Here is a 93,603-nt window from a genome sequence, read left to right as displayed (position 1 = left end):
TGGCCGCGGTGGTCCTCGAAACCGGCGGGCCGCCGGCGCAGTCGGTGACCTGTCGTACCGAACCGATACCCGAGCCCGCTCCCGGTGAGGCACTCGTCGAAGTGCACGCGGCCGCGGTGAACCCGCTCGACGTCGCCAACGCCGCGGGCCGGCTCGGCACACCGCTGCCGGTGATCCCCGGCGTCGACTTCGCCGGCGTCGTGGTCTCAGACGGCGACCACAAGGGGCACCAGGTGTGGGGCAGCGGTCCGGCGTTGGGGATGACGCGGCCCGGCACCCACGCGCGCTTCGTCGCCCTTCCCGAGACCTGGCTGTCCCGCAAACCGGTGAACCTGACGATGGCCGAGGCCGGCGCGGTCGGCCGGTCCCACCTCACCGCTTTCGAGACGGTCGTCAACATCATGGAGCTGATACCCGGAGAGACGATCCTCATCACCGGCGGAGCGGGCATGGTCGGCCAGGCCGCCGCCGCGATCGCCCGCTGGCGCGGCGCGGAACCGATCATCGCCGACCGCCACCGGCCCGACGGCGTCGAGCCCTTCATCGACACCAGCTCCGACGACCTCCGCGAGGCGGTGCTCGACCTCACCGACGGACGCGGCACCGACCTGGTCCTGGACACGGTCGGCGGCGCACTGTTCGAGCCGGCGCTGCGCAGCCTCCGCTTCGGCGGCCGGATGGTCGGCATCTTCAGCGCCCCCGAGCCGCGGATCGACTTCTCACCGGCCGAGATCTACAACCGGCAGCTGCGCGTCACGGGACTGGCCAGCGTGTTCCTGGACGGGGCCCACGTCGCAGGCGTCTTCGACCAGCTCCGCCCGCTCTTCGAACGCGGCATCCTCGCTCCCCCGGCAGTGAAGACCTGGCAACTGGAAGACAGCGCCGAGGCCTACCAGACGGTCAGTGACGGCTCGGCCGGGATCAAGCAGGTTCTGCTGCCGAGCGGCGACTGAGCACGACAGGCTGCCGGTCCGCCGTCGGCCGCGCTCGCGGCGGCTGACGGCGGACCCTGCTGCTTGCCCTGGTCAGAAATTTCAGCCCGTTCAGCCCCGAGCAGATGAGACCGAGCGGGCGTAGTCGTTGGGGGTGCGACCGTAGCGCTTCTTGAAGGTCCGGATGAAGTGGCTGCTGTCAGCGAACTGCCAGTACGCGGCGAGCTCTGAGATGCTCAGCCGACTGGCCGGCGGTGCGGTCAGGGCGAGCCGGGCTTCCTCCAGGCGCCGCTCGCGGATATAGGAGACCACTGATTCCCCCGCTACGGCGAACGCGCGCTGGAGAGTGCGCACCGAGACGTTGAGCTCGCGCGCCAGCGCCACCGCCGACAGCTCGGGATCGGCGAGCCGGCGGTCCGCGAGGTCTTTCGCGGCTTGTGCCAGGGCGGGGGCGAGTACGGGTTCGGCGTCGTCGAACCGGCGCCGGGCCACCGCTTTGGTCAGTTCGATGAGTGTGCTGTGGGCCGCTTGCACGCCCGCCGGGGTGAGGTCGGGCATCGTCAGCCGGACCATGTTCGTGTGGGCCGTCAGCAGGCGTAGTTCGGCTGAGTTGCTCGCACCGGTGAGGACCCGGCCGCCGAGCAGCGGCTTGATTAGGGCCGCGGGGAGGACCAGGACCGTCGCCGCCGTATCGGGCACCGTCTGGAAGTGCGACGGCCGTCCGACATGCTTCAGCAGGAACTGACCGGCCGATATCGTGCGCTCGCCTCGGTCGTGCGGGCCGCCCAGGGTCCAGGCGCCGCGTTGCACGACGTACAGCCGGACCACGTCCTCCGAGCTGGTGAGCGGACCGTCGGTCCGGATCACCGACGCGCCGTGCAGGTCGGTGATCGCCACGTCGTCGACCCGGGTGGCCCGGTGCTTGACGCGGAAGTCGGCGGTCGTGGCCGGGGTGAAGGTCGGCAGGGGGACACCGTCGCCGAACTCCGCCTCCCAGCCGCGGCGGAAGTCATGGAAAGCTCGCGACTCAACGGCGTCCGTATCCACTCGACCTCCCCCTCTCGCGGCCTGCCCCGGACCCACATCCGGTGGCGCCGATGTTCTGTTTGGACGGCGCTGTGGTTCAAGCGTGCGCATCCCCAGTCTTCCTAGGCTCGGTCGTGGGGGCAATCCCCAGTTCAGGGCCGAAGTGCAGGACAGACGGGAGCTTTCATGAATCAGCAGAACACCGGCCGCGTGGCCGTCGTCACGGGCGCCGGCACCGGGATCGGGGCAGCGACCGCGCACCGGTTCGTCGCCGACGGATACACCGTCGTGCTCGTCGGCCGCACCGAGGCCACTCTGAAGCAAACCGCACAGACGGCTCCAGACGGAGCGGACCTTCACCCCCAGATCGCAGACGTCTCGGACCTGGCAGCCGTCACGGCGGTGATGGACGGCGTGGCCGAGCGGTTCGGACGCCTGGACGTGCTGGTCAACAACGCCGGCATCGCGATCCCGGGAACCGCCGACCAGACCGACCTGGACAGCTACCGCGCCATGGTCGCCACCAACATCGACGGCGTCTTCTTCGCTTCGCGTGCCGCGCTGCCCCATCTACAGACGGTCGGCGGCTGCATCGTCAACCTCGGATCGGTGGCCGGGCTGCGTGGCGAATGGAACCAGGCGGTCTACAACATGACCAAAGGCGCGGTGACCAACCTGACCAACTCGATGGCCCTGGACCACGGCCGCCGGATCCGGGTCAACGCCGTCCACCCCGGAGTCACCCTCAGCAAGCAGATGTTCCGTGACGCACTCGCCGAGGGCGCTCCGCTGCACCGGCGCTTCGCCGACCGCGTCCCGATGGGCCGGGCTGCCGAACCGGCCGAGATCGCCGCGGTCATCGCGTTCCTCGCCGGTCCGGACGCCGCCTACGTCAACGGGGCGCACATCCCCGTGGACGGCGGCCTGACCGCATCCGACGGCCAGACCAACCTGTACGCCGCCGAAGGCTGACACGGAAGGCGGACTGGCATGAACACTCAGGCATCCAACACCGAGCTCATGCGGTACTTCGTCGAGCAGGTGCAGCAGAAGGGCCGGTTGGAGCTGATCGACCGGCTCGTCCATCCCGACTTCCGCAACCACACTGTCGAGCCGGGTCAGGCCGCCGACCGCGCCGGGATCGGCGAGACCGTGGCAGCCATGCACCAGGCGTTCTCCGACCTGTGGGTCGAGATCCTGCATTGCCTCGGGGACGGCGATCTCGTGGCCACCCACAAGATTTTCCGCGGCCGCCACACCGGGACGTGGTTCGGCCTGCCGCCCTCGGGCAACGCGGTTGAGTTCCGGGTCATGGACCTGGTCCGGTTCCAGGACGGGCTCTGGGGCGAGCACTGGGCCGTCGCCGACGGGGTGACCTTGTTGCGCCAGGCCGGCGCGCTGGGCTGAACGCGCTGGGCTGACGCGCTGACGGCCCCGATCAAGTCACTGAAATCCAGAACCTGTGAAGGAGAGCTCCATGAGCATCACCAAGATCCACTCCGTGGCCGTCGAGCGAATCGGCCCTGTCGAGGTGACCGTCGCCGAGTACGGTTCCGGACAGCCGTTCCTGCTGCTGCACGGCGGCGCCGGGCCGCAGTCCGTCGCCGGCTTCGCCGAGAAGTTCGCCGCCACGCATCGGGTGCGCGTCCTCACGCCGACGCATCCCGGATTCGGCGGCACCGCGCGACCGGACACCCCGGCCACCATCCCCGGACTGGCCGCGCTCTACCAGGGCCTGATGGACCAGCTGGACCTGGCCGACGTGACCGTCGTCGGCAACTCGCTCGGCGGCTGGATCGCCGCGGAGATCGCGCTGCTGAAATCACCGAGGGTCAGCGGCATCGTCCTGATCGACGCCGTCGGAATCGAGGTGCCCGGCCATCCGGTCACGGACTTCTTCGCCCTGACCATGGACGAGGTCTTCACGCGCAGCTTCCACAACCCCGACAGGTTCCGCATCGACCCGGCGAGCCTGCCCCCGGCCGCGCGGGCGATCGCCGCCGGCAACCGGGCCGCGATCGCCGCGTACGCCGGCTCCGGCATGACCGACCCGGCTCTTGTCGGGCGGCTAGGGACGCTGGAGATCCCCACGCTCGTGCTGTTGGGCGACAGCGACGGGATGGTCGACGTCGACTACGGACGCGCCTACGCCGCCGCGATCCCGATGGCCCAGTTCCAACTGCTGCCCGACACCGGCCACTCTCCGCAGCTGGAGACCCCCGACCAGGTCATCGCCGCGATCTGGGACAGCGCGGACACGGACTTCTCCGCCTTCGCACGCTAAGGACCACGACCATGCCCAAGACCGCAGTCACCCGCATCACCCACAGCTGCCACCTGATCGAGATCGGCGGCCGCACCTTCCTGACCGACCCCTGGTTCAGCACCAGTCCCGGCTACTACCAGGGCGAGCCGATCGCCATAGACATCCCCGACCTGCCGAAGCTCGACGGCGTGCTGATCAGCCACGAGCACTACGACCACTGCGACCTGGCAGCCTTCGCCGCCTACCGCGACCGCTCGGTGCCGCTGTTCGTCGCCGAGACCGTCGTGCCGCTGGCCCGCGCGCACGGCTTCACGAACGTCACCGCTCTTGCCCCGTGGGAGCAGGCGGAAGTCGGCAACGTCAGCATCACCGCCGCCCCCGGCAAGCACGGCGTCTACGAGGTCACGTTCGTCCTGCGGGCCGGCTCCGAGGCGGTGTACTTCGCCGGCGACACAATGCTCATCCCCGAACTCGCCGAGATTCCCAAGCGGCTCGGCCACATCTCGCTGGCCCTGCTGCCCACGAACGGCCTGCACATCCGCCCTGCCGACAACAGGCAGGTCGTGATGAACGCCGACGAGGCGGCCGAACTGACCGCGATCCTCAAGCCCGAGCTGGCCGTGCCGCACCACTACGCCTTCACCAAGGGCTTCCTCGGCGACCGGCTCATCACCAGCAGCGACAAGAACCCGCGGCACTACCGGGACGCCACCGGCGACCTGGCTCCCGAAACCACCGTTCGCATCGTCGAACCCGGCATCCGAATCGAGCTGTAGATCATGACTGTCACCGCGACCGACACCGAGGACTTCCTCACCGCGACCCTGCACCACGGCAACCTGCGGGTCGACACCGACGACCCGAACCCCCGCCCGATGATCGCCGTTCCGGACGCCAAGCCCGGCCTGGCCGACGCCTTCCGCGAGCGCATCGTCGAGCTGATCCGCGCCGTGCGCCAGGAGCCGGGCTGCGTCACCTTCACGGGGTATGAGGCCCGCGACATACCCGGCCGGTTCTATCTCTACGAGGTCTACGCCGACTCCGCCGCGTTCGCCACGCACCTGAAGACCGACCACGTCCACGCCTTCATCTCCGCCATCCCCGACCTGAGTACCAGCGGGCCCGGCAGCATCTTCCAGCTCGACGAAATCCCGATCCCCGGGGCATCGGCCACGTGGAGCACGCAGTATTCCGCCGACACCGATGTGTCCCCGGAGGCGGTGTGGGCAACACTCCGCGACGAGCGCACCGGCGCCGCGGCCGCCGGCGGCAACACCTACGTGATCCACGGTCCGTTCGCCGTCGGCACCGAGCTCTCGGTGACCCCGGCCGGCTCGGATGAAGCCCTGACATCCACCATCATGGAGCTCACCGACGGCCGGGCCTACGCCGACCGCACCGAGTTCAACGGTCTGCTCCTCACCGACCGCCACGAACTCACCCCGCTCGAAGGCGGCGGTACCCGCGTCACCCACCAGCTCATCATCGGCGGCCCGGCCGCCCAGACCGTAGGACCGAACCTCGGCCCGCAGATCAGCGAGGACTACCCGGACGTCATGCGGGAGCTCATCGCCGCCGCCGCTAAGCGGTAGAGCGATAGACCACGCGAACCGCGAACCCTGGGGGCCGAAGCCGTAGGCGGTGTCGTCGGCCCGGCCTCCAACCTCCCGTCTTTCTCGAGTCTCCCGCCATCAGGAGCGCATCGAATGATCGAACAACTCGCCCCGCTCGCCGACGTCCCGGCAGCGCCCCGCCGCCGATGGCGACCGGTTCGGGACCAGACGCATCCTGCTGCTCGCGATCGGCTTGTTCACCGCGGCATCAGTGCTCTGCGGCCTGGCCGGCAACCTCGGCGAACTCGTGGCCTTCCGCGTCCTGCAAGGCGCCGGCAGCGGCATGTTGACCCCGGTCGGCATGGCCATGCTCTACCGCGCGTTCCCGCCGCACGAGCGACTGCGCGCCGCCTCGATCCTCACCATCCCCACCGCGGTGGCCCCGGCCCTCGGCCCGGTCCTGGGTGGCGCACCGGTCACCGGTCTTTCCTGGCGCAGGGTGTTCTTCGTCAACCTCTTCAGCTCCGTGGCCACGTATCCGGGGCACGCGTTGTTGATGAGGATGTCGGTGCCGGCCAGTTCCTTGGCGTACTGGATGGTGACGGCGTTGAGGTACGTCTTGGTCGGCGCGTACGCCCCGCTGATCTCCCCGAGCTCGACGCCGGGTGTCGTCTGGAGAGTCAGGGAGCCGACGTGGCTGGACTGGTTGACGATCCGCGGGTGCGCCGATCGGCGCAGCAGCGGCAACATCGCGTTGGTGACCCGGATCATGCCGAACACGTTCGTCTCCACCGCCACCCGGACACTGTCCAGGTCCAGCGTCGTCGGGTTCTGCGGCCGGCCGCCGGTGGCGCCGGCGTTGTTGACCAGCACGTCGAGACGGCCGGCACGCTCTTCAAGCCGGTGGGCGGCGGCCGCCACGCTCGCGTCGTCGGTCACGTCGATGGGCACCGGGAACGCGTCGGCGCCGCCGGCGCGCAGTCTGGCCACCGCATCCTGCTGGCGCTCCGGATCGCGGTCGCCGATCCCGACACTCCAGCCGAGTGCGCCGAGGCCGGCCGCGATCTCGAATCCGATTCCCTGGTTCGCGCCGGTGACAAGCGCAATTGTTTGTTCGCTCATAACTCCGAGCATGTTCGCGGCTCGGCCCCGAACCAACACCATCTGGGTACGGCACCGATACCCAACGGGCATTGCCGGCGGCCTGACCGTGTGCGCAACTCGTCACGGTGGATACCGCCACAGAGGAAACCCGCCCGAACGCTCATCGGCGCGGCTTCGGCGTCCCCCTCTCTACTGGGGGTCGAGTCGCAGTGTGGTCGCCGCGGCCGTGGCCGTCACCATGGACTCGGCGCCAGCGTGGCCGTACCCAGCGACAACCAGGCCAGAACGGTAACCGCGAACCGGTAGACGCGACGGACCACCACGATCACACATCATGTCGAGCCCGGTGGCCTAGTTTCAGAGGTAATCCAGTCACCTGGATCCAGAGTCGGGCCGGGCAGCCAGCATTCCGGCGAGCAGCATGTCCACGGTCCATTGCCGGCGTTCCACAGGGGTTCCCGAGACCAGGTTGCCGGCTTGGGCGTGGACGTGTGGGTGGTCCTCGGGAGATGCCTCGGCGAGGGCCCTGCGCAGCTGGGCCCAGTCGGCCTCGGCGTGGGTGTCCTCGCGGCGCGCCGAGTGCTCGGCGGCTGAGGCGGTAGCGCTCTGCAACAGAATGTCCACACCCCAGGCGGCCTGCAGGTCGGGCACCCCGCCCTCAGCGAGAAGGGCGAGTAGTGCTTCCAGCAGGGCGATGTAGTTCTCGCCGGAGGGCCGGGCGGTGAGTGCGGACAGTGCAAGGGCAGGGTGGGCGTACAGAACCTGCTGGTAGCTGGTGAGCACGGCGTCCAGCCGGGTCCGCCACGGCGCCTCGGCAGGTGTGTCGTGCAGGTCGACGCGACCGATCAGCCGGTCCAGGATCGCGGCGTGCAGTTCGGCGGTGTTGGCGACGTAGACGTACAAGGACGCCGGCCCGGTGTCCAGGGCTTGGGCCAGGCGGCGCATGGTGACGCGCTGCAGTCCCTCTTGCTCCATCAGGGAAACGGCGGTGTCGATGATGCCCTCGCGGGTGAGGGCGGGCTTGGCGGGGCGCTCGCGGCGGCTCTGCGGGGGCATATGGCGATTCTAGGGCCAAACATGTTCGGAGCGAACATGTTCGTCAGTTGTCCGGCTCGCGGGCTTCGGAGATGCCGGTGAGTACGACGTCCAGTGCCCAGGAAAAGCGCGCGGTACCAGTGCCGGAGAACAGTTCCTCGCTCAGTGCGTGGACTTGTGGGAAGCGCTCGGCCTCGGCCTCGGCGTAGCCCCGGTGCGCACGGCCGATCGGGTCGTTCTGCTCCCGCCGCCGGTCGTGCTCGGCGGCGATGGCCGTGACGTGCAGCATCAGCAGATCAAAACCCCACGCGGCGCGCATGCGTGACAGGCCCATACCGCGCAGGCATTCCAGGACGGCGTCGGTGAGCGCGAGGGCGTTCTCGCCGAACGGCAGGACGCCGGCCGCGAGGCGGGCCAGCCCGTCGTGCCGCAGCAGTACCTCCAGGTAGGAGGAGCAGATTCGTTCCAGCCGGTCTCGTGGGCGGTCCGTTGATGCCGGGTGCAGATCGACAGCTGAAAGCGCCCGATCAAGGAGGAGCGCGTGCAGTTCCTGCACGTCATGCACATAGGCGTACAACGAGGCCGGGCCGGTCTGCAGCTCGCCGGCCAGGCGCCGCAGGGTGACCGCCTCCATGCCCTCGCGTTCCAGCAATCCGAATGCGGCAGCGGTGAACGCCTCCAGGCTCAGTGGCTCCTTGGCCGGTCGTGACCGCAGCCGCCTTGCTCTTTCAGCCACCTCAAGGCCCCTTTGCGTCCGTTCCGGCTGCTGCGCACATTAGCGCGCCCCGCGCCGTAGGGCGATCGGCGATCGCAACACGAACTTGTTCCTAACGAACATGTTCGTTACGCTGGTGGAAACCTTGCGCGCCCACATACCGCCCTGAAAGGGGTGACCTGCTATGGCAACCTCCTCTGGGCCTGGTCAGACCGCCATATCCCCTGACGCCACCGCCGTACCCAAGAACATCCGCTGGGTCCTCCTCGGCGTCCTGCTGGCCATGCTGCTCTCGCAGCTGGATGGCCTGATCGTCGGCACGGCGATGCCGACGATCGTCAGGGACATCGGCGGCCTGGACCACATGTCCTGGGTGGTCACCGCGTACACCCTCACGACCGCCTGCTCGACGCCGGTGTGGGGCAAGCTCGGCGACCTGTTCCACCGCAAGAGCTTGTTCCTCGGCTCGATCGTGGTGTTCCTTCTCGGTTCGGTGCTCTCCGGCATGGCCTCCACGATGGGTGAGCTCATCGGCTTCCGTGCGCTTCAGGGCATCGGGGCCGGCGGCATGATGGCGGGGGCCTTCGCCCTGATCGGCGTCCTGCTGCCGCCGCGGGAACGCGGCAGGTACCAGGGCATGGTGGCGATCGTGCAGGCTGTCGGCAGTGTCGGAGGTCCGCTGGCGGGCGGCTTGATCACCGGCCATCTGGGCTGGCGGTGGGCCTTCTACGTCAACGTCCCCATCGGCCTGGTGTGCATTGTCTGGTGCGCGGCGCTGCTGCACGTCCCGCAGGCCGCCCGCCGCGGCCGGGTCGTCATCGACTGGGCCGGCATCACGGTGATGACCGCGATGATCACCGCCCTGGTCATGCTCGCGACCTGGGGTGGCAGCACCTACGCCTGGGGCTCGGCGCAGATTCTCGGGCTGGCCGCGGTGGTGCTCGTGTTGCTGGCCGCCTTCATCGTCTCCGAGCGGCGGACCGCCGAGCCGCTGCTGCCGCTGCGGATTTTCACCGGTCAGCGCAACTTCCCGATCGCTGCCGTCCTGCTGACTGTGGCCGGCGTGGCCATGTTCGGGGCGACTCTGTATTTGCCGCTGTACCAGCAGACCGTGCAGGGTGCCTCGGCGTCCAACTCGGGGCTGCTCCTGCTGCCGATGATGTGCGGCACCGTGGCCGCCTCGATGATCGCCGGCAAGGTCATGTCCAGGACCGGCAAATACAAGAACTTCCCGGTGATCGGAGCCGCCAGCCTGGCCGTCGGCATGGGACTGCTGTCCACCATGGACACCTCCACCGCGCGCCTGACCACCAGCGTCTACATGGTGCTGGTCGGCATCGGCACCGGTTTCACCATCCAGATGGCCAACACCATCGCCCAGAACAGCGTCGAGCTGCGGGACATGGGCGCCGCCTCGGCGGCCACCAACCTGTTCCGCACCCTGGGCGGCTCTCTGGGAGTCGCGGTCTTCGGCTCGCTTTTCACGCGTGCCCTGGCCGGCCACGGCGGCGGCGCCCCCAGCGAGGGCGGTTCTGGAGGTTCGGCGACAGAACATATGTCGCATGCGGCCAGGGAGGCCTACCTGCAGGCAGCCGCTCACGGTACGCAAGAGATCTTCCTTGTCGGCGCGTTGTGCGCAGTGGCCGCCCTCGTCTCTGCACTCTGTATCAAGGAGACTCCTCTGCGTGCCGGGCCCGGGCAGCCCGCCAAGCCTGCAACGGACGACAGCGCACCAGCGGCTGTAGGCGCCACTAGCTAACGGGCGTTCCCCGCCCTGATTGAGAAACCCAGGAGGCATCATGACCGCAACACACCTCACGAACGTCCACATCTTCGATGGTGTCGGGCAGTCGGCGGCCACTACCGTCACCATCGAAGGCCAACTCATCACCGCAGTGGGTGCCGCTCAGGCCCCACAGGGCGCTGACGTCGTCGACGCACGCGGTGCCAGCCTGCTGCCCGGGCTCATCGACGCCCACGTGCACACCTCCATTGATTCCCTTCGTGATGCACTGCGCTTCGGTGTCACAACCGAACTGGAGATGCAGGGGTTCTGGACGCCCGAACAGCGCATCGAGGTCAACGCCGACGACACCGTCGCCGACGTCCGCTCCGCCCTGCTCGCCCTGATGGCAAAGGGCGGACACCCCAGCGAGCTCATGCACGACCTCGGCGAACACGAGCCGGGTGCGGAGCACGAAGGCTGGGAGATGCCGTCCGTCAGTACCCCCGACGAAGCGCGTGCCCACGTCCAAAGGTTCACCCAGGCCGGCGCCGACTACATCAAGGTGATGATCGAAGAGGGCACGACCATGGGACACCCCGGGCTGCCCGTGATCGACTCCGAGACCCTTCGGGCCGGAGTGGACGAAGCCCACAAGCTCGGCCTCAAGGTCATCGCGCACGCCACCACCCTGGACTCCACTCGCCAGGCGCTGGACGTCGGCATCGACGGACTCGCCCACCTCTTCATCGACCAGAGGGCCGACCAGGCCATCATCGCGGCGCTCGCCGATGCGGACGTCTTCGTCACGCCCTGCCTGGTCGTCAGCGCATCCCTCATGGGGCGCGACGCCGCCGCCGACCTCGCCGCCGACCCCCGCGTCTCCCGTCGTCTGTCCCAGCCCTGGCTCGACACCCTGCGCGGCGCGTACAACACCTACCCGCAGGGCACTTTTCAGCACGTTCTCGACAGCGTCGCAGCCCTGCACGCCGCCGGCGTGGACATCCTGGCGGGAACCGACGCCTCCATCCCGGTGCCGACCCACGGGGGAGTGGCGCATGGCGCCAGCATGCACCACGAACTCGCGCTTCTCGTGCAAGCCGGACTGTCCACTGAGGCCGCGCTCGCCGCTGCCACGTCGGTACCCGCGCGCTGCTTCAACCTTGCCGACCGCGGCCGTATCGCACCCGGACTACGTGCCGATCTCCTACTCGTCGACGGCAACCCGCTCGACGAGATCACCCACACCCTGGACATCAACACCGTCTGGCGTCGAGGTGCTTGCCTGAAGTAGACATATTGGAGCGGTGCAGTATTCGACGCTGGTTCGCCGGTATCGTTTACGCCGGCCGTGGCCGACTTGTACTGACGGCGGACTTCTAACTTAGTGGTCGTAGGTTTTAGTGTGACGGTCTCGATCTGAAGAAGGCCGGTGGCGAGGATCGTTGAGGCTTGAGCCCGCAGGAACGTACGCCGGTCGAGCCATCGTCCCGCCTCGGTGCCGGCGGAATGCGATGGCTTCGCAGAATTGTGCGGATAGTGGCTGCAGCGACCCGGCGGCCCAGGCGTCGCAGCTCGGCTTGGATCCGGGTGTAGCCCCACGACGGATTGTCGCCGGCCAGCTGAAGTACCAGCTCGACGAGTTCCTTGCCAGCGGGCGGGGCTGTCGCCACCTGGCTGCGACCAGCCGCCGGTGCCACCGCAGCACAGTGCCGGGAGTGGCCAGGGGGTGCAGCAGGCGAACGGGCACAAGCATCCATCATCCCGCAACGGTCAAAGCCACGGACCGAATCGCCCCAGCTGAACGTCATGGCGGCGTTGTTGAACGCACAGGCCGACGCGTTCGTCAAGATCGGCGGCGGCCGGCACCCGATCTCCACCGCCGAGTGCGCCGCCTTGCTGGAGCTGCGCCGACCGCAGCCGAGGACGTCCTGGAGTAGCTGGAGGACAGGGCGTCCTGACAGCGTATCCGGACCGCCGGTCCACAACCCGCGCCGACCTCGGCTTCGGGCGACTCAGGACCCTACGTTCCCGACATCGCTCGCTGGGCCGCGCGACCCGCCGCGACGCGGCTGACGGACACCGCGCGCAGCTCGTCCACCGTCTGCGTCGGCAGCGAACCCAGGAACAACGTGAGCGCCTGTTCGGTGCTCGCCCGCAGGTGCGATCGGCCGTCGCAGGCGGTGTCGGCGTTGGCGATCGCGGTCTCGTGCGTGGCGAGATCGGTCGCGCTGGTGCCGTGCAGGACCGACGCCTGAAGCGTGGTGATCGCCGCCTGCGGGCTGGCGTAGTCCCAGCCGCCGGCTTTCATGCATGCCTGCCAGCCCTTCAGCGCGGTGACGTAGGGCTGGTAGGTGGTCAGGTACTGGCCGAACTGGCTCCGCACGACCTGCGGTATGTAGGCGGACGCGACGTAGTCCCGCACGTTCCCGAACAGCGTCGAGCGTGCCTGGCCGACGCATCCGCCGGTCTGGTAGTCGACGTGGCCACCGCCTGGCAGCGGCAGGGTGCTGCTGTCCGTCGGCGAGCCTTCGAGCGCGTCGGCATAGCTCGGCAGGGTGGCACCGGGATCGCTCGGGTCGCCGGTGCTGACGGATTCCGGCGTGACGCCATAGGTCGCCGGATACCCGCTGCCCAGTGAGGTGGCGGTGATGGTCTGCGCGCTCGGTTCGGGTCCCACGTCGGGCACGGTGTAGGCGAATCCGTTGCTGTGCATGCACCGCGCGGTGAGTGCCTGTTCGGCGCGGGTCAGGTCCCAGGTCCATTGAAGTGAGGAGGCATCGGTGGCGATGACGGAACCTGCCGCCGCCACCTCGGGGCCGGTCGCGCTGTGCGGCGCGCTTGGCCGCGGTGGCCGGCTGCTCGCGCAACCGGCCACCGCGGCCAGCACGGCCAGTATCAGTACGGCGCTACGCGTGCGCGCGCCCCGTCGCCGCTGGCTGTCCATCGCCTAACTCCGCCGACCTTTCGTCGGTCCTGCCGCGCGCTCACGTGCACGCATTGGTGGTCCAGTCGTTGCTGCTGATCGAGTCGTTCAGGCTGTGCGAGTTGTCGGAGTAGGTCCAGTTGGCGAGGTTGGAGTACATGGTCGTGCCTCGCGCGATGCACGCGTAGCCGCCTGTGTAGCCGGCGTTCTCCCACACCAGGGCCTGGTCGGAGTTGCCGTTGTTGTACAGCGCCGAAGCGCAGTCGTTCCAGGTCTTGGTCTGGCACGTCGACTGGCTGAAGGCGGTCCAGTTCGTGTTGCTCCCGGAGAGCTTGCCCATGGCGCCGCTGAAGCCGGCGTCGACCCAGAAGCAGAGGTAGCTCGCCGGACACGACGAGTAGCCGTTGGGGTGCACGGCGGCGGGCTTCACCTGCGCCGGCTGGGCGACGCCGGCCGGAGCCGCGGGTGAGAGCGAGGCCGACGCCGAGGCCGACGGCGCGGCGAGCAACGCCATGGCCGCGACCGCCGGCACTGCGCCTGCCAGGACGAGTGATCTGCGGCCGCTGCCGAAGACGCGGCGGATGGTTCGAAACATCGTCAGGTCCCTTCGTTGATGCGTGGACAAGTCGTTCCGGCGCACCGATACCGGTGCCGTGGTCCACCCGTACGCCCCGCGGGTCGCCTCGACGCCGCCATGGTTTCGACGTGCGTCCGAGTCCGGTCCGAGCCGTGTCTGAGTCGTGGTTGAGCCGCGTCGAATCGGCACGAAATCTCAGGCACCTGATCCGCTTCGTTCGCCTATAATCCAGATTCGCGCGTCTGTCCTGATTCATTCATGGACAGGGCCGGGTCGGGGTGCACAGTTGGGGGGGGGCTGACCATGCGCTTTCGCGTCCTAGGGCCGCTGGAGATCCGCACCGGCTACGAATGGAGCGCGATCAGCGCTTCCAAGTGGCGTGCACTGCTCGCCGCGCTGCTGCTCAAGCCCGGCCAGGTGGTCTCGGCCGAGAGCCTCGTGAACGAGCTGTGGGGTGAACGTCCGCCCGCCGGGGCGCGCAAGCTGGTCAGCGGTTACGTGCTGCGGTTGCGCCGGCTGATGCGCGACACGACCGGCCGTCAGCTGATAACGCGGGCGCCGGGCTATCAGCTGCTGGTCGGCCCGACGGACCTGGACACGAGCTGTTTCGCCGATCTGCTCGCCGAGGGGCGCTCAGCGCTCGGCGGGCACGATCCCCAGCGTGCGGGGGTGTTGCTGACCGACGCTCTGGACCTGTGGCGGGGGCCGGCGCTCATAGACGTGCCGCAGGGGCCGCTGGTCGCGATGGAGTCCAGTCGCCTTGAGGAGCTGCGCCTGGACGCGTTGGAGCTGCGGATCGAGGCCGACCTGGCGCTGGGCCACGCGCAGGTGGTGCCCGAGCTGCGCAGGCTCACGGCCGAGCACCCGCTGCGGGAGCGCATGTGGGTGCTGCTGATGCGCGCGCTCCAGACGACGGGCCGTCAGGCAGAGGCGCTGGACACGTATACGCTCGCACGGCGGATCATCGCCGACGAGCTGGGAGCCGATCCTGGAGCCGAGCTGCAGCGGCTGCACCAGCGCATTCTTGGCGGCGGTGCCGGCGTGCGCGTGAAGCCGACGGCCGCCGCACCCGCCGGCCCGTCCGCGCATCCGGTGGTCGTGCCGCGGCAGCTTCCCGTGACGACGCGACACCTGATCGGCCGTCAGGCGGAGCTCGCGTTCCTTTCCGAGGCGGTCGGTGAGACCGTGGGTGCGGGGAGCGGCGTGGTGATCTCGGCGATCTGCGGGACCGCCGGCGTCGGCAAGACGGCGCTCGCGGTGCACTGGTCGCATCAGGTCGCCGACGAGTTTCCGGACGGGCAGCTGTACGTGAACCTGCGCGGCTTTGATCCGTCCGGCATGCCGGTGACGCCGGCCCAGGCGATCCGCGGCTTCCTCGACGCGTTTCACGTGTCGGCCGAACGGATCCCGATGGGCCTCGACGCGCAGGCAGCCCTCTATCGCAGCCTGCTCGCCGGGAAGCGCGTCCTCGTCGTGCTCGACAACGCGCGCGACGTGGCGCAGGTGCGTCCGCTGCTGCCCGGGTCGCCGGGCTGCCTGGTGCTGATCACGAGCCGCGCCGACCTGGCCGACCTCATCACCGCGGAGGGCGCACACCTGCTCACGCTCGACGTGCTCGCCGAGCAGGAGGCCAGGGACCTGCTCAATCGCAGTCTCGGCGGCCGGCTCGCGTCCGAACCGAGGATCGCGGGCGAGCTGACCGAGCTGTGCGCGCGGCTTCCGCTGGCGCTGCGGGTGACGGCCGCGCGGGCCACCATCAGGCCGCTGCTGCCGCTCGACGCGCTGGTCTCGGAACTGCGTGACATGCGGAGCCGGCTGGACGCGCTGGACGCCGGTGGTCAGTCCAGCAACGTGCGCACCGTGTTCTCCTGGTCCCTGCGGCAGCTCAGCGCGTCCGCGGCACGGATGTTCCGGCTGCTGGGCATACATCCGGGACCGGACATCACCGTCGCGGCGGCAGCCGGACTCGCCGGGACGTCCCGCGTGCTCGCCGCCCAGGCGTTGGCGGAGCTGGCCCGTGCCCATCTCGTCGCCGAGCACGTGGCCGGACGGTTCGCCTTCCACGACCTGCTGCGCGCCTACGCCGTCGAGCAGGCCGCGACGCAGGAGAGCGAGCACGAACGGCACCACGCCCTTCACCGGATGGTCGACCACTACCTGCACACCGCACACGCGGCCTGCCTCCTGCTCGGCAGTCGGCGGGAGACGATCGTGCTGCCGCCGCCGGAACCCGGCGCGGCGCCGGAGGACTTCGCCGACACGGCGCGGGCGTGGGCGTGGTTCCAGGCCGAGCATCACGTGCTGCTGGCGATCACCACCCAGGCCGCCGCCACCGGCTTCGACGGGCATGCCTGGCGCACCTTGGCCGCTTCGCGCGTCTTGTAAGCCGGTGCCGCTGGAGATGCTCACCGGACCGGAGGGCTCCGACAGCGAGAAGACTGACCCGGCACGGTTCTCCCGCGAGGTGATCGCCTGCGTGGTCACCGACTGGCACGTCTACGACGCGTTCGACGACAGCGCCGACCAGGCGCCATCGCGGTAATGCTCTGGACAGTACTTCGCGCAGGCCCACGGCATCCCGGGTCAGTAATCGTGAGACGCTCGACGGCTACCTCGACGGCCGCCGGCCGCGATTCCGGCACCGCTGAACGCGCCGAGCTCCACGACGAATGACGGGTCACCCGACCGCCGCTGCCTGTCCGAGTCCTCCATGGCCGAGTTGGCTGGCCGCTGATCAGCTGATGGCTTCCGCGCCCTTCAACCGCTGAAACTGGATGTCGGACAGGTTGGTGAGCGTCGTACCCATCTGGTGCAGAGCCGTGGTGTCCTCCGTTTCGGGCTCGTAGAGGGCGACCACCGAAACGGCCGTACCGACTCGGGCCTCTACGATGCCCATCAGCAAGGTCTTGTCGCCGTTGGATATGTAGGCGACACAGCCGACTTGGTCATTCCCCATCAGTATCGAGGTCCCGTCGAACGCAATGGAGACCGACTGGCCGTCCTGAGGAGTCATGGACAGGGTTGTGCACCCGTTCAGGCCCGCAGTCAGGTCGGAGATCACCGCCGAGGCTTTGTCGACGGACGGCAACACCGACACCGACGAGATGATCATGTAGCCCTTGGCCTGATCAGTGAGCTTCCGGTCGACCTCGACAGTCGTCCCGTACTTCGTGGACAGGGCGCCCATCGCGTCCGCGAGCGTCTGGCAGATGCTGCCTCCGGATGTCACAACATCCGGGCTGTCCTTGGTCGACGTGTCGTCCTTTGAGGCATCGTAGGTGTAACCGGGGTCGTCCTTGTCGGTCAACAACAGTGTCCTGATCTTCTCCGCCGTCAGCGCAGTGCCGGCACCACCACCGGCACCACCACCGGCACCACCGCCAGCACCACCGCCACTGGGCGATGAGGATGCGGTCGGACTGGCCGACGGACTGCTGGACGTCGTCACCATCGGCGAAGCCGTGGTGGCAGCTACGCTCGTACTCACCGCCGACGAGGCGGCTGACGTGCCCGCCGCCGACGGAGCGATGCTCCCCGAACTACTGCAGGCCGCCATTGCCAGAACGGCAGCTGTGAGCACGGCAATGGAAACGCCCTTGTTTGCAGAACGCATGTTGATTTCCCCTCGACGAGACGCACCGCGTTTGCCCTGCCTGAAACGCAGTGCGACGAAAACTTGAAGCCGGTGATGCAGACGACGGTTGACCCGGCAGCGGTCTTAAGCAGCTCCGGTCTACAGGCCTCGGGCAACTAGCAAAACACCGCCAGCAACTTTTTCCGCACGACCTTGAAGCGAGACAGCCAATCACCCAGGCGACCATAGGCGTGGTGCGGGCTTTGAGTTCGGATCTACGGCGTTATTTGCGAACTGCGCCGCCAATTCCCGATACGGCTCCGCGACGTCGGGACCGGGGCGTTCGCCTCTGTCGCGAGCCGGTAGGAGGCCGAATGGTACGTCGCAAGCGCTTAAAGATGCTGACGAAGCCGAAGTCGACCAGGTGGAACCGACGACCAGCAAGTGGTTGACGGCGTTCGGCAGCTTTTCGGAATCCGGGAAGACGTGCGCCGGGAAGACGTGTCTAGCGCGGCGCAAGGTCTTCCCTGCCCCGACCGTTAGCAGGACGCTGATCGGCAGGTCGATCACCTGGGACAGGGACGGTCACGTTCAAGGTTCCCCTCTATTTGAACGTGTTCAACTTCCTTCGGCGCTCACCGTAGCATCGAAGTTGAACGCGTTCAACATGGCGATGACCGATCATCCCTTGTGAGCAGTCGGAGCCGGGGACTCCGACGGCGCGTATTGAGATACAGGGTGCGTCGTGCCGCACCGCAACGCGCCGACCGGCCGCTGCCGCCACTACGGAAGGCCGACAAGGCCTAACACCGCAGGGTCCGAGCCCGGGAGGAACACACCTTGGCCCGGATGAAGAACTACAAGATCTTCCGCGACTGTCACTGCAAGGGCAACGGAGAAACACCACTGTCCAGGCCGCCGCCACCATGCACAACCTGGCCATGGCCGCATGACTTGGGCAGCCCGGAACCGGACCCCAGCCTGCCCGGTCCAGAGTTGCGCAACAACCTCACCCGCCTGCCAGCTCACGGTAGGTCGCACGCCACTGAGCCAACGCCTGCGCTTCCCCGTCGATGTCGGTGACAAGCCGGCGGAGCTCCACGTCGCTGGGGGACCCTGGCCCGTCCAGCGCCAACGCCTGTATTCGGATGCTCCTTGCCGCGGCCGCTACCTGATCAACCCGGATCCTCGCTTGGGGAAGCGCCGAGGCAACCAGGTCCGCACTTGGCTCGCGGCGCAGCGTACCGAGTTGGGCATCCAAGCCCACTGCGACCGATTCGATGCGGCCGAACAGCGCTGACAACTCTCCGAATACGGACCCATTCTCCTGGGTGTGTTCAATCGTCCGACGCGTCTGGTTCGTCTCTTCCAGCAACCGCAGTCGCAGCCCACTGAGTTCGCGCCTCTGCGCAGGTCCGATGGTAGCCCGTAGTCTCAGGTCGGCACGGGAAATCAGTTCGGAATGTTCGGACGCCGCCCGCCTGATCCGTCGCCAAAGCAGGGCTAGAGTGACGGCGGTCACAACAATGGCTACGATCGCCACAACGCCGACCGTCATCGATAGCGTCGATGAGACCTGAATTGCATTCACATTTTCGCCACTTTCGGCGAAGAACACGGCTTGTGTCACAGCCCTTACCGCCCTTCGGCATATCTCGATTGAAGTTTGAGGGCGCAGCGCCAACATCACGGCGATACGTGAACCGGGCGCTGAAATCCTCCCTGACTGCCAGGCTTGGTGTCAGCATGTGGTGACAGCGGCCCCGCGGTGTCAGAGATAGGGCGACCGGGGTGCCGACGCCTGCCAGGCGGTGAACAACGGCAGTCCCGTGCTGCCGGCGAACACCACGAGGCCGAACGGCCTGTCGAACGCGATGTGCCTGGTCCGTTCAGCGCGCCGGCCGCGGCCCCGACTGCTCTTCCAGACCTGCGTGATCGCCTCCGCCCTGACACCCTCCTCGTCGATCCTCAGCACCGACTCCTGGATGAGCCTGTCGACGCGCAGTGGTTCAGGGGACATGCCGGAGAAGTCCGCGAGCCCGGACCCGGCCAGCGGCGCTCCGAGCGAGGCGAGCAGCCGCTCCGCCTGCAGGCGTGTGTGCAGGTGCAGCCGCGGGAGCGCGACGGTGACCCGGTCGGCGTCGATCGGTCGTCGACTCTTCTGCGCCGACCAGGCCGCGGGTAGGACGTCCGCCGGACCTCGACCCGGCGCCCCCAGCACACAGCTCACCTGCAGCGGCAGCCGGCCGGGTTCTGCGGTGCAGAGCAGCGCCACCACGACCACCTCGTCCTCAGCCTTCCCGGAGGGGGCCTCCACGGTCCAGGCATACGAGGGCTGCGGCAGCGTCGTGGCCATGGTCGGGACGAGATGCTCGGTCCCCTGGACGTCGGTGAAGACCTGGTCGGTGGTCTTCTGCCGCTCGAAGCGCGGCGAGGCCCAATCACCGGCCAGTTGGAGCGCGCTGACGAGCAGAAGCAGCTCTTCCCCGTTCGGACGGTCCGGCAGCTCACGGATCAACCCGTCGGTCGCCTCTCTGACCCAGGCGTCGATCGCCGAGACATCGGCGGGGTCCAGGTGGCCGAAGCCGACGTCCGGCAGACGCTCACGGTAGTCCCGGTAGACCGGGATCCGCGACCACACGCCTGTCGCGGCCGCAACCCCTTCAACCCGCGCCAACTGCGCCGTCACCTCGGTGACGGCGGAAGCGGCCTCCGGCCCGGCCACACCAAGCAGTCCACGCAGCTCCCGAGCCGTATCCGATCCCGCTCCGGACGCTACCGCCGACAACGCGAGCCACAACCCGATGGGCGAGCAAGTGAAGTCACCATACGCAGCCAGTACCGCCCCGTCGTGGAGCACCGACGTCAGCAGCCGCTCCGCGAACCCCCGAATCTCACCGACATGTTGAAGTGGGACGACTTGTGCCGTCACTGGAGCCTCCCCTCTGGCACCGACCGGTCCAGAACCACCCGAACGGTTCGGGCGCCTCGGTGCAGAAAGACAACGCTGCCGCGCCCCACCCCGCCTCGACATCGGTGCAATCACGCAGATCCACACTGGTCTGCTCGCGGCTTTCGCTCCCGGCGGTCGTGGACCCGCGACCGGGACACCACCAGCGTCGCGACTATGAACCCGGTGTCGGCGACCGTCACGCAGATCTGACGGATGATCTCGAACGCTGGAACGATCGATGCCGCGACGTGGCTCACCCGCGTGGCTTGCTCGGGCAGACAGGCACTATCGGGTGTGAGCCATATGGTTCGAAGGCCTGCGGCGTGCCCACGGGCTATGTCCTGTCCAAGCTGTCGCCGACCATCCAGCCCTGCGGCGCCAATGGCACCCCGAGCTTGTCGGCCGCGATCTCGAAGATCCGCCGGTCCGGCTCGGGGCGACCAGCCGACGGAGATCAGCGCGTCGACCACGCCGGCTTCGAGCATGCCGTCGAGTGTTGTGCCCTCGGGGCGCGACGCATGTCGACATCCTCGGGGACGGGTTGGGGAAGCGAGTCGAAGGGGGGGATCGGGTGATTGGCGCCGCCGATGACGCAGCGGCACTGGTCAGGGGTAGTGCCGTAGTCGTCGGCGAGGATGCCTGTCATCCAGCCACCGCTTCTGATTTAGTGGTCGTAGGTTCGAATACGGCTTGTTGGCGCTACGCGCAACGAGGCTGGCTTGCGGGAACGGGTAGAGCGATGGCCAGTGGGGCCCGTCACCGGTCCTGTTCGAACGGCGTGCTGGATGACGCGGCATAAAGCGGCAGAGCTCGACAGGGTCCGCGTACGGTCCGGGGGCAAACGTCCCGGGATGGTCTGGCATCACCCGATACGACCAGTAGAGTTGAGTGTGAGAGCACTGGATAGCTTGGCACCCAACTGCATTGGTTAGTGGTGAGCGTCAGGTGTCAAAACCCTGATCTGCGGCGCTTCTAATCCGATGGTCGCAGGTTCGAATCCTGCCGGGGGTACCGCACTCGAACCCCAGGCTCCCTTGTTGACCAGGGGTTTTACGTTGCCTCGACTCGAGTACTCGACTTGACTCGAGTCGTAAAGTCGCCGAATCGGGCCCGTGTGATGACGGTGTGAGGACGGCCGTAGCGACTCCGTATGGTGACGGCTTGTTTCTCGCCGTGCTGTCGTAACGCTGACGCTACGCATGGAGGCGCGCTGGCGACCGGCGCGAGCCCTTTTGGGCCGGGCCTTCTGACTCTTAGGCAGCGGGCGCGTTGCATTGCCATACGCGCGGGACGAGCCGGCATCGCGCAGGCTCATTTGTCATGCGATCTGTAGCAGTGGTCGCCCGTCCTTCCGCCGCTGCGCTTGCGGCAAATACTCGCGCACGGTTCCGTCGGCGGCGGGAAGCCACAGGTCGACTTCGCGGTGTCGTCCGTGAGTGGCTCGGCCGGTGACGCTGATGGTGACCCGGCGCTGGGTGAGGTTGCCGCTGCCGCCACCAAGCCCCTCCCAGCGCGGGGCTCCGGCGCTGAGGGTGAGGTGGGCGCCCTCCCAGTTGCTGGTCACGACGAGAGCGCAGCCGCGCTGCCGCTCAGCGGGTCGGATGCGGTTTGCGATGTGCCGTAGCTGCGTGGTGTTCGGTCGGTGTGGTGCGTGCAGCAGCACAAGGTCGACGGCACCGGCAAGCACGGGGACCGCGTCGGGCCACCGCTCGCAGGGCTGGTCGAGCATCAGCATCTTGGACAAGTCGGCGCCGATCCTGGATGCGGCTGCGATGCCGAAGTTGGGGAAGCCGATGACACCGGCCCACGCGCCGCCCGCCGTGGCGCCGGCGATGAGCGCGAGCGTGGCGTAGGAGATGCCGCCTGCTCCCGCAGCGATTGCCCCGGTCCGAGGCGGTACAGCGACGATGGTGCCGCGGGCGAGGCTCCCGCCGGGAACGAGCGGGCGAAGGAGTCGGTGGAGTGGGATGTTCCCGCCGTCGGCCGGTCCGCGGTGACGTACCTGCGGGGCGGTGCCGTTGGCGACGAGCTGGCGGCGTAGGTCAGCCATGGCAGCGTCGCGGTTCGGCTTGGGCAGCGAGATGCCTGCCCTTTGCCCTTGGTCGGTCGATGGGTACACGACGATCGTGGCCGATGGCATGAGGACGTCGTGGCGTAGCCCGGCGCGGGTGAGGGCTCCAGTAATGACCTGCTGTGGGCCCACTTTCGCAGGCCGTCTCCGCGCGCCGTCACGCTGCCGGCCTGCTCGTCGACCGAGACCTCGATGCCGAGGTCCATTCCGTACTCGGCCTCGAAGCGAGCGACCTCGTCGGCGATCGGTTGGAGAGCTTCGTGGGCCACCCGCCGAAGCTATTCGAACTAATGTACGATAGTAATGCGCCGACTCTGTTGGCGGCCTTCCTCACCGTTGCTGTGACTCCCAGTTTTAGTTGGCAGTTCCCAGGGATAGTTGGCGGCAAGGCCGGAAACTGGGTGGCGGTCCGCTGATGCAACCGGGATGATCACCTGCGATGTCGGAGGACCTGGTGGTTGTCGAGTTTGCCGAGCCGGAGACGGTGCTTGGCCAGCTTCAGCGCGGCCGCGGCCTCGGAGCAAGTCGAGTTCTGAACGACCCGGCAGCTGAGGAGCTGGTCATCGGGTGTGTCGTTCAGGACGCTCGTTGGGATGCCCAGACTGAATCGCGCGATGAATACCTCGCGGTCTTGATCGACCGGCTGGGGCTGCCGCTCGGTTCGATCGGCGAGCACCTGTTCCAGGGTGAACGCGCGGGTCTGCGTGATGTTGAGCTGTCGTTGCAGGTGTTGGCCTGGTTGGTCGAGTTGGGGCGGGTCGACGCGGTTCCGATTCTTCGACGCTATGCAGTCGAGGGAGTGCACTGGGAAGCGGCTGTCGACGCGATCTGGGATTGGGACGTTCCGGGGCTGTGGGATGGGCTGGATCAACAGGTCCTTGCCCGCCTGGATGACGACCAGCTCGCCGAGGCGGTTTCCGACTGGGGGCCGTGGCCGATCTGGGCCCGGTCGCACGAGCGTGTCCGGGTGATTCTTGAAGGCCGTGCTCAGGCGCGCAGTAACCGTCCGGAACGGGAGTCGATCAAGGATCTGAGCTCGGAGGTGCTGCTCGGCCGGATCACGTCCGGCGGCCGGCGTAGTCGCTGGCTGGAGCTTCTGGTGCTGGCGGGGCGAGGTGAGGTCGCGCTTCTCGACCTGGCCGAGGACGCCGAGTTGCGTCGAAGCGGAGTGATCCCGAACATCGGGACGGCGCTTCGTGAGCTGGGCGGCCCGGCAGTTGCAAGGGCGCGTAACTGGGTGACGGGCGGTGATCCTGAACTGCACCTTCTTGGCGTCGACGTCCTCGCCGCGGGCGGCGATCGGAACGACGTTCCGGTGCTGATGGACGCGTTGTCGACGGCGCTGGCCAAGCGGGATTGGTGCGGTCTGGAGACTCCAGCGAAGGCACTGGGCCGGCTGGCGGTCGTTGAGGCATCGGATCTTCTGGTCGGCGCGTGGGAGTCGACGGTCCACTCCTATGCGCGGGTCGCGTTGTTCCAAGGCCTGACCGGATGCCTGCCGACGAGGACGGACGACATCGCCGTCGAGGGTCTTGATGACTGCGAAGTCGCGGTTCAGGAGATGGCCTGCTTCAAGGCTCCCGCAACCCCGTTTGTGATCAAGCGGCTGCGCGAGTGGCAGACCGGCCCGACGTCCTCAGATCGCCGTGGATGTGCCGCGGTCCGGCTCGATGAGATCCCCGACGCCCGGTCCTGGTTGGCTGCTGGCACTGTTCCGGTGTCGATCGACTCGGCGACTTCGTCGGCGTAGTTGTTGAGTGCTCTCATAAGAGTGGAGTGGATGCCGGCAGGCCGTTGCTGTGCTGTGGTCTTGAGCAGTCCGACGCCCTTGGCGAGCTGCGCGGCGAGCTGAGTGTCTCCTGATGTCCTGTATCGGGCGAGTAGCGGCGCGAGGAAGGGCTCGCTGCTGGTGGCTCGGGCCCAGACGATGATCGAGGCGGCTCGCCGGCTGAGCACGTTTGCCAGTTCCAGGTCGGAGCCGACGCCTGGGATGAACCGGGGGATCCGGTATTCGATGCGGAAGTCCTCCCAGCGTTCGGCGGGGATGGTCCAGGTGGCCAGCCGGGCGCGGCGCGTGGCGTAGTCGATGCGGTTCGATGCGTCGCCGAGCCTTACCGAGATGTCGGCGACCGCCTGTTCAAGCTGCCTGCGGCCGACCGGGTCCCTGGTCAGTGTGGAAACTGAGCTTGACCCGCTCCGGGACCCTGCCGCCGATCCGCACCCGGACCTGGCGGTCGTGCTGGACGCCTTCAGCCGCCGGGTGGTGGGCTGGTCGATCGCCGACCATCTACGGGCCGAGTTGGTCTGCGACGCCCTCGACATGGCCCGCTGGCGCCGACGGCCCGCGCCCGGCCAGACCGTGGCACACAGCGACGACGGGTCGCAATACACCTCTTGGGCCTTCGGCCAGCGGCTACGCACCGCCGGCCTGCTCGGATCCATGGGAACAATCGGAGACTGCTTCGACAACTCCACGGCCGAATCGTTCTTCGGCACCCTGCAGTTGGAGCTCCTGGACCGACAGGCCTGGGCCACCCGACAGGAACTCGCCAACGCGATATTCGAGTACATCGAAGCCTGGTACAACCCGTACCGCCGACACTCCACGATCGGCATGCTCAGCCCCGCAAAATTCGAACAAGCATACGCTCTCACTGCTGCTTAGCAGCGCACCGGAACCGTCCGGGAAACCGGGGCAAGCTCATATAAGCCGTGGTCAGCTTTTGCTGCCAGGGGTGTTCCTACACGTGCTCCACCAGGGCCGCCATAACCGGTCGTGGGCCGCTGCTGTCGGAGTTGACTGCCGACCTTCGATCCCGCGAGACTCGTCGTGGCTTATCAGGGTGGGGTCACGGTCTACGGGGGTCGGTATGCGCGCACGCCGGATCACAACCATGTCGATATCAGCGCTCTCTATTGCGGCGCTGGGCGTGCCGATGGCGGCTGCCGCCGACGCCGATACGGCCGCGCCGGTGACGCTTCGCGTCGGTTTCGCCGGGACGTGCTCCGACGCCGCGCCGCGCGCCGACGGTGCTCTGTACTGCACGCTCGCCGGCGCGACCGCCGCCGCCCAGCCCGGCGACTCGGTGCTGGTCGGTGAACTCGGAGCGACGGACAAGATCGCCGGCTCGGGCGCACCGGGCAAACCGATCACCGTCTTCAGCCACTACGCCGACCAGACCTTCACCGACAACAGCTGGCAGACCGTGGTGAGCGTCACCGGGCAGCACGACGTCGTGGTCCGTGACATCCGGCTGGGCGGCCTGGACGCTTCCGGCTCGTCGGCGCTGACCGTGAACCACGTCCTGGTCACGCCGCTGAACTCCGCCGCCGACAACCGCTTGGCTCCCTTCGGGATACGGCTTTCCGCGACGACCGACTCGACCGTCACCGACAGCCACGTCGACGCCGACAACACCGATGGCAACAACCTGGCCGTGGGCATCCTCGTCGAGAACGGGTCGGACCGCACGACGGTCAGCGGCACGATCCTCGGCGATGTCTACGGCACCGGCATCCAGGTCACCGACTCGAAAGACGTGCGCCTCGTCTCGGACACGGCCGCCGGCAACATCGCCGACGTCGTCCTGTCCGGAGCCTCTACCGGCGCCGTGGTCGAGAACGATATCTTCGCCGACGGCGGTCCCCAACCGGCCCTCACCGTGGCCGTCACGGCGATCGCCAACACTCTGGTGGGACACAACCTCTTTGGCAGCGCTGGTCGGACGACGTCGGTTCTTTGGGGAACCAGCGTCTACGCGACCGGCCAGGCTTTCGACAGCGCGCTTCTGGGGTCGGCGGACCTGGACGGTGCGGCGCAGCTCGACACCTCCAACGACCCGGATTGGCCGGCCACGCCTCAGGAGTACTTCGTCGCGCCTTCCTACCGGCTGACCTGGAACTCCCCGGCCATCGACTCGGCCGACGCGGCCGCCCCGGGTGAGCCGGCCGTCGACCGGGTCGACGACCCCGACGTGGCGGACACCGGATCCGGATCGGTCGGCTACGCCGACCGCGGCGCCCGCGAGTTCACGGGCATGCAGACCAGGCCGTTCACCGCCACCGCATCACTGGGCCTGTCACCGCAGAACTACTTGGACGCCACCGTGCACACCGACGGGATGTTCCAGTGGTCCGGCCCGGTGTCAGCCCTTTATTCCTACGGTGACGGTTCCGCCACGACGAGTCAGAGCACTCACCACTACCCCGCAGCCGGGACCTACCACGGCACCGTGACGTTCACCGGCCAGAAGGGTGAGACGGCGACAGCGGAGTTCACCGCTTCCCCGGCCCCCACCAAGGTGACGCCGATGGTGTCGTCCTTCCAGCCGAACGCCAATGATCCGCACTTGATCACGATCAGCGCTTCCGGGGGCCCGGGCGCGACATACGACTTCGAATTCGGCGACGGGCAATCGGACAAGAACAACTACGCCGGATACTCCGACCACTACTACGCGGCATCCGGCACCTACACCGTCACCGTCACGGTCCGCGACCAGAACGGATGGACAGGCACCGCGTCCACGCAGGTGACCGTCACCATCCCCGGCCAGACGCCACCGCCACCGCCGCCGGCCGGTGCGGGCGGGACCGTCACCCGCGTAGGCGGCCGGGACCGCTACGAGACCGCGATCGACGCCTCACTCCGCCAGTTCCCCGGCGGCACCGCGAAGGCGGTCGTCCTGGCCCGCGGCGACGCGTTCGCCGACGCGCTGGCCGGCGGACCGCTGGCCGCACACGTCGGCGGCCCCCTGCTGCTGACCGACCCCAAGGACCTCGGCACGCCTACCGCGGCGGAGATCGATCGGGTGCTCGGCCACGACCATTCCCGCACCGTCTACCTTCTGGGCGGGGAGTCGGCGATCAGCCCGGCGGTTGAGAAGCAGGTGCGTGCGCTCGGCTACCGGATCGTCCGCTACGGTGGCGCGAGCCGGTTCGACACCGCTCTGAAGATCGCGCAGGACGGCATGGGCGCCACGGCCACGGTCGTGGTGGCCCGCGGCGACGACTTCGCCGACGCGCTGGCGGCCGGACCGCTCGCGGCGAACCGCGGCGCCGTACTGGTGCTCTCGGACAAGAACCGCATGGATCCAGCCACGGCTGCCTTCGTGCAGGCCCACCAGACCGTGATCGCGGTCGGCGGGCCGGCTTGGGACGCCGTGGCGAAGCAGGTCCCTGCCAGGGGCAAGCAGATCGAGACCGCCGTCGGCAACGACCGGTACGCCACAGCGGCGAACACCGTGCAGCTTTTCCATTTGAGCGCTGTGACTCTGTTCGGTGTGGCGACCGGGACGACTTTCCCGGACGCCCTGTCCGGCGGCGCGCTGATGGCCGCCGCTGGCCAGCCGCTGCTGCTCACGGACCCGAACGCGCTGCCGGCCGACACCGCCCGCGAGCTGACCGTCGACGGGAAGCGCAAGGCGAACGTCACCCTGTTCGGCGGGCAGGCGGCGATCTTCGACTCCGTCGAGGAGCAGATCGCCGCATTGGTAGAGCTGCACCCCTGACGACGCCTCGGGGTGGTCGAGCGATCAGGGCTGGTCGAAGAACCCGGGCAACGCGACCTCTGCGTTCCGCCCCGACGCCGTGATCTTGCCGGTCTCGCAGTACGGCTTGTGTCCGCGGGCCCATAGGCCACAAGTAGCGCCGCCTTGGGTGTCAGCGATATCAGACGCTCGGCTTCGCGTGCGGGGAGCGGCTCGCCGGGCCTCACTTTCCCAGTAGGGTGAGGTGCTGACCGGCCGGGGCTGGCGGCGGCCGACGCGTTCGTCAAGATCGGCGGCGGCCGGCACCCGATCTCCACCGCTGAGTGCGCCGCCTTGCCAGAGCTGCGCCGACCGCAGCCGAGGACGTCCTGGAGTAGCTGGAGGACAGGGCGTGCTGACAGCGTATCCGGACCGCCGGTCCACAACCCGGCCGACCTCGGCTTCGGACGACTCAGGACCCTACGTTCCCGACATCGCTCGCTGGACCGCGCGACCCTGCGCCTGCCGATAATGTCGTTCAGGCTGGTCAGGCTGCGTGTTGGTATTCGTGGACGATGCCGCCGAGTCGGTCGTGTCGGCGGATGTCGAGGTCGGTGATGTGCTGTGGATCGGTGATCGGCGCGGGGACGGCACGTAGTGGCGCGGCCTGCTGTATCGCTTGGTGAGCGCGGTTGTGGTTGTAGTGCGTTTCGTATTCGTGCAGGGCGCGTAGTAGGTGACGTTGGTTCCAGATCAAGGTGCGGTCCAGCAGCTCACGGCGGCAGGTCTGCACCCACCGCTCCATGACCGAGTTCATCCGCGGCATGCGGATCCCGCTGAGCACGACCTGGACCCCAGCTTGTGCGAGGATCTCGTCGAACAGCGGTGGGAACTTCGCGTCGCGGTCCCGGATCAGATACTCAGCTGTGGCTCCGGCTTCTTCCAGATTCATGACCAGGTTCCGCGCCGCTTGGGTGACCCAGGCGGCGGTGGGATGGGCCGTGGTGCCCAGCACGCGGACCCGCCGGGTGGCATGCTCGATGACGGCCAGGATGTACTGGCGCTGTCCGGTCAGGGTGACTGTCTCGATGAAGTCGCACGCCAGCAGCGCGTCGGCCTGGCTGCGCAGGAACGCAGCCCAACTGGTGGCGTCGCGCTCAGGTGCCGGGTTGATGCCCTCATCCTTGAGGATCTCCCAGACGGTCGAGGCGGCAACCTTGATACCCAGCATCGCCAACTCCCCGTGCACGCGGCGATAGCCCCAACTCGGATTGTCCCGGACCAGGCGCAGCACCAGCCGCCGGATCGAAGCGACCGTTCTCGGGCGTCCACGGTGCTTGGGCCGGGAGGTTTTCGCATGGCGTCGGTGCATCAGATCGCGATGCCATCGCAGGACGGTGTCCGGGCTGACCATCAATGGCAGCCGGCGCAACGAGGCACGAGATAGGAGCTGCAGCAGCGCTGCGAGAAAGGCCCGGTCCTCGGGGGCAAACCTGGCCCGTGCCGGACTGAGTTGACGGTGCAGAACCGCAAGCTGATGACGCAGGGCCAGGATCTCTGCATCCTTATCACGGTCGCTCATCGGCAGCAGCCGCAGCGCGGCGAAGGCGTTGGTCACGGCCAGATAAGTCAAACGCAGCAGCATGACCGGCCATCATGCCCGAGACTCCGCCGAGAGCACAGCACATGATTTCGATGCTGGGTCGACCGTCTCCGCACTAAGCTGCATATGCTTTTGACCTGCACGGATGGGTATTCGGCAGGCGCAGCCGCCGCTACCGTTCACGAAAATCTTGCCAGAACCGCGTTTTCGACCAGGACAGGCTGGACCATCCGACCGGGTAAGGAAGCCTCATGCATTCCATGAAGCACGCTGCCGCACGACTGGCAATCAGCGCCCTGATCGGGATGGTGCTGCCTGTGACCGTGCCGCTCACCGCGCGGGCGGCCGCCGCCGGTCCGATCACCGTCAACCTTACTGTCGACCCGCCCACGACCACGGTCGGAGGGCAGGTGACGCTCACGGCGACGCTCACCAACAACACCTCGTCGGTGACCTCCGGGGCGCTCGGGATCCAGAACCCCGGCTGGGCCAACCAGCACATCACGTCGGTGAGCGCCGGTTGCCGCAACGTGATCAAGACCATCTACTGCGGCAATCCACAGCTCCAGCCCGGTGCCGCCATAACGCTCAAAGTCACGTTCGCGACCACTGCCACCGGGACGGACGACTTCACGGCCTACGGGCGGATCACGAACGTGAATGACGAATACGCCTACGGGACACTGACGGTCTCTTAGAGCGGATACCACCGGCGCGAGGGCGCGGCCCCCGATCGACGGGGACCGCCGTCCACCTCATGACCGCCGTTGCAGAGCTCCGCCGCTTCCAATCCGATGGTCGCAGCTCGAATCCTGCCGGGGGCACTTCCTGACCAGGCCTTCAGCCATCAGCGCGCGGAAGGACAATCGCTATGTGCGACACCTGGGCACCCGATGATGGACTCCACTCGCACACGGTCCCCCCACCGGTCGGCCCTCAGGGGAGGTTGATCGTCGAGTGGAACAGGTAAGTCTGATAGGTGTGCCAGTCCGATCCGTAGAAGTAGAGGTCCGTCCCCGTCGAGCGGGGGTCGATCATCGGGGCGTAGATCGTCCGGACGCTGTCCGGCAGGACCGTCTGCGGGGACGACCACGGCCCGGTGGGGCAGGTGGAGTACCGCAGGACCGTCGAGCCGTTCGAGGTGTCGTTGTCGTCGTTGTACATCGCCACCCACCGGTTCACCGAGGGAAGGTACTGGGCCGACATCTCTCCGGCGGGCCCGGCGAAAACCGCCTCGGCCGATGACTCCGTCGAGGACCACCCGGTCCCGGTCCAGTACCGGTACGCCTCCTTGTCCAGGATGGCCGCGTCGGGCACCTGCATCAGGTAGACGTCACCGTGCCGCTCCGAGGGGGTGGAGTAGACGTACACGTACCCGTCCGGTCCCTCGGCCAGAGCCTGCTGCTGGAACTTCTCGGTGTACGAGGAGTCGTTCATCCAGACAGCGGTGTCCACCCGGTGCCAGGTGATTCCGCCGTCGTCCGACTCCGCGATGCCGTTGGCCCGCGTCTGCTCCTGGCCGGTGTGGCCCAGCGGGAAGCTGATGTACTTCAGGTAGTCCTTGCCGTTGACGTGGATGCCGCCGGACGGCACGATTCCGTCCTCGGAGCTGGAGATGGCAGGCAGGATCGCCTGCCGGTTCCCGGACGGGGTGTCGGTCCCGTCGGCGAACCCTGTGTACTGAAATTCCGTGCAGAGATCCCCGGTGGTGTCCCACCCGAGGGCGTTGGGCTGCCAGTCCGTCCCGGTCGGCCCGCCGAAGCCGGGGACGGCCGAGCTGTAGTTGTCACCGAAGACGTGGAACACCGAGACGCCGTCGGACCACGCCACCCCGAGGTCCGCGCCGTCTATTCCCCACCGTGCGGACAGGGGTCCGGTGATCTGCTGGACCTGCGTGGCTTGGGTCACGACCGGGCCGGTGCCGCCACCCCCACCTCCGCAGGAAGTGCTCGTCGAGGTGCTCCTGGGGGCGTGCGCCGCCCGGGCGCCAGGAAACGCCCCCGAGTCGGCGGACCCCACAAGGATCACCGCTGATGCGGTTACCGCCGCCGCGAATCGGCGTTTCACCTGTTGCTACCTCCGGTCTGCTGGAGCCGAGAGGTCACGAAAACTGCGGGATCTTGTTCGGCGTGGGTGCCGCAGCCCGGCGGTGGCGTGGTCGGTTTCGTTAGGGCTGTGGCCAGCACGGTGAGCCTTGATGTTGGGCTGCCGAATATGTCGAGACGCACGGTGGCTTCATGGACTGGGAATGGAGCAATACTGACACAGTCAGGGACAGGATTGGCCGACATTCGGTATCAAACAGGGAAGAACGTCTCCCGCTCCTCCCCTCGAAGGCGACGAACAGAGCCGTGGTCCGCCGCCCTTCAGGCATCGGGCGGGCCGAAGGCTCAGCCGACGATGCCGGGCACGGCCGCTTCGATCAGGTGGGGGCCGGGTTCGGCGATGGCAGACGCAAGTGCCGCCGTGAGCTGTTCGTCGTCCCGGACCCGGACCGAGGGCACGCCCAGCCCGCCTGTCCTGGTCAGAAACTCGGCCAACAGCCTGACCTCGGGTGATCCCGTGGCATGATCGAGCTCTGTGGCCGTCGGGCTCTGTGGCCGTCGGTTTGTTCTACCGGATCCTCGTGAACCTCCTATCCCGGCTGGCGTTGCTGGCCCGATCGCAGGCATCGAAGAACGCCGAGATACTGGTGTTACGCCAGGAAGTAGCGGTGCTGCGCCGGACGAACCCGAACCCGAACCCGAACCCGAGGCTGGGCTGGACCGACCGTGCGGTGCTCGCGGCGCTGTTCAAGCTCCTGCCCCAGGCACTGCGCGGTCGCCGGATCGTCACTCCGGGCATGCTGCTTCGCTGGCATCGGCGTCTGGTGAGTAGCGTCCACTCACTCCGGCGTAATCCCTGGTAGCCAGACGTGTAACGAAGTCCGCGCCTCGTGCGCCTCTTTAGTGGCGAGAAGGTGGCATCTCGTTGTGGTCCGGCCCCGCCCCCTGTTTCCTTCGAAACGGTGGTCAGCGGGGCCGGACTTGTGTGGCACACATTGGGCGCGCTGCGGTCCGGGGAGGAAAGCGTGCGCTCGAACAAGACTGGTCACGGTGCTTGGGTGCGGATCGGCGTCTTTGCCGTGTCCACGGCCATGACGATTGGACTCACCGGCTGCTCAGGTGGCGGCCACGGCCACGGCCACGGCTCCGGCTTGGCGGCCGGCCACACTGTGCCGACCGAAGCCTTCGGAACCGTCAAGACGCAGAGCGATGGCGGGGCATCGGGGTGGCGGCCGCCAGCGTCCACGGGCTCTCCGTCCTGGACTTTTGCCATCGAGGCGACGTTCACTCAGGCCCCGGCGGAGTTCGCGCATCCACCGAGGTGGTCGCTGCCGATCACACTGTCGCGCACCAGGCTTGCCGGATTCGGGAATCCGATCCTTGCCACCGGAACCGCGACCACTGCCTTCGACGTGATGGCCGACCAGGCCAAGGTGGGGATGGTCGCCGTGATCGGGAATGTGGTGGCCGTTCCGTCGTTCGGCGCTCCGGCCGGGACGGTGCCCTCGACGCCGCCGACGCTGAGCGTGGAACTCCTGGACAGCACCGCCGGCAAGGCACTCGCGACAGTCCCCATCCCCGACGCCATCGGCTACTACGGGATGGACGTCGTCACCATCGGCAGTCAGAGCGCGGTGGAGGTCCGCTACGAGCCGAAGCCCACGGGAGCCAACACCCCGCAGTTCGCATCGATTCTGCTCGACCAGACCGGAAACCGGTTGTGGAGCAGCGCCGGGGAGCAACTCGCCGGACCGGCGACGTATGACAACGGCCTGGTCGGCGACCAGAACACGGGCATCGTTCACGAGGGCGGATTCGTCGAGCGGGTCGCCGATCCCGATCCGCTCGATACCCGGCATACGAAGTCGGCGGTGTCAGTCCTCGACCTGACCGGCCGGACGGTGTTGACGGTCCAGAACACCACTCCCGGCAAGCCCGGCAGCACCCAAGGGCTGGAACTGGTGGGCGGATACGCAGTGGAGGCTTCATCTAACGCCTCCTCGAATCCGTCCGGCGTCTCCACTCCCAGCCCCATTCGTTTCACCGTGTACGACCTGCCCCACGGCGCAAAGAAAGTCGCCACTTTCATCCAGCCGATGGACTCGGTCGCTGTGCAGTCCGGCGGCTGGCGTCATGTTCTCGCGGCGTGCGGAGACCGGCTGCTGATGCAGTGGCCGCAGATATCGCAGTCGTACTCCGCCGGCACCAGCAGCGCCGACCTCGCGGTGCTGGATCTGGCCACGGGCCGGATCACGGCGCCGGTCGCCGTCCCCTCCGACGTGGTCGGCACCACCCTGATCCCGGCACTCAAGGCCATTAGCGCTCAGGACTGCTCGACCGTGTTGGTCAGCGGCACCATGGGGGTCAGTCGCAAGGTCGCGGTCGCTGTCGACTGGGCCACCGGGAGGGCGCTGTGGCAGCACCTGGGGCCGGCCACGATCGGTACCGTGACGCCAGAGCCGTCATTCCTGCCGTTGGTACTGCACGGTGACGTCGTCTATGGCCTGCAGAACGCCATCTCCGGAGACCAGGTGACCGCCCTCGGCCTGGCCGACGGCCAGTTGCGCGGCACCAGTCCGGGCCTGAACCCGGTAGCTTTCACGGCTGACGGCGCGCCGGTGTTCATCCAGTACGACCACGGGACGCCGCCAGCACCGACTCCTCGACCGACTCCCAGCACCCGGTTGAACCTCCCGCCTGTCACGATGCCGGCACCCGATCTCTATCCGATCACGGTGTGGGTCGGCGCGACGGACGGCTGATCGCCATGCCTCAAGGCTGATTGGTCGTACAGCACAGACGGACAACGAGCCTGTTGCTGTGCGGGCCTTGGTGGCCGACGTCTCATCGCCTCCCTCAAGCCAGACAGCGCAGCGGCTTTCCGCCGTTGAACGCCACCATGTCGATCAGCGCCGCTGGGAGGTCGATCTCGGCGCCAGGCTCCGCGCCGGCCGATTCCGCGTACGCTCGGTGCAGATTCCCCACCAGGCGCTCGGAATCGGTCCGGTCGGCGTACTCGCCGAGGCCGATCTCCCGTGCCGCTTCCAACGGCGTCAGACCGGCGGCCAGACCCTGCTCCGCCACCGCTTTGACATAACGCAGGTAGCCGAGCACGTCGTCGACCGCCTCGGGTCCGCACACCGGACCGTGGCCCGGCACGATCGTGCGCGCGCCGAGCGGCTTGATCTGCTCCTCCAGTACCCGGATCGCGCCCTCGACCGAGCCCATCAGCACGAACGGGGTACCGCCGTTGAAGACCAGGTCGCCGGCGATCAGCAGCGAGTGCTGCGGGATCCACACGTAACTGTCGCTGACGGTGTGCGCCGCGCTCCCCACGTTGACCACCTCGCACCGGAGGTCGTCGACGTGGACGGTGATCCGGTCCCGGAAGGTCACCGACGGCGGCTCCAGTTCCAGGTCGCCCCAGGGCACGTCGCCCCACACCGCGGCGTGTGCCGGACCCGGCAGCCCGGCCTCGATCAGGGCCTCGCGCATCCGCTCGTGCCCGATCACCGTCGCCGGGGCCAGCAGCCGGTTGCCGTGGGTGTGGTCGCCGTGGTGGTGGGTGTTGATCAGAGTTCTGATGGGCTGGTCGGTGACCGCTCGCACGGCTGCGAGATAGCCGCGGGTGCGCGCGGCGGTGGCACACGTGTCCACACTGACCACGCCGTGCCGGCCCACCAGGAAGGCGGTGTTGTTGATCCACCACGAGCCGTCCGGCTGCACGTAGCCGTACACGCCGTCGGCCAGTTCGACCGTCGTGGCGGGCCCCAGCGGATCACCCTCGTGGGAGTGGTGGATCGTGCTGCTCATGCGAGCTTCCCTCCTTGCGTGCGCAGGTCGTCCCAAGACAACTGTCCGGCCTTTTCGCCGACGACATGACCAGGGCCAGACCGCATGATATGCGGAGATTGCGAGCGGCGTGCACGGGCGGCGCAAACGATTTGATCAGCCGCGCACTGGCCGCGCAACTGGTCTCTTCGACGATGCCGGGCATCATCCGGCCCAGTTTCACAGCCAATGGCCGAATATCGGTGTAGGACAGGCGGGAGCAGCGGGAGCAGCTGACCTGACAGCGGGAGCAGGGCACGCCCCGCCCGCCTCCGCGAGCTGTCGCAGGACCCTGCGCACCGGATGGCGGTGCCCCATCGGGCAATCGGGTCTGCCCTTGGCTCCCCAGAACCTGGCACTGCGGGAGGTGCCGCTCGTTCTGTGTCCGCTTATAGGCTGCGTCAGCGTCAGCAATTCACGACCGTGCACAGTGCAGCGAGGGAGTGGCAGCGTGCCGACACGCGAAAATCCGGAACGGTCGGGGCCGGCTGCGGCTGCTGCGACTCGGAGGACGGCCGCGGTGTCCGGGCCGTTTACCCGTCCCGATGTTCTTCAGGGCCTGGCCGCCGGGGTCTCCTCGGGGGATCCCGCCACTGTGACCAGTCACGCGGCGATGGCCTCGGGGCTCACCGCGATGCAGGGGCGGTTGGGGAACGCGGCGGTCGTCCAGATGCTCCGCCTCGGTCAGGGGGCGTCGCGGGTGGGCGTTTCGGGCACTTCGGTCGTTCAGCGGGCGCCGCAGGAAAGGCCCGAACGGGAAGTCTCGTCGCGGGCGGCTCGCCGTCTGCGGCTCGGCGGGTCCGCGATCAGGCACGTCAAACGCCAGATTGCGGATGCGGGAAACCAGTGGGAGGCGCTGGTCGACACCGAGTTCAACTCCTACTTGCGCATGCTGGTCATGCGGCAAAAGGCCTTCTGGGACACCTCTAAGCTGCGGAGGCGTCCCGACTCCGCCACGTTGACCGCCGCGAAGGCGGCGCATGCGCACGGCGGCAACTGCGGTGAGCACGCTGACATCGCCTACGCCTACCTGCGCGCGCACGGCGAGGGTCAGTACATCCGAAGTATCTCGGTCAAGGACTTCGACCACGCGTGGGTCCTCATCGGCAAGGACGACGAGCCGGACAGCGAGTGGGTCGCTGTGGACGCGTGGCCGACCAGTCCGCGCGCGTGCCTGTGGGACGACCACTTCGCCTACACCGCCAACCGTGCTCGCATCGAGACCAACAAGGCCATGGTTGCCGACGGCAAGGACAGCGTCGAGCACGTGCGGAGCCAGATCAAGCTCACCGATGCCGGCAAGGACGTGATCAGGTTCGACCTGCACAGGTTCGCCGGAGGCGGCTGGAATGCGCTTGTCGAGGATCTGCAGCACTACGGGATCGAGCTGGAGGGTGAGGAGGTCACGAGCACGCAGGTCCTCGAAGCGCTTCGGCAAGTCGCCGCCTGGAGCCTGCGCGACGTCGACGGTTGGAGTCGGCGCAAGGTGGAGCTGTGGTGCGCGAGCCAGATAGATCCGGCCGTGCTGGGCAGGGTGTTGGGCAAGAAGAGATCCAGTCGCGGCAGGGTCGAGCGCGGCATGGAAGAGGCGGTGGAGGCCGGCCGGCTGGGGTGGACGTTCAACAACACCGACTCGACCGCGGATGACCATGACTTCACCTACTACGTGCAGAAGCCCGCGGACGCCGCCGCCGGTCATTCCTCCAGGAGGCGCAGTAGGCGCTGAAGCACGAGCGCGGACGCTGAAGTACGAACGGCTGTGGGCCGCCCGGAGGCGGCAGCCACGTTTTCGCCGTCTGATGACTTCGGCGACAATTGGTGAGAATCGGTGACTGTCGAGCAGTCGGCAATGGACCACAGAACGGATGAGCGCTGGTGAGCATGTCAAGATCCAGGCCGGAGCCGAGCTTCACGGACGGCCCCGCGATCTCCCCCTCGGGCCCGCTGTTCGACCGGCTCAACGAGGCGGCGCAGAGCGCACCGACCGGCCTGGTCCGGCTGCCGGTCGTGCTCCGCCTGGACCCCATGGGATTCGGGGTCGACTCGGCCGAGGTCGGAGTCGACGCCGAGACGCCAGCGGACCCCGCCGTGGACGGACGGACCATCCACCTGACACTGAACGACGGCGGAATGAGCGTCGCCCTGTCCGCCCAGGTCGAGAAGTACTGCGGCGAGGAGCAGGACGCCTGCGCGGTCTGGCTCGAGGGCCACTGGGGCCGGCCGGGCGAGGCCTTCCCGCAGCGGGGCCTCGACGAGCCGGACGGCGGCCTCCGGGTCCTGTTCTCGCCGTCCCGGGTCCTTGGCCTGGTAGAACCCGGCGCCTCGTCGCGGGAGACCCTGGCACAGGTCGAGAGCTGAGCGGTGACGAATGGCGGGAGCTGGCCGTCATAGCTGTCGCCGTGGTCTGAACCCAGGGCGCTATGTGAGAGGTTTGTAACCTCTGCGGCTATCTATGGGCATGACAAACATTGCTTCTGCCGGAGCCCGCTTCGGCCGCAGAATCACGCTCGCTGCCACCGCAGCCCTGACCGCCGGCGTCCTGCTCGCCTCGACCGCCTCGGCCGCCACGAGCCCGTGGACGATCGTGCCGAGCGCCAACGCCGGCACCACCACCAGCAACCAGTTCCATGGCGTGGCCATGGTCGACAGCACCCACGGGTTCGCCGTGGGCGGGGCCGGTCCGCAGGCCACGATCGAGAGCTGGAACGGCGTCGGGTGGACCCTGATGGCCACGTCGAAGCCGAACTTCGTGCTCAGCGGCGTGGCGGCGGTGTCGGCGACCGACGCCTGGGCGGTCGGCACGACCACGGCCACCGCCGACGGATCGCAGCGGACGCTGGCCGAGCACTTCGACGGCAGCGCCTGGACGGTCGTGCCCAGTCCCAGCATCGGCGTCAACAGCCGGCTCAACGCGGTCACCGCTCGGGCGGCGAACGACGTCTGGGCGGTCGGCCAGGACGGCGTCAACGAGGCGCAGCCGATCATCGAGCACTGGGACGGGACCTCGTGGTCGCTCGTGACCGGGGTGGCGCTGCCGACCGGCGCGACCGCGCTGCTCACCGGCGTCACCACCACCTCCGACGGCTCGGTGTGGGCGGTCGGCGCGGTCCAGACGCCGATCCAGCCCGAAGGGGTGGCCCGCACCGCGTTCGTCGAGCGGTTCTCCGGCGGCACCTGGAAGTCGCTGCCGGTCCCGGCGACCAACCCGTCGTTCAGCGTCACCCTGAACGCTGTGTCGGCCACCTCGGCGAGCGACGTGTGGGCGGTCGGCTCCCTGGGCGGCCATCCCCTGGCCGAGCACTGGGACGGCACCGCCTGGACCATCGTGCCCACCCCCGCGCTCAGCGGGTCGTTCGTCAACCTCAAGGGCGTGACCGCGGTCGCTCCGCACGACGCCTGGTTCGTCGGCGACCAGTCCTTCGGCACCGTCTCCATGCAGTCCGACGGCAGCACCACCACGGTCGTGCCGACGCCGAGTGGATCCGCGCGCGGTGACCTCTCGGCCGTCGCCTCCATCGGGCACACCCTGTTCGCGGTCGGATCCCAGACGAACGACGCGACGACCCTGCAGAGCCAGACCTTCGCTCTGACCAACCCGACCGGCTGATTCAACTCGCCCTGGCGACCAGGTCAGAACCGAGTGCAATCCAGGTGTGATCGCAACGCAAGGGCCTGCGACTACTTTGGCAGTGTTCTGACTGCGATCGAAGGAGCCGACGATGTCCTACCGGTGGCCTCTGGACCCGGCGAATCTGTTCGCCGAGCGCCGACCCCAGATGCTGAACCTCGGCCTGCCGGCCGGCGACGTCGATTCGGTTCGTACCGCGATCGTGGACATGTGGGCCGACGCTCCCGGCGGCTGGGTGTACGAATGGTCCGCACTGGCCGGCCGTTACGCCGCTGAAGGCCGCCACGATCTGGCCTACCTGGCCTATGGCTGGGCGAAGTTCCCTTGCCTGGCGGACGCCGCCAAGCGCGCTGCTCTGACCCATCAGATCCGCGAGTACGAGCTGGCATCGCCCGGCTTTCCCGTCCCGTTCTCCCGGCAGGTTCTGACCGTCGCATACGGCGACGGCACCACGGAGGTCCCTGTCCACCTGCTCGGCCAGCAGGGCCGCCCGGTCCTGCTGGCCTCCGGCGGTGTCGACTCCTGGAAGATGGACATCCACCCGCTGCTGGTCCAACTGGCGCAGCACGCCGACGTCCGGGTCATGGCCTTCGACCACGCGGGCACCGGTGAGTCGGACGTTCCGCTCACCGCCGAAGGCGGCATCCAGATCGTCCGCGGCCTCATCGAGCACGCCCGGACCGCCGGCAATGGCAAGGTCGGGCATTTCGGCTTCTCCATGGGCGGCTACTTCGCCGCCCACTCAGGCCTGGGCGGCGAGGTGGACGCCGCCGTGGACCTCGGCGGTCCGGTCGAGACCGGGTTCACCGCCGACAACCTCGAGCACCTGATGTTCGGAATGATCGACATCTTCGGGAACGCCGTGGGCCTGACCGAGAAGCCCGCGACCGACGACTTGATCGCGATGATGCAGAACTACTCGCTGCGTCCGCTGCTCGACAAGGACGCCAACGCCCCGATGCTGGTCGTCAACGGCGCTGACGACGTCCACGTCCCCGCCGCCGACACCCTGGTGTTCACCGGCCGCCGCGACACGGAAGTCCATCTGATCGAAGGCACCGGCCACGTCGCCGCGTCCAAGTTGGCCGAAGTCGTTCCGATCATCATCGACTGGCTGCGAATCCACCTTCACTGAGGTGCCTGACATGCTTACGGCGACGCGTCCTCCCCGCTGTCGATCGGCTTCCCCGGACTACCGCGCCACTCGAGGCTCTCCAACGCGTGCGCGATCTTCCGGCTCAGGAACCCGGACGGGTCCTCGTCGTAAAGCGCGTTCTCGCCCAGCCAGTGCTGTAAATCCGATTCGATCTCCTCGCCGTCCTTGATATAGCCCCCGTCGACCCCGGACGCTGAATGGCCGAAGCCCCCGTTGGTGTCCGTCACCAAATCAAAGCCGTGCACATACTGGAGGCCGTTCAGGATCATCGGATCTGCCGGGTCGAAGTCGGCATCCTCGACCCAGGTGGCCGCCCAGCGGTGCGCGCTCTCCCTGGACACCGACCCATCGATGACGCCCCTCCACTCGCGCGTCACCTGTTCCCTGGTCGGGTCTTCCGCCGGTTCAGCCATTGGGGGCGCTCCAGGTGCCGCTGTTGAGCCTGCCGTCGAGCTCTTTCTGGGTGAAGTTGGTCATGACTGTCGTGTAGTTGCCGTTGGGGTTCGACATGTCCCTCACGGCGACAGAGTAGTTTCCATTGCCGACGTCGAGGACCTTCACGATCTGCCCGCCCTTCTGGACGTACATCTCGCTGGTGGGGTCGTTCCAGATTTCGTCGCCGGATGCCCGCTCTGCCTCACGCAGCATGCCGTGGATGTCGCGGGTCGCCGTTCCCCCGGTGGCTTCCTCCCACTGTTGGTCCAGGTCGGGCGTCTCGGGGTAGACGGGATCGCCGCCCATGCCGTCGCAGATGCAGGTGGGCTCGTGGCCGTCGATCCAGCCCCCGCAGTTGTGCACCAGTACCGGGGTGTGGCCCGTGACCACGTAGTACGTGTGCACGCCGTCGACCGTCAGGTCGTAGGTCACCATCGGCCCGATGTGCGGCCGAAGTCCCCGCACCACCACGGCCTGGCCCGAGCTGCTCTGCAGGCGGGAGCCAGGCGCCAACGACCCCGCGTTGACGAACCCTGCCGTGGTCGCGTCGTAGAACGGGTGGTCGCGGGTGCTGGTGATCGTTTCGACGCCTTGCGGCGTCGCGACGAGCACGTCCACGAAGTCCGCGTCCGTCGTCGTGACGTGCACCCGGTCCACCGTGTGGACTTCGTTCCCGCCACCGGGCTGGGCGTTCTCGATCCGGTCGCCGGCTCGGACCTCGGCGATCGGTTCGGTGGTGCCGTTCGCCATCAGGACCCGCGTGTCGCCGGCGAAGCTGTGGCAGGGGTTGTCGAGTTGGGTATCGAAGTACTCGACTTCGTCCTTGGCGAACGTCTCCGTGGCCTGCCCTGGATTCCGAAGACCGAGGTCGGAGAACCGGAGGATCGGCTTTCCGTCCGCGCCCAGCTCCGGGTTCCCCGCGGCGTCCATCGGGACGTCGCCGAAGGTCGGGTTGCCGTTCGCGTCCGTGATCTTCGGCGAGTACTCCAGGTCGAACTGCGACGCCTCGTCGCTGAGCCCCTGGTTGTCCAGATTCGACTGCAACTGGCTCACACTGACCGCGGGCCCCTGCGCCGCGGCGTTGGGCGTGCCGTTCCCCGGCGCCGGTCGTGGCGTGTCCCCGCCGACGTCCTCCGGCGGCGCCTTGGTCACGGGGTCGACGTGGTCGATGGTGACCTTCTCGCCGCCGACCTCGGCGGTCGCTTTCCCGCCCTTGCCGATCGCGTCGTCGAAGGCTTTCTGGCCGGGCGGCAGTTCCTTGCCGGCCGGCGGCTCGGGTTCGGTCACCGCGTAGTCGCCGTCGGCCTCCGGGACCAGGCCGTCGTACGTGGTCGTCGGGTTGAGGTGCGCGGCCTCGTCCGGCGGCAGGGAGCGCACCGCGTCCGGTGACAGTGTCACGCGCACCGGTGCCTGGGTGACCGGGCCGGCTGCCTCCGGTTCGGACGCGCCGCTGTCGCCCGGAGCCGGCTCGTAGGTCACGTCCGGTTCGGCCGAGTCGCCGCCGCTGATCGCGGGCTGGGACTGGTTCGTGTCCGGCGGGGCCTGGTCGGCCGCCGGGTCGGACGGGTCGCCGGCGGGATCCGAGGCGTCGCCGCCGGGCGCGTCCTCGTAGGGCGCGGTGTCCGGTTCCGAGGCGAGTTGCTGTTCGTACTCCGCGACGTCGCTGAGGATCTTCTGGCGCTCGGCGTCGAGGTCGGAGGCCTCGCTCTGCATCGACGTGACTTCGTCGTTGTGCTTCTGGACGTCGCCCTGCAGCTGGGTCTGCTGCGCCTGGATCGACGACTCGGTGTTCTGCAGGTTCGTCAGGCTGGACTGCAGCGAGTCCGCCTGGCTCTGCAAGGCCGCCTTGCGCTCGTCGAGGCTTGCCTTCTCCGCGTTGTACGCGTCGTACGCCGCCTGCTGGTCCGGCAGTTCGAAGACGTGCGGTTCGGCGTTGTGGGCGGCGATCTGGGTGTTGAGGTCGCTGATCTGGCTTTCCAGCGAGCCGGCCTGGCTCTCCAGGCTGGACTGCTTGCCGGTGACCTGGTTGGCCTGATTCTCCAGGTCCGACTCGCGCTGCGTGAGGGAGTCGGTCTCGGCCGAGACCTTCGCCGATTCGCTCTGCAGAGCCTGCGCCTTGGTGTTGTAGTCCGTGATCTCGGACTGGATTTGGGCCGAGCCGCCGCCGATCTGGTCCGGGACGTCCGGCGGCGCGGACGGGTCGGCGTCCTGGGACAGGTGCCAGGTGTAGACGGTGCTGGTCGGCGCGGCGCTCCGGTGCGGCACCACGGCGGCCCGCGCGGCGGGTCCGGAGACGACCGTGACGCCGGTCAGGCCGGCGGCGGCGAGCACCGCGACCAGGCGGCGCGTGCCGCGGTTGCGGCTGCGGCTGCGGCTGCGGCGAGGCGAAGGCGACTGTCCGGCCACGGCTACCCGCTCACCTTCGCCGCGAACTGGTCGGCGACTTGCGCCGCCGCGGCTTTGCCGTCGCCGCCCTCACAGACAGCGACCTGAAGCACGGCCTTGCCCTTGAGCCGGGCCTGGCGGTAGCACGCCCACCCGTTGCCGGCGTCCTGGGACGCGGTCCAGGCCAGGTGGTCGGAGGTGTTGGTGTCGACCGTGTAGTTCCACTTCACGGTGTTCTTGTTCTGGTCGGTCCGGGTCGCCGACGGGCAGCCGGCGACTCCCTTGGCCAGGCTCTGGAACACCGAACCGGACTGGTTCGCGTCGCCGTACTCACCGATTGTCTGCGTCACCGTGTAGTCGCCGGCGCCGGCCGAGTCCTGGTAGGTGGTGGAGTAGAAGACCGTCCAGCCCTTGGTGTATCCCGTGGCCGTGGCCGGGCCGATCGCCACCGCGCACGAGGCCGGGTCGGCGGTCAGCGCCGGCGGCGGCTGGTTCGCGGCGGAGCCGGATATGACGGTCGTGCCGACGGCCTTGCTGACGTCGTCCGGGGTCAGGATGCCGGCTTGGACCGTCCCGGCGACGACGTGCTGCGGGTTCACGGCGACCGGCGCCTTCTTCGCGCTGCTGGGCCACAGCGCGAAGGTGAGCCCGCAGCCGAGCACCACCACCGCGACCAGCCCGATGATCAACAGTCGACGACGGTCGCGGGGCGACGTGGGTATCTTGGGCGGCTGGAAGGGCTTGGTGGGTTGGGGCTGCGGCTGCAAGTGCGGCGGTGGCGGCGGTCCGTACGAGGGCGAGAACGGCCCCTGTTGCGGGGGCAGAGTCTGGTGTCCGCCTCCGGTGGACGACATGGCCGGACCGGGAGCGGGAGCGGGAGCCGGCTGCGGCTGCGGCCATGTCGGCGCGATGGCGGGCAACTGCTGTGTGGTGAGCGCAGAGGAATCCTTCTCCGCCGGCGTGACGACGTTCAGCCGCTGCGTCGTCAAGGCCGAGGTGTCGTCCCCCGCCGGCTTGTCCTGGCCACCGGTGTGTATGTGTTCTTCGTTCGGACCCTTGGACTCGCCTGCCATGTATCGGCTCCCCATGTCTTCTCTTCGCGTGTGCCTGAGCAGCAACTCAGCGTACTGTCTGTGAACACGGTCGTACATAACGTTGAGAACTTGCCGAGCTCTTATAAAGTGGTTGCGAACTCTGACGCTGATAGTGGGATAGGAGTACGCACGTGTCTGGAAGCCGTCGCTGGATCGCCGTCGCGACCACCGTCGCGGCAGTCCTGGTGCTGACCCCCGCGACGGCGAACGCCACGCCCGCTTACGGGGTGTCCGCAGTCGACCTTTACAAGACGACAGTGGGCGGCAAGGACTACGTCCTGCGGCAGATCACCGTGCAACCGGGCGGCAGCACCGGCTGGCACTGGCACGACGGCACCCTCTTCGCTTACGTCGAACACGGCACGCTGACCCACACCGACGCCGACTGCGTCACCACCGACACCTACACCGAAGGCGCCGCCTTCGTGGAGCCGAGCGGCGCCGACCACGTCCACATCGGCCGCAACCTGGGCGTGACTCCCCTCGTGCTCGACGTCTTGTACGTGGACCCCGTCGGCAGTCCGTATTCGGAGGACGCCCCTGACCCGGGATGCGGCTTCCAATAGACCGGTGCGCGACTCGCTTCGAATTCAGTGGCGGCGTCTTGGCGCTCGTCGGCCGCCCTGCCGACCGGACCGGGTGCGGGCCGACAAGGCGTACTGCTCGAAGGCTAACCGCCTCTACCCGCGCTGGCGGGTATCCGGGCCACGATTCCGTGCCACCTGGGCTCGTCGCCGAAATGACATGCCGCACCCGGCACAGTCGAAGACCGCGAGCGCAGGCTTGCGCTGCTCTTTGATCGCCCCGCAGTCGGCGCCTTCGGATCCCGGCCTACAGTCGCCATCAGCGGCTACCTCTGGCCAGATCTCAGATATCGAAGTTGTCTGACGCCGCAGGCCGCCTACCAGCCCGCGTACGCTCTTAGCGCGCCCCAGAACCAGAACCTTCCTGGGGCGCGCTATTGCCGCGTCAACGGGCACGCTGTCAGTCACCCGCGCCCGACGGCGTCGCGTCGGACAGGATCGCATTGTCCGACTGAGGCTGCCCGTCCAGCGTGGGAATGGGAGTCTTGCGTGCCCGCTTGCCCTGGGCGACGACGTGTTCCACTGTCTGGCTCGCGGCCTGGGGTGTGAAAACTGCGTTTGTGGACTGCTGAAGCCAGTCCAGCGCTGCTTTGGCCTGATCGGAGATCTGCCAACGTTCGATCGCGCCCTCTTCCAGGAGTTTGTTGACGAACTCGATGGTCAGGCGCTGCCCAGCCATTTCCTGCTGGCGCACGACGTTCGCTACCGCGGTCAGTTCTTCCGGGTTCTGCGCCACCTGGAGCACCGCACGGTCGATATCGCCTGCGGCGAAGGCTTCGCGATAGAACGCCATCCGCTGTGTCAGGACTGCGTTCTTGTTGGCCTCCTGAAGCATCCGCAGCTCCTGCCGCAGGCGCTCGGCCTCGATCTGGTGACGCAGGTCCCGTACCTCCTCGGCCTGCGTGAGGCGGGACTTGTCCGGCAGCACCGAGACGATCGTCCTGGTCCACAGCCCGTACTCCCGGCCGATGTGTCTTGTGCTGCCGGACCGCGCCAACGCGGCGGCCAACTGGTCGGGGTCGTTGAAGTCCAGCGTCTCGCCGACCAGTCGATCGTTGATCGTGGCCTCGGCGCCGGCGGACTGGTCCACGTCGAACTCGCGGGCGATGCGTCGCATCTCTTCGGTGATTGCGGGCTGGATCAGCGGACGGATGTCCTGGAGTTGGTTGCGGACGACGAGAGAGGGATCCAGAACCCGCCACTCGACCGTCACCGTGGCGCGGAAGGCGAAGCTGTCATCCTTCCCCGGCAGATCCACTTCGAATTCCAGGTGGCGCACGCCGAGATCGATGTCGTAAACGGACTTCACCCGGCCACGGAACAGGCTGGTGGATCTCGTGTGCTGCCATACCACCGAGTTTGCCCGGTCGTGAGGCCAGACGATCCGGTGCTCCCCACGTGTAGTCACCAGAACGTGCGCAATGTGCGCGGTGACCGGCTCAGCCCGACTACCCAGGTACTGGCGCAGTGCCAAGATTGGGCTGAAGTCGTTGCGGACGTAGTTCACGTTTCATCCTCGCTGTTTCATCGCTGTGTCGTGTACCGCGGTGCGCATGGCCTGCGCGATGGGCGCCGCCAGCGGCTCGTCGAGGTTCTCGACGAGCGTGTCGACCAGGTCGAGGAGCCTGGCGGCGTCGTCCTGGTCATCGATCAGGGCTTGGAGGAACGCGCGCAGCGGTGCGAGCAGTTCGGCGGATTTCTCGGCGGCCCGGATCCAGTCCCCGATCTCGTCCCGCATTGACTTGGAGACAAGCGTCGACGACAACGCCTGCCACACGCACTCGACCAACCGACGTCCCAGCTCGCCGTCGACACTCGCGAGGGCCACGAGCAACGGCCAGTCGGCCCGGGACGGGTCGGCCAGCATCGCGCGAGCCGCCGCCGGCACTGGAAGATCCTCGACGGTCGGGACCTGACGAACTCGCAGGTCGCCGAGGCGGAGTATCGCCAGCAGGCCCAAGAACCGTGCGCCGATCCGCCGATCGCCGATCCAGCCGTCCACCGCGGACACGACCTCCGCGAACCAGCCACGGACAAATAGATCAGCGACCGACTGGCTGGCGATCAGTACGAGTTCCCCGTCATTCCAGACCCCGATCCGGCAAACCAGACGCAGTACGGACGCCACGTCCGACGTGCCGTAGCCGAGGGCTACCGCGGCGGTCCACATCGCCTCCGCCTTGTCAGCACGGGCCCATGTCCGCAGGACCGTGTTCACCGCGGCCCGCGTGTTCTCGTCCCGCGCGGCCTGGTTGAGGGCGGTCGCTGCGACGAGGCGCTGCTTGACGTCCTCCGAATCGGACCACACCGCGATCGCTTCGTGGTAGCAGTAGGCGAAATCCCAGCTGGTGACCAGGCCGATCGCCAAGGCCGCGCGCATCCAGACGTCCGGGCGTCGGTCCTGGCTCAGCTTCTGGAGCCAGGACAGGATGGGACGTCGCAGGTTCGGCCGGTCGCTCCAGACTGCGGCGAGCAGCCGTACCGGCAGGCGGTCGTCGCGGTAGGCCATGAGCTTGGCCGGCACCGAGGCGTCGCCGAACCACAGCACGCCGTCCCGCAGCCGGGCCCGGGTGGCGGCCATCCGGTGCTCGTCGATCTGGGCGAAGACGTTCCGGCCCGGTTCCAGACGAGGATTCGCGGTGGTGAAGAGCTCGAACGCCAGCAGTTCCCCAGCCTCGGCGACCAGATGGGCCGGCGAGTCGTTCAGCACAGCCAGGCTGACCCGGAAGGCGAACTCCTCAATCGGTGCGCGGTTCCGGTGCAGATCCACCCCCTGGGGCAGATCCGCCAGCCAGCTCTCGATCCTCCTGTCGATCAGGTCGCTCCAGGAGGCCAGCGCCTGCTCCCAATCGCACACCCCGTCCGCCAGTCGGATGATCACATCGGCCAGCCATGCCTCCTCGGCCGGGCCGGGATCGACGCCGAGTAAGCCCCACAGCTCCGGGTCCCGGCTCAACACTGTCGTGGTCTCGCGGAATATGGCTTCATCTTCCCGTACCTGGCGCCAAGCCGCCTCGATGCGTGCCGTCACGACCGAGCCTTTGGCTGGAGCCACGTGATCGTGTACGTACACCGTGCCGTTGCCAGATGTCCCGGCGGACGGCAGAAGAATGCAGTAGGCCTTCCTCTGGCGCATCGTCTCGGACAGCCTGTCGAGTGCGGCTTCGTCGAGTCCGTGGTCCGCGGTTCGCAGTTCGGCGAGATATCCGTGCCCGCTCTCGATTCCGTCGCCGCCGGCGTTCGGCAAGCTGTCAGCGGCGAGCCACGAGACCTGGCCTGAGGTGATCTCGGTGAGCAGTTTCAGCGCGGTGGTCGTGCGTCCGCTTTCCCGCATGCCCCGGACGACCACGACACGCCGGTCAGTCAAGATACTGCGTATCTCCGGATCGTTGGGGGCGGCGGCATACCAGGACGTGATCTGTTCGAGATGGTCAGCGCGGACGGGGCCAGAAGCAGGCTGGTGGCGCGATGTCGGGGCAGCGTATATATGCATGCCGCCGGAGATCGTCGCGCCGCCTATTACGCCGACCGGGCCGGCCGCCGAGACACTGCGCTGGAAACTCTCGAAGGCATGGTTGGCCGTGATGGCGTCAGCGGCTCCGCGCGCCTCGAAGAGCGGGTCGGACCGGGCAGCACGGACTTTGTCTTCCGGCGTGAGTTCTACGTGTTCTTCCTCATGTTCCGCGTCATCGCCGGCTTTGCCTGCAGCGTCGCCTCTGGCCCTGCGACCCTCAGGTTTCTCCGCCCCTCCAGGCGATTGCTGTGCCTCCTCTTCGTCGCTCATCGTGAGCCGCCGCCGACGTTGAAGGGGCCGTTCACCGTAGCCTCACCGATGACGCCGACGCTTCCGCCCGAGACCGTGATGTCCTGCCGTCGGCCACCGTCGCGAGCATGGTCGGCAGCGGCACGTGGTTTCGCCCCGCCTGCGTGCTCCTCGGCCGTCCCAGTTTCCTGTGGCATCGGCACTCGAGCCCACCCGGGCAGGTGCAGCCAGGCTGTGGTATCGGTCTCCTTCACCTGGAGCTTGATGCGCGAGAACGCGTCGGGCTCCAGGCCTCCGCCTCGGTGTCGGACAACTTGGTCGTAGACGACCTCGGACACGATCACCGCCAGCGGGGCCGAAGGCGTGGCGCCGAGAACCCGCTTGGCGGCGGGCGCATCGGCCAGCCGCGCCGTGAAGTCCAGCGCAACCCCCGTGTACTCGTTCAAGCTGGGGTGCAGCTCGCCGGCATGTGCGGCCAGCCGAACCTGAAAGGGCCGCTCGGCTTGCTCGTACGCGCGACGGAGCCGGCTGTGGAATGTGCCGAGCCAGGCCCCCAGCACTCGGGATTTGGCGATCTCAGCGCCGAATTGGAGCATGGCGCCGTCGCCAAGGTCCTTTACGCGCACCTGGCCGGCCGGGATGTCGGCCGTCTCAAGCGCTGCGGTGCAACAGTCGTCCAGCAAGTCTCGTGCGACGATCTTCTCCGGGTTCGTCAGTCCTGCTGAGCCTTGGATGTCGTAGACCACCACGAGGTGATGCAGTGCTTCAGTGGACAAGGCCTTCGTCTCCTTGCTTGGGGTTTCTCTATGAGAGGGTTGAACCGAGCGCGTTCATCAGAGCACTGAGCACAAGCAACGCCATTGCCATCTGGATCATCCGGAACTTCGCCACGGCGATCCGCCCGAGAACATGGCCCTGAGCCAACAGCCAGTCCTCGCCGTCTCCGGCCGCAGCCATCACCAGGGAGCGCAGTCGGTCGGCGTCGTACTCTTCCGGCAGATCGAAGAAGGAGACCGGATGAGTACCGGGTGCTGCGGAGCGCAATCGGGGCCGGACCGCGGCGGCCAGTGCCAGGACTGCGGCCACCCAGCTGAGTCGGCCTGCGGTGACGAGTGCGCCCGCGGCGGCGTGGAGCGAGCCATGGTGTACCGCTCCCCTGGAGTCCAGAAGGGTCACCAGGGCGATCGAGGCGGCGCCGAGGGCGGCGGCCTTCCGGTCGGCCCGGTCGATCGCGTTCTCTGCTTGGTCGACGAGATACCGCGGAGCCGACGGCAAAGCCGTGGCAGCGGAACTGGCAGGTGCCGACATGGTGTCCCCTCCTGTGTCAGACCTCTGATGATGTCAGCCGATGGCCACATCCTGTGGCCGCGGTGGCAATGACGCAGTAGCCGAATTCACACTCCGGCGATTGCCGCCAGAGCAGGGCGGTCTACGACGGTGATCTGCCGGCCCGCAGTGACCAGCACGCCCTGAGCCCGAAGGGCCGCCAGGCACTTGGCAACAGATTCCCTGGTGGCACCGATCGCCGCGGCGAGTTCCTGCTGGGGCAGCCTTATGGCCGGCGGGTGGTGTGGTCCGTCCTGATCGAGGGTGATGAGCAGTCGGGCCAGCCGCTGCGCCACAGGGAGTGTGGCCAGGTCTTGGCCGTGCGCGTCGATGGCTCGCAGGCGCAGAGCCATACCGTGCAGCAAGGCGACGCCAGCCGTGGCATGGTTGGCGAGGAACCTGCGGAAGGACTCGCCGGAGACGACATGTGTCTCCAGCGCGGTCAACGCGGTTACCGTCGCGTTGTGGGGACCTCCGTCCAGGACGCTCAGCTCACCCACGACGTCGCCCGGCCCGCAGAGTGCGAGCAGGAATGCGCGACCGTTGGCGGCGTCCGCCCGGACGGAGGCCCAACCGTCCGAGATCGCGATTACGAAGTCGTCCGCCATACCCTGCTGGATCAAGCGATCAGCCGCACCGAAGTGGCGGTGAGCACCCGCAGCGAGCAAGGCTGCGCGATCAGCCGGCGGCAAAGCCGACAGCAGTGGTTCTCGGGCCAGGATGCCCATCGTCTTGCGCCCTCCGCTCCTATCCGGTGTGACCGTGGTGCTTCAGCTCGTCGTGCCACAGGGCTTCCGACGCTCGGTCGGCCGGCCACAGCCAGGCATCGGCGTCCGGCACGTAGTGCCAGGCTCCTGCCAACCCGTCGGCGAGGAGTTCAATGTGCAAGCTAGGCGGCACGACCACCATGAGCTGCGATTCGCCCTGCCGGTGTCTGGGCGTGAGCTCCGACGCCGCCTTGGCCACCCCGCGGTTCGACGCGAGGCTCCGCACGCGGCACAAGCCTGCGCCGCCGAATCCGTCGCCGACTATCCGCACGATCCCGAGGTCAAGGGCGAGCAGGATGAACGGGAACCGTTCGCCCGTCCCCAGCGAACGTTGGGACACGACCGCAACGAGGTCCCTGATGAGGTGGATCTCGTCGATTCCCGGCGGCGCGACGGCGATCTCGCCATCTGAGGTGGCCGCCACATAGAGGCGGTCGAATGCGGCTGAGTGCACAGCCGAGGAAAGCAGCCTTGGCTCCCCACCCGCGGTAGCAACGCACAACCGCCGGACGCCAAGGCTCGTCCCTTCCTCAGAGGAGTCGTCCTCCACGCAAATCCTCCTTGTCGATTCCGTGCCGAGGCTTCTCCTCCGCCCGCCGACGAAAATGGCGCGACCCCGGGCTCGACAAGCCGTCGAAGTACGGGTTTTGCGATATCTGCTGCGCGATTCGTGCAGACCGTCGTAGTTGCCCCTACACCCGGAGCACAATGGGCAGCGATCCGAAGGGAGAACCATGGGCTCTGACGGCACGGCGCGCGCGGCCGGCGCACCTCGGGGGACCTGGCTGTGGCCGGCCAACACCCTTCTCGGTGGGCTCGATCCGGATTCCAGAGACCTCCTGCTGAGGCTGGGCAGAATGGTCCAGTACGGCTCCGGCCGGATCATCCTTCGCGAGACCGATCAGCCGACGTTCGTGTTCGTCCTCCTGGATGGCGTAGTCAAAGCCACTGGTCGCGCCCAGGACACTCGTGACGCGCTGCTAGCCGTCCGGATTGGCGGTGATTTGGTCGGCGAGCTTGGCGTGCTGGATGGACAGCCCCGTTCCGCCACTGTCACCAGCTGCGGGGTCGTGGTCGGTCGGGTGGTGACCCGTAACGACTTCCTCGCTTGCCTGCGGGAGAATCCCCGCGTCGCCGAATCCGTGCAGCGCTCAGTCGTCGGCAAGCTTCGCAGCGCCAATAGCCGCCGCATTGACTTCGCTGGCAGCGACGCTCCTACTCGCGTCGCCCGCGTCCTGTACGACCTGGCTACGACCTACGGCACCCGGGAGGGCGACGGGGCGTTCGTCGCCTGGCCGCTGACCCAACCCGAGTTGGCGACCTTGATCGGGGCGGCCGAACCCACTGTTCACAAGGCTCTACGCGACCTACGGGAGGCTGGGGTTATCGCCACCGGCTACCGACGCCTGCGCATCAACGATCTGGACAAACTCCGGAAGTTGGCGTTCTCCTGAAAGCCGCGCGGTCTGCGATCTTCGGAACGACGGTCAAATCAGCTTCGACGGTCTGCGCTGGCTGCCCTGTTCGCAATTACTGAGACTGGCCATGGCCTGGATTTTCACGCTGCGGATTGCTGCTCGTTGAGCGGCTCTCCGAGGTCCGGCCGGGGAACCGCCGTACTGTGTCAGAGCAGCGCATCAAGCAACGTCGCCAGCAACGTCTGATCCGCAGGCTTGAAGCTGATCGGACGGAACCGATGCGCCGTACGCAAGAATGAACGCATGAGGTTGGAGCGTGCCGAGCTACGTCGGCTGGACCTGCCATTGCGCACGCCGTTCCGTACCTCGCTGGGGCTGGAGCTGCGGCGTGACATCTTGCTGGTGCGGGTGGTCACTTCCGAGGGTGAGGGCTGGGGCGAGTGTGTTGCGCTGCCTGAGCCGGGCTACTCGGAGGAGTATCTCGATGGTGCGGCCGAGGTGATTCGGCGGTTTCTGCTGCCGGCTGTCGCAGTCCTCGATGATCTCACGCCGGCGCGGGTGGCTTCGGCCTTGGCCTGCATCCCGGGTAATCCGATGGCCAAGGCTACGGTCGAGATGGCTCTGATGGATGCCTGGCTGCGTGCTCGCGGGGTGTCCTTCGCGGACTACCTCGGCGGTGTGCGTGGTGAGGTGGAGTGCGGGGTGTCGGTGGGCATCGCCGATTCGATCGGCGATCTGCTTGCCGAGGTGGCCGGCTACGTTGATGAGGGCTATCGGCGGTTCAAGCTGAAGATCGAGCCGGGCTGGGATGTCGAGCCGGTGCGGGCGGTGCGGGAACGCTTCGGTGATGTTGTGCTGCAAGTTGACGCCAACGCCGCCTACACGCTCGGCCATGCGCGGTTGCTGGCCGAGCTCGACAACTTCGACCTGGTCATGCTCGAACAGCCGCTGCCCACGGCCGACCTGCGCGACCATGCGGCGCTGGCCCGCCGGTTGCGGACGCCGATCTGCCTGGACGAGTCCATCACGTCGGCGCGCTCCGCGGTCGACGCCATCGCCCTCGGCGCCTGCGCCATCGTGAACATCAAGGCCGGCCGGGTCGGCGGCTATCTCGAAGCCCGGCGCATCCACGACGTCTGCGCCGCGCACGGGATCCCCGTCTGGTGCGGCGGCATGCTGGAGACCGGCCTAGGGCAGGCCGCCAACCTGGCCCTGGCCGCTCTGCCCGGCTTCACTCTGCCCGCCGACATCGCTCCGTCAAGGCGCTACTTCACCGAGGACGTCACGCCGATGATCACAATGGGCGACGGGCTGATCGCGGTGCCGCGGGGGCCGGGACTGGGGTTGGATCCAGAGCCGGAGATCATGGAGCGTTTCACGACCGATGTGGCGACGCTGACTGAGTTCTAGAGGGTGCCAAGTTCTAGAGGGTGCCGATGTGCTGGGCGATCTGCGTGCTGATCGAGCCGCAGGCCGCGGCCACCGGGGGCAACCCGATGGCCGCGGCCGACTGCTTCGGAGCGGGATGGCCGCCTATGCCGTCTCGCCGTTGGACCAGGACATGACCACACTCGCGGCCTGCCCCGCGTCCCCGTTCCGGGAGACCGGGGCCAGCAGGATCCTGGTCGCCGACTCGGCACTGATCCTTTCGAGCTGGATGTAGCAGGCCTCGTCGAAGGTGCGGGCGAGGGCTTCGGTCGAGCCGTCGGGGCGGATTCGGACGATGTCGTAGTACCAGACGCTCGGGTCGAGGGTCCAGGACAGGAGCGCCTCGGCGACTGTGCCGTACGTGTAGGCGGCGTCGATGGTGAACGACTTCGGGGTGGGAGGGGGTGTGATCGGGCCGTCGAGGAAGGCGAGTTCGCCGATGTTGACGCCGTAGGACGGGATCGGGACCGGGGTGGCGAACCGGAGGTTGATCGCGGCGATCGTGCGGCCCGCGAAGGTGCCCAGGCTGACGGTCTCGGTGTTCCAGCCGGCGGAGTAGGACTTGCCGACTGGCACCGAGGTGGGCTTCGTCGGGGAGTCCTCGAAGAGCAGATCGATGAACAGGCCGAGGTTCGAGCCCGCGCGCCCGGCGTTGTAGCGGATGCGCGCGGTCGTGGTCGAGCTTGCGCGCAGCCGGGTTTTGTACAAGTGGACGGTGCTCTGGTCCCCGACGTTCTGCCGGCCGGTCACGCGCAGCGAGGCGCCGCCGTTCCATGCCATGGTGCTGTCGTAGTCCACGGTCAGGGGCGGAGATCCGCCATCGGCGGTCACCCACCACTGCCAGGTCGGGAGGATGTCCGCGACGCCGGCGTTCGCCCACTGGGCCGTGCCGAGCTGCTGGCCCCCGACCCAGGTGCCGAAGCCCTTGCCGGTGTTGAAACGGGTGACGAAGGGGAAGCCGCCGATCACCGAGCGCTCGGTGATGTAGTGCGCGACGCCGTCCCAGACCTCGTAGTCGCTGTAGGGGTCGCCGGTGCCGCCGCTCGGCGGGCGGAGGCGTCCGGTCCTCGTCGGGTCGCCCTTGGGGCCGGACCAGAAGTAGCGCTCCATCTCGTAGCGCTGCGTCTGGACGGTCGGGTCGTGCAAGTCCGCGCCGGACGGCGGGCAGAGGATGACGGACGTGTCGAACAGGCCCCAGCCGTTGAGCGCGGTGCCGCCCTCGGGGAAGTTGACGCGGGGGTCGTAGTCGGACTGGACGAAGCCGTTGTCGCCGACGTTCGTGCCGATGGAGACGACCTCATAGGGAGCCAGGCCGAGAGTTTTCGCGCGAGTACGCGACGTCTCGCATTTCGCCGAGTCCCACCAGTAGTTGACGAAGATGCTGTCGCACACGCGAGTGCCGCCGTTGCGGATCCATGGTGAGTTGGCCGCGTTGAACTCGTTCTGGTAGTCCAGATCGCCGTTCGGCAGCATCGCGTCGTACCACTGGAGGTGGAAGCCGGCAGGGGCCTTGGCACGCATGTAGGCGAACATCTCCATCAGCGCCTTGGCCAGGGCTTCGCGCTTGTCCTCTGGTGTGAGTTGCGCTTCCTGGTTGATGAAGTAGCCGTCGAATCCGAAGTACGCGGCCATCGCCAGCAGCCGGTCCGCGACGGGGAACGAGCCGTCCGCCTTCTTGGCGACCAACTGCGCGAAATCGTCGGTGCGCGGCCAGTACCAGCAGCCGAGGGACTTGACGCCGTTGCGGTGCGCGGCGTCGGTCCATGCCGGGTTCGGCAGGTTCACGACGCCGTAGACGCTGCAGTCCGGCGGCGAGGCGCCGGCCGTGATGACGCCGTGCCAGGCGCCGAACATGTCAATGTACTGCCAGAAGCGCGAGGTGCGGAGCGTCGCGTCGTCCTGGTGCCGCAGGCCGCGGCAGGTCATGTTGAGGACGTAGTCCCGGGACAGTTCGCTGACCTGTGGACCGTAGGTCAGGCGCGGGTTGGCCTGCGTCGCGGAGAACACCGGGATGCGCTGGGCCAGTGGCACACGGGAGCGGAGGTACTTCGCGTAGGGATCCGTGGCCTGGCTCCAGTTCGCCAGGTCCTTGGCCAGATACCCGTGCAGCCATGGCTCGTGCGGCCAGGTGACCAGTCCGTCCTTGTCCTTGATCGATCCTGGCGGCGGCGGCAGGGCGTGCGTGGCTTCGATTGTCTCGTGGCTCATCCTGTTCTCCCTGCTCAAGGAGGTGCTCTTTCCGAACTCCAGACTTGCCGAGGTCCGGTGGCCCATCAAACGCGGGAGCGGGCCGCCACTACTCCGATCAGTACCTGTCAGGCGTGTCGTGCCGGGGCCGGGCGCGGGCGCCTGCGCCGCGAACATGAAGCAGGCCCTGCGCATTGTCTGCGGAGGGCCTGCGGGTGGATGGACGGTTTGGGCGGATGGTGCGGTGATGCTCTGGTGTCTGCCACAGGCGCGGTCACACGCGCCGGGAGGCGGAGATGTCGTGCCAGGTGCGCTCCAGGTCCCGGTCCTGGGTGGCCCCGGAGCCGCTGAGCTGGGGGCGGGGGCCGGCCTGGCGTCGTTCGTTGCGCTCGAGGCCGTAGACGATGGGGGCGATGATTCCGATGATGATGAACGCTGCGGTTGCCATGTCTCCAACTATGCGCTGCGCAAGTTTCTGCCAACAGTGTCTCTTCTGACGTTGTGGCACAAAAAACAGCCAAGTAGTCTGGCAGCATGTTGAAGACGGTGTCTGTGGTGGTGATCGACGGTGTCGCGCCGTTCGAGTTCGGCGTGGTCTGCGAGGTCTTCGGGATCGACCGGACCGACGACGGGGTGCCGGCGTTCGACTTCCGGGTGTGCGGGGAGCGGCCGGGGGAGCCCTTGCCGATGGGCGTCGGTGCGCAGCTGATACCCGAGTACGGGCTCGATGCCCTCAGTGACGCCGACCTGGTGGCCGTGCCGGCCGCGCGCATCCGCGACGAGTATCCGGCTGAGGTGCTGCGTGCGCTGTCCGATGCCCACGCGCGCGGTGCTTCTGTGCTGTCCGTGTGCTCCGGGGTGTTCCTGCTCGGTGCCGCGGGGCTGTTGGACGGGCGGCGGTGCACCTCCCACTGGCGGTACGCCGAGCAGGTGGCGGCCCGCTTCCCGGCGGCGAGGTTCGACCCCGACGTGCTCTTCGTGGACGAGGGGGACATCATCACCAGTGCCGGGACCGCCGCCGGGATCGACACCTGCCTGCACCTGATCCGCCGGGAGTTCGGGTCGGCCGCGGCCACCGCGATCGCGCGGCGCATGGTCGTCGCGCCGCAGCGGGAGGGCGGTCAGCGGCAGTTCGTCGCGGCTCCCGTCCCCGAGCAGACCGCCGACAGCCTGCAGCCGCTGCTGGCCTGGATGCTCGACCATCTGGACGCCGACCACACCGTGCCCTCGCTCGCCGAGCGGGTCCGGGTCTCCGAGCGCACCTTCGCCCGGCGCTTCGTCGCCGAGACGGGCACCACCCCGCACCGGTGGCTGTCCACGCAGCGCGTCCTGCACGCCCGATCGCTGCTGGAGCAGACCGATCTGGGCATCGAGCACATCGCAGGAGTCTGCGGCTTCGGGACCGCGGCGTTGCTGCGGCACCATTTCCGCCAGGTTGTCGGGGTCACGCCGGCCGACTATCGGCGCGCGTTCTCGCACACAGCGTCCTGACGAACGGCCGTAACAGGCCTCTGACGTCCGAGTATCTGCCGGGCCGATGGGGGCCATCGCCACGACGCCCTGGTGGGCCGTGGACGCAGGTGTCGTCCAGTCATTAGTTTCTGTGTTGTCGCCAGACACCGAAGAAACGGAAACGCGAAATGACTGACGTAGCTCTGAATCGGCCGGAAAGCGAGTCGCGAGTGCGACTCGAAGCCATTCCGGTACGCCTGGGAGAATGGCGCCAGGATGCTCGCGAGGCCGTGCGTGACACGGTGCCGATCGCGATGGGATATGTGCCGCTGGGTGCCACCTACGGCCTGGTCCTGGTGAACGCCGGACTGGCCTGGTACTGGGCGACGCTTTCCTCTCTCGTGATTTTCGCCGGCGCCATGCAGTTTCTCTCGGTGGCGTTGTTGGCCTCCGGCGCGCCATTGGCGGAAGTCGCCACGACCGCGCTCCTGGTCAATCTCCGGCACATCTTCTACGGGCTGTCATTCCCACTAAGGAGGATAGAAGGACCCTTACGCAGACTCTACGGAGTGTTCGCCCTCACCGACGAGACCTACTCGGTGGTGACGGCACGAACGGGAGAGGAACTGACAGGCAGACGGATCCATTTGATCCAGGTCTTCAGCCACGGCTGGTGGGTCCTGGGCAGCACGCTCGGCGCTGCCGCGTCGACGGCCCTGCCCGGACAGGTCCACGGGATCGAGTTCGCCCTCACGGCGCTGTTCGTCGTGCTGGCGATGGAACAGCTCTACAAGGGCGGAAACGCCAGGTCAGCGGGTTACGGCGCCGTCGCCGCGGCCGTGGCGTGGCTCGCAGCTCCCGGGCAGTTCCTCTCGGTCGCCCTGGGCGTCCTGCTCGCCGCGGCCGTCGGTCAGTGGTGGCTGGCCTCGCGCAAACCAACGGAGCAGGAAGGAGGGTTCTGATATGAACAGCGCCCACGTCCTGGCCTCGATCGCCGTGATCTCGGCCGTGACGATCGCCCTGCGCGCCGCCCCGTTCCTCGTCCTCAACCGGTTCAACGACACCCCGGTGCTGCGCGTGCTCGGCACCTTGATGCCACCCGGCGTCATGACCGTGCTCGTGGTCTACAGCATCAGCTCCGTCCACTTCTCTCAAGCGTCCCAAGCCGTGCCTGTCGTGCTCGGCGTAGGGGCGACCGCAGCCCTCCACCACTGGAGGCGCAACCCGCTTCTCAGCATCCTGGCCGGCACGGCCGTCTACGTCCTGCTGCTCAGGCTGTTGGGTTCCTGACCCGACGCGGGTCAGGAGCAACACCGCACCATCCAATTCGCACCATCCAACTCGCACCATCCAATTCGCACCATCCATCCACAGAAAAGGAAACCGCCATGAACGAGAACACCATCACCAACGACGTCGAGATCGAGATCTACGTCGACGAGGCCACCTCCGACCAGGCCGCCCCCTGCGACGTCTGTCGCTGGTAAACCCCTCGCAGCGCTATCCATCTGCCGGTCCGTTCGGTTGCGGGCAGCGTAGCCCGCACACCGAACGGTCCGGCAGGACCCTGTTTCACATCAAAAGTCTTCAGATCAAAGTCTTCAGACCAAGAGTCCAAGCCGTCGATCGAGGGGAACGACCATGACTTCCACAGCCGGCGATCTCCGCCTCGTCGAGGGTGCCGACGCGGTCTGGGCGATCGCCCGGGGCGATAAGCGGGCCCGCCTGCCCAAATCCGCCCTGGACTCCGGCGGCGCGCTGGTGCCCGCCGTGAGCTCCCGCCTGAAGGACGCCGGCTTCTATCGGCCGGCCGAGACCAAGCCCTACGCCGTGACCGTGCTGCCGGCCACCGCCTGCAACCTCGGCTGCGGCTACTGTTATCAGAACCTTGAGCAGGCCGAGGACGGCTCGCCGCGGCCGCCGCGGATCCCCAGTTTCAACCTGCGCGGCAAGCAGATCGAGCGCGTCGTGGACTTCGTCGGCCGGCAGATGGCCGAGCACGGGCACTCCAGCTCGACGCTGCTGATCTTCGGCGGCGAGCCGCTGTTGAACCCGAACGGCTGTGTCGACCTGCTGACCGCCTTCCGGCGCGTCAACCTGGTCCACGGCGACATGGTGACCAACGGGACGCTGCTGAGCGGGCCGCTCGCCGCGCGCCTGGAGGCCGCCGGCCTGAAGTCGCTGCAGATCACCTACGACGGCGGCCAGGAGGCGCACGACACGATCCGGGTGGCCCGCACCGGCGCCGGGACGTTCGACACCATCAACACCAACGTCCGCGAGGCGATCGCGGCCACCGATCTGCACTGGTCGGTGCGCGTCAACGTCTCCCACAAGAACGCGCACACGCTGGTGCCGCTGGTCGAGGAGCTCGCCGCGCTCTACCCGCCGGACCGCACCGACGTCTACTTCAGCCCGGTCCACGACTACGGCGTGGGTTTCAGCAACGAGCTCGAGTACTCCCAGGAACTGGCCGCGACGTTCATCGAGGCCGGGCAGGTCCTGCTCCGGTCCGGCTTTTCGCTCAAGTACCAGGCGATGGGAGAGGACTGCGCCTACTGCGGCGTGGTCGGAGGCAAGACCGGCGCGGTGATCAACGCCGACGGCCGGCTGTACAGCTGCTGGACCACCACCGGCCAGGACGGCTGGCAGGTCGGCAACATCCACAGCGGCTTCAAGCCCGACGCCGACATCGCCGACCGGTGGGTGAGCTGCGAGTCGGACATCAAGTCCGAGCGGTCGCAGGAGCAGCGGCGCCGTTTCCACGACATCGTGGACTACGCCCTGCTGGAGTCCGAGCGCGCCCGGCGGCTGAACCCGGCCCCGGCCGAAGCGCGCGAACTGGTCGCCGCGCCATGACCGCCCAGCTCGCGGCGCCCCCGCGCAGCCGCCTGGCCGACGTCGTGGACGACGTTCTCGGCCACGTCGGCGGCGAGGCGTCCCCGGCGCTGGAGGTCGGCCCCGGACCGGAAGGCCGCGTGACACGGCTGTTCGCCGAGCGCGGGATCCGCCTGACCAGCCTGGAACCGGATGAGCGTTGGGCCGCCGCACTGCGCGCACGGACCCGCGATCACGAGCACATCAGTGTCCTGAGCCGACGCCTGGAGGACTGGGAGCCGCCGGCCGGCCAAGCGGGCGGCTTCGGGATCATCTACGCCGGCCAGTCCTGGCACCTGGTGGAGCCGGGCGTCCGGCTGCATCGGGCCCGGCGGATCCTGCGGCCCGGCGGTGTCCTGGCAGTGTCGTGGAAGCGCGTGGCCAACGTCGAGGACCCGCTGCGCCGAGCACTGGTCGAGATGTACCGCCGGCACAGCCTGGGCCGGCTGGCCGCGCTCACCCTCGACGACCCCGACCGGCCCGGCCGCGACGTCGCCGCCCGGGCCGAGATCCGCGCGGCGGCCGGCTTCACAGACCACACCGTGCTCAGCCATCGGACCTCCGCCGTCCTGACGAAGGCCGACTACCTCGCCCGGCTCGACGCCATACCCGCCTACGCGGGCGTCCCGGCCAAGCCCCGGACCGAGCTGCGGGCCGGACTGGCCTCGGTGTTCAACAGCTTCGGCACGGACCTGGTCCTGGACTACGCCGACGAGTTCTTCCTGGCCCGGTACACCGGGCCGGCCGGCGGACAGTGACCGAGCCGATGCCCGAGTTGATAACAGGGCCCTGGGAAGCCGTGAGTGCCGATCCGGCCTGGCTGCGGTCCAAGCCGGGGATCAAGTGGGCGAGCGCCGCTCCCGGCGTGCTGCCCGCGTGGGTGGCCGAGCTGGACTTCGCGATACCGCCCGCGGTCCGCCGAGGCCTGGCCGACCTCGCCGGCGTCGGTGATCTGGGCTATCCGGCCTGGCTGGAAGGCGCGGGCACGCCGCTGCGCGAAGCCTTCCGCGACCGGATGGCCGCACGCCACGGCTGGTCCCCGGATCCCGCGCAGACGCGGGAGTTCACCGATCTCAACCAGGCGCTCCAAGCCGTCCTGCACGTCGCGACCGAGCCGGGGGACGCCGTGGCGATGCACGTGCCCGGCTACCCGACCTTCCTCAGGACGCTGCCGAAGATGGGCCGCCGCCTCATACCGGTCGCGCTGGATCACGGCCGGGATGGCTGGAGCTTCGACGCGGCGCGGCTGGACGACGCGGTGGCCGCCTCCGGCGCGCGCACGCTCATCCTGGTCAACCCGCACAACCCCACCGGCAGGGTCCTGACTCCCGCCGAACTGGCGGCGATCGCCGACGTCGCCGAGGCCCGGGATCTGCTGGTGATCTCCGACGAGATCCACGCCGATCTGGCCTACGCGCCGGCGGTGCACGTCCCGTTCGCCTCGCTGTCCGCCCGGACCGAAGCCCGGACGGTCACCATGACCTCGGCCAGCAAGGCGTTCAACATCGCAGGGGCCTGTTGCGCCGTCGCCCACGTCGGCTCCGCGCGGGTCCGCGACGGCCTGGACCGCCTTCCGCCGGATCTGTTGGGCCGGATCGGCTCGGCCGGCGTCATCGCGACGCTCGCGGCGTGGCAGGAATCAGACCCCTGGCTGACTACCGTGCTGACGACCCTGGCGGCCAACCGCGGCCGACTCGGCGCGGCGCTCCCGGAGGGCATCGGCTACCACGAGCCGGAAGCGACCTGTCTGGCGTGGCTGGACTGCCGGTCTCTGGGCTTGACCGATCCGGCGGAGTTCTTCCTGCGCAAGGCCGGGGTGGACCTCATCTCAGGGTCCTCCTTCGGTGCCGGCGGCGAGGGCTTCGTCCGGCTCAACTTCGGGACCACGCCAGCCGTCCTCGCCGAGATCTGCGCCCGCATGCGCCAGGCCGTCGAGACGCTGAGGTGACGTCCATGCGAACCCTGATGCGCGAGCCGGAGGTCCGCGACGCGCAGGTCCGCGATACGCAGGTAAGCGGCGCGGGCACCGCAAGCCCGTGGCGCGATCTGCGCACGCGTCTGGACGGCGAGCTCCTGCTCCCGGGCGATCCCGGATACCGCCGTGCGCGGCAGGTGTTCCTGGCCCGCTACGACGACGTCCTGCCGGCCGCGGTGGTGCGCTGCCGGACGCCGCACGACGTGGTGACGGCCGTGGGTGCGGCGGTCCGGGTCGGACTGCCGGTCGTCCCGCGGTCCGGCGGGCACAGCCTGGCCGGGTTCTCCACCGGGACGGGCGTCGTGGTGGATCTGGCGCCGATGAACCGGATGGACTTCCTGCCCGGACGCCTGGTGCGCGTGGCCGCCGGGACCCGGGCCGGCCGGCTGAACCGGTTCCTGACCGCCGCCGGCCGGATGGTGCCGGTCGGCACGGACACCCGGGTGGGGGTCGCCGGCCTGACCCTCGGCGGCGGGCTCGGCATGGCCGGCCGGCGGTTCGGATACACCTGCGACCACCTGGTCGCCGCCGATGTCGTGCTCGCCGACGGCCGCTGGGTGACCTGCGACCGGGACCGCCATCCCGATCTGTTCTGGGCTCTGCGGGGCGGCGGTGGCAGCTTCGGCGTGGTCACCTCGCTGTCGTTCGCGACCCGTCCGGCCCTGAGCCTGTCGGGGTTCCGGCTGCGATGGCCGTTCGCCGTCGCCGAAGCCGTGGTCCAGGGCTGGCAGGGATGGATCCGGGGGCTCCCGGAGGACTTCATGACGTTTCTCGCGCTGCGCGACGACGGCGCACCGGGTTCCGGACCGACCCTCGAGCTCTACGGCAGTGCGCTGGGCACCGGGCCCGAGGCCGTGACGCGTGCCGTCGCCCCGTTGGCGTCGGTGGTGGGGACGCCGCCGACCGTCGAGGCACTGTGGGCGATGTCCTTCCGGGACTCGATCGCCTTCTGGGACGGGACGCGGGACCGGCACGGCTGGCGCGCGACCAGATCAGAGTGCTTCGACACCGCCGTCCCGGCTGAGACGCTTGTTGATGAGTTCCGCGGCTCTCGGCGCCTGGGACAGAACCGCAGCGTGGAACTGATCCAGCTCGGCGGCGCGTACGACGCGGTCCCGGCGCCGGATTCGGCCTTCGCGCATCGCGGCCAGTCGTTCACCGTCAAGCACTCCGTCGAAGTCGCCGCCGACGCGGCAGCGGGGGAGAAGGAGCTCGCGCAGCAGTGGGTGGACCGCTCGTGGGAGTCGGTGCGGCCCTACGGATCCCGCGCGGTCTATCCGAACTTCGCAGACCCCGACCTCGCCGACTGGGCCCAGGAGTACTACGGGGCGAACTACCAGCGGCTGCAAGAGGTCAAGGCGGCCTACGATCCCACGGACCTGTTCCGCTTCCCCCAGTCGATACGGCTGCCGAGATGACCGCGGGCGCGCTGGCGCGGATGGTTCGTGAAGCGCCCCAGCCCGATGGCGGACATGGACACCACCCGGCCTACCAGGTGCTGGCCCACGCGGTACGGACCCTGATTCTCGACGGCCGGATCTCGCCGCGCACCAAAGTCCCGGCTGAGCGGGAGCTGGCGACCGCGCTGGGGATGAGCCGGACGACCGTGACCGCGGCCTACGATCTGCTGCGGCGGGAGGCCTTTTTGGAGAGCCGGCGCGGGTCGGGGACTTGGACAGTGTCAACGGCACCGCAGCCTCAGCCCGTCCTGCGGCTGGTTTATGGCGAAGCGGACCAGATCGACATGGCGCGTCCGATCCTCGCCGGACCCTCGTCCGAGAACCTGGCGCGGGTGCTGTCCGAAGCGGCACCGCTGATCGCGGCCCACTTGTCCGACGCGGCCCCCGGCCGCCATCCCGCAGGCTTGCCCGACCTGCGCGCCGCCGTCGCGGAGCACTACACGTGCCGCGGTTTGCCGACCACGCCGGACCAGATCGTCATGACCGGCGGACCCCGGGCCGGAATGGCGCTCGCGACCGGCCTGTTCTGCGGCTCTGAAGATCGCGTCCTGGTGGAGAACCCGACGCATCCCGAGGCGCTCGCGGTGCTCCGTTCCAGGGGTCTGCGACTGATCCCGGTCCCGGTCGGCGCCGCCCTGACCTCCGCCTTCCTGCAGAGTGTTCCGCGTCTGGCCTACCTCAGCGCGGGCTACCAAGTCCCGACCGGTACCGTCCTGTCCGCCGAGAGCCGCCTTGAAGCAGCTGATGCGGCCCGGCGCGCCGGAACCTGGCTCGTCGCCGACGAGACCGCACTGGAGCCGGCGCTGGACGGGGACGGGCCCGAGCCCTTCGCCCTCGGAATCCCCCGGGCGGCAGCCGACCAGGTCATCGCCATCGGCGCACCGACCGGGACCCCCGAGGCAGGCCTGCACGTCGGCTGGATCCGCACGACGGTCAGCGCCGCCGCCGCACTAGCCCGCCATCAGGCCGCGACCGGCCTCGGCGGATCAGTGCTCGATCAAATAGTCGCGCTCGACATGCTGCGCCGCCACGACACCGTCCTGGCCGAACGCCGCGCCGCCCTGCGGGAGCGGCGCGCGGCCCTCGAGACGGTGTTGGCCCGGCACCTCCCGCAGTGGTCGTGGCGCAGCCCCGCCGGCGGCGTCGGGCTGTGGGCGGACACCGGCCGGACCGGAGCCGCGGCCCTCGCCCGGCGCGCGGCCGGCGCGGGCCTGACGATCGCCGACGGCTCGCGCTTCGGTGTCGACCCCGGCAGCTTCGACCAGCGCCTCCACCTTCCGTACACGCTGCCGCCGGCGGTCCTGGCCGAGGCCGTGCGCCGGCTGGCCGCCGTGTGAGGCTGCGGCGGGATCCCGGCGCGCCGCGGCGGGTAAGCGAAATGTGACCCGCAAAGGAACTTTGTCGCTCACGCGAACTTCGTCGGCCCGGCTGTAGCGTCCAATGTGGCGCGGCAGCGATCTGCAGCTGCCGGGTCTTCGCGCCGGAGCCAGCTTCAGCTGACGGAGCTAACGAGGTGGATCTGTGGAGTTCCAACAACTGGTGACCTTTCAGCGGGTGGCGACCGTGCTCAGCTTCACCCGCGCGGCCGCCGACCTGAACTACGCGCAGTCGAGCGTGACGAACCAGATCAGGAACCTGGAGTCGTCGCTGCAGACCGAACTCTTCGACCGGCTGGGCAGCAAGATCCAGCTGACCGACGCCGGCCAGCGGCTGCTGCAGCACACGGAGAAGCTGCTGGCCATGGCCGACGAGGCCCGGGCCGACGTCGCGGGCCCCGCCGAGCCGTCCGGGACGCTCACGATCGGCACGATGGAGTCCATCACCTCCTACCGGCTGCCGCCGCTGCTGGAGCTGTTCCACTACCGCTACCCGGCGGTCCACCTGGCGCTGCGGCCGAGCCTGTGCGCCGACACCTGCCGGGCGCTGCGCCAGGGGACGTTCGACGTCGGCTTCCTGATGGAGCCGGACACCGGGCACGCCGGGCTGGACTCGGTCGTCCTGGCCAAGGAGCGCCTGGTGCTGGTGGCCGCGCCCTCGTTCCCGCTGGCCTCGGCGCCCGCGGTCACCATCGAGGCGCTGCGCAAGGTCCCGGTCCTGGCCACCGAATCAGGGTGCTCCTACCGCGACCTGTTCGAGATCGAGCTGACCGCCGAGCAGCTCACCCCCGCTTCGTTCCTGGAGTTCGGCACCATCGAGGCGATCAAGCGGGGCGTGATCGCGGGCCTGGGGGTGAGCCTGCTGCCGGAGATCACCGTCGCCGACGAGATCGCCTCCGGCGTGCTGAAGGTGCTGCCGTGGACGCCGCCGTTCGAGGTCGTCATCCAGCTGGCGTGGCGCCGCGGGAAGCGGTTGTCGCGGGAGTTGCAGCTGTTCATCGACCAGACGATCCGCCTGGTGCGGGAAGAGACTCCCGCGGCTTGAGCGCGGGCCGAGTCACCACAGCGGCGGGTGCCGCCCCATTCCGGGGCGGCACCCGCCGCAGTTGCTTGCTCTGGAGTGGGTCAGTGGTGCACGCGGCGGCTCCCCTCCGTGGCGCGGTAGCGGATGTTCCACTGGCTGCGCCGCACGTACGTCCGCTGCAGCCAACGGTCCTCGCCGTCGTAGCGGGCGGTGAACTGGGACCGGGCGTGCAGCCCCTTGCGGTTGTTGATCAGCAGGGCCTGGCCGGGGCGCAGGAACACCTGGTGGGAGACCTCGCGGCAGGCGGCCTGCAGGCGGTCCAGCACCGCCTGCGCGCCGGAGGTCATGGCGCGCACGCCGTTCGCGGAGACCGCTATCTCCGGGAACGCCTCCGGACCGCTGAGGATCGGCACCGGATCGGACAGGACCTCGCCGCCGCCGGCGACGTCGCGGACGTAGCTGCCGGGGGCGTTCAGCCGGAACAGCGGGCTGCGCAGGATCTCCAGCGCGTGGTCGTCGAGCGCGGCCACGATGTCGCGGGCGTCGGCGTAGTAGGTCGCCGCGATGCCCTCGTGGTCGGCGCGCAGGCAGCTCAGGACCAGGAAGTCGGGGTTGCTGACGTCGTAGCGGCCGATGTGGTCGTGGACGATGTCGTTGTGGAAGTTCAGGAAGACCGTCGAGCCCTGGTTCGTCTGCGTCTTGGCGCCGCCGGGGACCGGCACGACGTCGTGCACCAACTGCCCCTGCTTCTCGGTCATGAAGCCCACCGGCTCGCCCAGCAGGCCGGACAGGCCCAGCAGCACGCCCTCGGCCACGTAGCTCGGCTTGCCGTTCACCGGCCCGCCGTCGGCCGGGGTGCCCGGCAGGACGGCGTCGACCGGCAGGTTGCGGACGTAGCCGACGCCTGGGGTGTCCGAGTGGCGGCCGAAGTCCAGGATCTGCTGCAGCACCTCGACCGGCAGCGTGGCGAAGATCTGGTGGAAGCGGGCCATCGCCCAGTCGATCTGCGCCGTGGGCTCCGGCATCGCGGACAGCTGCCGGCCCATCGAGTCGCGCGCCGCGTCCGGGATCACGATGTCGGCCAGGGTCGCGGGGTTGGCGATGCGGGAGGCGGTCATAACGGTCATGGTCATACTCCTGTTTCGGCTGAATGAGGGTTCTGCGGATTCTGCGGATTCGTTGTGGGCCTTGCGGGTTTTCGGTGGAACAGATGTCGCGGGATGGCGGTGCTTCGGGTGGTTCGGGTCGTTCCGGCGGTTCTCAGGCGTAGGCCGGCTGCCGGGTCCGGGCGTACAGCGCGTCGTGGACCTGCTGGGCCACCTCGACCGCCTCGGCCACGTCGGCCGCGATCGTGGTGACGACCTGGCTGCCGGACACCTCGCCGACCGGGATGCCGACGGCGTGGTAGGCGGGCAGCTTGTGGCGCGCGCCGAACCCTTCCAAGTCCAGGTAGCCGTTGGTGAGGGCCACGTGCGCCCCGGTCTCCAGCCGCACCGAGTCCAGCCCCTGGGCGTGGAAGGTGCCGTGGGCGATGTCGGCGGCGGCGGCGTCGGCGAACTCCAGGACCACCGACTTCTTGTTCAGGACCACGGCGTCGGCCGCGGAGCCGTCGGGACCGATCGTCGTCCCGCTCGGGAACGGGGCCTTGTTGAGCCGGCAGACGATGGTGATGCCGTGCTGCTTGGCCAGGCGCACCGCGTGCCGGTGCAGGACCTTCGCGCCGTGCAGCGACATCAGGGCGGCGCTGTCGTAGGAGATCTGCTCCAGCAGCCTGGTCCCGGTGACCGCGTTGGGGTCGCTGCTGTAGACGCCGTCCACGTCGGAGTAGATCTCGCACTCCGAAGCCCGCAGCGTCGCGGCCACGATCAGCGCCGACAGGTCCGAGCTGTTCTTGCCCAGCCAGGTCGGGCGTCCGATGGCGTCGACGGCCTGGCCGCCGGGGATCACCACGACGTCGTTCTCGGCCAGGGCGGCGGCCAGCGGTGCCGGGTCGGCCGTGAGCAGCCGGGCCCACATGAAGGTGCTGTCGGTGGTGAAGCCGAGCTCGTGCCCGGCCAGCACGGTGGCCCGCAGGCCCGCCTCGTGCAGCGCGGCGGCGAGCAGGTGCGCGCTGATCGTGTCGGCCAGGGTGAGCAGTCCGGCGGTACTGGCGTCGGCCGGGTGCGGGTTGACTTCGGCCAGCCGGCTCCGCAGCGACTCGGTCTCGCCGGGCATCGCGCTGACGATCACCGCCAGCTGCCGGTTCTCGGCGTGGACCCGCTGGGCCAGGGCGCCGGCGATGTCCTGGTAGGCACCCGCTGTGGCGAAGCTGGACCCGCCGAACTTCAGCACTGCCGGGGTCGCGGCCGCGGGGGTCGCAGGGATCGTGTTCACACCACACCTCGTTCGGTCAGCGCCTCGGCGATCTGCAGGGCGTTCAGGGCGGCGCCTATGCGCACGTTGTCGGCGACGATCCACAGCCAGAACCCGCGGGGGTTGTGCGGCGCGACCCGGATCCGGCCCACGTGCACGTGGTTGGGGTTGCCGGCGGTGCGGGGCGTCGGGAAGGCGCCCAGCGTGTCCCTGTCGTGCACGGTCACCTCGGGCAGCGCGGTCAGCAGCTCGACCAGTTCCTCGCGGTCGACCACGTTCTGGCACTCGACCCAGGCCGCCTCGGAGTGGCTGTTGACCACCGGCACCCGGACGCACGTGGTGGTCACGTCCAGATGCGGCAGGCCCAGGATCTTGCGGGACTCCTGGAGCATCTTCTGCTCCTCGAAGGTGAAGCCGCTGTCCAGCATCCGGTCGATGCTCGGGATCACGTTGAACGACAGGGAGGGGTGGAACCGCTCGGCCGGGCCCGGGTCGTCAGGGTCCTGCAACGTGGCCCGGGTGGCCTCGTGCAGCTCCTCGATGCCGCCGTGGCCCTGGCCGGACGCCGCCTGGTAGGTGCTCACGACCGCCTGGCGGATGCCCCAGCGCTGTTCCACCGTCTGCAGCAGCCGCACCAGCGGGATCGTGGAGCAGTTCGGGTTGGCGATGATGCCGCTGACCGGGCGCTTGTCCAACTCGTGGGCGTTGACCTGGGGGACGACCAGAGGGGTGTCCGGGTCCATCCGGAAGGCGCTGGTGTTGTCGATGACCAGGGCGCCCTGCTCGACGGCGGCCGGTGCGTACTTGGTGCTGATCGAGCCGCCGGCGGAGAAGAAGGCCAGGTCCACTTGGGAGAAGTCGAATCCTTCGAGGTTCTCGACCTCGTATTCGTGCCCTTCCACGGTCAGCCTGCGGCCGGCCGAGCGGGCCGAGGCGACCAGGTGGACCTCGCGGTAGCGGAAGCCGCGGTCCTCGATCAGGCCGGCCAGGGTGGTCCCGACCACGCCGGTGGCGCCGACGATGGCGATGCGGGGAGCCGTGGGATCTGTGACGAGAGTCATCGGGTGCCTCCGGTGGAAGTGGCGGGGACCAGCGGGACGGACTTGGTTTCGACGGACGGGGCCGGTTCGGCGGTGGTGCTGGATGCGGCGGCGGTGTTGGTCGTGCTGGCCGTGTTGGCCGCGGTGGTGACGGCGGCCGGAGCGGTCCGGCGGCGCGGCCCGAAGCGCCACCCGAGGTTCACGCCCAGGCTGGCGGTGACGATCATCGGGATGCCCAGCGCCTGGACCACCGAGACGTGGTGGCCGAAGACCAGCCAGTCCATGACCATCGCCATCGCCGGGTAGATGAAGGCCAGCACCGCGATCTTCGGGGTGGGCAGCTTCTGGTAGGCGGAGTACATCAGCACGTACATCACGCCGGTGTGGATCAGGCCGATGCCGACCAGCCAGCCCCAGCGCGCGCCGAGGTCGGCGGTCTGGCCGAAGGCGGCGAAGGGCAGCAGCAGCGGGATCCCCAGCAGGACCTGGACCAGGGCGATCAGGTGCGGGCGCACGCCGGTCACGCGCTTGGTGATGACGGTGGACAGGGCGTAGAAGACCGCTGCCAGCAGCGCCTGTCCCAGGCCCACCAGGTAGGTGCTGTTCCCGCTGAGGTCCGAGGAGGACACGCCGGCCACCAGGACCAGGCCGGCGAAGGCGACGACCAGCCAGCCGATCTTGCTGGCGGTCAGCTTGTCCCGGAAGAGCACGGCGCCCAGCAGGACGACGTAGAAGGGTTGCGTGTGGTAGACGACCGTGGCCACCGAGATCGAGGTCTTGGTGTAGGAGGAGAACAGCAGCACCCAGTTGAAGACGATGAAGATGCCGCCCAGGGCGGTCAGCCCCAGCTTCTTGGCCGTGAACCCGTGGTTCTTGAAGTAGCCGCGGGCCAGGCAGTACGAGCCGAGCGCGATGGCGCCGAACACGCAGCGGAAGAACACGACGTTGAAGGGCGAGGCCCCGGACTCCACGACGAACACGCCGATGGTGCCTGAGAGGATCATCGCGAAGGTGAGCTCGAAGGCTCCCTTCCTCTCCTGCTGGGCTGCGGGCGGTGAGACGGGCTGAGACATGAGAAGCTCCTTGTCAGATCTTTGAGTTCAGTACTGTGATGTCTGTGCGATGCGATGCGGTGCGTCAGTGCACCGGCATGGGGTAGTGCAGGCCGCCGTGCGTCCACAGGGCGTTCAGCCCTCGCGGCACGTCCAGGCCGGACGACGGGCCGAGGTTGCGGGCGTAGATGTCGCCGTAGGTGCCGACCGAGTCCAGGATTCGGGCCGCCCACTGCTCGTCGACCCCGAGCTGCGGCCCGTGCCGGCCCGCGGCCTGCGCGACCGCGTCCAGGGCGGCCTGGCGGCCGTCGGGGGCGGCCTGGTCGGCGGCGTGCTCGGCGGCGACCAGGAGCTGTAGCACCCAGCGGCACAGCCGGAACCACACCGGATCGTCGTCGCGGACCGCCAGGCCCATCGGCTCGCGGGAGATCGTCGTGTCCAGGATCCGGTGCTCGCCCGGTTCCTCCAGCGCGGCCCGCTCGCCGGCCAGCGCGACGCAGTCCAGCACGTAGGCCGCGCACTCGCCGGAGGCGTAGCCGGCCAGCGTTTCGGCCGGAGTCGGGTAGGCGATCGGCTCCACGGCCAGGCCGCGTGCGCCGAACCAGGCCGCGAGGTTGGCCGCGCTGGTGGTGCCGGCCTGCGTGGCCACCTTCCGGCCGGCCAGCTGCACCGGGTCGGTGATGCCGTCGGCCGTGCGGACCAGGAAGCCCTCGCCGTCGTAACAGGTGACGCCGGCGAACAGTACGGACCCTGATTCGCGGCCCAGCGTCCAGGTCAGGTTCGCGGTCACCACGTCCGCCTGGCCGGCCACGAGCGGCTCGAGCCGGGCGGCGGGCTCGGTCGGGAGCCAGCTGACCGCGTCCGCGTCGCCGAGCGCCGCGGCGGCGACCGCCCGGGCCACGTCGGCGTCCAGGCCCCGCCAGACTCCGTCGGCGTCCGGACTGGACAGGCCGCGGATGCCGCGGCTGACCACGGCGCGAACGGTCCCGGCGGCCCTGACGGCGGCCAGCGTGTCGGCGGTGCGGGCGGTGGTGCCGGCAGTCGTGTCAGCAGTGGTGTCAGTAGTGGTGCCGGTAGTGGTACGAGCCAGTGTCGCGGTACTCATCGCAGTCCCTTGATGTGGCCGCCGACCAGCTGCTCGCGGTCGAAGCGGCGTTCGTTGTAGCCGAGCATGTCGATCAGCCCGACGGCGGTGGTCTTCGGCGCGCGCTCGCCGCCGGCGTTCACCCGCAGGGGCATCGAGCCGGGGTCGGACCAGCGCAGCCGGCCTCGCGAGTCGATGTCGGCGCGCGAGCGGTTGGCGTTGTCCAGGTGCAGGCAGTAGGGGACGTCCAGGTGGCCGCGTGCGAAGGCGGTTATCAGCGCCGAGCCGACGGTGTCGCCGAACTCCAGCGTGGTGTCGATGAGCATCCGGGCTTCCTCGTAGATGCCGGTGTCGGTCACCGGCACGGGCGTCGCGCCGAACGTCCCGGCCTCGTCCTCGGCGACGGCGGCTGCGAACTCCAGCGCGTCGACGTTCTCCGCGACGGTCGGGATCCGGTGCGCCTCCGCGGGCGTTTTCACGATCAGCCGCTCGGTACCGCTGCGGACCGCCAGCCGTGCGCTGTCCTCGAGGATCCGGAACGCCCCCACCGCGGTCCGCGGGAAGACGCCCATGTAGGTGTAGAGGACGACGTGCCAGTCCATGCCCCCGAGCCGCTGGCCGGCCAGCGCACGCAGTGCGGCCAGGGCCTCCAGGTCCTGCTCCGGGTGCGTCTGTTGCGCGTAGCTGACCGAGATGCTCTGCAAGCCGTGCTCGCGGAAGAACATCCCCTCCAGCACGCTCAGCGCGATCAGCAGGCTGGGCGGGCACATCTGGCCGAGCATGCAGCCGCCGAAGCTCTCCAGGTGCATCGGCTCGGGCCGGTCGGCCAGCAGCCGGCAGCACTCGGCCCACGCGGCGACCGCCCGGGCCAGCGGAACCCGGCTGTAGGGCAGGCAGTAGGAGACCGGGCCGCCCTCGGTGGCGTCCGCCCCGACCTCGACCAGAGCCTGGAAGAGCTCGTAGGGGAGCGCCGAGCCGTGCCGGAACTGGATGGGGAACCCGTCGCCGGACACCCCGGCCATCATGGAGCGGACCTTGTCCGCGCCGTGGGCGACGACCGGGAACCCGTTCAGGTCGCTGCCCTCGGCCAGCGCGCGCCGGGCCGAGTCATGGTCGTTGACCCGCGTGTAGCTGTCCACGGTGATGGTCCCGATGGCCGTGGCGCGGCTGGCGCGCACCGCCTCCAGGCCGGCCTGCATGCGGTCGAGCTCGCCGAACCCCATGCGCGGCTGGACGACCAGGCGCCCCTGCTGCCGTGCCTGGTTCACGAACTTCGAGAAGCGTCCGATCGGCTCGACGGTCCTGCTCGTTCCGACGGCGCCGGGTATGACGGTGCCGGGTATGACAGCGTTCTGGTTCCCGGTCTGCGGCGCCCCGGCCGCGACGATGTCGGCGCTCATGCCGGGCTGCCGGCGGTGACGAGCCCGGAGGTGACGAACTCTGATCCGGCGGGCACGGTCGCGGCCAGAACCGCGGTGCGCGGCTGACTCCGAATGGAGCCGAGAAAAGTCTCGAAATCGGCGAGCCCGGCGCCGGATTCGAATGCCGCGTCGAATCCCTCGGCGACGAGTTCGGCGCCGTACTTCGCATTCTCGGCGCCCTTGACCCCGAGCTTGCCGCCGATCACGATTTTCACGTCGGCCAGTTCCGGAATCGCACGGAGCTTGCGGATCAGCCGCAGCCCGTCGATGTGCCCGTGGCCGTTGACCGTGCTCACCACGACGACGTCGGGCCGGCTGCTCAGGCATTCTTCGATGATCACTTCGTCCGGCACGCAGACGCCGAGGTTGATCACATCGCCTTCGCGTTCTTCGAGGAGAAGCTGCAGGAAGACCAGATTCCACATGTGTGCGTCGGAGGAGACGCTCGTGACAAGAAATCTCTTTCGTTGAGGGACGGCAATGTCAGTCATCTTGGGCTCCATATCTTCGTCGATGCCTGCACCACAAAAGTTAGAAGCCCGGGGCCGTACGGTCCACGAACCAGTGGGGCATCGTGGCGATGACACCCATCGGTGCGGCAGATAGCCGCACGTCAGCAGGGGCGTCCGTTGATCACCGGGGCCGGGGGGATCATGCCCTCGGGGGCTTGCGCCGGTGTTTTCGCGCCCCCGGGGCGGCACGGGCGATCACGTAAGCGACATGCGCAGCCGCCGCGGACGCGGTAGCCGCTGTGTGTCCGCACGGATGCGCTTGTCGCGGACGTACCCGGTGCTCAGCGCGCCGTAGCGTCATGCCAACGCGGCAGACCGTCTTGGCAAAGGAAACCGCCCCATGACCACGTTCGATCCCGAAGTCCTCGCGCTGCCCCTGTTCGACGACGCGCACCGCGCCCTCGCCCACGACATCGGGCGCTGGTGCGCGGAGCGGGCCGGGGCGTGGGTGAGTCTGGACGCCGCCGATCCGGGCGCCACCGGCCGGGCCATGCTCGCCGAACTCGGCCGCGCCGGGTGGCTGCGGCACCTGGACCCCGACCGGCCCGACTCCGATCTCAGGTCCCTGTGCCTGCGGCGGCAGGCGCTGGCCTACCACGAGGATCTGGCCGACTTCGCCTATGCGATCCAGGAGCTCACGGCCGCGGCCATCGTCCGCCACGGGAGCCAGGAGCAGCAGCGCCGCCACCTGCCCGGCCTGGCCGCCGGGACCAGCGCCGGCGCGCTTGCCCTGTCCGAGCCCGGCGCGGGCTCGGATCTGGCCGCCGTGGCGCTCGAAGCGGTTCCCGACGGGGATGGCTTCGTCCTCAACGGCACCAAGACGTGGATCGCGCAGGGCGACATCGCAGACGTCTGTGTCGTCCTGGCCCGCACCGGAGACGGGCCCGGTCCGCTGGGGCTGACCACGTTCCTGGTGGACACCGGCGTTCCCGGCTTCAAGGCCGAGCCGATCGGTGCGATCGCCCCGCGCTCCTGGGCGCAGCTGGACTTCACCGACGTCCGCGTGGGCGCCGATGCCGTGCTGGGCGAACGCGGCCAGGGCTTCGTGGTGGCGCTGGACATCCTGGAACAGGCGCGGGCGACCGTGGCCGCCGCCGCGATCGGCTTCGCCCGGCGCGCCTTCGACCTCGCGCTGGAGCACGCCCGCACCCGCAAGGCGTATGGCCGCCGGCTCGCGGACCTGCAGCTCGTCCGATCCTCGCTGGCCAAGATGGACGTCAAACTCTCCGCCGCCTCGCTGCTGACCGCCCGCGCCGCGTGGGCGATCGACGGCGGGCTGGAGCACGCCAAGCACTCCTCGACCGCCAAGCTCTACAGCACCGAGGCGGCCGGCGAGATCGTCGACGCCGCCGTCCAGATCTTCGGGGCCGCCGGCCTCGTCGCGGGCAGCGCCGTGGAGCGCCTGTACCGCCAGATCCGTTCCCTGCGCATCTACGAGGGATCCTCCGAAGTGATCGAGATGACGATCGCCGACGCCCTGTGAGTCTCGAAAGGAGTTGACGTGGGACCTGTACCGAAGTCAGTGCCGAAGTCAATGAAGGCTTCCGGTTCCATCCCGAACTCGCCCCATCTCCGGCTCGTCGGCATCGGCGCGGGCCCGGCCAACCTGGCGCTGGCCGCGCTGCTGCACGGCGACCGGGGGCAGCCGAACCTCTTCTTCGACCGCAAGCCGTCCTTCACCTGGCACGACGACCAGCTCATCACCGGCGCGACGCTCCAGGTGTCGATCTTCAAGGACCTGGTGAGCCTGTCCGATCCGACCAACCGCTTCTCGTTCATGTCCTACCTGCACGAGCACGGCCGGATGTACCACTTCCTGAACGCCCAGTTCGCCGCGGTGCCGCGCACCGAGTTCCGCAACTACCTGGCCTGGGCGGCCCAGACCAACGAGAACGTGGTCTTCTCCGAGAGCGTCCGGGACGTCGCGTTCGACGGCGTCTTCCGGGTCACCACCGACCGCCGGCAGGTCACCGCGGACAACATAGCCGTGGGCGTCGGCACCGTGCCCTGGGTGCCGGACCTGGCGGCCCCGTACCTGGGCGCCGGCCACTTCCACGTCAGCCAGTTCCTGCGACAGGCCAAGGGGCTGGCCGGCAAGCGGGTCGCGGTGATCGGCGGCGGCCAGTCCGGGGCCGAGGCCTTCCTGGACCTGATCTCGCGGTCCGAGACCGAGCGCCCGGCCTGCGTCTCCTGGGTCTCCCGGCGCCGCAACTACTTCCCGATCGACGACTCGACCTTCACCAACGACTTCTACATGCCGGAGTACTCCGACTACTTCTACCGGCTCTCCGAGGACAAGCGCGCCGAGCTCAACTCGGCGCACCTGCTGAGCTCGGACGGCATCTCCGAGTCGACCCTGCGCGCGATCTACCAGGGCCTGTACCGGCTGCAGTTCGTCGAGCGCGACGAGCACCGGTTCGGGCTGCTGCCCAACCGGACCGTGGTCGCCGCCGACCGCACCTCGGCCGGGTTCTACGAACTGACGCTGCGCCACAACGACGAGACCGGTCAGAACCAGGTCCTCCCGGTGGACGCGGTGGTGTGGGCGACGGGTTTCCGCCCCGCCCCCAAGACGTTCCTGGAGCCGCTGCTGGACCGCATCCAGACCGCGAACGGCGAGGTCCGCGTCGACGAGGACTTCGCCGTCACCTGGGACGGCCCGCCGGACCGGAACATCTTCATGCAGAACGCGGTGCGCGGCCAGCGCGGCCTGCCGGACGTGAACCTGAGCCTGAACGCGTGGCGGGCGCAGCGGATCGCCGACCGGCTGCGCGGCAACAGCTCCCCGGAGCTGGCGATGTCGTTCATCGACTGGTCGGCCAAGAGCGGGCGGTCCTGACTGTGGACGCGGTGGACGCGGTGGACCTGGCCGACACGGTGGACCTGGCCGACACGGTGGATCTCGCGATCGTCGGCGGCGGAGTCATCGGGGCGCTCGTCGCGCACTCGGCGCTCGCCGCCGACCCCGGCCTGAGCGTCGCCGTCCTGGAACGCGGCATGATCGGCCAGGGCGCCTCGGCGCGCTCGGCCGGCGTCCACTTCCCGCGCGGGGCGACCGCGCGGGTCAGGGCCCTGACCGAGTACTCGCACGACGCCTGGCAGCGCCTGGCCGGCGAGCTGGACCTGCCGATCCGGGCGGTGGACGCCACCGTGGCCTCCGCCAACCCCGCCGCGGTCGCCACCGCCTACCTGAGGCTGGGCACCCCCACCGGTTCGGCCGGCCTGCCCGCCGGCTGGTCGCTGCCGGAGGGCACCGACACCTGGCCGGTGTACGGATGCCAGTACGCCGACGTGCAGGGAGTCGCCGGCCGCGTCCTGGCCGGGCTGCGCGATCGCGTGCAGATCCTGGAAGGCACCGAGGTCGCCGAACTCTCCTCGGGCGACGGGCACCTGCTCACCCTGAGCCAGGGCCGCCAGGTGCTGGCCCGCCGGGTGGTCCTGGCCCCGGGGCCGTGGATCGGCCACCGCGCGTGGGCCGGCCTTCTCGCCCCGCTCGGCATGCGGGTCAAGAAGATCGTCGCGGCGCACATCGCGGCCCAGCCCGGGCCGCAGGACCCGATGACGATCCTGCACGACGAGGACGCCTTCCTCCTGCCGCTCCCGGAGCGCGGCCACTTCCTGTTCAGCTACACCTGCGACCGCTGGGACGTCAGCCCCGACGACGCGGGCCTGGTCCTGGAGCCCTCCGACCTCGGCCAGGCCCGCGCGGTCCTGAGCCGGTACGCCCCGGACCTGGCGGCCCGGTGCACCTCGGGCCGGGTCTTCTGCGACGCCTACGGCCCCCGGCGCGAGCCGGTCGTCGCCGAGCTGCGGCCCGGCCTGGTCTTCGCCGGCGCCGCCGGCGGCTCCGGCTACCGGCTGGCCCCGGCGATCGCGGCCGAGACCGTCGCCGCCCTGGACCTCACCCCGACCCGAGTTCTCTCCCGGCCACTACAGAGGCAGTCATGATCCTGAACACCTATAACGAATCCGAGCTGTACGCAGCCTTCGGCATCGAGATGTCCACGGTCGAGGGCATCGGTGTCGGCGCCGGCTGGGGACGGGTCGCGCCCGGCACCGCCACGGTCAGCCACGGGCACGACGAGACCGAGTTCTTCGTCATCGTCGCCGGCGTCGGCGAGCTGACCCTGGACGGCCGGACCCACCTGGTCCAGCCCGGCACCGTGGTGCTGTGCGAGCCGTTCGAGGGGCACACCATCCTCAACACCGGCGACGTGGACCTGATCTTCTTCACGCAGTACTGGCGCGACTCGGCGCGGGCCCGGGCCTCGGCGCAGTCGCGCATCCGCCCGAACCACACCGACCGTCCGCAGTTCGTGTTCTCCACGCCCCCGACGCCCAACGGGGACCTGCACCTCGGCCACCTCTCAGGGCCCTACCTCGGTGCCGACGTCTACGTGCGCTACCAGCGCCTGCTCGGCAACCGGGCCTGGCACCTGACCGGCAGCGACGACTTCCAGAGCTACGTCACGGCCGTCGCGGCCAAGGACGGCACCACTCCGGCCGAGGCCGCGGCCCACTACTCCGCCGAGATCGCCGCGACGCTGAAGGCGATGGACATCGGGGTCGACGAGTACTACGTCACCAGCGTCGAGCAGGGCTATTCCGAGGGCCTCCAGGACTACTTCACGCGTCTGGTCGGCTCCGGGCACGTCAGCCCCAAGGCGACGCCCGCCCTGTTCGACGGCGAGACGGACGAGTACCTCTACGAGGTCAACGTCGGCGGCACCTGCCCCGCGTGCTTCAGCCACGCCGGCGGCAACATCTGCGAGGAGTGCGGCGAGCCCAACCTGGTCGCGGACCTCGTCGACCCGGCCTCCGGCATCAGCGGCAAGGCGCCCAAGCAGGGCGAGGCCGAGCGCTACACGCTGCCGCTGCACGAGTTCGCCGAAGCGGTCGCCGCCCACCACCGGCTCGGCCGGGTCCCGGTCCGGCTGCGCGAGCTGGCCCAGCGGGTCTTCGCCCACGAGCGGCTGGACCTGCCGGTCTCGCATCCCTCCGACTGGGGGGTGCGGCCCGCCGAGACCGGCCTGGACGGCCAGGTGATCTGGGTCTGGCCGGAGATGAGCTACGGCTTCCTGCACGGCATCGAACGCCTCGGCGCCGAGCTGGGGGAGCGCTGGTCCCGTGAGGAGCCCTCGCGCGACTGGAAGATCGTGCACTTCTTCGGGTACGACAACAGCTTCTACCACTCGATCCTCTACCCGGTCCTGTACCAGCTGGCGTACCCGGAGTGGGACCCGGACATCGACTACCACGTCAACGAGTTCTACCTCCTGGAGGGCCAGAAGTTCTCCACCAGCCGGCGGCACGCCATCTGGGGCAAGGAGATCCTGACCCCTGACACGGTCGACGCCGTCCGCTTCTACCTGTCCCGCACCCGCCCCGAAGGCGAGCGCACCGACTTCCGCCGCGCCGACTTCGCCCGCGAGTGCGCCGACACCCTCGTCGGCCGGTGGCAGGACTGGCTGCACGATCTGGGCCGGCGCCTCGACTCCCGCTACGACGGCGTGGCCCCCGACGCGGGCACCTGGACCGGCGAGCACACCGCGTTCCTGGCCCAACTGTCACTGCGGCTCGACGAGGCCACCGCCGCGCTCAACCCCGAGGGCTTCTCGCTGCGGTCCGCCGCGGCCGTGCTCGACCAGATCGTCGACGACGTGCGGGCCTTCTCCCGCCAGCAGGCCGCTTTGGCCGGGCTGGACCGCTGGAGCTCCGAGGCCCGCACCGCCATCGCCCTGGAGCTGGCCGCGGCCCGGCTGCTGGCCACCGTCTCGGCCCCGGTGCTGCCGCGCTTCTCGGCCAAGCTGGCCGCCGCGCTCGGCATCCCGGCGATCGACAGCTGGCCGGACACCGCCGACCTGGTCGAGCCGGGCAGTCGCAGCACCCTGACGGGCACCGCGTTCTTCGCCGCGGACGTCCGGCGATGACTGAATCGATCATCAACCGCATCGTCGCGGCCCGGCCCGCGCACGAGGGCACCATCACCGTCACGGGCCTGGGCCACCGCATCACCTGGCCGCTCGCCGAGTTCCACGACCGGGCGCGCGCCGTCGCGGCCGCGCTGCGCCGCCGGGGCATCGGTGCCGGCGACCGCGTCGGCATCCTGTCGGCGAACCGCATGGAGTGGGCCCTGCTCGATGTCGCCTGCCTCATGGTCAAGGCGCAGACCGCGGGGTTCGAACCCGGCAAGTTCAGTCCCGACGCCGACCTGATCCAGGGCTACGACCTGGACCTGCTCTACACGGATGTGCAGCTGCCGGACGACGCCCCGCCCCAGGCGGTGCCGATCGCGACGGTCACCGGCGATTCGCAGGAAGCTGACAACAGTGGCGAGTTCGAGCCGGCGGTGTGGGGCGCCACGGACTGCACCACCGTCAAGTTCACCTCCGGCTCCACCGGGGTCCCCAAGGGACTGGAAGCCACAGCCGGCAGCATCGACTCCTCCCTGCACGCGGTGCAGAGTCTGTTCGACCACCAGCCCGGCGACAACATCCTGACTTTCCTTCCGTTGTCCCTTCTCCAACAGCGCTACTGGCTCTACTCCGCGCTGTACTGGGGACACGACATCACCATCACGACGTACCAGTCGGTGTTCGCGGTGATGTCGGCGATCCGGCCCACCGTCGTCATGGGCGTTCCGGCCTTCTTCGACACCGCCAAGCGGCACATCGAAGACCTGATCGCCGACGGCGTCGAGACCGGGAAAGCCGCTCAGGAGCTGTTCGGCGACCGCGTCCGCTACCTGTGGACGGGTTCGGCGCCCGCCGACCAGGCGACGCTCAGGTTCTACACCGAGGCGGGCCTTCCCCTCTACGAGGGCTACGGCCTCAACGAAACCTGCATCACCACCAAGAACCACCCCGGTGCGCACCGCGAGGGCAGCGTCGGCCGGCCGCTGCCCGGCAAGCAGATCGTCATCGACGACGAGGGCGTGGTCTGCGTCCGCAGCGACCACCCGGTCAACACCGCCTACACCTACGCCGCGCCCGGCGACAGCGAGCGGATGTTCACCCCCGGCGGCGTCGTCCGCACCGGCGACCTCGGCCGCCTGGACGAGGACGGGTTCCTCTACATCCTCGGGCGCGCCGACGACGTCATCGTCCTGGACAACGCCAAGAAGATCATCGTCAGGCCCATCGAGACCCGGTTCCGCGACACCGGCGCGGTGGCCGAGTGCGTCCTGTACCACCCGAGCCCGGCCGGTTTGGTCGCCGTCGTCTCGCCGCATCCCGGCGGGAGCGACACCGCCGCGATCGCCGAGGCGCTCCACGCCGTCAACGCCGCCGGCGAGGCCGACGAGCGCATCTGCCGCGTCGTGGTCGCCGCCGAGCCGTTCACCATCGACAACGGGCTCCTGACATCCCAGTTCAAGCCGATCCGGATCCGCATCGCGGAGCGCCACCGCGACCTCATCGACGACCCGAAGGTAGGCATCCATGCCCGCTGACCTCGCAACCGCTGCCCTCGAAACCGCTGCCCTCGAAACCGCTGCCCTCGAAACCGCTGCCCTCGAAACCGCTGCCCTCGACACCGCTGACCTCGAAACCCTGGCCCGCGAACGGCTCTCCCGGGTGCTGCGCGACCATCCCGACCCCGCGGCCCTGGACCTGGAGGAGGACCTGGTGAACACCTACGGGATCACCTCGCTCAACAAGGTCCTGTTCCTGACCTCGCTGTGCAAGGCGGCCGACGTCGGCCTGGACAACTTCACCGAGGACGACCTGGCCGGCATGCGCACGCTCGGCAGCGTCGTGGGCGCCCTGCGGCCGCACGCCGGGCAGAAGGGGTGAGCCCCTTGAGCCACCTGCCGTGGAACCAGAATGCCTCCGCGCTCCTGGAGAACGAGCACGTCGAGCTCCATCCGGTCACCGAGGACGACCGCGCGGCGCTGCGGAAGATCGCCTTCGACGACCGGATCTGGAGGTACTTCGTCTCCCGGGTCCAGACCGACGCGGACTTCGAGAAGTTCTTCGACGCCATGCTCGCCGACCAGAGCAGCGGCAAGCGCGCGTGCTACGTCGTCGTCGACAAGGGCACCGGGCTGGTCGCCGGCAGCTCCAGCTACGGCAACCTCTCCGAGCCCGATCTGCGGCTGGAGATCGGCTGGTCCTGGCTCGGCACCGACTTCCAGGGCAAGGGCGTCAACCGGTGGGTCAAGTACCTGCTGATGCGGCACGCCTTCGACGTCCTGGGCGCCGAGCGCGTCGAGTTCAAGACCGATGTGCTGAACCTCCAGGCCCGCGCCGGACTGCGCAACATCGGCGCCTTCGAGGAAGGCGTGCTGCGCGGCTTCAACCCGATGCCCGAGGGGCGGCGGCGCGACGCGATCTACTATTCGGTGCTCCGCGCCGAATGGCCCTCGATCCAGGACCAGCTCAGCCGAACCGGCAAGGCTGGCAATCCATGCGCGTGACCAGCGCGCAGTTCCTGGAGCTCTCCGGATCGCCGTACGCCCGCGGGTACACCCACGGGCGTGCGGCGGGCGGACGGCTGCGCGCCTTCCTGGACGACTCGCTCGCGCGCCTCGGGCATCTCACCGATGCGTATACGGATGCAGACACAGTCTCGGGTACGGGTACAGATACGGACACGGGTACAGCTCGTCCCCTGGACCTGGACTCGTTGCGTCCGGCCATCGAAGCCCACCGCGCCGTCGTCGGCGAAGTCCTGCCGGAGCTCGCCGAGGAGATCGACGGCCTGGCTGCCGGGGCGGACATCGACCGGGACGCGGCCTGGTTGCTGCAACTGCGCCGGGAAGTGCTCGGATACAGCCGGGTCACCGGCGGGGACTGCACGACCTACGCCTCGGTGCTGGGCCGGCCGGTGCTGGCGCAGACCGTCGATCTGAACGGGAACCTCGACGACCAGATCGCCGTCCTGGCGGTCTCCGGGCCGCGGCACCGCTCCCTGGTGCTCAGCTTCGCGGGGCTCCTGGGCTACCTCGGGGTCAACGACGCCGGCGTCGCCGTGGGCCTGAACCTTGTGCTCGGCGGCGACTGGGAGCCGGGGGTCCCGCCGTACCTGGCGATCCGGCACGTGCTGGACACCGCCGACACCGTCGATCAGGCTGTCGAGATCCTGCGCGGCCTGCCGTTGGCCAGCTCGCGGTCCTTCATGATCTGCGGCGCGTACCGGACTGTCTGCGTCGAGGCGCTCGGCTCCGAACGCCGGGTCCTCGAAGGCGGCGAACTGGTGCACACCAACCACTTCCTGGATCCGGACTTCGCGGCGCGGGACGAGATCAACGTCTTCGCCAAGAACTCCTCGAAGCGGCGTCTGGAGACGGTGCTCAAGGCCGGCATCCCGGAGGCGGGTGACGTCGCGGGCCATCACCGGCTCCTGGCGGCGCGGCCGATCTTCGTGCCGGACAACGGGGACATCCGGCGCGAGCGGACCGTCGCGGCGGTGGTGATGCGTCCGGACCTGGGGGAACTCCGGCTGTGGCCGGGAGACCCGTCGGCGAACGCGGGGGAAGTCCACTCCTTGTAGCTCGACCTGTAGCTCGACCTGTAGCTCGACCTCGTGAAGGTGACGACGTGAAATCCGTGCTCATCCTCTCCAAGTGGATCAACGCCAGCAGCGTGGCCCTGGCGGTCGAACAGGTGAAGGCCCGCGGCCTGCGGACCGTTCTGGTCTCGGCCTCCTCCGAGGACCGCATCCGCGACGAATGCGACGACCATGTCCTGGTGGACTGGGACCGCGAGGACCCGGCCGCCCTCATCGCCCGGCTCGACGAACGCGGCATCGTCCCGATCGCCGTCGTCAACCAGGTCGAGCCGTTGATGCCCTGGCAGGGCGTCCTCGCCGCGCACTACGGCCTGCCGGGCGTCAGCGCCGGCCACGACGTCCTGGCCAGCAAGACCCTGGTTCGCGAGCGTATGCGAGCCCTGAATCTGTCCGCCATGCGCTTCACCGACGATCCGGCGGAGGCGGACTTCTTCCCGGCCATCGTCAAACCCTCCCGCGAAAGCGCGGCCTCGTGGCTGGTCGAGCGGGTGGACAGCCGGGCCGAACTCCTGGCCTACCAGAGGCACCTGGCCGACCTGGGCCTGGCCGGCACCGAGCTGATCATCGAGGCGTTCCTGCCGGGGACGGAGTTCTCGGTGGACGGCCCCGTCCTGGCCGGCCGCTTCCATCCGCTCATGGCGGTCGAGCGGCCCGAGCACGATGACCGGCGGCATCACAATGCGGGGCTCCAGATCCAGCCGCCGCAACAGGAGCATGTGCGGGCCGGCGTGGAAGCCCTGACGGAGATGATCGGCACGCTCGCCGCGGACCTGGGCCTGGACCAGGTCTGGATGCACATCGAGGCTCGGGTCGACCTGGACGGTCGGCCGGAGCTGGTGGAGATCAACCCGCGGCCGGCCGGCGGCATGTACTCCGCGGTGATCCGCGAGCTCAGCGGGATCGACCCGATGGAGGCGTTCGTCTCCATGGCGCTGGGCGAATTCGCCCTCCCGGCCCAAGGCGTGGCCCCGCTGCGCGACCATCCGGTCATCGGCCTGTTCGACGTGGAGGCGGACCGGCTCGGCGTCGTCGAGATCAGGACCACCGCCGAGGACCTGCGTGCGCTGCCCGGCGTCATCGACGCGGAGGCCGCCGACGGGTTCCGGATCACCAGCCTGGACAAGGAGAACTTCTTCATCCGGTTCGCGCTCGGCGGTGATTCCGTGAGTCATCTGCGGGATCGTGTCGCGTCCGTGTTGGACACGCTTGACTACCGCATCACGGCACATCCTGAGCCGGCGCGCGTCAGCGAGCTGATTACCCGGCTGGAGGAGATCCCCACGGGATACGCCCTGGCGGGCGAACGTGGTGCGGATACGCGTGCTCCGGTGGCTCCGTAGCATTTTTTCACAATGGACCGATTCGCCGTCCGGCCCACCGGTGCGCATCGGCGATGCCTCAGGATGGGGGAAACCTTCAATGCCGCTTGACCCGATTATCAAGCGTGTCAGGGAGTTTCGTGTCGAGACCGGATTCACGCCGCTCTACACGATGAGCATAGACGCGGCCCGGAAGGCGGATGCGGAGACCGAGGCCACTGCCTGGACCTGGCACGACCACCCCGAAGAGATCTTCGAGCTGAGCGTTCCGGGCCCGGCTGGCGAGCAGCCGATCCGGGTCTACCGCCCGCAGAGCGAGACTCCGCTTCCGGTGCTGATGTACTTCTTCGGCGGCGGCTGGGTTGTCGGTTCGCTGGAGACGTCGGACGCGATCTGTCGTGCGTTGGCCAAGATGGTGCCGTGCACGGTGGTGTCCGCGGGCTATCGCCTGGCGCCCGAGCACACGTTCCCGGCAGCGGTCGAGGACTGCTATGCCGCCGTGAAGTGGGTCGCGGAGCATGCCGGCGAGCTTGGTGCCGACGGCTCGCGATTGGCCGTCGGCGGAGACAGCTCCGGCGGCAATCTGGCCGCGGCGATGACGTTGCTGGCCAAGGACGATGAGGACGGGCCGGAGATCGCCGCGCAGGCGCTGGTCTATCCGCCTTTTCGTGCGTACGCGGACACGAAGTCCATGCGGGAGAACAAAGACCCGATGTTCTTCAACGCGTATTCGTCGGAATGGTTCTGGGACGTGTATCTCGCCGAACGCGCCGACGGTGAATCGCCTTTGGCCTCGCCGCTGGACGCGGCCGATCACAGCGGGCTTCCGGCTGCGCTGGTGATGACCGCCGAGTATTGTCCGCTTGCCGACGAGGGCAAGGACTATGTCGATGTGCTCACCGGGGCTGGTGTGCCGGTGGAGTTTCACCACTACGAGGATCTGACGCACGGGTTCCTTGCCCTGTCGTCGATCCTTCCCGTTGCGCGGGACGCCATGGGCTTGATCGCTGACTTCCTGCGTCGGAAGTTGGCGTGAGATGGCGGTGAATCAGAGTATTGCGGTATGCCTTCGCGCGCCCCGGTACGTGCTCGGCGAGATCACGATGAAGCACGACGAGATCGAGGGGTTCGCCGATTTCGTCGACCGGGCTTTGATGGTGCCTGATCCCGAGTTGTGGGGTTGGGGCCAGGTGCACCGTACGGCGCTGTCCATTGCCGAACTCGCTGTGGAAGCCGGCCGCCGGACCCTGGACGCGGCTGGCGTCGAGCCCTCCGAGGTCGACGCGCTGGTGCTGTGCTCCACTCGGTTCCCCGCCGAGATCGCCGCGCACGGCACGCTGATCGCGTCGGTCTTGCAGGGACTGGGCCTCGGGCCCGTGCCGGTCACCGGGGTCACGCTGAACCGGTGCGCGAACCTGCTTGTCGGGCTCCAGACCGCTGCCGCGCTGGTCGCCGGGGGACGGCAGCGGACCGTGCTGGTGATCACCGCGGACCGGGTCGCCGCCGAATCCGAGCGGCTCACCGAGTTCGCGTTGTTCAGTGATGGCGCGGCCGCTTGTCTGGTGACCGAGCCGGTCGCCGGCGCTCCAGAATCCTACGAGTGGGTCGCCGACGCCAGCGCGCTGGATCCGGCCACGCTCGGCACTGTCACCGAGATCAGCGCTGATCTGGCGCGCGTGGCCAATGAGCGGTTGTTCGCCGAGGCCGGCCTGGGCGTGGACGTGATCGACGGCTTGTTGCACAACAACATCTATCTCCCCGTGGTGACGATCAAGGAAGTACAGGCCGGCTTCCGGCTCTCGCAGTTGGAGACCTCGAACATCGCCAGGGTCGGGCATTGCTTCGCCGCGGATCCGCTGATCAACCTCGCCGACCGCCGGTCCGCCGGCGGTGTGCGGGAGGGCGGGCTCTACCTGCTGGCCTCGAGCGTGTCCGGGTTCCGGGTGTGCGTTCTGCTCCGGGCCGGATCCGCGGCACCGTCCATCTCATAAGGAGTCATCGAAGTGCAGAAGACCCTCGACAACCGCCTGACCACGCTGCCGCGTCTGCGGGTCATGATCCGGGACGTCCTGCGAGTGCCCGAGTCCGAAGAGATCGACACACGGACGCTGCGCGCGCTCGGCGCCGTGTCGGTGCAGGTGATCGCGCTGCAGTTCAGCATCCTCAAGGCGACCTCGGTCGAGCTGACGGTGGCCGAGCTGGTCGGCGAGTCGACCGTGGTGGAGATCGCCGACCTGATCGACGCGCGACGAACGGCTGAGGGGTGAGCCGGGTGTCGTCCACGACGTCTGTGGAAGTGCCGATTGCTGGTGCGGCTGAGGAATCGGTTCCCCCGGAACCCGCGGCCACGCGGAACCCGCTCATGGCCGTGGTGCGCGACAAGGTCATGCGTACCCCGGTGTTCTGGAGCATGGTCGGCCGGTTCCCGCTCTACCTGGTCAGCGTCGCCATGGTGGTCGTCACCGCCTCGCGCGGGCTGAGCTACCTGGCGGCCGGTCTGCTGTTGGCCGGATACAGCGTGGGCACCGCGGCCCTGGCGCCGTTCGTCGCGCGCTACGTGGACCGCTATGGGCAGCCGCCGGTGCTGCTCATCACCGGCGTCATCTATCCGCTGGCCCTGATCGGCTTTGTGGCCGCTCCCGCGAAGGCCGTTGCCGTGCAGCTGGTGTGCACCGTCGTCGCCGGCGCCGCGATCCCGCCGATCAGCGGCTGTATCCGTTCCCTGTGGCGCAGCGCGTCGGGGGACCGTGAGCGCGCCGGGCTGGCGATCGAGGCGGTGCTCGGCGAGATCAACATCATCGGCGGGCCGCTGCTGTTCAGCCTGGTGCTGTTCTTCGGCAGCGCCGGCCTGGCGCTGATCATCGGCGGCGTGATGACCGGTGCCGGCGCGATCGGCTTCGCGACCAGCCAGGCCGCGCGCGAGCACGGGGTCACCACCGGCAAGCGCGACCCGCTCGGCGCCCTGCGGTCCGGCGGTCTGGTCCGGCTGCTGGTCGTGTTGTTGGTCGCGGGTATCGCCACCGGTGCCTACAACGTCGAGGTGCCCGCGTTCGTCGATCAGCACGGGGCGGCCCACGATCTCGGGCTGGTCTACGCCTTGTGGGGCGTCGGGGGGATCATCGGCGGCTTGTGGTACGGGAGCCGCACGCTGCGGCGGCCCACTGAGCTTGTCTTTGCGGGCAGCCTGCTGGCCATCAGCGCGGCCTCCGCACTGGTGCTCTTCGCCTGGGACAACTGGTCCCTGGCGGCGGCCCTGGTCGTCCTCGGCATGATCGAGGCGCCGGCCACCGCGATCTCGTACGTCCTGGTGTCCCGCACAGCCCGCGCGGACTACGTCACCGAGGCCTTCACCTGGGCCATCACCGTGACCATCGGCGGCGCCGCGCTCGGGGCGCAGCTCGGCGGACTGGTGCTGAACCTCTCCGGCACCCGCGCGGCCTTCCTCGGCGTGGTGGTCGTCATGCTCGTGGTGTCGGCCATCGCGTTCGCGGTGCGGGGCTCGTTTGTGGAGCCGGTTGAGCAGGGAGCTGAGGAGGGAGCCCAGGAGGCTGCCGCCGCGGCAGTGTGAGGCGGCGACTGTTCGAACGCCCCCGGCTTCGCGCCGGGGGCTTTGGCTTGCCTGCGGTGAGCATATGGCTTGCCTGCGGTGAGCAGCGCCCATGCGAACACCCGCCCAGCCGATCGGCTGAGCGGGTGTCCCGGTGGAGGGGAGTCTCAGAGCTTTGTCACGGTGTCGCCTCCCAACGGTTCGCCCACCATCCCCGCCGTCAGCGTCGTTCCGTCGGCCTCGTCGACCAGGAGGAACGAGCCGGTCCGTCGGTGTTCGGCGTAGTCGTCGAGGGGCAGGGGCGAGGCGGTGCGCAGGTGTACGCGGCCGATGTCGTTGGCTCGCAGGGCTTCCGGCCCTGGCTCACGGCGCAGTGTTCGCAGGTCCAGTACCGAGTCGAGCGAGGCGACCAGGGCCTTGACCGTCGCTGTGCCGTGGCGGAGCAGGACTCGGTCCCCGGCGTGGAGCGGGCGGTCGGCGAGGTGGCAGACGGTCGCCGACAGCTCGCGCGTTACGCGCGGGGGCTGGTCGGCCGCGGCGATGATGTCGCCGCGTGCGACGTCCACGTCGTCGGTCAGGCGCAGGGTTACCGACTGGCCCGCGTGGGCCAGGCTGACGTCCCGGGTGCCGAGGCGGTCGATGCCGGCGACCGATGTGCGGCGGCCTGACGGGAGTACCAGTACCTCGTCGCCCGGGGCGAACGTGCCTGCCGTGACCTGGCCGGCGTAGCCGCGGTAGTCGCGGAAGTCAGGACTCTGCGGCCGTAGTACGTACTGCACCGGCATTCGTGCCGCTGAGCCCGGTTGGTCGGCGTCCACGTCGACGGTCTCCAGGTGCTCCAGCAGTGTCGGGCCCGAATACCAGTCGATGTGGCCGGAGGGCTCCACCACGTTGTCGCCGCGGAGTGCGCTGATGGGGATCGCCGTGACCTCGCGGATGCCCAGTGCGCGGCTGTAGTCGGCGAACTCGTCGGCGATCGGTGCGAAGACCTCCTCGGCGTAGTCGGCCAGGTCCATCTTGTTGACGGCCAGCACCACGTGCGGGACGCCGAGGAGTGCGGCGACCGCGGCGTGGCGGCGGGTTTGCTCGACCACGCCGTGGCGCGCGTCCACGAGCACCACGGCCAGCTGCGCTGTCGAGGCGCCGGTGACCATGTTGCGGGTGTACTGCACGTGTCCGGGGGTGTCGGCGAGGATGAAGCGGCGGCGGGGTGTGGCGAAGTAGCGGTAGGCGACATCGATGGTGATGCCCTGTTCGCGTTCGGCTCGCAGTCCGTCGGTCAGCAGTGCGAGGTCCGCGCCGTCCAGGCCGCGCTCGCGCGAGACGCGTTCGACGGCGTCGAGTTGGTCGGCGAAGACCTGCTTGGAGTCGTGCAGCAGGCGGCCCACGAGGGTGGACTTGCCGTCGTCGACCGAGCCGGCCGTGGCCAGGCGCAGGAGCGATCCCGGCTGTGTCGTGGGCTGCATGACGTCCGCGTTCTTGGACACCGGCTGCGCCGTAGGTGTGTGCATCTAGAAATACCCCTCGCGCTTGCGATCTTCCATGGCGGCTTCGGACAGCTTGTCGTCGGCCCGGGTGGCGCCGCGCTCGGTCAGCGTCGAGGCGGCGATCTCCGCGATGATCTCCGGCACCGTCTCGGCGTGCGAGTCCACGGCGCCGGTGCAGGACATGTCGCCGACCGTCCGGTATCGCACGCTGCGCGTCTGGACGGTCTCCAGCTCGTCCGGCTTCGGGCCGCCCCAGTCGCCGGCGGTGAGCCACATGCCCCCGCGCCGGAACACCTCGCGGCGGTGCGCGAAGTAGATCGAGGGCAGCTCGATCTGCTCGCGCTCGATGTACTGCCAGACGTCCAGCTCGGTGAAGTTGCTCAGGGGGAAGACCCGCACGTGCTCGCCCGGGCGGTGGCGGCCGTTGTACAGGGACCACAACTCAGGGCGCTGACGTCGCGGGTCCCACTGGCCGAACTCGTCGCGCAGTGAGAAGACCCGTTCCTTGGCCCGGGCCTTCTCCTCGTCGCGGCGGCCGCCGCCGAAGACGGCGTCGAAGCGGTGCGTGTTGATGGCGTCCAGCAGCGGCACGGTCTGGAGGGGATTGCGCGTACCGTCGGCGCGTTCGCGCAGCCGTCCGTCGTCGATGTAGTCCTGGACCCGGGCGACCTCCAGGCGTACCGCGGCCTCGGCGACGGCGTGGTCGCGGAACTTCAGGACCTCGGGGAAGTTGTGGCCGGTGTCCACATGCAGCAGCCCGAACGGTACCCGGGCCGGCCAGAAGGCCTTGGCGGCCAGGTGCAGCATCACGATCGAGTCCTTGCCGCCGGAGAACAGCAGCACCGGGCGCTCGAACTCGGCCGCGGCCTCCCGGAATACGTGTACCGCCTCGGACTCGAGTGCGTCGAGGTGGGTCAGCCGTGGCGGGCGGGCGGGGCGGCGGGAGCGGGCGGCGCTCGCGGCGCTCGCGGTGGTAGTCCGTGTGCCTTTTCTGCCGTTGGTCGTCGCCCACCTGAGGCCGGTCACGACAGGCCTCGCGCCGTGAGCAGCGCCCGCACCTTCCGGACCGACTCCTGGACTGTCTGGTGCTGCGTGTGGATCCGCAGGTCGGGGTCGACCGGGATCTCGTAGGGGTCGTCCGCGCCTGTCAGACCGCTGATCTGGCCGGCGGCCTGGCGGGCGTAGAGGCCCTTCACGTCCCGGTCGGCGCAGGTCTCCACCGGAGTCGCGATGTGCACCTCCAGGTAGGGCACGCCGCGCGCCGCGTGCCGGTCCCGTACTGCTTCGCGCGACATCGCGTACGGGGCGATGACCGGGACCAGCACGGTGACGCCGTGCTCGGCGAGCAGTTCGGCCACGTAGCCGATCCGGCGCACGCTGGTGTCCCGGTCCTCCTTCGAGAACCCCAGGTCGGGGGAGAGGGCGGCCCGTACCTCGTCCCCGTCGAGCACCTGGACCCGGTGTCCGGCGCTGCGCAGGGACTCGGCCAGACCGACCGCTATGGTGCTCTTGCCGGCGCTGGGCAGCCCGGTCAGCCAGACCGTGCCTCCTCGCCATGGGGCCGGCGTGCCATTCGTCGCGGTCATATGCGGATCTCCCTTTCGCGTGAGCTGTGAATCGGCGTTTCCGCGCGGGCCAGGTGCACCGTGGTGCCGGCTCCGGCGAGTGTTCGGCTGACGGGTTCGGGGACGCGGCCGTCGGCGATGCGGACGGTGCCGACTCCGCCGGCGAGCGCCTCGCGGGCGGCGATCAGCTTCAGCGCCATGCCGCCTCTGGCCGACGGGTCGGGTGCGCCGGTGGGGGAAATCAGGACGCTGCTCTGCACGCTGCCGGGGTCGTCGGGGTCGGCGAGAACGCCGGGTGCGCCGGTGAGCAGCAGCAGTTCCCGGGCGCCGAGGGCGGCGGCCAGCGCGGCCGCGGCCCGGTCGGCGTCGACGTTGACCGCCTGGTCGTGCTCGTCGATGGCGGGCGGCGAGATCACCGGGACGTAGCCGGCGTGCAGGAGGGTCCGGGGCAGGCCGGTGTCCACCGTGGTGATCCGGCCGCTGTGGTTGTTCCGGACCAGCACGGTGCGGCCGTCGACGACGGAGCGGACGGCGGACTTGCGCCGGGCCCGGAGCATGCGGCAGTCCATGCCGGTCAGGCCGACCGCGGGCACCCGGTGCCGCGCCAGCTCGGCCACGAGCTTGGGCTTGACCGCGCCGGCCAGCGCGAGGACGACGACTTCGAGGGTGTCGGGGTCGGTGTACCGGGTGGACACGTTGTCCGGCGCGACGAGGGTGCGCTGCGGCACACCGAGCCGGCCGGCCAGCCGCCCGATCTCGCCGGAGCCGCCGTGCACCAGCACGACGGAGTGGTCTTCGTGGACGAGGCGGGCGATGTCGGCGCAGATACTCGCGGCGTCCACGGCGGGATTGCCGCCGCACTTGACGACGGTCAGCGGTTTGCGGGTCACGGTGTCTTGCCTCCCGTGTTCGGCTCGGTTCGCCGGTTTAGAGCGGATGCAGGCCCGGAAAGGTGAGGCCGAGGGTCTCGGGCAGGCCCAGGCGGATGTTGAGGCATTGCAGCGCGTTGCCGGCGCCGCCCTTGACGAGGTTGTCCAGGGCCGCGATGGTGGTCAGCCGGCCGGAGTCCTCGTCCACGGCGAAGCCGACGTCGCAGTAGTTGGATCCGAGCAGGATCTTCGGGTCCGGGTAGCGGTGGATGCCGCGCTGGTGCGCGACGATGCGGACGAAGGGCTCGTCGGCGTACTGCCGGCGGAAGGCCCGGCGTACTTCCTTGGTGTCCGCCCCGGCGCGCAGGGTGGCGTGGCAGATGGTCTGCGCCCCGCGGACCGCCTCGATGCCGGTGGCCGTCATGGCGGCGGACAGGCCCAGGTGGCGGGAGATCTCCGCCTCGTGCCGGTGGCGGGTGGGCGCGAACACGCGCATCGCCCCGCTGCGCTCGGCGTGCAGGTTGGCCGGACCGGCCGTCGCGCCCGAGCCGCTGGAGCCGGTGCGGGCGTCGAACTGCGCTCCCTGCTCCAGGTCGATCAGATCGTGCGCCACCAAGGCGTACAGCGCGAGCACGCCGGCGGTGGCCATGCAGCCGGGAACGCTGATCAGGTCCGCGGTGCGCAGCCGGTCGCGGTACAGCTCGGGCAGGCCGGGCGTGAACTCGTCCAGCAAATGCGGGGCCTGATGCTCCTCGCCGTAGTAGCGCTCGAAGACGTCGGTGTCGTCGAGCCGGAAGTCTCCCGTCATGTCGATGACGAGCTTGGACCGCTCCCGCCACCGGTCTATCTGCGTCATCGCCACCCGGTGCGGGAGCGCCAAGAAGACGGCATCGCTTTCCGGCACCTCCTCGGCCGCGCAGAACGACAGATCGGTGGCGGAACGCAGATTCGGGTGCACGCTGTCTATTCGTTTTCCCGGGAAACGGGAGGAGACTGCGCCCACCACTTCGATGTCGGGATGTCCCAGGAGCAGCCGCAGCAATTCGCCACCGATATAGCCGGCCGCACCGGCCACTGTCACTCGCACCATGCCAGCGAGATTACGGGCCGGTCCGCGTGGTCGGCGTCCGCGACAAACGGATATCGAAGGGCATGGGGGATTGACGGCGGTAAGCAGGACGCTTACCCGCTGACGGCGAACGTCAACGTGGTGCGTAGAAGCGGATCAACTTGACGCTGACGTGCCGGACGCGGGGTTCTTCGTAGCCTTCGAGGTAAACAAGTTGGTTACTGGAACAAGGTGTATTTCCGTGCCCGATAAATGGGTGATCGAACCGGTCGGCCTTCCGCTCATCCGCCGCACCTGTCACGTGTGCGGGTCCCAGACCTTCCGGACGAGCGGCAAGTTCCGCGTCAACGCCAACCACAAGCTCCTCGACGTCTGGCTCCTGGCGCTGTGCACCGGGTGCGGGGAGACCACGAAGCTGACGGTCATGGAACGGATCAACGTGCGCTCCATCCGCACCGAGGTGCTGGAGCGGATGCACGACAACGACGCCGGCCTGGCCGCCGAACTGCTGCAGGACCCCGGCGTCCGGCACCGCAACCGCGTCGCGCTGGACTGGGACTGGCGCCTGGACACCGGCGAGTCCGCTCAGGGCTGCCGCGAGGCCGTCGACGTCTCGGTCCGTTTCGCGGCGCAGATCCCGGTACGTCCGGTACGATTGATAGCAGAAGGCTGCGGTATGTCGCGCAGCGAGGTGGACCGGCTGATCGCGGACGGGAAGATCGTCTCGACGGCCAAGCTGAGCGGCAAGGTTTCCAGCGACTTCACTTTCACGCTCAAGCGGTAGTCCACCCACAAGCCCCGCGGCCCCACGACCCACCCCCCTCGGGTCGTGGGGCTGCGGTTTTTTGGGCGCCCGGCTTATGCGTGGGTCGGGGTGTTGGTGCGGTTGGGTGGTGGGTTTTAGGGGCTTTTTACGGCTTCGCGCATGGTTTGCGGGATCCGTTGATCCTGTTGCCCATTGTGTTGTTGGGGTGGTGTGGGTGTGAGGGTGCTGTCAGGCTTGATGGTGCGGCCGGTTTCTTCCCTGTCCCCGGTCGTG

84 protein-coding genes and 1 pseudogene are annotated in these 93,603 nt (G+C 68.9%); 48 read left to right on the top strand and 37 right to left on the bottom strand.

Annotated features, from left to right (window positions below; translation table 11 throughout):
- A partial coding sequence (locus ABIA35_RS41250) for a zinc-binding alcohol dehydrogenase family protein (RefSeq protein ID WP_370361547.1) occupies positions 1–953 on the top strand: 953 nt, incomplete at its 5' end.
- A 90-nt stretch (positions 954–1,043) separates the two neighbouring features.
- On the opposite strand, the gene ABIA35_RS41245 is transcribed toward ABIA35_RS41250, so the two are convergent.
- The gene (locus ABIA35_RS41245; protein WP_370345607.1) at positions 1,044–1,979 is read right to left on the bottom strand and encodes a helix-turn-helix domain-containing protein; all 936 of its coding nucleotides are present in this window, start codon (positions 1,977–1,979) and stop codon (positions 1,044–1,046) included.
- A gap of 165 nt (positions 1,980–2,144) precedes the next feature.
- On the opposite strand from ABIA35_RS41245, the gene ABIA35_RS41240 reads away from it, so the two are divergent.
- The 6 genes and pseudogenes from ABIA35_RS41240 to ABIA35_RS41215 all read left to right on the top strand — a co-directional run.
- Positions 2,145–2,930, top strand: coding sequence for an SDR family NAD(P)-dependent oxidoreductase (locus tag ABIA35_RS41240; protein ID WP_370345605.1), 786 nt, complete (start codon positions 2,145–2,147; stop codon positions 2,928–2,930).
- Positions 2,931–2,948: 18 nt separating this feature from the next.
- A complete protein-coding gene (locus tag ABIA35_RS41235; protein ID WP_370345603.1) occupies positions 2,949–3,365 on the top strand; it encodes an ester cyclase in 417 nt (138 codons plus the stop codon).
- Positions 3,366–3,435: 70 nt separating this feature from the next.
- Entirely contained in the window at positions 3,436–4,242 is an 807-nt protein-coding gene (locus ABIA35_RS41230; RefSeq protein ID WP_370361546.1) for an alpha/beta fold hydrolase, read from the top strand.
- Positions 4,243–4,253: 11 nt separating this feature from the next.
- The gene (locus ABIA35_RS41225) at positions 4,254–5,000 is read left to right on the top strand and encodes an MBL fold metallo-hydrolase (RefSeq protein WP_370361545.1); all 747 of its coding nucleotides are present in this window, start codon (positions 4,254–4,256) and stop codon (positions 4,998–5,000) included.
- Between the two features lie 3 nt (positions 5,001–5,003).
- Positions 5,004–5,816: an antibiotic biosynthesis monooxygenase gene (locus ABIA35_RS41220; protein ID WP_370361544.1), complete on the top strand. Its 813-nt coding sequence runs from the start codon at positions 5,004–5,006 to the stop codon at positions 5,814–5,816.
- A gap of 214 nt (positions 5,817–6,030) precedes the next feature.
- Positions 6,031–6,252, top strand: a pseudogene (locus ABIA35_RS41215) (MFS transporter); the annotation flags it as partial.
- Here ABIA35_RS41215 and ABIA35_RS41210 read toward each other — a convergent pair.
- The 3 genes from ABIA35_RS41210 to ABIA35_RS41200 form a co-directional block, all read right to left on the bottom strand.
- The gene (locus tag ABIA35_RS41210; RefSeq protein ID WP_370345595.1) at positions 6,150–6,899 is read right to left on the bottom strand and encodes an SDR family NAD(P)-dependent oxidoreductase; all 750 of its coding nucleotides are present in this window, start codon (positions 6,897–6,899) and stop codon (positions 6,150–6,152) included. The pseudogene ABIA35_RS41215 and the gene ABIA35_RS41210 sit on opposite strands and share 103 nt — an antisense overlap.
- Positions 6,900–7,253: 354 nt before the next feature.
- Positions 7,254–7,937, bottom strand: coding sequence for a TetR/AcrR family transcriptional regulator (locus tag ABIA35_RS41205; RefSeq protein WP_370345593.1), 684 nt, complete (start codon positions 7,935–7,937; stop codon positions 7,254–7,256).
- A 43-nt stretch (positions 7,938–7,980) separates the two neighbouring features.
- Positions 7,981–8,652 carry a TetR/AcrR family transcriptional regulator C-terminal domain-containing protein gene (locus ABIA35_RS41200; protein ID WP_370345591.1) on the bottom strand — a complete coding sequence of 224 codons (672 nt, stop codon included), beginning with the start codon at positions 8,650–8,652 and terminating at the stop codon, positions 7,981–7,983.
- A 163-nt stretch (positions 8,653–8,815) separates the two neighbouring features.
- Between ABIA35_RS41200 and ABIA35_RS41195 the strand changes: the two genes are divergently transcribed.
- On the top strand, positions 8,816–10,390 hold the full coding sequence (locus ABIA35_RS41195; RefSeq protein WP_370361542.1) for an MDR family MFS transporter: 1,575 nt from the start codon (positions 8,816–8,818) through the stop codon (positions 10,388–10,390).
- Positions 10,391–10,430: 40 nt separating this feature from the next.
- Positions 10,431–11,648: an amidohydrolase family protein gene (locus tag ABIA35_RS41190; protein WP_370361541.1), complete on the top strand. Its 1,218-nt coding sequence runs from the start codon at positions 10,431–10,433 to the stop codon at positions 11,646–11,648.
- A 729-nt stretch (positions 11,649–12,377) separates the two neighbouring features.
- On the opposite strand, the gene ABIA35_RS41185 is transcribed toward ABIA35_RS41190, so the two are convergent.
- Complete coding sequence (locus ABIA35_RS41185; protein WP_370345585.1) at positions 12,378–13,301, bottom strand: hypothetical protein; 924 nt, start codon at positions 13,299–13,301, stop codon at positions 12,378–12,380.
- A 40-nt stretch (positions 13,302–13,341) separates the two neighbouring features.
- The gene (locus tag ABIA35_RS41180; protein ID WP_370345583.1) at positions 13,342–13,875 is read right to left on the bottom strand and encodes a peptidase inhibitor family I36 protein; all 534 of its coding nucleotides are present in this window, start codon (positions 13,873–13,875) and stop codon (positions 13,342–13,344) included.
- 285 nt (positions 13,876–14,160) lie between these two features.
- On the opposite strand from ABIA35_RS41180, the gene ABIA35_RS41175 reads away from it, so the two are divergent.
- The gene (locus ABIA35_RS41175) at positions 14,161–16,242 is read left to right on the top strand and encodes a BTAD domain-containing putative transcriptional regulator (RefSeq protein WP_370361540.1); all 2,082 of its coding nucleotides are present in this window, start codon (positions 14,161–14,163) and stop codon (positions 16,240–16,242) included.
- Positions 16,243–16,246: 4 nt separating this feature from the next.
- A complete protein-coding gene (locus ABIA35_RS41170; RefSeq protein ID WP_370361539.1) occupies positions 16,247–16,399 on the top strand; it encodes a hypothetical protein in 153 nt (50 codons plus the stop codon).
- 192 nt (positions 16,400–16,591) lie between these two features.
- Here the strand turns inward: ABIA35_RS41170 and ABIA35_RS41165 are convergent, their stop codons facing one another.
- Positions 16,592–17,164 carry a sensor domain-containing protein gene (locus tag ABIA35_RS41165; protein ID WP_370345577.1) on the bottom strand — a complete coding sequence of 191 codons (573 nt, stop codon included), beginning with the start codon at positions 17,162–17,164 and terminating at the stop codon, positions 16,592–16,594.
- On the opposite strand from ABIA35_RS41165, the gene ABIA35_RS41160 reads away from it, so the two are divergent.
- Positions 17,154–17,537, top strand: coding sequence for a hypothetical protein (locus tag ABIA35_RS41160; protein WP_370345575.1), 384 nt, complete (start codon positions 17,154–17,156; stop codon positions 17,535–17,537). The genes ABIA35_RS41165 and ABIA35_RS41160 overlap by 11 nt on opposite strands.
- A gap of 903 nt (positions 17,538–18,440) precedes the next feature.
- Here the strand turns inward: ABIA35_RS41160 and ABIA35_RS41155 are convergent.
- The 3 genes from ABIA35_RS41155 to ABIA35_RS41145 all read right to left on the bottom strand — a co-directional run bounded on the left by ABIA35_RS41155 (position 18,441) and on the right by ABIA35_RS41145 (position 22,524).
- On the bottom strand, positions 18,441–19,061 hold the full coding sequence (locus tag ABIA35_RS41155) for a hypothetical protein (protein WP_370345573.1): 621 nt from the start codon (positions 19,059–19,061) through the stop codon (positions 18,441–18,443).
- 141 nt (positions 19,062–19,202) lie between these two features.
- Positions 19,203–20,363, bottom strand: coding sequence for a serpin family protein (locus ABIA35_RS41150; protein WP_370345571.1), 1,161 nt, complete (start codon positions 20,361–20,363; stop codon positions 19,203–19,205).
- Between the two features lie 1,339 nt (positions 20,364–21,702).
- A complete protein-coding gene (locus ABIA35_RS41145; RefSeq protein ID WP_370345569.1) occupies positions 21,703–22,524 on the bottom strand; it encodes a hypothetical protein in 822 nt (273 codons plus the stop codon).
- Between the two features lie 370 nt (positions 22,525–22,894).
- Here ABIA35_RS41145 and ABIA35_RS41140 point away from each other — a divergent pair, with 370 nt between their 5' ends.
- The 3 genes from ABIA35_RS41140 to ABIA35_RS41130 all read left to right on the top strand — a co-directional run bounded on the left by ABIA35_RS41140 (position 22,895) and on the right by ABIA35_RS41130 (position 27,965).
- Positions 22,895–24,205 carry a hypothetical protein gene (locus ABIA35_RS41140; RefSeq protein WP_370345567.1) on the top strand — a complete coding sequence of 437 codons (1,311 nt, stop codon included), beginning with the start codon at positions 22,895–22,897 and terminating at the stop codon, positions 24,203–24,205.
- 423 nt (positions 24,206–24,628) lie between these two features.
- Positions 24,629–25,120 (top strand): IS3 family transposase, encoded by a 492-nt coding sequence (locus tag ABIA35_RS41135; protein ID WP_370345565.1) that lies wholly within the window; start codon positions 24,629–24,631, stop codon positions 25,118–25,120.
- 229 nt (positions 25,121–25,349) lie between these two features.
- Positions 25,350–27,965, top strand: a complete 2,616-nt coding sequence (locus ABIA35_RS41130) for a cell wall-binding repeat-containing protein (RefSeq protein WP_370361538.1) — start codon at positions 25,350–25,352, stop codon at positions 27,963–27,965.
- Positions 27,966–28,470: 505 nt separating this feature from the next.
- Here the strand turns inward: ABIA35_RS41130 and ABIA35_RS41125 are convergent.
- Positions 28,471–29,568, bottom strand: a complete 1,098-nt coding sequence (locus tag ABIA35_RS41125) for an integrase core domain-containing protein (RefSeq protein WP_370361537.1) — start codon at positions 29,566–29,568, stop codon at positions 28,471–28,473.
- A 209-nt stretch (positions 29,569–29,777) separates the two neighbouring features.
- On the opposite strand from ABIA35_RS41125, the gene ABIA35_RS41120 reads away from it, so the two are divergent.
- Positions 29,778–30,224, top strand: a complete 447-nt coding sequence (locus tag ABIA35_RS41120) for a hypothetical protein (protein ID WP_370361536.1) — start codon at positions 29,778–29,780, stop codon at positions 30,222–30,224.
- A gap of 238 nt (positions 30,225–30,462) precedes the next feature.
- Here ABIA35_RS41120 and ABIA35_RS41115 read toward each other — a convergent pair whose 3' ends face one another.
- Together ABIA35_RS41115 and ABIA35_RS41110 are read right to left on the bottom strand one after the other, a co-directional pair.
- The gene (locus tag ABIA35_RS41115) at positions 30,463–31,434 is read right to left on the bottom strand and encodes a DUF4185 domain-containing protein (protein ID WP_370345557.1); all 972 of its coding nucleotides are present in this window, start codon (positions 31,432–31,434) and stop codon (positions 30,463–30,465) included.
- Between the two features lie 482 nt (positions 31,435–31,916).
- Positions 31,917–32,066, bottom strand: a complete 150-nt coding sequence (locus ABIA35_RS41110; protein WP_370345555.1) for a hypothetical protein — start codon at positions 32,064–32,066, stop codon at positions 31,917–31,919.
- A gap of 86 nt (positions 32,067–32,152) precedes the next feature.
- Here ABIA35_RS41110 and ABIA35_RS41105 point away from each other — a divergent pair, with 86 nt between their 5' ends.
- Both ABIA35_RS41105 and ABIA35_RS41100 read left to right on the top strand, forming a co-directional pair.
- Complete coding sequence (locus tag ABIA35_RS41105) at positions 32,153–32,434, top strand: hypothetical protein (RefSeq protein ID WP_370361535.1); 282 nt, start codon at positions 32,153–32,155, stop codon at positions 32,432–32,434.
- A 228-nt stretch (positions 32,435–32,662) separates the two neighbouring features.
- A complete protein-coding gene (locus ABIA35_RS41100; RefSeq protein ID WP_370361533.1) occupies positions 32,663–34,333 on the top strand; it encodes a hypothetical protein in 1,671 nt (556 codons plus the stop codon).
- 94 nt (positions 34,334–34,427) lie between these two features.
- On the opposite strand, the gene ABIA35_RS41095 is transcribed toward ABIA35_RS41100, so the two are convergent.
- Positions 34,428–35,384 (bottom strand): MBL fold metallo-hydrolase, encoded by a 957-nt coding sequence (locus ABIA35_RS41095; protein ID WP_370345549.1) that lies wholly within the window; start codon positions 35,382–35,384, stop codon positions 34,428–34,430.
- A 613-nt stretch (positions 35,385–35,997) separates the two neighbouring features.
- On the opposite strand from ABIA35_RS41095, the gene ABIA35_RS41090 reads away from it, so the two are divergent.
- The 4 genes from ABIA35_RS41090 to ABIA35_RS41075 all read left to right on the top strand — a co-directional run bounded on the left by ABIA35_RS41090 (position 35,998) and on the right by ABIA35_RS41075 (position 40,165).
- Positions 35,998–37,128: a hypothetical protein gene (locus ABIA35_RS41090; RefSeq protein ID WP_370361532.1), complete on the top strand. Its 1,131-nt coding sequence runs from the start codon at positions 35,998–36,000 to the stop codon at positions 37,126–37,128.
- A 155-nt stretch (positions 37,129–37,283) separates the two neighbouring features.
- On the top strand, positions 37,284–37,760 hold the full coding sequence (locus tag ABIA35_RS41085; protein WP_370361531.1) for a hypothetical protein: 477 nt from the start codon (positions 37,284–37,286) through the stop codon (positions 37,758–37,760).
- Between the two features lie 100 nt (positions 37,761–37,860).
- Positions 37,861–39,009 (top strand): hypothetical protein, encoded by a 1,149-nt coding sequence (locus tag ABIA35_RS41080; protein ID WP_370345543.1) that lies wholly within the window; start codon positions 37,861–37,863, stop codon positions 39,007–39,009.
- Between the two features lie 112 nt (positions 39,010–39,121).
- Positions 39,122–40,165, top strand: coding sequence for an alpha/beta fold hydrolase (locus tag ABIA35_RS41075; RefSeq protein WP_370345541.1), 1,044 nt, complete (start codon positions 39,122–39,124; stop codon positions 40,163–40,165).
- Positions 40,166–40,179: 14 nt separating this feature from the next.
- On the opposite strand, the gene ABIA35_RS41070 is transcribed toward ABIA35_RS41075, so the two are convergent.
- The 3 genes from ABIA35_RS41070 to ABIA35_RS41060 are packed head-to-tail and all read right to left on the bottom strand — an operon-like array spanning position 40,180 to position 44,079.
- Positions 40,180–40,599, bottom strand: a complete 420-nt coding sequence (locus tag ABIA35_RS41070) for a hypothetical protein (RefSeq protein ID WP_370345539.1) — start codon at positions 40,597–40,599, stop codon at positions 40,180–40,182.
- Positions 40,592–43,027, bottom strand: coding sequence for a polymorphic toxin-type HINT domain-containing protein (locus ABIA35_RS41065; protein WP_370345537.1), 2,436 nt, complete (start codon positions 43,025–43,027; stop codon positions 40,592–40,594). The genes ABIA35_RS41070 and ABIA35_RS41065 overlap by 8 nt, the downstream gene beginning before the upstream one ends.
- A 2-nt stretch (positions 43,028–43,029) precedes the next feature.
- Positions 43,030–44,079 carry a sensor domain-containing protein gene (locus ABIA35_RS41060; RefSeq protein WP_370345535.1) on the bottom strand — a complete coding sequence of 350 codons (1,050 nt, stop codon included), beginning with the start codon at positions 44,077–44,079 and terminating at the stop codon, positions 43,030–43,032.
- Between the two features lie 152 nt (positions 44,080–44,231).
- Here ABIA35_RS41060 and ABIA35_RS41055 point away from each other — a divergent pair, with 152 nt between their 5' ends.
- Positions 44,232–44,666 carry a cupin domain-containing protein gene (locus ABIA35_RS41055; RefSeq protein ID WP_370345533.1) on the top strand — a complete coding sequence of 145 codons (435 nt, stop codon included), beginning with the start codon at positions 44,232–44,234 and terminating at the stop codon, positions 44,664–44,666.
- A 418-nt stretch (positions 44,667–45,084) separates the two neighbouring features.
- On the opposite strand, the gene ABIA35_RS41050 is transcribed toward ABIA35_RS41055, so the two are convergent.
- From ABIA35_RS41050 to ABIA35_RS41025, 6 genes are all read right to left on the bottom strand, one after another.
- The gene (locus ABIA35_RS41050) at positions 45,085–46,191 is read right to left on the bottom strand and encodes an SPFH domain-containing protein (protein ID WP_370345531.1); all 1,107 of its coding nucleotides are present in this window, start codon (positions 46,189–46,191) and stop codon (positions 45,085–45,087) included.
- Positions 46,192–46,194: 3 nt separating this feature from the next.
- Entirely contained in the window at positions 46,195–48,468 is a 2,274-nt protein-coding gene (locus ABIA35_RS41045) for a hypothetical protein (protein ID WP_370345529.1), read from the bottom strand.
- Positions 48,465–49,223: a hypothetical protein gene (locus ABIA35_RS41040; protein ID WP_370345527.1), complete on the bottom strand. Its 759-nt coding sequence runs from the start codon at positions 49,221–49,223 to the stop codon at positions 48,465–48,467. Before ABIA35_RS41040 ends, ABIA35_RS41045 begins: the two co-directional genes overlap by 4 nt.
- A gap of 28 nt (positions 49,224–49,251) precedes the next feature.
- Complete coding sequence (locus tag ABIA35_RS41035) at positions 49,252–49,755, bottom strand: Pycsar system effector family protein (RefSeq protein ID WP_370345525.1); 504 nt, start codon at positions 49,753–49,755, stop codon at positions 49,252–49,254.
- Between the two features lie 86 nt (positions 49,756–49,841).
- Positions 49,842–50,501 carry a Crp/Fnr family transcriptional regulator gene (locus ABIA35_RS41030; protein WP_370345523.1) on the bottom strand — a complete coding sequence of 220 codons (660 nt, stop codon included), beginning with the start codon at positions 50,499–50,501 and terminating at the stop codon, positions 49,842–49,844.
- Between the two features lie 19 nt (positions 50,502–50,520).
- On the bottom strand, positions 50,521–51,090 hold the full coding sequence (locus tag ABIA35_RS41025; RefSeq protein ID WP_370345521.1) for a hypothetical protein: 570 nt from the start codon (positions 51,088–51,090) through the stop codon (positions 50,521–50,523).
- Between the two features lie 184 nt (positions 51,091–51,274).
- Here ABIA35_RS41025 and ABIA35_RS41020 point away from each other — a divergent pair, with 184 nt between their 5' ends.
- Both ABIA35_RS41020 and menC read left to right on the top strand, forming a co-directional pair.
- Complete coding sequence (locus tag ABIA35_RS41020; RefSeq protein ID WP_370345519.1) at positions 51,275–51,994, top strand: Crp/Fnr family transcriptional regulator; 720 nt, start codon at positions 51,275–51,277, stop codon at positions 51,992–51,994.
- 267 nt (positions 51,995–52,261) lie between these two features.
- Positions 52,262–53,368 (top strand): o-succinylbenzoate synthase, encoded by a 1,107-nt coding sequence (gene menC / locus ABIA35_RS41015; RefSeq protein ID WP_370361530.1) that lies wholly within the window; start codon positions 52,262–52,264, stop codon positions 53,366–53,368.
- A gap of 123 nt (positions 53,369–53,491) precedes the next feature.
- Here the strand turns inward: menC and ABIA35_RS41010 are convergent, their stop codons facing one another.
- Both ABIA35_RS41010 and ABIA35_RS41005 read right to left on the bottom strand, forming a co-directional pair.
- Positions 53,492–55,594, bottom strand: a complete 2,103-nt coding sequence (locus tag ABIA35_RS41010; RefSeq protein ID WP_370361529.1) for a hypothetical protein — start codon at positions 55,592–55,594, stop codon at positions 53,492–53,494.
- Positions 55,595–55,847: 253 nt separating this feature from the next.
- The gene (locus ABIA35_RS41005) at positions 55,848–56,021 is read right to left on the bottom strand and encodes a hypothetical protein (RefSeq protein WP_370345513.1); all 174 of its coding nucleotides are present in this window, start codon (positions 56,019–56,021) and stop codon (positions 55,848–55,850) included.
- 86 nt (positions 56,022–56,107) lie between these two features.
- Between ABIA35_RS41005 and ABIA35_RS41000 the strand changes: the two genes are divergently transcribed.
- The 9 genes from ABIA35_RS41000 to ABIA35_RS40960 all read left to right on the top strand — a co-directional run bounded on the left by ABIA35_RS41000 (position 56,108) and on the right by ABIA35_RS40960 (position 65,758).
- Positions 56,108–57,064: a helix-turn-helix domain-containing protein gene (locus tag ABIA35_RS41000; RefSeq protein WP_370345511.1), complete on the top strand. Its 957-nt coding sequence runs from the start codon at positions 56,108–56,110 to the stop codon at positions 57,062–57,064.
- A gap of 149 nt (positions 57,065–57,213) precedes the next feature.
- Complete coding sequence (locus tag ABIA35_RS40995; protein ID WP_370361528.1) at positions 57,214–57,987, top strand: AzlC family ABC transporter permease; 774 nt, start codon at positions 57,214–57,216, stop codon at positions 57,985–57,987.
- Between the two features lies 1 nt (position 57,988).
- Entirely contained in the window at positions 57,989–58,315 is a 327-nt protein-coding gene (locus ABIA35_RS40990) for a branched-chain amino acid transporter permease (RefSeq protein ID WP_370345507.1), read from the top strand.
- A 351-nt stretch (positions 58,316–58,666) separates the two neighbouring features.
- Entirely contained in the window at positions 58,667–59,884 is a 1,218-nt protein-coding gene (locus ABIA35_RS40985; protein WP_370345505.1) for a radical SAM protein, read from the top strand.
- On the top strand, positions 59,881–60,660 hold the full coding sequence (locus ABIA35_RS40980) for a class I SAM-dependent methyltransferase (protein ID WP_370361527.1): 780 nt from the start codon (positions 59,881–59,883) through the stop codon (positions 60,658–60,660). Before ABIA35_RS40985 ends, ABIA35_RS40980 begins: the two co-directional genes overlap by 4 nt.
- 8 nt (positions 60,661–60,668) lie before the next feature.
- Entirely contained in the window at positions 60,669–61,850 is a 1,182-nt protein-coding gene (locus ABIA35_RS40975; protein ID WP_370361526.1) for a MalY/PatB family protein, read from the top strand.
- A gap of 5 nt (positions 61,851–61,855) precedes the next feature.
- Complete coding sequence (locus ABIA35_RS40970) at positions 61,856–63,295, top strand: FAD-binding oxidoreductase (protein ID WP_370361525.1); 1,440 nt, start codon at positions 61,856–61,858, stop codon at positions 63,293–63,295.
- Positions 63,292–64,674 (top strand): PLP-dependent aminotransferase family protein, encoded by a 1,383-nt coding sequence (locus ABIA35_RS40965; protein ID WP_370361524.1) that lies wholly within the window; start codon positions 63,292–63,294, stop codon positions 64,672–64,674. The genes ABIA35_RS40970 and ABIA35_RS40965 overlap by 4 nt, the downstream gene beginning before the upstream one ends.
- A 184-nt stretch (positions 64,675–64,858) precedes the next feature.
- Complete coding sequence (locus ABIA35_RS40960) at positions 64,859–65,758, top strand: LysR family transcriptional regulator (RefSeq protein ID WP_370345495.1); 900 nt, start codon at positions 64,859–64,861, stop codon at positions 65,756–65,758.
- A gap of 80 nt (positions 65,759–65,838) precedes the next feature.
- Here the strand turns inward: ABIA35_RS40960 and ABIA35_RS40955 are convergent, their stop codons facing one another.
- From ABIA35_RS40955 to ABIA35_RS40925, 7 genes are all read right to left on the bottom strand, one after another.
- Positions 65,839–66,855, bottom strand: coding sequence for a TauD/TfdA family dioxygenase (locus ABIA35_RS40955; RefSeq protein ID WP_370345621.1), 1,017 nt, complete (start codon positions 66,853–66,855; stop codon positions 65,839–65,841).
- Positions 66,856–66,997: 142 nt separating this feature from the next.
- Entirely contained in the window at positions 66,998–68,110 is a 1,113-nt protein-coding gene (locus tag ABIA35_RS40950) for an aspartate kinase (protein WP_370361523.1), read from the bottom strand.
- Positions 68,107–69,150, bottom strand: a complete 1,044-nt coding sequence (locus ABIA35_RS40945; RefSeq protein ID WP_370345491.1) for an aspartate-semialdehyde dehydrogenase — start codon at positions 69,148–69,150, stop codon at positions 68,107–68,109. The genes ABIA35_RS40950 and ABIA35_RS40945 overlap by 4 nt, the downstream gene beginning before the upstream one ends.
- Entirely contained in the window at positions 69,147–70,202 is a 1,056-nt protein-coding gene (locus ABIA35_RS40940) for a DMT family transporter (protein WP_370345489.1), read from the bottom strand. Before ABIA35_RS40940 ends, ABIA35_RS40945 begins: the two co-directional genes overlap by 4 nt.
- 64 nt (positions 70,203–70,266) lie before the next feature.
- The gene (locus ABIA35_RS40935; protein ID WP_370361522.1) at positions 70,267–71,286 is read right to left on the bottom strand and encodes a transporter substrate-binding domain-containing protein; all 1,020 of its coding nucleotides are present in this window, start codon (positions 71,284–71,286) and stop codon (positions 70,267–70,269) included.
- A complete protein-coding gene (locus ABIA35_RS40930; RefSeq protein ID WP_370361521.1) occupies positions 71,283–72,665 on the bottom strand; it encodes a methylaspartate mutase in 1,383 nt (460 codons plus the stop codon). Before ABIA35_RS40930 ends, ABIA35_RS40935 begins: the two co-directional genes overlap by 4 nt.
- The gene (locus ABIA35_RS40925; protein WP_370345483.1) at positions 72,662–73,177 is read right to left on the bottom strand and encodes a cobalamin B12-binding domain-containing protein; all 516 of its coding nucleotides are present in this window, start codon (positions 73,175–73,177) and stop codon (positions 72,662–72,664) included. Before ABIA35_RS40925 ends, ABIA35_RS40930 begins: the two co-directional genes overlap by 4 nt.
- 361 nt (positions 73,178–73,538) lie before the next feature.
- Here ABIA35_RS40925 and ABIA35_RS40920 point away from each other — a divergent pair, with 361 nt between their 5' ends.
- From ABIA35_RS40920 to ABIA35_RS40860, 13 genes are all read left to right on the top strand, one after another.
- Entirely contained in the window at positions 73,539–74,681 is a 1,143-nt protein-coding gene (locus tag ABIA35_RS40920; protein WP_370345481.1) for an acyl-CoA dehydrogenase family protein, read from the top strand.
- Positions 74,682–74,732: 51 nt separating this feature from the next.
- Entirely contained in the window at positions 74,733–76,037 is a 1,305-nt protein-coding gene (locus ABIA35_RS40915) for a lysine N(6)-hydroxylase/L-ornithine N(5)-oxygenase family protein (protein WP_370345619.1), read from the top strand.
- A gap of 11 nt (positions 76,038–76,048) precedes the next feature.
- A complete protein-coding gene (locus tag ABIA35_RS40910) occupies positions 76,049–77,146 on the top strand; it encodes an NAD(P)/FAD-dependent oxidoreductase (protein ID WP_370361520.1) in 1,098 nt (365 codons plus the stop codon).
- On the top strand, positions 77,143–79,128 hold the full coding sequence (locus tag ABIA35_RS40905) for a class I tRNA ligase family protein (protein WP_370361519.1): 1,986 nt from the start codon (positions 77,143–77,145) through the stop codon (positions 79,126–79,128). Before ABIA35_RS40910 ends, ABIA35_RS40905 begins: the two co-directional genes overlap by 4 nt.
- A complete protein-coding gene (locus ABIA35_RS40900) occupies positions 79,125–80,648 on the top strand; it encodes an AMP-binding protein (protein ID WP_370361518.1) in 1,524 nt (507 codons plus the stop codon). Before ABIA35_RS40905 ends, ABIA35_RS40900 begins: the two co-directional genes overlap by 4 nt.
- A 100-nt stretch (positions 80,649–80,748) precedes the next feature.
- Positions 80,749–80,991 carry an acyl carrier protein gene (locus tag ABIA35_RS40895; protein WP_370361550.1) on the top strand — a complete coding sequence of 81 codons (243 nt, stop codon included), beginning with the start codon at positions 80,749–80,751 and terminating at the stop codon, positions 80,989–80,991.
- Positions 80,992–81,005: 14 nt separating this feature from the next.
- Positions 81,006–81,614, top strand: a complete 609-nt coding sequence (locus ABIA35_RS40890; RefSeq protein WP_370361549.1) for a GNAT family N-acetyltransferase — start codon at positions 81,006–81,008, stop codon at positions 81,612–81,614.
- A complete protein-coding gene (locus ABIA35_RS40885) occupies positions 81,605–82,690 on the top strand; it encodes a C45 family autoproteolytic acyltransferase/hydolase (protein WP_370361516.1) in 1,086 nt (361 codons plus the stop codon). Before ABIA35_RS40890 ends, ABIA35_RS40885 begins: the two co-directional genes overlap by 10 nt.
- A 47-nt stretch (positions 82,691–82,737) precedes the next feature.
- A complete protein-coding gene (locus ABIA35_RS40880) occupies positions 82,738–84,048 on the top strand; it encodes an acetyl-CoA carboxylase biotin carboxylase subunit family protein (protein WP_370361515.1) in 1,311 nt (436 codons plus the stop codon).
- A gap of 79 nt (positions 84,049–84,127) precedes the next feature.
- Positions 84,128–85,063 (top strand): alpha/beta hydrolase, encoded by a 936-nt coding sequence (locus ABIA35_RS40875; protein WP_370361514.1) that lies wholly within the window; start codon positions 84,128–84,130, stop codon positions 85,061–85,063.
- Between the two features lie 67 nt (positions 85,064–85,130).
- Entirely contained in the window at positions 85,131–86,018 is an 888-nt protein-coding gene (locus ABIA35_RS40870) for a 3-oxoacyl-ACP synthase (RefSeq protein ID WP_370361513.1), read from the top strand.
- A 12-nt stretch (positions 86,019–86,030) separates the two neighbouring features.
- Positions 86,031–86,294, top strand: a complete 264-nt coding sequence (locus ABIA35_RS40865) for an acyl carrier protein (protein WP_370361512.1) — start codon at positions 86,031–86,033, stop codon at positions 86,292–86,294.
- Positions 86,295–86,389: 95 nt separating this feature from the next.
- Positions 86,390–87,595, top strand: a complete 1,206-nt coding sequence (locus ABIA35_RS40860) for an MFS transporter (protein ID WP_370345463.1) — start codon at positions 86,390–86,392, stop codon at positions 87,593–87,595.
- A gap of 146 nt (positions 87,596–87,741) precedes the next feature.
- On the opposite strand, the gene ABIA35_RS40855 is transcribed toward ABIA35_RS40860, so the two are convergent.
- From ABIA35_RS40855 to argC, 5 genes are read right to left on the bottom strand one after another with little or no spacing between them, the layout of a single operon-like run.
- Complete coding sequence (locus tag ABIA35_RS40855; protein ID WP_370345613.1) at positions 87,742–89,040, bottom strand: sulfate adenylyltransferase subunit 1; 1,299 nt, start codon at positions 89,038–89,040, stop codon at positions 87,742–87,744.
- Positions 89,041–89,085: 45 nt separating this feature from the next.
- Entirely contained in the window at positions 89,086–90,087 is a 1,002-nt protein-coding gene (cysD, locus tag ABIA35_RS40850) for a sulfate adenylyltransferase subunit CysD (protein WP_370361511.1), read from the bottom strand.
- Positions 90,084–90,647 (bottom strand): adenylyl-sulfate kinase, encoded by a 564-nt coding sequence (cysC, locus tag ABIA35_RS40845; RefSeq protein WP_370345459.1) that lies wholly within the window; start codon positions 90,645–90,647, stop codon positions 90,084–90,086. The genes cysD and cysC overlap by 4 nt, the downstream gene beginning before the upstream one ends.
- Positions 90,644–91,516 carry a [LysW]-aminoadipate kinase gene (locus tag ABIA35_RS40840; RefSeq protein WP_370345457.1) on the bottom strand — a complete coding sequence of 291 codons (873 nt, stop codon included), beginning with the start codon at positions 91,514–91,516 and terminating at the stop codon, positions 90,644–90,646. Before ABIA35_RS40840 ends, cysC begins: the two co-directional genes overlap by 4 nt.
- A 37-nt stretch (positions 91,517–91,553) precedes the next feature.
- Complete coding sequence (gene argC / locus ABIA35_RS40835) at positions 91,554–92,585, bottom strand: N-acetyl-gamma-glutamyl-phosphate reductase (protein ID WP_370361510.1); 1,032 nt, start codon at positions 92,583–92,585, stop codon at positions 91,554–91,556.
- A 220-nt stretch (positions 92,586–92,805) separates the two neighbouring features.
- On the opposite strand from argC, the gene ABIA35_RS40830 reads away from it, so the two are divergent.
- On the top strand, positions 92,806–93,348 hold the full coding sequence (locus ABIA35_RS40830) for a DUF1062 domain-containing protein (protein WP_370361509.1): 543 nt from the start codon (positions 92,806–92,808) through the stop codon (positions 93,346–93,348).
- Positions 93,349–93,603: the final 255 nt, after the last annotated feature.

The organism is Catenulispora sp. MAP12-49 (assembly GCF_041262705.1).
Lineage (GTDB): Bacteria > Actinomycetota > Actinomycetes > Streptomycetales > Catenulisporaceae > Catenulispora.
Note: the sequence above shows the minus strand (reverse complement) of the source record. Positions and strands in the feature narration are given on the sequence as shown.

Excerpts from the sequence above, each read along its gene's own strand:
- ABIA35_RS41240 (WP_370345605.1), top strand. The coding sequence starts at position 2,145 with ATGAATCAGCAGAACACCGGCCGCGTGGCCGTCGTCACGGGCGCCGGC.
- ABIA35_RS41235 (WP_370345603.1), top strand. The coding sequence starts at position 2,949 with ATGAACACTCAGGCATCCAACACCGAGCTCATGCGGTACTTCGTCGAG.
- ABIA35_RS41230 (WP_370361546.1), top strand. The coding sequence starts at position 3,436 with ATGAGCATCACCAAGATCCACTCCGTGGCCGTCGAGCGAATCGGCCCT.
- ABIA35_RS41225 (WP_370361545.1), top strand. The coding sequence starts at position 4,254 with ATGCCCAAGACCGCAGTCACCCGCATCACCCACAGCTGCCACCTGATC.
- ABIA35_RS41220 (WP_370361544.1), top strand. The coding sequence starts at position 5,004 with ATGACTGTCACCGCGACCGACACCGAGGACTTCCTCACCGCGACCCTG.
- ABIA35_RS41210 (WP_370345595.1), bottom strand. The coding sequence starts at position 6,899 with ATGAGCGAACAAACAATTGCGCTTGTCACCGGCGCGAACCAGGGAATC.
- ABIA35_RS41205 (WP_370345593.1), bottom strand. The coding sequence starts at position 7,937 with ATGCCCCCGCAGAGCCGCCGCGAGCGCCCCGCCAAGCCCGCCCTCACC.
- ABIA35_RS41195 (WP_370361542.1), top strand. The coding sequence starts at position 8,816 with ATGGCAACCTCCTCTGGGCCTGGTCAGACCGCCATATCCCCTGACGCC.
- ABIA35_RS41190 (WP_370361541.1), top strand. The coding sequence starts at position 10,431 with ATGACCGCAACACACCTCACGAACGTCCACATCTTCGATGGTGTCGGG.
- ABIA35_RS41185 (WP_370345585.1), bottom strand. The coding sequence starts at position 13,301 with ATGGACAGCCAGCGGCGACGGGGCGCGCGCACGCGTAGCGCCGTACTG.
- ABIA35_RS41180 (WP_370345583.1), bottom strand. The coding sequence starts at position 13,875 with ATGTTTCGAACCATCCGCCGCGTCTTCGGCAGCGGCCGCAGATCACTC.
- ABIA35_RS41175 (WP_370361540.1), top strand. The coding sequence starts at position 14,161 with ATGCGCTTTCGCGTCCTAGGGCCGCTGGAGATCCGCACCGGCTACGAA.
- ABIA35_RS41145 (WP_370345569.1), bottom strand. The coding sequence starts at position 22,524 with ATGCCATCGGCCACGATCGTCGTGTACCCATCGACCGACCAAGGGCAA.
- ABIA35_RS41140 (WP_370345567.1), top strand. The coding sequence starts at position 22,895 with ATGTCGGAGGACCTGGTGGTTGTCGAGTTTGCCGAGCCGGAGACGGTG.
- ABIA35_RS41130 (WP_370361538.1), top strand. The coding sequence starts at position 25,350 with ATGTCGATATCAGCGCTCTCTATTGCGGCGCTGGGCGTGCCGATGGCG.
- ABIA35_RS41125 (WP_370361537.1), bottom strand. The coding sequence starts at position 29,568 with ATGCTGCTGCGTTTGACTTATCTGGCCGTGACCAACGCCTTCGCCGCG.
- ABIA35_RS41120 (WP_370361536.1), top strand. The coding sequence starts at position 29,778 with ATGCATTCCATGAAGCACGCTGCCGCACGACTGGCAATCAGCGCCCTG.
- ABIA35_RS41100 (WP_370361533.1), top strand. The coding sequence starts at position 32,663 with ATGACGATTGGACTCACCGGCTGCTCAGGTGGCGGCCACGGCCACGGC.
- ABIA35_RS41095 (WP_370345549.1), bottom strand. The coding sequence starts at position 35,384 with ATGAGCAGCACGATCCACCACTCCCACGAGGGTGATCCGCTGGGGCCC.
- ABIA35_RS41085 (WP_370361531.1), top strand. The coding sequence starts at position 37,284 with ATGTCAAGATCCAGGCCGGAGCCGAGCTTCACGGACGGCCCCGCGATC.
- ABIA35_RS41080 (WP_370345543.1), top strand. The coding sequence starts at position 37,861 with ATGACAAACATTGCTTCTGCCGGAGCCCGCTTCGGCCGCAGAATCACG.
- ABIA35_RS41075 (WP_370345541.1), top strand. The coding sequence starts at position 39,122 with ATGTCCTACCGGTGGCCTCTGGACCCGGCGAATCTGTTCGCCGAGCGC.
- ABIA35_RS41070 (WP_370345539.1), bottom strand. The coding sequence starts at position 40,599 with ATGGCTGAACCGGCGGAAGACCCGACCAGGGAACAGGTGACGCGCGAG.
- ABIA35_RS41060 (WP_370345535.1), bottom strand. The coding sequence starts at position 44,079 with ATGGCAGGCGAGTCCAAGGGTCCGAACGAAGAACACATACACACCGGT.
- ABIA35_RS41045 (WP_370345529.1), bottom strand. The coding sequence starts at position 48,468 with ATGAGCGACGAAGAGGAGGCACAGCAATCGCCTGGAGGGGCGGAGAAA.
- ABIA35_RS41035 (WP_370345525.1), bottom strand. The coding sequence starts at position 49,755 with ATGTCGGCACCTGCCAGTTCCGCTGCCACGGCTTTGCCGTCGGCTCCG.
- ABIA35_RS41030 (WP_370345523.1), bottom strand. The coding sequence starts at position 50,501 with ATGGGCATCCTGGCCCGAGAACCACTGCTGTCGGCTTTGCCGCCGGCT.
- ABIA35_RS41020 (WP_370345519.1), top strand. The coding sequence starts at position 51,275 with ATGGGCTCTGACGGCACGGCGCGCGCGGCCGGCGCACCTCGGGGGACC.
- menC (WP_370361530.1), top strand. The coding sequence starts at position 52,262 with ATGAGGTTGGAGCGTGCCGAGCTACGTCGGCTGGACCTGCCATTGCGC.
- ABIA35_RS41010 (WP_370361529.1), bottom strand. The coding sequence starts at position 55,594 with ATGAGCCACGAGACAATCGAAGCCACGCACGCCCTGCCGCCGCCGCCA.
- ABIA35_RS41005 (WP_370345513.1), bottom strand. The coding sequence starts at position 56,021 with ATGGCAACCGCAGCGTTCATCATCATCGGAATCATCGCCCCCATCGTC.
- ABIA35_RS41000 (WP_370345511.1), top strand. The coding sequence starts at position 56,108 with ATGTTGAAGACGGTGTCTGTGGTGGTGATCGACGGTGTCGCGCCGTTC.
- ABIA35_RS40995 (WP_370361528.1), top strand. The coding sequence starts at position 57,214 with ATGACTGACGTAGCTCTGAATCGGCCGGAAAGCGAGTCGCGAGTGCGA.
- ABIA35_RS40990 (WP_370345507.1), top strand. The coding sequence starts at position 57,989 with ATGAACAGCGCCCACGTCCTGGCCTCGATCGCCGTGATCTCGGCCGTG.
- ABIA35_RS40985 (WP_370345505.1), top strand. The coding sequence starts at position 58,667 with ATGACTTCCACAGCCGGCGATCTCCGCCTCGTCGAGGGTGCCGACGCG.
- ABIA35_RS40980 (WP_370361527.1), top strand. The coding sequence starts at position 59,881 with ATGACCGCCCAGCTCGCGGCGCCCCCGCGCAGCCGCCTGGCCGACGTC.
- ABIA35_RS40975 (WP_370361526.1), top strand. The coding sequence starts at position 60,669 with ATGCCCGAGTTGATAACAGGGCCCTGGGAAGCCGTGAGTGCCGATCCG.
- ABIA35_RS40970 (WP_370361525.1), top strand. The coding sequence starts at position 61,856 with ATGCGAACCCTGATGCGCGAGCCGGAGGTCCGCGACGCGCAGGTCCGC.
- ABIA35_RS40965 (WP_370361524.1), top strand. The coding sequence starts at position 63,292 with ATGACCGCGGGCGCGCTGGCGCGGATGGTTCGTGAAGCGCCCCAGCCC.
- ABIA35_RS40955 (WP_370345621.1), bottom strand. The coding sequence starts at position 66,855 with ATGACCGCCTCCCGCATCGCCAACCCCGCGACCCTGGCCGACATCGTG.
- ABIA35_RS40945 (WP_370345491.1), bottom strand. The coding sequence starts at position 69,150 with ATGACTCTCGTCACAGATCCCACGGCTCCCCGCATCGCCATCGTCGGC.
- ABIA35_RS40940 (WP_370345489.1), bottom strand. The coding sequence starts at position 70,202 with ATGTCTCAGCCCGTCTCACCGCCCGCAGCCCAGCAGGAGAGGAAGGGA.
- ABIA35_RS40935 (WP_370361522.1), bottom strand. The coding sequence starts at position 71,286 with ATGAGTACCGCGACACTGGCTCGTACCACTACCGGCACCACTACTGAC.
- ABIA35_RS40930 (WP_370361521.1), bottom strand. The coding sequence starts at position 72,665 with ATGAGCGCCGACATCGTCGCGGCCGGGGCGCCGCAGACCGGGAACCAG.
- ABIA35_RS40925 (WP_370345483.1), bottom strand. The coding sequence starts at position 73,177 with ATGACTGACATTGCCGTCCCTCAACGAAAGAGATTTCTTGTCACGAGC.
- ABIA35_RS40920 (WP_370345481.1), top strand. The coding sequence starts at position 73,539 with ATGACCACGTTCGATCCCGAAGTCCTCGCGCTGCCCCTGTTCGACGAC.
- ABIA35_RS40915 (WP_370345619.1), top strand. The coding sequence starts at position 74,733 with ATGAAGGCTTCCGGTTCCATCCCGAACTCGCCCCATCTCCGGCTCGTC.
- ABIA35_RS40905 (WP_370361519.1), top strand. The coding sequence starts at position 77,143 with ATGATCCTGAACACCTATAACGAATCCGAGCTGTACGCAGCCTTCGGC.
- ABIA35_RS40900 (WP_370361518.1), top strand. The coding sequence starts at position 79,125 with ATGACTGAATCGATCATCAACCGCATCGTCGCGGCCCGGCCCGCGCAC.
- ABIA35_RS40885 (WP_370361516.1), top strand. The coding sequence starts at position 81,605 with ATGCGCGTGACCAGCGCGCAGTTCCTGGAGCTCTCCGGATCGCCGTAC.
- ABIA35_RS40875 (WP_370361514.1), top strand. The coding sequence starts at position 84,128 with ATGCCGCTTGACCCGATTATCAAGCGTGTCAGGGAGTTTCGTGTCGAG.
- ABIA35_RS40870 (WP_370361513.1), top strand. The coding sequence starts at position 85,131 with ATGAAGCACGACGAGATCGAGGGGTTCGCCGATTTCGTCGACCGGGCT.
- ABIA35_RS40860 (WP_370345463.1), top strand. The coding sequence starts at position 86,390 with ATGGCCGTGGTGCGCGACAAGGTCATGCGTACCCCGGTGTTCTGGAGC.
- ABIA35_RS40855 (WP_370345613.1), bottom strand. The coding sequence starts at position 89,040 with ATGCAGCCCACGACACAGCCGGGATCGCTCCTGCGCCTGGCCACGGCC.
- cysC (WP_370345459.1), bottom strand. The coding sequence starts at position 90,647 with ATGACCGCGACGAATGGCACGCCGGCCCCATGGCGAGGAGGCACGGTC.
- argC (WP_370361510.1), bottom strand. The coding sequence starts at position 92,585 with ATGGTGCGAGTGACAGTGGCCGGTGCGGCCGGCTATATCGGTGGCGAA.